Annotated in this window: 100 protein-coding genes and 1 pseudogene (1 of these 101 running past the window's edge); 42 read left to right on the top strand and 59 right to left on the bottom strand. The window is 39.3% G+C overall.

Translation table 11 applies throughout. From position 1 onward, the window contains the following. Both FHX64_RS00495 and ffh read right to left on the bottom strand, forming a co-directional pair. Window positions 1–173 carry the 5' portion of a PEP/pyruvate-binding domain-containing protein gene (locus tag FHX64_RS00495; RefSeq protein ID WP_183411884.1) on the bottom strand. The gene continues 2806 nt to the left of window position 1, outside the view, so the window shows 173 of its 2979 coding nt (coding positions 1–173); it begins with the start codon at window positions 171–173; its stop codon lies beyond the left edge, outside the window. Between the two features lie 156 nt (window positions 174–329). Beyond that, a complete protein-coding gene (gene ffh / locus FHX64_RS00490) occupies window positions 330–1640 on the bottom strand; it encodes a signal recognition particle protein (RefSeq protein ID WP_183411883.1) in 1311 nt (436 codons plus the stop codon). 265 nt (window positions 1641–1905) lie between these two features. On the opposite strand from ffh, the gene FHX64_RS00485 reads away from it, so the two are divergent. The 4 genes from FHX64_RS00485 (at window position 1906) to FHX64_RS00470 (ending at window position 6327) form a co-directional block, all read left to right on the top strand. Then, window positions 1906–3582 carry an ArnT family glycosyltransferase gene (locus FHX64_RS00485; protein ID WP_183411882.1) on the top strand — a complete coding sequence of 559 codons (1677 nt, stop codon included), beginning with the start codon at window positions 1906–1908 and terminating at the stop codon, window positions 3580–3582. Window positions 3583–3721: 139 nt separating this feature from the next. Further along, the gene (locus tag FHX64_RS00480; RefSeq protein WP_183411881.1) at window positions 3722–4930 is read left to right on the top strand and encodes an MFS transporter; all 1209 of its coding nucleotides are present in this window, start codon (window positions 3722–3724) and stop codon (window positions 4928–4930) included. Window positions 4931–4957: 27 nt separating this feature from the next. After that, a complete protein-coding gene (locus FHX64_RS00475) occupies window positions 4958–5347 on the top strand; it encodes a 2-amino-4-hydroxy-6-hydroxymethyldihydropteridine diphosphokinase (protein ID WP_183411880.1) in 390 nt (129 codons plus the stop codon). A gap of 110 nt (window positions 5348–5457) precedes the next feature. After that, entirely contained in the window at window positions 5458–6327 is an 870-nt protein-coding gene (locus FHX64_RS00470) for a nucleoside phosphorylase (RefSeq protein WP_183411879.1), read from the top strand. 32 nt (window positions 6328–6359) lie between these two features. Here FHX64_RS00470 and FHX64_RS00465 read toward each other — a convergent pair whose 3' ends face one another. From FHX64_RS00465 to FHX64_RS00425, 9 genes are all read right to left on the bottom strand, one after another. Next, window positions 6360–6689 (bottom strand): carboxymuconolactone decarboxylase family protein, encoded by a 330-nt coding sequence (locus FHX64_RS00465; protein ID WP_183411878.1) that lies wholly within the window; start codon window positions 6687–6689, stop codon window positions 6360–6362. A 319-nt stretch (window positions 6690–7008) separates the two neighbouring features. Beyond that, window positions 7009–7692: a DUF5605 domain-containing protein gene (locus FHX64_RS00460; RefSeq protein WP_183411877.1), complete on the bottom strand. Its 684-nt coding sequence runs from the start codon at window positions 7690–7692 to the stop codon at window positions 7009–7011. A 48-nt stretch (window positions 7693–7740) separates the two neighbouring features. Then, window positions 7741–8688, bottom strand: a complete 948-nt coding sequence (locus FHX64_RS00455) for an ISAon1 family transposase (RefSeq protein WP_425487950.1) — start codon at window positions 8686–8688, stop codon at window positions 7741–7743. 10 nt (window positions 8689–8698) lie between these two features. Further along, window positions 8699–9088 (bottom strand): ISAon1 family transposase N-terminal region protein, encoded by a 390-nt coding sequence (locus FHX64_RS00450; RefSeq protein WP_183411864.1) that lies wholly within the window; start codon window positions 9086–9088, stop codon window positions 8699–8701. Window positions 9089–9100: 12 nt separating this feature from the next. Continuing rightward, a complete protein-coding gene (locus tag FHX64_RS00445; RefSeq protein ID WP_183411876.1) occupies window positions 9101–10024 on the bottom strand; it encodes a DUF5060 domain-containing protein in 924 nt (307 codons plus the stop codon). 88 nt (window positions 10025–10112) lie between these two features. Next, the gene (locus FHX64_RS00440) at window positions 10113–10259 is read right to left on the bottom strand and encodes a hypothetical protein (RefSeq protein WP_183411875.1); all 147 of its coding nucleotides are present in this window, start codon (window positions 10257–10259) and stop codon (window positions 10113–10115) included. 201 nt (window positions 10260–10460) lie between these two features. Then, window positions 10461–10976, bottom strand: coding sequence for a GNAT family N-acetyltransferase (locus FHX64_RS00435; protein ID WP_183411874.1), 516 nt, complete (start codon window positions 10974–10976; stop codon window positions 10461–10463). 15 nt (window positions 10977–10991) lie between these two features. After that, the gene (locus tag FHX64_RS00430; RefSeq protein WP_183411873.1) at window positions 10992–11513 is read right to left on the bottom strand and encodes an O-acetyl-ADP-ribose deacetylase; all 522 of its coding nucleotides are present in this window, start codon (window positions 11511–11513) and stop codon (window positions 10992–10994) included. Continuing rightward, window positions 11510–11749 carry a phage holin family protein gene (locus FHX64_RS00425; RefSeq protein WP_183411872.1) on the bottom strand — a complete coding sequence of 80 codons (240 nt, stop codon included), beginning with the start codon at window positions 11747–11749 and terminating at the stop codon, window positions 11510–11512. The genes FHX64_RS00430 and FHX64_RS00425 overlap by 4 nt, the downstream gene beginning before the upstream one ends. Before the next feature lie 155 nt (window positions 11750–11904). Between FHX64_RS00425 and FHX64_RS00420 the strand changes: the two genes are divergently transcribed. Then, window positions 11905–12858, top strand: a complete 954-nt coding sequence (locus FHX64_RS00420) for an IS1595 family transposase (RefSeq protein WP_183411871.1) — start codon at window positions 11905–11907, stop codon at window positions 12856–12858. Here the strand turns inward: FHX64_RS00420 and FHX64_RS14370 are convergent, their stop codons facing one another. The 5 genes from FHX64_RS14370 to FHX64_RS00400 all read right to left on the bottom strand — a co-directional run bounded on the left by FHX64_RS14370 (window position 12859) and on the right by FHX64_RS00400 (window position 17069). Beyond that, window positions 12859–12981, bottom strand: coding sequence for a hypothetical protein (locus FHX64_RS14370; RefSeq protein WP_281370782.1), 123 nt, complete (start codon window positions 12979–12981; stop codon window positions 12859–12861). It abuts the gene before it with no gap. Window positions 12982–13201: 220 nt separating this feature from the next. Next, complete coding sequence (gene trpS, locus FHX64_RS00415) at window positions 13202–14284, bottom strand: tryptophan--tRNA ligase (RefSeq protein ID WP_183411870.1); 1083 nt, start codon at window positions 14282–14284, stop codon at window positions 13202–13204. Between the two features lie 284 nt (window positions 14285–14568). After that, window positions 14569–15021, bottom strand: a complete 453-nt coding sequence (locus FHX64_RS00410) for an HRDC domain-containing protein (RefSeq protein ID WP_183411869.1) — start codon at window positions 15019–15021, stop codon at window positions 14569–14571. Between the two features lie 823 nt (window positions 15022–15844). Beyond that, window positions 15845–15985, bottom strand: coding sequence for a hypothetical protein (locus tag FHX64_RS00405; protein WP_183411868.1), 141 nt, complete (start codon window positions 15983–15985; stop codon window positions 15845–15847). A 382-nt stretch (window positions 15986–16367) separates the two neighbouring features. Further along, the gene (locus FHX64_RS00400; RefSeq protein WP_183411867.1) at window positions 16368–17069 is read right to left on the bottom strand and encodes a hypothetical protein; all 702 of its coding nucleotides are present in this window, start codon (window positions 17067–17069) and stop codon (window positions 16368–16370) included. 928 nt (window positions 17070–17997) lie between these two features. Between FHX64_RS00400 and FHX64_RS00395 the strand changes: the two genes are divergently transcribed. The 8 genes from FHX64_RS00395 (at window position 17998) to FHX64_RS00360 (ending at window position 26592) form a co-directional block, all read left to right on the top strand. Beyond that, a complete protein-coding gene (locus tag FHX64_RS00395; RefSeq protein WP_183411866.1) occupies window positions 17998–19134 on the top strand; it encodes an HNH endonuclease in 1137 nt (378 codons plus the stop codon). A gap of 162 nt (window positions 19135–19296) precedes the next feature. Beyond that, window positions 19297–20292, top strand: a complete 996-nt coding sequence (locus FHX64_RS00390; RefSeq protein WP_183411865.1) for a hypothetical protein — start codon at window positions 19297–19299, stop codon at window positions 20290–20292. A gap of 773 nt (window positions 20293–21065) precedes the next feature. Next, window positions 21066–21455, top strand: coding sequence for an ISAon1 family transposase N-terminal region protein (locus tag FHX64_RS00385; RefSeq protein WP_183411864.1), 390 nt, complete (start codon window positions 21066–21068; stop codon window positions 21453–21455). 10 nt (window positions 21456–21465) lie between these two features. Further along, window positions 21466–22413, top strand: a complete 948-nt coding sequence (locus FHX64_RS00380; RefSeq protein WP_425487950.1) for an ISAon1 family transposase — start codon at window positions 21466–21468, stop codon at window positions 22411–22413. 235 nt (window positions 22414–22648) lie between these two features. After that, window positions 22649–23848, top strand: a complete 1200-nt coding sequence (locus FHX64_RS00375; protein WP_183411863.1) for an IS4 family transposase — start codon at window positions 22649–22651, stop codon at window positions 23846–23848. A 583-nt stretch (window positions 23849–24431) separates the two neighbouring features. Continuing rightward, a complete protein-coding gene (locus FHX64_RS00370; protein ID WP_183411862.1) occupies window positions 24432–25262 on the top strand; it encodes an IS5 family transposase in 831 nt (276 codons plus the stop codon). A 25-nt stretch (window positions 25263–25287) separates the two neighbouring features. After that, window positions 25288–25503 carry a hypothetical protein gene (locus FHX64_RS00365; protein WP_183411861.1) on the top strand — a complete coding sequence of 72 codons (216 nt, stop codon included), beginning with the start codon at window positions 25288–25290 and terminating at the stop codon, window positions 25501–25503. A 618-nt stretch (window positions 25504–26121) separates the two neighbouring features. Next, the gene (locus FHX64_RS00360; RefSeq protein WP_183411860.1) at window positions 26122–26592 is read left to right on the top strand and encodes a DinB family protein; all 471 of its coding nucleotides are present in this window, start codon (window positions 26122–26124) and stop codon (window positions 26590–26592) included. 65 nt (window positions 26593–26657) lie between these two features. On the opposite strand, the gene FHX64_RS00355 is transcribed toward FHX64_RS00360, so the two are convergent. From FHX64_RS00355 to pdhA, 7 genes are all read right to left on the bottom strand, one after another. Continuing rightward, a complete protein-coding gene (locus FHX64_RS00355; protein ID WP_183411859.1) occupies window positions 26658–27977 on the bottom strand; it encodes an alpha/beta hydrolase family protein in 1320 nt (439 codons plus the stop codon). A gap of 344 nt (window positions 27978–28321) precedes the next feature. Further along, complete coding sequence (locus FHX64_RS00350) at window positions 28322–31060, bottom strand: UPF0182 family membrane protein (RefSeq protein ID WP_183411858.1); 2739 nt, start codon at window positions 31058–31060, stop codon at window positions 28322–28324. A gap of 432 nt (window positions 31061–31492) precedes the next feature. Continuing rightward, a complete protein-coding gene (locus FHX64_RS00345) occupies window positions 31493–32110 on the bottom strand; it encodes a lipoyl protein ligase domain-containing protein (RefSeq protein ID WP_183411857.1) in 618 nt (205 codons plus the stop codon). Window positions 32111–32140: 30 nt separating this feature from the next. Beyond that, the gene (gene lpdA, locus FHX64_RS00340; RefSeq protein ID WP_183411856.1) at window positions 32141–33487 is read right to left on the bottom strand and encodes a dihydrolipoyl dehydrogenase; all 1347 of its coding nucleotides are present in this window, start codon (window positions 33485–33487) and stop codon (window positions 32141–32143) included. Between the two features lie 42 nt (window positions 33488–33529). Further along, window positions 33530–34807 (bottom strand): dihydrolipoamide acetyltransferase family protein, encoded by a 1278-nt coding sequence (locus FHX64_RS00335; RefSeq protein ID WP_183411855.1) that lies wholly within the window; start codon window positions 34805–34807, stop codon window positions 33530–33532. An 11-nt stretch (window positions 34808–34818) separates the two neighbouring features. Next, entirely contained in the window at window positions 34819–35787 is a 969-nt protein-coding gene (locus FHX64_RS00330) for an alpha-ketoacid dehydrogenase subunit beta (RefSeq protein ID WP_281370781.1), read from the bottom strand. Between the two features lie 5 nt (window positions 35788–35792). Next, the gene (gene pdhA / locus FHX64_RS00325) at window positions 35793–36881 is read right to left on the bottom strand and encodes a pyruvate dehydrogenase (acetyl-transferring) E1 component subunit alpha (RefSeq protein ID WP_183411854.1); all 1089 of its coding nucleotides are present in this window, start codon (window positions 36879–36881) and stop codon (window positions 35793–35795) included. A gap of 372 nt (window positions 36882–37253) precedes the next feature. On the opposite strand from pdhA, the gene FHX64_RS00320 reads away from it, so the two are divergent. The 3 genes from FHX64_RS00320 (at window position 37254) to FHX64_RS00315 (ending at window position 38796) form a co-directional block, all read left to right on the top strand. Further along, window positions 37254–37433 carry a helix-turn-helix domain-containing protein gene (locus FHX64_RS00320; RefSeq protein WP_183411853.1) on the top strand — a complete coding sequence of 60 codons (180 nt, stop codon included), beginning with the start codon at window positions 37254–37256 and terminating at the stop codon, window positions 37431–37433. Between the two features lie 89 nt (window positions 37434–37522). Further along, on the top strand, window positions 37523–37927 hold the full coding sequence (locus FHX64_RS14270; protein WP_246392243.1) for a hypothetical protein: 405 nt from the start codon (window positions 37523–37525) through the stop codon (window positions 37925–37927). Then, window positions 37924–38796, top strand: coding sequence for an IS3 family transposase (locus FHX64_RS00315; protein WP_183413736.1), 873 nt, complete (start codon window positions 37924–37926; stop codon window positions 38794–38796). The genes FHX64_RS14270 and FHX64_RS00315 overlap by 4 nt, the downstream gene beginning before the upstream one ends. 137 nt (window positions 38797–38933) lie before the next feature. Here the strand turns inward: FHX64_RS00315 and ppdK are convergent, their stop codons facing one another. The 14 genes from ppdK to FHX64_RS00245 form a co-directional block, all read right to left on the bottom strand. Next, entirely contained in the window at window positions 38934–41654 is a 2721-nt protein-coding gene (gene ppdK, locus FHX64_RS00310) for a pyruvate, phosphate dikinase (RefSeq protein WP_183411852.1), read from the bottom strand. 265 nt (window positions 41655–41919) lie between these two features. Next, window positions 41920–42828: a S66 peptidase family protein gene (locus tag FHX64_RS00305; RefSeq protein WP_183411851.1), complete on the bottom strand. Its 909-nt coding sequence runs from the start codon at window positions 42826–42828 to the stop codon at window positions 41920–41922. Window positions 42829–42888: 60 nt separating this feature from the next. Further along, the gene (gene hflX / locus FHX64_RS00300; RefSeq protein WP_183411850.1) at window positions 42889–44091 is read right to left on the bottom strand and encodes a GTPase HflX; all 1203 of its coding nucleotides are present in this window, start codon (window positions 44089–44091) and stop codon (window positions 42889–42891) included. A gap of 65 nt (window positions 44092–44156) precedes the next feature. Next, a complete protein-coding gene (locus tag FHX64_RS00295) occupies window positions 44157–44915 on the bottom strand; it encodes an energy transducer TonB (protein WP_183411849.1) in 759 nt (252 codons plus the stop codon). 34 nt (window positions 44916–44949) lie between these two features. Beyond that, window positions 44950–45579, bottom strand: a complete 630-nt coding sequence (locus FHX64_RS00290) for an ExbD/TolR family protein (RefSeq protein ID WP_183411848.1) — start codon at window positions 45577–45579, stop codon at window positions 44950–44952. A 36-nt stretch (window positions 45580–45615) separates the two neighbouring features. Further along, window positions 45616–46251 carry a biopolymer transporter ExbD gene (locus tag FHX64_RS00285; RefSeq protein WP_183411847.1) on the bottom strand — a complete coding sequence of 212 codons (636 nt, stop codon included), beginning with the start codon at window positions 46249–46251 and terminating at the stop codon, window positions 45616–45618. A 61-nt stretch (window positions 46252–46312) separates the two neighbouring features. Continuing rightward, on the bottom strand, window positions 46313–47137 hold the full coding sequence (locus FHX64_RS00280) for a MotA/TolQ/ExbB proton channel family protein (RefSeq protein WP_183411846.1): 825 nt from the start codon (window positions 47135–47137) through the stop codon (window positions 46313–46315). A gap of 271 nt (window positions 47138–47408) precedes the next feature. After that, complete coding sequence (locus FHX64_RS00275; protein ID WP_183411845.1) at window positions 47409–49115, bottom strand: tetratricopeptide repeat protein; 1707 nt, start codon at window positions 49113–49115, stop codon at window positions 47409–47411. A 56-nt stretch (window positions 49116–49171) separates the two neighbouring features. Continuing rightward, window positions 49172–50128 (bottom strand): PstS family phosphate ABC transporter substrate-binding protein, encoded by a 957-nt coding sequence (locus tag FHX64_RS00270; protein WP_183411844.1) that lies wholly within the window; start codon window positions 50126–50128, stop codon window positions 49172–49174. A gap of 17 nt (window positions 50129–50145) precedes the next feature. After that, a complete protein-coding gene (locus tag FHX64_RS00265; RefSeq protein ID WP_183411843.1) occupies window positions 50146–50385 on the bottom strand; it encodes a hypothetical protein in 240 nt (79 codons plus the stop codon). A 220-nt stretch (window positions 50386–50605) separates the two neighbouring features. Beyond that, a complete protein-coding gene (locus FHX64_RS00260) occupies window positions 50606–51157 on the bottom strand; it encodes a 2-oxoacid:ferredoxin oxidoreductase subunit gamma family protein (RefSeq protein ID WP_183411842.1) in 552 nt (183 codons plus the stop codon). 174 nt (window positions 51158–51331) lie between these two features. Then, entirely contained in the window at window positions 51332–52093 is a 762-nt protein-coding gene (locus FHX64_RS00255) for a thiamine pyrophosphate-dependent enzyme (protein WP_183411841.1), read from the bottom strand. A 57-nt stretch (window positions 52094–52150) separates the two neighbouring features. Then, a complete protein-coding gene (locus FHX64_RS00250) occupies window positions 52151–53230 on the bottom strand; it encodes a 3-methyl-2-oxobutanoate dehydrogenase subunit VorB (RefSeq protein WP_183411840.1) in 1080 nt (359 codons plus the stop codon). Between the two features lie 5 nt (window positions 53231–53235). Further along, the gene (locus FHX64_RS00245) at window positions 53236–53460 is read right to left on the bottom strand and encodes a 4Fe-4S dicluster domain-containing protein (RefSeq protein WP_183411839.1); all 225 of its coding nucleotides are present in this window, start codon (window positions 53458–53460) and stop codon (window positions 53236–53238) included. A gap of 663 nt (window positions 53461–54123) precedes the next feature. Here FHX64_RS00245 and FHX64_RS00240 point away from each other — a divergent pair. Further along, on the top strand, window positions 54124–56790 hold the full coding sequence (locus FHX64_RS00240) for a T9SS type A sorting domain-containing protein (protein ID WP_183411838.1): 2667 nt from the start codon (window positions 54124–54126) through the stop codon (window positions 56788–56790). A gap of 72 nt (window positions 56791–56862) precedes the next feature. Here the strand turns inward: FHX64_RS00240 and FHX64_RS00235 are convergent, their stop codons facing one another. Further along, window positions 56863–57975, bottom strand: coding sequence for a PspC domain-containing protein (locus FHX64_RS00235; RefSeq protein ID WP_183411837.1), 1113 nt, complete (start codon window positions 57973–57975; stop codon window positions 56863–56865). A 71-nt stretch (window positions 57976–58046) separates the two neighbouring features. Continuing rightward, a complete protein-coding gene (locus tag FHX64_RS00230) occupies window positions 58047–58382 on the bottom strand; it encodes a PadR family transcriptional regulator (RefSeq protein WP_183413476.1) in 336 nt (111 codons plus the stop codon). Between the two features lie 369 nt (window positions 58383–58751). On the opposite strand from FHX64_RS00230, the gene FHX64_RS00225 reads away from it, so the two are divergent. From FHX64_RS00225 to FHX64_RS00210, 4 genes are all read left to right on the top strand, one after another. After that, entirely contained in the window at window positions 58752–59231 is a 480-nt protein-coding gene (locus tag FHX64_RS00225) for an arginine repressor (RefSeq protein ID WP_183411836.1), read from the top strand. 67 nt (window positions 59232–59298) lie between these two features. Then, window positions 59299–59970, top strand: a complete 672-nt coding sequence (locus tag FHX64_RS00220; RefSeq protein ID WP_246392242.1) for a GNAT family N-acetyltransferase — start codon at window positions 59299–59301, stop codon at window positions 59968–59970. 48 nt (window positions 59971–60018) lie between these two features. Next, complete coding sequence (locus tag FHX64_RS00215; RefSeq protein WP_183411835.1) at window positions 60019–61212, top strand: argininosuccinate synthase; 1194 nt, start codon at window positions 60019–60021, stop codon at window positions 61210–61212. Window positions 61213–61735: 523 nt separating this feature from the next. After that, window positions 61736–63928: a leucine-rich repeat domain-containing protein gene (locus tag FHX64_RS00210; protein ID WP_183411834.1), complete on the top strand. Its 2193-nt coding sequence runs from the start codon at window positions 61736–61738 to the stop codon at window positions 63926–63928. 57 nt (window positions 63929–63985) lie between these two features. Here FHX64_RS00210 and FHX64_RS00205 read toward each other — a convergent pair whose 3' ends face one another. After that, the gene (locus FHX64_RS00205) at window positions 63986–64735 is read right to left on the bottom strand and encodes a YaaA family protein (RefSeq protein WP_281370788.1); all 750 of its coding nucleotides are present in this window, start codon (window positions 64733–64735) and stop codon (window positions 63986–63988) included. Window positions 64736–65063: 328 nt separating this feature from the next. Between FHX64_RS00205 and thrA the strand changes: the two genes are divergently transcribed. After that, window positions 65064–67499, top strand: coding sequence for a bifunctional aspartate kinase/homoserine dehydrogenase I (thrA, locus tag FHX64_RS00200; protein ID WP_183411832.1), 2436 nt, complete (start codon window positions 65064–65066; stop codon window positions 67497–67499). A gap of 65 nt (window positions 67500–67564) precedes the next feature. Here the strand turns inward: thrA and rodA are convergent, their stop codons facing one another. From rodA to FHX64_RS00165, 7 genes are all read right to left on the bottom strand, one after another. Next, window positions 67565–69022, bottom strand: a complete 1458-nt coding sequence (gene rodA, locus FHX64_RS00195) for a rod shape-determining protein RodA (protein ID WP_425487955.1) — start codon at window positions 69020–69022, stop codon at window positions 67565–67567. Beyond that, window positions 68982–70859, bottom strand: a complete 1878-nt coding sequence (locus tag FHX64_RS00190) for a penicillin-binding transpeptidase domain-containing protein (RefSeq protein WP_183411830.1) — start codon at window positions 70857–70859, stop codon at window positions 68982–68984. The genes rodA and FHX64_RS00190 overlap by 41 nt, the downstream gene beginning before the upstream one ends. Beyond that, complete coding sequence (gene mreD, locus FHX64_RS00185) at window positions 70859–71344, bottom strand: rod shape-determining protein MreD (RefSeq protein WP_183411829.1); 486 nt, start codon at window positions 71342–71344, stop codon at window positions 70859–70861. The genes FHX64_RS00190 and mreD overlap by 1 nt, the downstream gene beginning before the upstream one ends. 14 nt (window positions 71345–71358) lie before the next feature. Next, window positions 71359–72195, bottom strand: coding sequence for a rod shape-determining protein MreC (mreC, locus tag FHX64_RS00180; protein ID WP_183411828.1), 837 nt, complete (start codon window positions 72193–72195; stop codon window positions 71359–71361). 19 nt (window positions 72196–72214) lie between these two features. After that, window positions 72215–73234 (bottom strand): rod shape-determining protein, encoded by a 1020-nt coding sequence (locus FHX64_RS00175; RefSeq protein WP_183411827.1) that lies wholly within the window; start codon window positions 73232–73234, stop codon window positions 72215–72217. 28 nt (window positions 73235–73262) lie between these two features. Further along, window positions 73263–74786 (bottom strand): bifunctional phosphoribosylaminoimidazolecarboxamide formyltransferase/IMP cyclohydrolase, encoded by a 1524-nt coding sequence (purH, locus tag FHX64_RS00170; RefSeq protein WP_183411826.1) that lies wholly within the window; start codon window positions 74784–74786, stop codon window positions 73263–73265. Window positions 74787–75543: 757 nt separating this feature from the next. Next, window positions 75544–75729: a hypothetical protein gene (locus FHX64_RS00165; RefSeq protein ID WP_183411825.1), complete on the bottom strand. Its 186-nt coding sequence runs from the start codon at window positions 75727–75729 to the stop codon at window positions 75544–75546. A gap of 40 nt (window positions 75730–75769) precedes the next feature. Between FHX64_RS00165 and pnuC the strand changes: the two genes are divergently transcribed. Continuing rightward, window positions 75770–76438 carry a nicotinamide riboside transporter PnuC gene (pnuC, locus tag FHX64_RS00160; RefSeq protein ID WP_183411824.1) on the top strand — a complete coding sequence of 223 codons (669 nt, stop codon included), beginning with the start codon at window positions 75770–75772 and terminating at the stop codon, window positions 76436–76438. An 88-nt stretch (window positions 76439–76526) separates the two neighbouring features. Continuing rightward, entirely contained in the window at window positions 76527–80213 is a 3687-nt protein-coding gene (metH, locus tag FHX64_RS00155) for a methionine synthase (protein ID WP_343053500.1), read from the top strand. A gap of 30 nt (window positions 80214–80243) precedes the next feature. Here metH and FHX64_RS00150 read toward each other — a convergent pair whose 3' ends face one another. The 8 genes and pseudogenes from FHX64_RS00150 to FHX64_RS00115 all read right to left on the bottom strand — a co-directional run bounded on the left by FHX64_RS00150 (window position 80244) and on the right by FHX64_RS00115 (window position 90693). Beyond that, the gene (locus tag FHX64_RS00150) at window positions 80244–82013 is read right to left on the bottom strand and encodes an ABC transporter ATP-binding protein (RefSeq protein WP_183411822.1); all 1770 of its coding nucleotides are present in this window, start codon (window positions 82011–82013) and stop codon (window positions 80244–80246) included. Window positions 82014–82336: 323 nt separating this feature from the next. Continuing rightward, window positions 82337–84112 (bottom strand): ABC transporter ATP-binding protein, encoded by a 1776-nt coding sequence (locus FHX64_RS00145; protein WP_246392240.1) that lies wholly within the window; start codon window positions 84110–84112, stop codon window positions 82337–82339. A gap of 139 nt (window positions 84113–84251) precedes the next feature. Further along, window positions 84252–85313 (bottom strand): ABC transporter permease, encoded by a 1062-nt coding sequence (locus tag FHX64_RS00140; RefSeq protein ID WP_183411820.1) that lies wholly within the window; start codon window positions 85311–85313, stop codon window positions 84252–84254. A 326-nt stretch (window positions 85314–85639) separates the two neighbouring features. Beyond that, window positions 85640–86287: pseudogene (locus FHX64_RS00135) on the bottom strand (ABC transporter ATP-binding protein); the annotation flags it as partial. A gap of 3 nt (window positions 86288–86290) precedes the next feature. Next, the gene (locus FHX64_RS00130; RefSeq protein ID WP_183411818.1) at window positions 86291–87442 is read right to left on the bottom strand and encodes a COG1470 family protein; all 1152 of its coding nucleotides are present in this window, start codon (window positions 87440–87442) and stop codon (window positions 86291–86293) included. 420 nt (window positions 87443–87862) lie between these two features. Next, window positions 87863–88441 carry a nicotinate (nicotinamide) nucleotide adenylyltransferase gene (nadD, locus tag FHX64_RS00125; RefSeq protein WP_183411817.1) on the bottom strand — a complete coding sequence of 193 codons (579 nt, stop codon included), beginning with the start codon at window positions 88439–88441 and terminating at the stop codon, window positions 87863–87865. Between the two features lie 15 nt (window positions 88442–88456). Beyond that, window positions 88457–89194, bottom strand: coding sequence for a nucleotidyltransferase family protein (locus FHX64_RS00120; RefSeq protein ID WP_183411816.1), 738 nt, complete (start codon window positions 89192–89194; stop codon window positions 88457–88459). Window positions 89195–89277: 83 nt separating this feature from the next. Continuing rightward, window positions 89278–90693, bottom strand: a complete 1416-nt coding sequence (locus FHX64_RS00115) for a RapZ C-terminal domain-containing protein (RefSeq protein ID WP_183411815.1) — start codon at window positions 90691–90693, stop codon at window positions 89278–89280. A gap of 261 nt (window positions 90694–90954) precedes the next feature. Here FHX64_RS00115 and FHX64_RS00110 point away from each other — a divergent pair, with 261 nt between their 5' ends. The 18 genes from FHX64_RS00110 (at window position 90955) to FHX64_RS00025 (ending at window position 112239) form a co-directional block, all read left to right on the top strand. Further along, window positions 90955–92340, top strand: coding sequence for a tetratricopeptide repeat protein (locus tag FHX64_RS00110; RefSeq protein WP_183411814.1), 1386 nt, complete (start codon window positions 90955–90957; stop codon window positions 92338–92340). A 64-nt stretch (window positions 92341–92404) separates the two neighbouring features. Further along, complete coding sequence (locus FHX64_RS00105) at window positions 92405–93016, top strand: DedA family protein (protein WP_183411813.1); 612 nt, start codon at window positions 92405–92407, stop codon at window positions 93014–93016. A 44-nt stretch (window positions 93017–93060) separates the two neighbouring features. Continuing rightward, window positions 93061–93477 (top strand): secondary thiamine-phosphate synthase enzyme YjbQ, encoded by a 417-nt coding sequence (locus tag FHX64_RS00100; protein WP_183411812.1) that lies wholly within the window; start codon window positions 93061–93063, stop codon window positions 93475–93477. A 9-nt stretch (window positions 93478–93486) separates the two neighbouring features. Then, window positions 93487–94056: an FKBP-type peptidyl-prolyl cis-trans isomerase gene (locus tag FHX64_RS00095; RefSeq protein WP_183411811.1), complete on the top strand. Its 570-nt coding sequence runs from the start codon at window positions 93487–93489 to the stop codon at window positions 94054–94056. A gap of 90 nt (window positions 94057–94146) precedes the next feature. Then, complete coding sequence (locus tag FHX64_RS00090; protein WP_183411810.1) at window positions 94147–94761, top strand: porin family protein; 615 nt, start codon at window positions 94147–94149, stop codon at window positions 94759–94761. A gap of 169 nt (window positions 94762–94930) precedes the next feature. Further along, window positions 94931–97726, top strand: a complete 2796-nt coding sequence (gene porW / locus FHX64_RS00085) for a type IX secretion system periplasmic lipoprotein PorW/SprE (protein WP_183411809.1) — start codon at window positions 94931–94933, stop codon at window positions 97724–97726. Next, window positions 97723–98358, top strand: a complete 636-nt coding sequence (locus FHX64_RS00080; RefSeq protein ID WP_183411808.1) for an MBL fold metallo-hydrolase — start codon at window positions 97723–97725, stop codon at window positions 98356–98358. Before porW ends, FHX64_RS00080 begins: the two co-directional genes overlap by 4 nt. Before the next feature lie 18 nt (window positions 98359–98376). Continuing rightward, window positions 98377–99306, top strand: a complete 930-nt coding sequence (miaA, locus tag FHX64_RS00075; RefSeq protein ID WP_183411807.1) for a tRNA (adenosine(37)-N6)-dimethylallyltransferase MiaA — start codon at window positions 98377–98379, stop codon at window positions 99304–99306. 323 nt (window positions 99307–99629) lie between these two features. Beyond that, complete coding sequence (gene pyrG / locus FHX64_RS00070; RefSeq protein ID WP_183411806.1) at window positions 99630–101234, top strand: CTP synthase; 1605 nt, start codon at window positions 99630–99632, stop codon at window positions 101232–101234. A 40-nt stretch (window positions 101235–101274) separates the two neighbouring features. Continuing rightward, window positions 101275–103188 carry a membrane protein insertase YidC gene (yidC, locus tag FHX64_RS00065; RefSeq protein WP_183411805.1) on the top strand — a complete coding sequence of 638 codons (1914 nt, stop codon included), beginning with the start codon at window positions 101275–101277 and terminating at the stop codon, window positions 103186–103188. A gap of 39 nt (window positions 103189–103227) precedes the next feature. After that, window positions 103228–104370 (top strand): lipid-A-disaccharide synthase, encoded by a 1143-nt coding sequence (gene lpxB, locus FHX64_RS00060; RefSeq protein WP_183411804.1) that lies wholly within the window; start codon window positions 103228–103230, stop codon window positions 104368–104370. 110 nt (window positions 104371–104480) lie between these two features. Next, entirely contained in the window at window positions 104481–105023 is a 543-nt protein-coding gene (locus tag FHX64_RS00055; RefSeq protein WP_183411803.1) for an RNA polymerase sigma factor, read from the top strand. Continuing rightward, the gene (locus tag FHX64_RS00050) at window positions 105016–106359 is read left to right on the top strand and encodes a porin family protein (protein WP_183411802.1); all 1344 of its coding nucleotides are present in this window, start codon (window positions 105016–105018) and stop codon (window positions 106357–106359) included. Before FHX64_RS00055 ends, FHX64_RS00050 begins: the two co-directional genes overlap by 8 nt. A 328-nt stretch (window positions 106360–106687) precedes the next feature. After that, the gene (locus FHX64_RS00045; protein WP_183411801.1) at window positions 106688–107521 is read left to right on the top strand and encodes a sulfide/dihydroorotate dehydrogenase-like FAD/NAD-binding protein; all 834 of its coding nucleotides are present in this window, start codon (window positions 106688–106690) and stop codon (window positions 107519–107521) included. A 37-nt stretch (window positions 107522–107558) separates the two neighbouring features. Next, window positions 107559–109022, top strand: coding sequence for an NADPH-dependent glutamate synthase (gltA, locus tag FHX64_RS00040; RefSeq protein WP_183411800.1), 1464 nt, complete (start codon window positions 107559–107561; stop codon window positions 109020–109022). Window positions 109023–109110: 88 nt separating this feature from the next. Next, entirely contained in the window at window positions 109111–109425 is a 315-nt protein-coding gene (trxA, locus tag FHX64_RS00035; protein ID WP_183411799.1) for a thioredoxin, read from the top strand. A 108-nt stretch (window positions 109426–109533) separates the two neighbouring features. Continuing rightward, complete coding sequence (locus FHX64_RS00030) at window positions 109534–111669, top strand: Tex family protein (protein WP_183411798.1); 2136 nt, start codon at window positions 109534–109536, stop codon at window positions 111667–111669. Between the two features lie 129 nt (window positions 111670–111798). Further along, window positions 111799–112239, top strand: a complete 441-nt coding sequence (locus tag FHX64_RS00025; protein ID WP_183411797.1) for a hypothetical protein — start codon at window positions 111799–111801, stop codon at window positions 112237–112239. 79 nt (window positions 112240–112318) lie between these two features. Here the strand turns inward: FHX64_RS00025 and trpA are convergent, their stop codons facing one another. From trpA to trpD, 4 genes are all read right to left on the bottom strand, one after another. Next, entirely contained in the window at window positions 112319–113098 is a 780-nt protein-coding gene (gene trpA / locus FHX64_RS00020) for a tryptophan synthase subunit alpha (protein WP_183411796.1), read from the bottom strand. A 13-nt stretch (window positions 113099–113111) separates the two neighbouring features. Further along, on the bottom strand, window positions 113112–113744 hold the full coding sequence (locus tag FHX64_RS00015; RefSeq protein ID WP_183411795.1) for a phosphoribosylanthranilate isomerase: 633 nt from the start codon (window positions 113742–113744) through the stop codon (window positions 113112–113114). 10 nt (window positions 113745–113754) lie between these two features. Further along, on the bottom strand, window positions 113755–114525 hold the full coding sequence (gene trpC, locus FHX64_RS00010; RefSeq protein ID WP_183411794.1) for an indole-3-glycerol phosphate synthase TrpC: 771 nt from the start codon (window positions 114523–114525) through the stop codon (window positions 113755–113757). Window positions 114526–114545: 20 nt separating this feature from the next. Then, window positions 114546–115343, bottom strand: a 798-nt coding sequence (trpD, locus tag FHX64_RS00005; RefSeq protein WP_183411793.1) for an anthranilate phosphoribosyltransferase, incomplete at its 5' end; no start/stop codon positions are given.

Below are 115343 nucleotides of genomic sequence, written 5' to 3'. Positions count from 1 at the left end.
AAATCAAGCGACACATACTCATTAAAAATCTGTTCATCAACCCGCCCATCTTCCTCCAGCATAAAAGAATCATATGCACTGGCAATAAGCAGAATATTATAAATCCGTTTGTTCATCAAATCGGCAAACGAAGTATCTTTAAAATAAAGCTTTTTGATGTTGACGTTTTTCATATGTTCAGATATTGTGTATCACAGCAACTCATCCCAATCAATCTTTTTCTATAAAAAATGCCAATATGCCGATAATCATCGCTGTGAAACAATTATTAATCCGCATATTGGCACAAAAAGCACTTGAAAAGATTTTCAAAAAAATCCGTGAGCAAGCTATTTTTTACGTCCCGGCATTTTATTTTGAGAAACCATTTTCATCATTTTCCTCATATCATCAAATTGTTTCAGCAATCGATTGACTTCCTGAATGGAAGTGCCGCTTCCCCTGGCAATGCGCTGACGCCGGCTACCGTTAAGACTATCCGGCCTTTCCCGCTCATAAGGCGTCATGGAATAAATGATAGATTCTGTGGATTTAAATACATTATCATCCAGTTCGACATCCTTCAGGGCCTTACCAACACCTGGAATCATGGATGCAATATCTTTGAGGTTTCCCATCTTCTTAATCTGTTGCAATTGCGAAAGGAAATCATTAAAATCAAATTGGTTTTTTGCCAGCTTCTTGCTCAAACGACGGCTCTCTTCCTCATCGTACATCTCCTGGGCGCGTTCTACAAACGAAACGATATCCCCCATTCCCAAAATACGATCGGCCATACGTTCAGGATAGAAGGTATCCAAAGCATCCATTTTTTCACCCGTTCCTACAAATTTAATAGGCTTTGTCACTACTGAGCGAATGGAAAGCGCTGCCCCGCCACGGGTATCACCATCCAGTTTGGTAAGAATAACGCCGTCGAAATTCAGACGTTCGTTAAACTCTTTAGCGGTGTTCACTGCATCCTGGCCCGTCATGGAATCAACGACGAACAATATTTCCTGAGGTTGAATGGCAGCTTTGATATTGGCAATCTCGTTCATCATCTGTTCGTCAATCGCCAAACGTCCCGCGGTATCGATGATCACCAGGTCATGATTATTTTGTTTTGCAAATTTGACGGCATGCTGGGCTATCTGAACCGCATTCATATTTCCTTCTTCCGCGTAAACAGGGACATTAATCTGTCCACCGATCACTTTCAACTGCTCAATAGCAGCCGGACGATAAATGTCGCAGGCAACCAGCAAAGGGTTCTTTCCACGTTTTGATTTCAATAAGTTTGCCAGTTTCCCGGAAAAAGTTGTCTTACCGGAGCCTTGTAATCCAGACATCAAAATAACAGCCGGTGAACCTTTCAGATTGATATCAACGCTTGAGCCTCCCATCAACTGGGCCAGTTCGTCATGTACAATCTTTACCATCAACTGTCCGGGCTGCAATGAAGTAAGCACATTCTGTCCCAACGCTTTCTTCTTAACGTCATCGGTAAATGTTTTTGCCACTTTGTAGTTAACGTCAGCTTCAATCAACGCCTTACGAATCTCCTTCAACGTTTCGGCCACGTTAATTTCGGTGATGGTACCCTGTCCTTTTAAGATTTTAAATGACCTTTCGAGTCTATCGCTGAGATTTTCAAACATACAGATAATGAGTTATGAATAATACAATTAAAATGAAACGTTCACACGATTCTTGAATGAAAGTGCAAAGTTACGATTTATCACGAACCTATGCAATAGAAAGAGTCACCCTCTTTTGCTCACCTGATAGTGAACATCGAAGGAAAAATGTAACTTTGTCAGCTCAATCACCATACGGGACAAATCGGAAGATAACGTTGCGAAAATAACGCTTTTTCGAATCTATACCTCTAGATCCCTTTTTCTGATAAAAAAAGATTGTTGGATGAAAACAAAGACATTTCTATTTTTTCTTTTTGTGTTGCTGGCTGTCAACATGACAGGGCTTTTCGACACCCTTTTCACAGGCGACTCTTCCCTCTACGCCCTGATTTCGAAAACAATGGTGACTTCACACAATTATTGGAATATGTATCTCAACGGGAGAGACTGGCTGGACAAACCCCACATGCCCTTCTGGATCTGTGCCGCTTCCATGCAACTGCTCGGGATTAGCGGATTTGCATACAAATTGCCCTCTGTATTGATTTTCTTTATTGCCCTGCTATACACATACCTGCTGGCAAAGCGGTTTTACAGTAAAGAAACGGCATTCCTCTCCGTATTGATACTCGCGTCTTCCGTTCACATCGTTGTTTCGAACAATGACACGCGGGCTGAAGCTATGTTGACCACATTCGTCATAGGGAGCGTTTACCACCTGTTTCGCCTAAGTGAAAAATTCAAACTCAAACACCTTCTGCTGGGCGCTGTGTTAAGCGCGGCAGCCATTATGACAAAAGGAATTTTTGTGTTGATTATTTTATATTCGGCTGTATTCGGACATCTGTTGTGGAAAAAGGAGTATCAACGGCTTTTTTCTTTTAAATGGCTTTTAGTGTTTGTACTGACGCTTCTCTTCATTACTCCCGAATTATATGCTTTATACACACAATTTGATATGCATCCCGAAAAAGTGGTTTTCGGGCGAACACATGTATCGGGTATTAAATTCTTCTTATGGGGAAGCCAGTTTGGGAGGTTCTTAGACACCGGCCCTATTAAAGGGCAAGGAGATATCTTCTTTTTCTTCCATACACTTTTGTGGGCTTTTGCCCCATGGGCATTATTGGCCTATGCAGGCGTAGGGAAAGGCATCGGGTATATCTTCAAAAAACGTCCATTGCTCGAGTATGTAACAATTTTCGGCTTCTTGGTTATGTTTGTGATATTTTCCATATCACGGTTTCAATTGCCATATTACACCAACATTTTAATGCCGTTTTTGGCCATTATCGTTGCCGATTTCATCCTGACAAACAAAAATAATCCTCGTTTTGTCTCCTTTTTCACCATTTCGCAAAGCATCTATATTGGCTTGTACGTCATTGTCATTACGCTGTTGCTGATCTATTTTCGTCCGGTATATTGGTGGATAACGGCTTTCATATTTATTGGGGTCGTCTTTTCGGTGCTTTATTTCTGGTTGGCAGAAAGCAAACGAACATACCAATTTATATATCAATCGCTGAATGCCACTATTTTTTTCATGTTGTTCATGAACCTCGTATTCTATCCCAGTTTGATGACCTATCAATCGGGAGCAAACGCTGCAACTTATATTAATCAAAACCTCAACGAATATCCGGTTTACACCAATCAGGAAGCCAATTTACTGGAATTCTACTGTCATGGCACTGTAACGTCACTGCATGATTCACTGCCTGATCTGAAAAAGCCACAGATTGCCATCCCGATGTTATGCTATGCTGACACAGCATTCATCATCAGGCTTGAGCACAAAGGCTATACCTGTACAGAACTGGATTCGTGGGATCACTTCCATATTACACGGCTAACCAAAACATTCCTGAATATTGCCACCCGCCCTAAAGCGATTGACAAACGCTATCTGATTTTCATCTCTGATGATTCAGATACGATTCCTTCTCATTATTACTAACAAGCTGACTGAAAATATTTTTCAGAATTTACGCAAATGACAATAAAAAAGTAAAACAGATTTACCGGAAATGCTACAATGGCAAACCAGATTGTACCTTTGCGGGCTTAAAAACAAAACGATATTTGGATAAAAACCCATGAAGAAAAAACTCGATTCTGTTGTCAGACCGACGTATAACATATTAATATCCACCAGTTTTTCCCATTTTCTGAATGACATGATGCAGTCATTGATTCTGGCTGTATATCCCATGTTGAAAAGTAATTTCGATCTCAACTTCGCACAGGTTGGTATGATTACTCTCGCCTATCAGCTCACGGCATCTATGTTACAACCGCTGGTAGGTATCTATACGGACAAACATCCAAAACCTTTTTCTTTGGTTTTTGGTATGACATGCACGCTCGCAGGAATCCTGCTGTTGGCATGGGCTCCAAGCTATCCGTTTCTCTTGCTGGCTGCAATGACAGTAGGCATGGGTTCATCTATTTTCCATCCCGAAGCAGCACGTGTTGCCCGTATCGCATCAGGGGGACGCTTCGGACTGGCGCAATCTATCTTTCAGGTCGGTGGTAACTCCGGTGCCGCCATTGGGCCTCTGCTTGCCGCATGGATCGTCATTCCCCATCATCTTAAAAGTGTAAGCTGGTTTTCTCCGATGGCGTTTCTTGCAATGATCGTGCTGTTACAAGTCAGCTTCTGGTATCGCGGACGGATATCTCATTTTCAGAAAAGCCAGCATGAAACACCAAAAGACGAACACTATTCACGCCGGAAAATCATTCTAACAGTTATCATTCTGTTAGTACTGGTTTTCTCTAAAAACTTCTATCTGAGCAGTCTGAATACTTTTTACATGTTCTATTTGATTCAGAAGTTTCATATCGACACACAACATGCCCAGTATATGCTTTTCCTCTTTTTGGCTTCATTCGCCCTCGGCACACTGATAGGTGGTCCGTTAGGTGATCGTATTGGCAGAAAACGTATCATCTGGTTTTCGATTGTAGGAGTAGCTCCGTTCACCTTAATACTTCCTCACATAAACAGTCTTTTTTGGACAGGCATCCTGACCATTCTGATCGGATTGATTCTGGCTTCGGCATTTCCGGCAATTCTGGTTTTTGCGCAGGAACTAATTCCCGGTAAATTTGGTATGATGTCAGGGCTTTTCTATGGATTCTCTTTTGGCATGGGTGGACTGGGAGCAGCTGTGTTGGGAAATGTCGCCGATGCATTCAGTATTAATACGGTGTACGAAATTTGTAGCTTCCTGCCTTTGCTGGGGATGTTTGCCGTCTTCCTACCCAACATTAAAACCAACATCAGGAAGGCACCAAAATAATCAAACGCCTGTAAAATACTTTGGATTATGGATGCCAATGAATATATCATTTCCATCAGTTCAAATCACGAACCGTTGCAGCATATTGAGACTGTAAAAGCACTCCTGATAAAAGCATTTAAGGAGGTCTGCTTTTCTGCCTTCGAGCAAACCGAAGCCATCGGAAGCCACTACCAAAGTCCTTTTTACAATGGAGCCGGACGCTTTACGTCTGATTTCCCACTTGCATCAGTCTCTGCTTTGCTCAAAAAATTAGAACTACAGACCGGGCGCCTGCCTGCCATGAAAGCAATGGGTATTGTACCTATTGATCTGGATATCATTATTTTTAATAACACTATCATTCATCGCGATTACGATCGTTTCCCATTTGTACGGAAAGCCATTGATCAGCTTCGGGAGAAAAAATGCCCTTGAATGCAGGCAATAGCGTTACAATGTTAGCAACATTATTGTACATTTGCAGCCCTGAACGTCCTGTCAGAGTCAACTCAGACAGAATGAATGTTCATTAATTATATACGCTTATGAAAACTTTTCCGCCTTCCGAACTTCTGATCAACAATGACGGTTCCATATTCCATCTGCATCTCAAGCCCGAATTTCTGGCCGACAAAGTCATTTTAGTGGGAGATCCTGACCGCGTGGAAATGATCGCTTCCTATTTCGATGAAATTGAATGCAAAGTCTCTAATCGTGAATTTCACACCGCAACCGGAAAATACAAAGGAAAGAGGCTAACCGTAGTAGGTACCGGAATTGGTACGGATAATATCGATATTGTTGTCAACGAACTGGATGCGCTGGCAAATATCGATTTGGAAACACGTACGGAAAAACCTGAATTTCGTCAGTTGACATTTGTCCGGATTGGAACATCAGGAGCTGTACAACCCGAGTTAAAACCCGGAACCTTTGTGATGTCGGAAAAATCAATTGGCTTTGATGGAGTGCTGAACTTCTATGCCAACCGGGATGCCGTGTGTGACCTGGCATTTGAAAAAGCCTTTACTGCCCAAGTCGAATGGAACCATCAATGGTGCGCTCCCTATGTCATCGATAATGACCCGGAACTGGTTGAACGTATCGGACAAGATGATATGGTAAAAGGTGTTACCATATCTGCCAACGGATTCTATGGTCCACAGGGGCGCGAATTGCGTCTGTCGCTGGCTCATCCTTCCCTCAATGATAAAGTGGAAGCTTTCCGTTACGACCGTTTCAAAATCACCAACTACGAGATGGAAGGGTCAGCTATTGCAGGACTCTCAAGATTAATGGGACACAAAGCATTAACCGTCTGTTGCATTATTGCCAACCGACGGGTACACGATGCTTTCGTCAACTATAAAGAAGCGATCCAAACATTAGTCGAAAAAGTATTGGAACGCATTTAATATCCATTCCCTACTCTTTCATCGAAGGGATGTCAAAAGAATATATTCTGCGAAGATGAGGTTGCTTTGTCATATGCCTCCATGGCAGTGGGAAGGCAAGTGGCAACTCCTTTGAGTCCGCAAACCGACAAGGTAATTAAAACCGTATCCCGGATTTCTTCCCTTGTAGCTCCCAGGTTCTTTGCCATTTGCACATGGAAATAGATAGCCGTCGTATCTCCTGCAGCAGCTTTGATGCCGATATAAATCAATTGCTTGGTTTTGGCATCCAATCCGGAAGTTTCTTTCAATGCTTCAATTAGCCCGTCAAATGCTTTTGCTACTTCAGGCGCTTCTTGCTGAAAAACGTCAAGTGGATTCATTTTGTTTGTTGTTAATAAGTTAGACAATCATTTTATCGATCATTGTTATAGCTCAAATTACAGCCATTTTGGCTCCCATTCAATTCGCGTCCCGTCATCGGGGATATACTCTTCCAACGAGTTGGCTAAGAACTGAAGGAGCGGGTAAAAGAACCAAGAGTCTAAAGTCTACAGAGAACTACGGTTAAAAGTTTAAGGTGTAAAGTTGAGAACCAAAATCAAGAGCCAAGAATCAAGAAGAAATCTGTTGGCAATGCTGCTGGTTCTTCCCGTATCTTCTTTAACTTCCTGTTGTTTTATCAGTTACTCAGTTATTCAGTTATTTGATTACCGCTGTAATCCGCATAGCCATATAGGGTTTACCCGGGAATGTCACTGATCGGTTTTCCTTATCAATGAAAGTGTAATGATTGAGCTTTTTAACCTCAAAAACTCTATTCACCGGTGTAATGGTCATGTTCCAGGTATCAATTAATTCCACTTTGAACTTCATTCCGTCTGTCAGATCCTTCGCCGGCAGTTCGAAATGCCACTCCTTGAGTTTCCTTTTCCCGAAATAATACAAATAATATTGCCCATATTGCCCTACCACATTTCTGGTATAATAGTGATCTATCGGTTCAAGGCCTTCCCTGGGGCCTGACTCGACGATTTTCCGCAAGAAACCAATCCGGGATGGACTTTCTCCACGCAATACTCCTCCGTCAGATGTCCAGCTGGTGCCGGTAGAATCCACAATTGTTTCTCCATGCGTAGCATATGTTCCTCCAATAATCGCCATCCAGAAGCGATAGGTCATTTCTTTGCCCGATAACTGTCCCCATCGTTTTGAGATATTGCCTTCATAGTTAATCTCGTCAAATATCACCGGCTTGCGATAAATATCCCGAAAGATGGCTGCGGCACCAAACGCACGCACTGCATTGTAATATTGCAGGCTGACATGTGTCACCCAAGGCTTGGAGTAGTCATAAAGGATATCGGCATTATGGATGGAAAGCATATGGTGGTAAGGATCTTGGATCAATCGGGAAAGTTGTGTTTTTGTTGATTAAGCATAAATTTTTGTTAGTCTGAAAAGGAAAAAATTCACATCTCTCACGCCTCTGAAAGATGCCCTAAAAGCTTTGATTTTGGCATTGAATGATTCTGCAGAAGCATTTGTACTTCTGTGATTAAAATAATTCAGGATCGTCAAATAATGTGATTGAATGGTTCTGGTGATGCTTCCAAATGACAAAATACCTGAGTTATCAACCCTATCATACCACTGTGCCAGTTTAGCAAAAGCTACTCCTTTGTCTTTTGTTTGATGGTAAATAGCCCCCAATTGCAAGGAAAAATGATATGCTTTCTTTAGGTCAGGATACAGTTCAAAAAGAATTTCAGCTCTTGTTTTCTGAGAATATGTCCATGCTGTGGGTTTCTTAAACAACAAATATCTGCTACGCGCCAGTAGTTGCTTGAGAGTGTCTCCGTTTGCCAGAACCGGTGGATTGTATTTCCTTCCGCAGGCTTTCGCTAATGCCATATCGATCGTTTCCCTGTCCAGTGCATTCCAACGATGTTTAATTCTGAGCTCCTGAACGGCATCATAAGCCAACTGTTGAACATGAAACCTGTCGGTCACTCTACTGGCTTGGGGAAAGCAAATTTTGATCACGTATTCCATATTGGCTGCCATATCCATGGTAACTTCCCGGACTTTCCACCTGACACGCTTTGGCAGCTTGTTGAGAACCGCGACAATATCCTCTGCCTTAGTTCCCCGAACCATAGCCACAATGGTTCCTTTACCTCCTTTTGCCGCTTTGTTGGTGACAATAGTATATAGTTCTCCGTTAGACAAGCTGGTTTCATCTATACTTAAGAAGCGGCCTACATTATCCGGATAAAGCAGCCATTGGTGAGCATGAGATTTTTGATCCCACTGATGATAATCACTCAGATAGTCCTTGTATTGCTCTTGCAACTGCTTGCCATCCAGATAATAATGCACTGCAAGGGATTTAGCACTTATGGGATGAGTATCCAGGTAATTCTTTTAAAAAAGCCGCGAATTCCTGTGTAAATCGCGTTCCTTTTGCCGTAAGTTCCCAATTTCGGCTAACCACTTGGTTTGTATTGGCATTCAACCACCTTCGACACTTAATCTTCAAATCAAATACCTTTCCTCGTATTGGAAAATCATGTATGGTTTGTTCCTGATGAAAGCCATGACAACGAAGAGGTTCTCCTGCATACTCTGAAGGAATATCAGGCTTTTCTTCAAGATAAACCGCATAACCTATCCCAATGTTCCTAACTGATTTTATTTCAAAATACTCCAGAATCCCTTCTGGCAATATTAACTCCAACAACTGATGTTCCGCTGACTTTAATTCTGTCTCTTTTTCCATGAAACAAAATTATCATTTTTTATCCTCTAACACAACTTTTCCGATTGATCCAGGATCTTCTTTGGCTACAATTTGAAACAGCCTGTCCCAATCGCTCTCGGTAATATGATGCATGAAACTGTTTTCATTTGCCATGCTCCACCACACGTTCCGGTAAGCTGCTAACCGGGCCACAACATAATGAACAAAACGGGCATTTGTTGCCATGCTCATTCTGTCAAAGCCCCACTTCGGTCCATCATAAGGGCGAAAAAGGATAACATCTGCTTGAATACCGAGATTCTCAAGCTGTTGCAGACATCTTTCAAAATGATGAAAATAAGCCACGTTAAAACGGGAGAAATCAAAATCTTCTATGGATGTTCCTTCAAAGGGAAAATTCTTTATTTTTAGAGGGCCGGATAAATATTTTTCGTTATACGGCGGAATCAGTAAAAAACGAACTTTGTTGAACGGGGATGATTTCAATGTTGCCAGTGTTTCTTCTCTCATTTCTTTAGACTGGAAAATCCATTCATAAATCGTAGTGCCAAATGGATAATAGGGAGTCCCATCGCGGTATTCAAACTGATATTGATCCCGCACCTGTACCGGTCCATGATCATCAGGTAATGCCGGTGTACAAACAAAGCTGCCTGTTTTGCCATTTAACTCTTCCCTGTTGCTGATGGTTTTGTATGTCCATACACCCACCTTATCCGGCATAAACCTGATTTTGAATATTCCGTTGCCATCATAAAATCCTTCAGGTTGGAAACTTTCTTTACCATTTGTAAAAACAGCACTTAGCTCTATGTTGACAAACGGGTTACCAGCACTGGGGCCTTTCAGTGTTACTTCATACATTCCCCATTTTTCAACACTGTTTGTTGGCGATTGTGCAAATGTCAAAACCGGAATCAACAAAAAAATAACACTTCCAAGGATATTTCTCATATGTTTATTTTTTATTTCCTTCCCGAAGCATGTATGTGACTGGCTAAAATAAGCATCTACGAAAGCAATAATAACGTTCTGGGTCGTTTTATACAGGAACGATTAATAATCTTCTTCTTATTCCGTTTGTAACCGGATATCCCGGCGATGTTGGGGCTTGCCAGTAACCATCGGTTGTAGCATAATAATAATGTATATCGTTCAGAAAAACAATGAGAGGAGTTTTTACCATCATAATGACAGTGAAATAAATTGGGTTCTGCCTATGAAAAGAAGCATGGGTAATGAATGTTCTGACCCTTTTGAAACTATACAAAGATAAATAAAATTTCCACTACCACAGGAGTTATTTACAAAAAAACGGATGAAACTTATCCTTATGTTTTGCCTTTTTTGTTGCCAAACGTTTCCTGTCTTGCAAAAATCAGGCAAGATATTATCGTATCATTTTCTCCATTAAATAAAACACACCTTTCCTCCATTTTGCCAGACCCACTTTCTTATAATCCAACGAATTGTAAAGGCGTAGTGCAAAAGGATTCTCCGAAAAAGCATCCAACCGGATGGAAGTAATCTCTTGCTTGTGTAATGTCTGTTCGATATATTCCATCGTCCTTCGCGCCAAACCCTGATGCTGATAAGCCGGATGAACACACAACCGGTGCACTATCCTAAAGCCGCCTCCTGTATCATTCCACTTTCCGTTATTGTATTCTTCGTCATATTCCTGGTTTACTACGAACACCACGGCAATAGCTCCTTCAATCTTCCCAACATAGAGTTCTCCGTTTTGTAAATCTGTTGTTAGGACATCCATCGCAGGGTAAATTTCATCCCATTGGTAGATTTTGCTAGAGAGCATCTCCCGGATTGCCTGCGTAAACAGATCGAATATGACCGGCAATTCTTCCAGCTTTCCCTTTTCATATCGAATTGCTTTGTTCTCAGTCATTCTATATTAATTGAATCATTGCCCCACTTCAGTTAGTAACCGCTTGTAAATCGAATAATTTTCATTGTCAAAGCAGACGAACCAGACATCAAGCGAGACGTTCTTTGCATTAAGGTAGTCAATCACCGTATGGATTGCAATATGTGCAGCCTCATCTTTTGGGAAATGGTAAACTCCTGTACTGATATTCGGGAAAGCAATGGAACGGACGCCTTTCTCCAGCGCAATATCCAGGCAACTGGTATAGGCATTCTTCAGGAGTTGAGCTTCGTCTTCCCATCCACCCCGCCATACAGGACCTACCGTATGAATAACATATCTGGCGGAAAGATTGCCTGCTGTTGTAACAACCGCATGGCCTGTCTCACACCCACCCTGCTTCTGACGAATCAGGATGCATTCATCTATAATAGCTTGACCTCCTGCGCGATGAATCGCCCCGTCAACACCGCCACCACCCAGCAAAGAGTTGTTTGCAGCATTCACAACAGCATCTACGGCAACTTTGGTGATGTCGCCATAAAGAACCTGTATCATTTTGATGAAGACTGTTTTTTCAATTGTTTATATCCTTTTCTGACAAGAAGAATGATCATCAATAGCCAACCTAACGGATAAGGAAGGATAAGGGTTCCCCACCACCAGGAAAGGGTTGACTTACCACCAAATCCACCCATCCATGATAAGACAAAGAGGAATACGACACCAAACACAATCATTAGAAAAGCGATCAGATAGCATCGCCATTGAGGTTCATGTTGCAGATAAAGCACAAGGGTTATAAATAAAAATGATTATCCGCAAAGCGACCTGTAGAAAAAGAGGCCAGAATTACGGTTGAGTTTGTAATAAAAAGTTCTCAATATATTTGTATAATTCATTGAAATACATTATATTTACAGCGTATTCAACAGTAAAAATACACGCTATGAATCTCTTGAATTTCATTCTAAATTTTCCCGATGAGGAATCCTGTATTGCGCATTTTAAGGCGCAACGGGATCAAATCGGTATTGTTTGTCCAAAATGCGGCAGCACAAAACATATTTGGCTTAAAAACAAGCTACGTTACGAGTGTACGCATTGTCATCATCGCCAGTCCATACGAAGGGGTACAGTATTAGAATTTTCTAAACTCCCTTTTCGTTACTGGTATGTTGCCATGCACCTTTTGACCAGTACCAAAAAATCTTTTTCGGCTTCCGAGTTGCAACGGCAACTGGGACATAAACGCTATCAACCCATTTGGGAAATGCACAAGAAATTGAGCGACATAATGGGTAAACGCGACAATGAATATCAGCTTTCGGGACAAATAGAACTTGACAATGCTTTTATTACCACTCTGATAAGTGATGACTGTAAGCAACAGAACTTAAAACGTGGTGCAGGCAGTCAGAATAAGTCTAAAGTCCTTGTAATGACAGAAAGCATTGTGGTTGAAAATCCAAAACCGGGTAAAAAGCCCAAAAAGATAAACCACATTAAAATGCAGGTAGTGCCTGATTTAAGAGCTGACACTGCCGTTGAAATTGTCAAAGAACAAATTGATTCAAAGGCGGAATTAACCACCGATGATTCAAAAACATTTTTTAAGCTACATCAAGCTGTGGAGTCTCAAAAGGCTCAGGTTATTGAACCAGAAGACCTTCAGAAGATACTTCCATGGGTTCATATCAGTATTGCAAACGTGAAACGTTTACTACTTGATATGCACCACCAGCTTAAAAAAGAGTATTTACAATATTATCTCAATGAGTTCTGCTATAAGTTCAACCGAAGATATTTCGGGGAAAAGATGTTCGATAGATTAGTGTTTGCCGCTGCAAATTACAATACCGATTTCAAATCCAGAATTTATAACAGGTCGCTTTGCGGATAATCATATAAATAAACTCCCTGCAACAATCACCACTGAACCTTCTAACGGATCAACAGCACCAAAAAACAACGCTATGATACCCACAACAAAGAGAATTCTTCTCCATTTCTCACTTGTTTTCATAGGCTTATTCCTATGGTTAATAGTGGTTTAACAACAGACATCACAAACAGTTATTCCTGTCTGCCTTTTTCTGTTTCCCTGCAAATGTATATATTTTTCCGGTGATTATCAGCAGGTAGATGGCAATGCAGGTAAAATAAAGATACGGCAGGATAATCAGGGAGTAACCGTCAATCTGCTACTCCCATCCCTTGATTGGGAGAGATGGGAGCGCAGTGTCTTATATCTTCATATTCATCGCAGCACGCACTTCTTCAAGCGTAGCGGCGCCTACTGCCCTTGCTTTTTGTGCACCATCGAGCAATACCTGGCGCACATAATCCATATTGGACTCCAGCTCGGTACGTTTCTGACGGAAGGGCCTCAGGTATTCATTAATCGACTCGGTCAGGAGTTTCTTCAGTTGACCGGCACCTCCATCACCGATATGTTCGGCAACGGCTTCGGGGGTGTTGCCCGTACACATGGAGATCAACAATAGCAGGTTGGCAATTTCGGGACGTCTTTCAGGTTCGTAGGTGATAAAACGTTCTGCATCGGTTTTGGCTTTTTTGATCAGGGCAGCCGTTTCGTCCTCGGTAGCACTTAGCATAATGGCATTGTTACGGCTTTTGCTCATTTTCTGCGAACCATCCAGACCAAGAATCATGGGCGACTTGCTCAGCAACGGTTGCGGTTCGGGGAACACGGGGTTCTCAGCAGCAAACTTCTCATTGAAACGGCGGGCGATCAGACGGGTCAGTTCGAGGTGAGGCAACTGGTCTTTGCCCACGGGAACCACATTCCCCTTGCAAAAAAGAATATCCGCAGCCTGGTGGACAGGGTAAGTGTACATCCCCGCGTTGATGCTCTTTAAACCAGATGCCTGAATCTCTTCTTTCACCGTAGGATTCCGGTTAAGTTCGGCATTCGACACCAGCGTAAGGAAAGGAAGTAACAGTTGATTCAGTTCGGGGACATAGCTGTGGGGGAAAATAAAAGTCTTTCCATCGGTGGGGTCGAGGCCGGCAGCCATGTAATCGAGGGTGAGCTGGCGCACGTTGTCCGATATCTTATCAAACGAATCCCTGTCGGTGAGTACCTGATAGTCGGCAATCACGATAAAAGTTTCCACTCCCAGATTGTGCAGCCTGACGCGGTTTTGCAATGACCCGAAGAGGTGCCCGATATGAAGACGTCCTGTTGGCCGGTCTCCTGTCAGTACGCGATAGTTTTCGGGATGAACGGTTAAGTCCTGTTCCAGTTTTTTACTTCTCTCAACGGTTGCCTCGTAGGTGCCTGATCCTGTTATTTCTGTATTCATTGGGGTTTGATTAATAATCTGTGTTATGATAGCGCGAATACCTTTCCCGGCATACAGAGGGGAAAAACGATTGCAAATTTACTTTCTTTTTAGAATTACGGCATAAATTCTGGCAATAAATTATCGCCTATTTACGCTGACCCCCTCCTACGACACCTGCAACTCACATATATTCTTTTATTTACCATTCAAAATAAATCATCTATCCATAAGCTAAAGCAGGAGGCAATGAGAACTGTTTTGCTTAACTTCTCATCTTCCTTATCTTCCTGCTATCCCACTTACTATGCATTATGGATCACATTAAGTAGTTCTTCTCCATATTGTTGTGTTTTATACTCTCCGAAGCCTTTGACGCCGGTTAGCTCTTCGATGGTTTTTGGCATGGCTTTTACCAGCATGAGCAGATCAAAATTAGTACAAATCATAAAACTCTTCAGCTTCATTTGGCTGGCCTTGTCCCACCGCCATTCCCTGAGGGCTTCGTATAGGCGGTTTTCTTCAGGTGTAAGGTTCCGGATCATTTCTTCGGTTATCTTCGGCAAACGTTGCTCTGTCTTTTCCTGTTTCACGGCAGGATCATAAAAAACCAACAGCGACCAGTAGTTAGGTGGGCCACTGATTAGCTCAACGTGTGTTTTGGTTACGGATACGCTTTCCAGAAAAGTATTGACAGCCTCCTGATCGCTATTCAGGTGTTCTTTTGTCAGACGGATATGAAAAATTTGTACTTGCATAATGTGTGATTTTTCTTCTGCTTGTTTTTATAGATTAAATAAAATCCTTTGGCGAAAGCCAGCAGGCAATGGAAGCTGCTTCGCTTAACTTCTGATCTTCCTGTATCTTCTTTAACTTCCGGCTTTCTTTTATTGTCAATTGTCATGTTTTAAGATGTCACCGCTACGCGGCTATTGTGATATAATGGATATCGTTTCCTACGAAGATGCCAGAGCTACGCTCCTCCCGCTACGTCAAATTTATACATCCGACGATCTAGGTCCCTCAATCCTTCAATCTATAGGGGCGTTAGCCCTGCGGTCTTCATAGAAAAATGGATCCCAAAAAAAGAAAGGGGCGTTAGCCCTGCGATCTGTTTTATTCATATGAGCCTGGATTGCCAAATTATCAGGAATTAAAGATGTCACCGCTACGCTCCTCCCGTATTATATTTCATTTCGTCATCAGGGAAAGTCCCTCTACTTTGGAGAGGGACTTAGGGAGAGGTCAGCATGTTCAGGATTACTAAAATATTATTCTTAAGTGTTATCCTGTCCCCTTTCACCAAAGGGGACAGCTCCTGAACATCATGTTTTGGTAACCATGGTAGCCTTTGCTTGCTCTGGCAGATTGTTCTGCCCTTCTGATGAAGGGAAGTACCCGAAGGGGGTAGGGTTAGATCTTCCTGTAACTTCCTTAACTTCCTGATTTTCATTATCAATTGTTCTTCATTTGGCTAAAGCCGGAATAGGAATTATTCCTGACATCGTAGAGACCTCAAAGGTTTTGAAAACCTTTAAGGTCTGTAACATAAACATCTCTACAAATGCACCGTCTCATATACTATTGATTTTTATCTCGGCATAAATGATACCGGCTTGCTGACCATTCCCCAGTCATGCTGATGGCTACTCTTTCACTCAATTCTGCTATTGCCATAGGTTTCTTGCTTGTAATGTGCAAAACGGCATTGTAGTTTTTCATACGATAACGTTTTTTTTTGTTTAACAATAGCGAAATCCATATAGCCGATGATTTTCCCGGACGGGACAATGGTACCGTGTTTTCATTCGCCTGAAAATTAATGAGTCGTAAAACTAAGGATTCAAAAGCCCTTGTGCAAATTTTTGAGGGCAAAGTTGGTAAAGGATTATAATCCTTTACCAAGTTGTTCAAAAAAACGACTTTTTGACCCGATTTTAACAATTTGACCCCGATATCTTTTTCCTTTACCCCGGTATCTTTTTCTTTTACCCCGGAGTTGTCTTCCTTTACCCCGGTATTATCTCCTTATTACCCGGGCCTGCTTAACAAACCGGGTCTATTCCGCAACGAAAAACAGGCAATCACGGAATTGAAAAGCGATTCAGGATGTGATGATGTGAAAAACCGGCGACGGGAAATGCCGAAAGAGTGTGGAGCCGGGAAAATACAGGGCATTGTGCAACCGAAGGAAATTGGAGTTTCCCATAAAACAGGAAGATATCTCTATCCCGGTGCTGTTATCTACCGGATGGGGGCTTCTGTGCTTCTGCCCATCCTTTTCTCCTGTTTCAGTTCGTCCTGGTAATCGGAAGGGCTTTTGCCATAGGCCAGCGCAGGCAGAGCCGGGAGGGCATGCCTGGCAAACTGCCGGGCCGTGATGCGGCGTGAAGGATCGAACAACAGCAACACATAAAAATAGAGCAACGGCCCGATGAACATCACCAGCACCTGGTCGAGGGGAAGATAGCACGGGAGCAGGAAGTCCATCTTCCGGCCGTATATATAATAAAGGAGTAGCATCCACAGGCTGAGTGCCGCCAACAGCAGGAAGATCCCTGACAGCATCCGGTTTGCCCTCCGGATAGATGATGGCCTCGCCCACAGCAGCAGGGCAAAGAGAACCAGCAGGAATCCGGACAAAAGGGAAAAGGCGGTGAACATGAATAAATGAGTAATGGACAATGAAAATTTGAAGAAAACCCAGGTAGTTTCGTAGCTGGCAGACAGAAATCAAATAACAGAACGACGGAATAGCAGATTGACATTCGACCTGTTGCTGCTTCTTTCCTTCAATCCTTTTCATGCCTAACCCTACCACCCAGGGGTACTTCCCTTCATCAGAAGGGCAAAACAACCTGACGAACAGGAAAAAGCTGCCATAGTTGCCAAAACATCATGCTCACGTGTTGTCCCTTTTGGTGAAAGGGGACGAGCGAAGCGGGCGGGGTTGGGAATGCAAATTCTTCATCATAAATTAAGCCTGTTAAATATTTCGACACAAAACTAAGTAAAGAAATTGGTGTTGCCAACATTTTGTATCAAATATTTCACAGAATAATCATTTAGTGTAAAGATTGACGAAGATTATATATGCAAATAAGAACAATATGAAGCTATTTTGTATTTTACTTTTTGTTGCCTGCGTGCAGGCAGCGGACACCTGCACAGGGAAAACATCCCTCTTTTCATGCTCTTTACAGCACAACACCCCGGCTCCTCTTATTGTACACCCTTATACCCATCCGCTCCCATTATATCAAATGTTGATAACTGATTGATATTTTTTGCTGTTAGATTAAAAATAATTGTTTACATTTGAAGCGGACATTGGAGAAAGAGGAAAATAAGTTATCATTACGATTTATATGCCTAATGTTGGGCTAACGGAAAGGGAAAAGAAAGCGTAATTTGAAAGCTATTCCTGTTCAGCACCGGATGAAACGGTTTATATTATAATGGAGGAGTGCTTTTTGATTGCAAATCGGATAGGATGAAAAAGATCTTCATTGCGTAGAAAGTTTACCTGGACATTCGGGTAGCAGACGACTGAGATATATTGCACATATTGCAACAAAAGGATATACGCCATAAACAGAAACACCCAGATAGATGTAATGAGCTTAATTACAGCGAATGTAGCAAACTTATAAGACGAATATGTGCTATGCTATGGCTTATATACAATTGAGGGGCGTATACACAGATGTTAGGGGCAACCTAAAAACAACGTCATGGCAAAATGTTACAAATGCGAAGTTGAATTGACTTCTGATAATGAATCAGAAGAACATATTATATTAAATGCTTGTGGAGGTCGATTAAAACCAAAAAACTTATTATGCAAAACATGCAATTCGGGATTTGGTGATTCTTGTGATAAAATCTTAGCTGATAGTACAAATGATTTGTCAAATCTTTTATTAATTAAGAGACATAGAGGCGAACCACAGTCAATTAAAGGTAAACTGACTTCTACAGGTGAAGATTATTACATTCAATATGGTGGAGACCCAATGATGTCGAAGCCGATTATTTCTGAAGTAGTTGATGGAGAAAAAGTCGAACTTTCTATTACGGCAAGAAATGAAAAAGAATACAAGCAAATACTAAAGGGATTAAAACGAAAATATCCTCAACTGAATATTGAAGAAGCAATAAAGACTGCTGAATATAAAAAAGAATATTTAGATGATACCATTCATTTTCAGTCAACAATTGGAGGGAAAGAAGTTTTTAGATCTATAACAAAAAGCGCAATCAATTACTTTATTTATAAAGGAGGTGATCGAAAATATATAGTGCACTTATTTGATTATCTTGATGAAAAAGAGGATTTAGACATTGTATGGATGCATTATCCTGAGAATACTATTTATGCACCTGTGGAATCAGAAGTAAGTCATGTAATACGTGTTATTGGAAATCCAAACGAAAAAATACTTTTTGCTTACATTGAATTATTTAATGTTCATAATTTCATTATCAAACTAAATGAAAACTATGATGGAGTCCCAATGGATGAAACTTATACTTTCGATTTAATTGAAATTAAAGAGATAATAAGGGTCATCCCTTTAAACTATACAAGGGGACAACTACTAGATTTGTTTGAGAATAAAGACGACAAGCCTTTTTTAAAAGTCCAAAAACGTTTTGAACGAGTTGTCGGCTTAGCAATGAAAAGACAATCATCAAACCATAATCAAGAATTAATAAGTAGAGCAATAAATAATTCATTAGGAAAATATCCAGAAGGAACGATTATTACAAAAGAAATGATTGATGAATTGGTAAAAGACACAATGAAAGAAATAACTCCAATGATACTACATCAATTAAAAAGGAAAAATAGAGATGATGATGTATAGGCAGTTGCTAACAGCCAATATAAGTAAGCTGGGGGTCAGTGGTTTGCGAAAATTTAGTACATTTAATCAAAATTGTAACGGGCTGATTGGTAGTGGCACGGAAATCCCAGCCTCCTCATATTGGCAAACCGTTACCGCTAATATTAATAAAAACCTAACTACATGGGACATCAATTAAAACTAGACATCTACTGCTTTTCAATTAAAGTAAGAGGGGAAAGAGACGCTGAACATAAAATATTCGGTGATTTTTTCCGGGAAAACTATTCACGAGAAGATGAAGATCCACTGCAAATCGACAAAAAAAAATTGATTAAACGATTTATTGGAGGATTTATTGATTCATTTCATGAACAATTCGTACTAAACAGAGAAGAAACAAAAGGTATTGCTACCGACTTCTTAAAACCTTATCCTTCAAAAAACATCATTGATGGACTTATTAATGGTGGCACGACCGGAATAGACCAAGACGTTTACGACAGAACAAATCCAAATCAAATAGAAGATACAATTGAAAGAGATAAAATCACTGCTCTTCCCTATTATTTTAAAATTTGGACACCATTCGATGGAACTGTCGGTGTTTTAATGATACAAAGTTATACAGACATGGGGGTTAATACATTAATATTCGAGCAGCTTGCAAGATACTTTGCTGATAAAAACCATACCATTGAAAAGTATAAACACGTCCCAGAGGACTATAAAGAAAGGTTCAAAAAGAAAAGTGTAATATATAAAGTTTCACTTATCAAGCAAGGATTAAGCAACAAAGCGAGAGAAAGTTTAAACCCCGTCTTCACTGAAAAAGAACATCTAAAAGTCAAAATTGAGATAACTGGATTTGAAGAAAATCCTGAAACATTCTGGAAGCTATTCAGAAAGAAAAAAATAATCAATTCAGATTTGACCGCACTTGAAATGGATGATGATGATGATTTTGAAACAATTGCAACATATAAAGATGAATTTGGACATCAGTCAAGTGCAAAAGTATCTAAAGAAAAAGATATTTTACCAACCTACTTTTTGAACGACTCATTGAAAAAAAAAGGAGTTGAGTATCCGGACTATGATTTAATTCGGAAACATACCAACTCTATTTTAGAAAAAGTAAAAAAAGAAATCGGTTATACTCCAGAAGATGTGGACTAAAATAAAAATATGGGAAATTAGGAAAGATGCACTGGAATCGCTTCGCAAGGATTATAATGGAAGCATCGTAAAAGACAAACGAATTGTTTTTTCATACTATTACGCTTTTCCTTTTGTTGTGTCAATAACTTTTCTGGCTGTTGGTGTATCAATAGACACAGATATTGCAAATTATTTTATTACAGGTATAAGCATTTTTTCAGGTCTGTTTTTTAATTTACTATTAGTTGTGGCTGACAAACTCAATATTCGGAAAAGGCTTTTAGACACTGATTCAAATGAGGAAACAAGAAACTATGTGATACGATATCGACATTTTTCGGAGCAATTGATTTCACAAATATCGTACGGAATTGTGATTTCAATTGGATTGATAATTCTAATGTTTCTCACTCATTTTAAATCATGGTTACCACATACAGACATTTGTTACATCAAAATCTTTTATAAAATTCTAAAGTACATTTTGAACGGTTTGATTTTTTATAACGGGACACAATTTATAATAATGCTTTTTGTGATACTTAGCAGCATGTATGTAATGCTTTTAGATGACTTGAAAATAAAAAAGAAATAAAATACTAGCGGTAACAAAGTGCAAATTTCATAGCGGGGTTCGTGCGTGTTTCAACCGCGGATTCTCGCGTGAACGTCACGTCCTACCGGACGCTGACGCTCTCCTGCTGCCGCAGATTTATAATTACGAGTGTTCGGAAGATTATGGATCAATCGGAAAAGTTGTGTTAGAGGATAAAAAATGATAATTTTGTTTCATGGAAAAAGAGACAGAATTAAAGTCAGCGGAACATCAGTTGTTGGAGTTAATATTGCCAGAAGGGATTCTGGAGTATTTTGAAATAAAATCAGTTAGGAACATTGGGATAGGTTATGCGGTTTATCTTGAAGAAAAGCCTGATATTCCTTCAGAGTATGCAGGAGAACCTCTTCGTTGTCATGGCTTTCATCAGGAACAAACCATACATGATTTTCCAATACGAGGAAAGGTATTTGATTTGAAGATTAAGTGTCGAAGGTGGTTGAATGCCAATACAAACCAAGTGGTTAGCCGAAATTGGGAACTTACGGCAAAAGGAACGCGATTTACACAGGAATTCGCGGCTTTTTTAAAAGAATTACCTGGATACTCATCCCATAAGTGCTAAATCCCTTGCAGTGCATTATTATCTGGATGGCAAGCAGTTGCAAGAGCAATACAAGGACTATCTGAGTGATTATCATCAGTGGGATCAAAAATCTCATGCTCACCAATGGCTGCTTTATCCGGATAATGTAGGCCGCTTCTTAAGTATAGATGAAACCAGCTTGTCTAACGGAGAACTATATACTATTGTCACCAACAAAGCGGCAAAAGGAGGTAAAGGAACCATTGTGGCTATGGTTCGGGGAACTAAGGCAGAGGATATTGTCGCGGTTCTCAACAAGCTGCCAAAGCGTGTCAGGTGGAAAGTCCGGGAAGTTACCATGGATATGGCAGCCAATATGGAATACGTGATCAAAATTTGCTTTCCCCAAGCCAGTAGAGTGACCGACAGGTTTCATGTTCAACAGTTGGCTTATGATGCCGTTCAGGAGCTCAGAATTAAACATCGTTGGAATGCACTGGACAGGGAAACGATCGATATGGCATTAGCGAAAGCCTGCGGAAGGAAATACAATCCACCGGTTCTGGCAAACGGAGACACTCTCAAGCAACTACTGGCGCGTAGCAGATATTTGTTGTTTAAGAAACCCACAGCATGGACATATTCTCAGAAAACAAGAGCTGAAATTCTTTTTGAACTGTATCCTGACCTAAAGAAAGCATATCATTTTTCCTTGCAATTGGGGGCTATTTACCATCAAACAAAAGACAAAGGAGTAGCTTTTGCTAAACTGGCACAGTGGTATGATAGGGTTGATAACTCAGGTATTTTGTCATTTGGAAGCATCACCAGAACCATTCAATCACATTATTTGACGATCCTGAATTATTTTAATCACAGAAGTACAAATGCTTCTGCAGAATCATTCAATGCCAAAATCAAAGCTTTTAGGGCATCTTTCAGAGGCGTGAGAGATGTGAATTTTTTCCTTTTCAGACTAACAAAAATTTATGCTTAATCAACAAAAACACAACTTTCCCGATTGATCCAAGATTATTAAGTATTCAAAATTAGTAATTTCAGTTGCAATAAAGGGGGAAAAACAGACTGTTTTATCTCTGGAATTTCAAAAACGGAAAATAACCCTGATTTATCAACATAATTCACTGTAAGTTGTTGATAAATAATATGTATAACATCGTTTTTGACATATAATTATTTGGTATTTTTGCATCGAAATTAAACGAGTTTAGATGCACCCAAATAAGTCAATTAAAAACATAACAGTAAAAGAACTGTTGAGTGTTATCCCTGATGAGAAAATAAGTACGTTGGCCGCCAATACCCACGTGGATTATTGCACAAAGGTTTTGTATGGACGTTCCATGTTTTACATGATCCTCTATTCCTTATTAGAGTCTGATCGTACCAGTTTGCGTACAATGGAGGATATCTTTAATAGCGTAAAATTTAAATTTTTATTCAATCTGGATCAAAGCAAAACCGTCCGTTATAGTTCTATCTCGGAGCGATTATCAATAATGGACGTTAGCTTCTTTGAAAAACTGTTCGAGCATTTTTATAATCAGCTTAGTCAATTATATTCTCAGCAAGAACTTGATAAATATAATCTTGTCCGGGTTGATTCAACAATGGTTGCTGAAACTTCATCCCGTCTGTCACAAGGAATGAGAGTTGGTAAAATCGGGAACAAGAAAGTTACAAAAAAACAAGCCAAGTTTACAGTTGCATTTGAGGGCATACTTCCCTGTAATGTGGAACTGTTTTTAGATCAAAGTCAACTCAATGAATGCCTTACTATTCCACAGGTTATAAAAGATCATGCACACAAATACAAGCAACAGGTTTATGTATTTGACCGTGGAGTCAATAAACGAAGTGTTTTCGATGAACTCCAAAGTGATACTATTGATTTTGTTACCCGTTTGAATCCAGGTGCTTCGTATCAAAGTGTAGAAGTTCTTGAACAAGGCGACAGATTAATCGGAGATTTGAAATTACTTAAAGATGAAATCGTTTATCTGTATACTCGGGTCAATAATAGAAAAACCAGAGAATTGACCAGGGAAACCTTCAGACTGATAACTACCGAAAACAAGGATGGAGAAACCCTCTTGTTTCTGACCAATCTGAAAGGGGAAACAGCTGAGAATATAACTGCTTTATACCGCAAACGCTGGGATATTGAAGTATTCTTCCGTTTTATAAAACAAGAATTGAACTTCAGCCACTTTATGTCAACCAATGAAAACGGAATAAAGATTATTCTCTATATGACTTTAATTCTATCCATGTTGTTGTTGATTTACAAGCGATTGAATAATGTCGGTTATAAAACAGCCAAAAGACGATTTGGCATTGAACTGGATGAATTGATTATAGCCTTGATTGTCCGTTTTTGTGGCGGTGATCCATCGCTGGTATTCCGTTAAAAAAAGACTGCAATCAGTATCAATCAAAAAAATATATATCAAAGAACGCTTATCACAGCAATATATCAATCTTCCGAACACTCGTAATTTATAATCTGTGGCTTGGTCTGCAAGAGCAATAGAAACGTATAGAATATGGGGAGAAATTATAAGTTCCACAATCCTGAAGGAGTATATTTTGTAAGTTTTGCCGTGCAAGGCTGGGTAGATGCAATTAAAGGCACGGGTCAGGAGACCTGCGCCAGCAGAGGGTAATCTGAAGGATAATTTTTTAATCAATAATATATGTTAGCTGGAATATTTATGAATAGTACAGTTAGAGAATATGATTCTCTGACTAATGCATTTAATGCAGGAGCTCATTATGTAATTGACATTTCACGTGAGATAGTAAATGGGCAATACTATGATTATAAGTATATCTTCAAAATATATAACTCAGATCGAAAAACTTCCCAGCTAATGATAGGAAACTGGAGAACACTTGATAGTGAATTCGTCTTGACTTTTACAAGCTTTAAATACTAAAAAAAGGGAAGAGCCGTTTTATGAAAAGCAAAACTATAAAACACCACTCTTCCCCATGTACTTAGTACTCGACAAAGATACAATAAATAAAGAAATAGTGCCATTCATCCCTGTACCCAAGAGAGGGTTCAGGACAAAGTGTGATATCGCCGAGATTGTTAACTGCATATTGTACAAATTAAAAACAGGTTGTCAATGGCATATGTTGCCCGTTAAAAGTTTATTTTCTAATGTCGTATTGCATTATAAGACTGTTTTCGGTTATTTTCGTACATGGTGTAAATCAGGAGTGTTACAACAAATCTGGTTTGGTTTATTGAATAAATACAGAGCCTCATTGGACATGTCCAGTGTTGATTTGGATGGCAGCCATACCCCCGCATTACGTGGAGGAGAACAGGTTGCTTATCAGGGTCGGAAGAAAAGGAAGACTACCAATGCTCTTTATCTTACAGACAGACAAGGTATCCCATTGGCCATATCAGACCCGATAGAAGGGAATCACAATGATTTACATCAAATTAAAGAACGTTTTACCGACATTATTGATTCGCTGAATAACTCCGATATAAGAGTTGATGGTCTTTTTCTTAATGCCGATGCAGGTTTTGACTCTGCGGAGTTCAGAGAATTCTGTTCTTCCCATGAAATAATACCCAACATCGCTATTAACTGGCGTAACGCAGCACATACGGATGATATATTCTTCGATGAATTGCTCTATCAGCAACGCTATTGCATAGAAAGAACCAATGCATGGATGGATAGTTTCAGATCTCTATTGAACAGATTTGATGTTACTTGCTCCAGTTGGCAAAGCTTTAACCTTATCGCTTTTATCGTGATACTACTTAAGAAAATTACTAAACAGAAAAAGTCAAGATGACTTCAGTATAATCAATTATAAAACAATGAACTATTCTCTTAAAAGTGATATTAAAATTGTTGATTCAACTGGAGAGATTGGTAAAATAACTCTTATAGGTTCAAATGTATTGGAAGTAATACAAAACATGTATAGTCAACTTACAGCACTATCTGAATTTAATACATGGAAAGAATTTCAATTAAGTAAAGAAATAGATGAACTTAAAAATGAATTGGCACAACTAAAACTGAGGTTATAAATTCTCTTATATAGCTCCCGCTTCCGCAAGTTTGCAACTTGTGTGTTGCTTTGGAAAAGCAAGCATTTTTTTGTTCTGACGAACAACACACCGATTACAAATTGGCGCGAGCGGAGAAATAATGTCTGAATCAGAATTTACGGAATTATAGAATTACAGAATTATAGAAAAAGGTTTATTGATAAATTTCGGAGCAACAAGCTTACAGTACAAACTTATATTTCATCCAACAACTCCTTCGCATTGAACAGGGAATTACCGGCTGTTGATTCTGTGAATTATTGAATTCTGAGAATTCTGATTCTGACAATGATATTTATCTTACTCGCGCAAGTTTGCAACTTGTGTGTTGCTTTGGAGAAGCAAGCATTTTCTTGTTCTGACGAACAACACACCGATTACAAATCGGCGCGAGCGGAGGAAATAATGTCTGAATCAGAATTTACGGAATTATAGAATTACAGAATTATAGAAAAAGGTTTATTGATAAATTTCGGAGCAACAAGCTTACAGTACAAACTCATATTCCATCCAACAACTCCTTCGCATTGAACAATTTCGTGATCCACAGACATGCAACAAGAGACTACCAACAATTAAAATAAAAAAGGAGGAAAAATGGATTTTTCAAATGTTACAAACGGTATTCTCAGGTACATTGATACCTGGGAAAACAAACTGCTGAACTTGCCGGTTGAGACAATTACAAACAGGCGCAACAAACAAAACAGGACGATAAAACAAATTCTTGGACATTTGATTGATTCTGCTGCAAACAATCATCAACGTATGATTCGGTTACAGTACAATAAGCAACTGGATTTCCCTGATTATCAACAGGATAATGATTTATGGATAGCGTTGCAGGATTATCAGCACGCGGATTGGAATGTGATTGTTCAGCTTTGGAAGTTCTACAACCTGCACATGATTCAGGTGATCAAATCAGTAGACCAAACGAAACTTGAGAATACGTGGCAAACCTTTGAGCATACCACCGTAACGCTTCAGGAAATGATCGAAGGCTATTTGGGACACATCGATTTGCATTTGAACGAGATTCAGGAACTAATCGACAAACAGGTGTAAGGCAACGGGGTTCCTTAATGCCGGATATGCTCATCTGCTCCCATGCTTGCGGATAAGTTGACCGTTTATTTTTCAGCACATTCGCTGGCCAGGGAAGGAAAGTCTTCCCTGAGCTGGTTCATATCGGAATAACCTGCCTGTAATGCTTTCTTCAACATACGAACCGTTGCGGCATTGTCGCCCTTCCAGTAAGGGATGAAAGCGGTGTAGTAAAACATGTCCGGATTCTCCGGTTCCAGCATGCGGTAAACGGTGAGAATGCGGGCCAACGCCACTGCATCATGCTGCACAATGGCCTGTTTCCCGAGCGAGTAACAGGCAATCCCCAAGAAAGCTTTTATCCTCAGGTACATATCTCTGGTGTAAGCATCCCGTTCTGTCTTTATCTGTTGATTGAGGGTACTGATCTGTGTCTGCCACCACGGCTTGTCCTTTGTTATGAACGCATCAATGTAGGGTTGACGCAGGTTCATCTCATTCGCAAGGCACTGCCTCAACCTTCCCAACTGGCTCTTGTACCCCACATTGGAGATCAAACGGTTATAGGCAGCATCGAAAGAAATAACATCATCAAACACCTTGGTCGAAGCCATGTTATGGGCAATAAGCGCTGCCCTGAGGAAATCATCCTGCCCGGCCAACGTATCCATGCGTGCCTGCTGCTTTTGGCAGTAGGCCTCCAACTGCACTCTGTCCGGAGCAGGAAGGTCAGCCGCCTGGCAGGAGAGGCGAAGAAAACCCACTTCATTGGCCAACAGCAGGCTATCGGGCCAGTCGTGGGAAGCATGTGTCAGTTCGATCTTCAGGTTGGCCGGCATGTTCTGCGCCTGAAACAGGTACTGCGCCGTCTCCACAAAATTAAAATCGTCCATCCCCGAGATGGAGATAACCGGACAGCGAAGCGCACTGATCTGATCGGGACTGGCCAACGCACCGCACAGGATCAGCCCATTCACGGGATGAGCCAAAGCATATCCCAACGCCATCCGCGCCCCGCCTGAAAAACCGGAAAGAAAGATCTCCTTCCCTGCCGGATACTTTTGCCTTACATCATCGACCATTGTCTGAATAGCTTCGTCGTAACCTGCAAGATCGTTTTTAACCCTGTCGGAAGCAACCAGGATGAGATGATATTCATTGGCTGCCGGTATGAATTTGTTCAATGCAAACCGGCCTTCGCCATGAGCATCGAGAATAACCAGCAACGGCAACTTTTCCCCAGCACTATTTCTTTGCGGGATATACACTTCGTATTTGTTTTTGGCATCCGCGCGGCAGGAGTCGGTTTTATCAACAACCGTAGCCGCTTTGGCAGACTTCCCTGCCCCATTGCAGGAAGAAAGCATCCCGCACAACATGATACCAAGAAATAACAATCTATTCATTGTAATGATTTTGAGAAAAAGTTGGGAAGGTATGGAATTCAGTAAATAGGAGTCGAAGGGCGAACAGCGGTCTAAAGTCAATCTGTTATTCCGTCATTCAGTTATTTGATTTTCCAACCCCTCCGCTCCGCTCGTCCCCTTTAACCAAAAGGGGACAACACGTGAGCATCATTTTCCGGCAACCATAGCAGCCTTAGCTTGCTTGACAGATGGCAGATTGAAGGGTTGAGATTATAACTTTCTTAATTTCAGATTCTCAGACTCCTGCTATCTACTGTCTACTATACTACCCTGGAGGTTTTCATCTTCACATCTTCCTGCTGTTTCATTATTCAGCCATTCTGTTATTTTTTCCCCGGGCTATAGTTACTCATTTCAGACAAAATCTCTTTCATCTGTTGCAACTCCCTGCCATAGTCGGCCCAATCCTGCTGTTGCAGATATTCCACCGCTTTATTGTAATGAGCAAGCGCCTCTTTGGCCTGATCCGACAGGAATGGATTTGCCATGTTACTTATGCTGGTTGTTGGTTGCACGATGGTAGTATCTTGCAATCCGGAAGGATTGAAGATAGCCTGCAATGCCTCATCCAGTGTCGGGCGCATCTCGATCTGGTCTTTATAAATAACAATCACACGTTTCAGTTCGGGAATCTGTCCTTCCTGTGATTGAAGGTAGACCGGTTCTACATAAATAAATGAATTGTCGATAGGAATGACAAGCTGGTTGCCCCTGAACACACGCGAGCCATGCTGTCCCCACAAGGTAAGTTCTGCAGAGATATCGGGCTTCTGGTTAATCCGTCCCTCGATCTGCATCGGGCCATACACCAGTTTATCCTTGGGAAGCGTGTAAACAATAAGTTGTCCGTAATTGGGAACATCACACCGGGCACACATCCATGCAATCATATTATCTTTTTTGGAAGGAGTAAGCGGCAACATGAGAATATATTCCTCGCTTGTCGATCCCGGCAAACGCATGATGATATAATAAGGAATCATCTTGGCCTGCGAACTGTCGCCACTGGCATTCGGCACTTCCCAATAATCTTCCTGATTGTAAAACACCTTCGGATCAGTCATATGATAGACATTATACATCTGCGTCTGGATGTTAAACAAGTCGGTAGGATAACGGATGTGCGCTTTCAGGAAATCAGGCATCTCACTGAAAGGTTTGAAAAGGCCGGGATAAATCTTTTGCAATGTCTCAACAATCGGATCGTCAGGATTGATGACATAATAGGAAACATCCCCGTTGTAGGCATTGATAACGACTTTCACGGAATTACGGATGTAATTGAAAACGCTCCCGTCCTGTGCCTGATAAGGTTCGGAATAAGGGAACATGTTGCTAACGGTGTAGGCATCATGTATCCAATAAAGTTGCCCGTCGGTTCCAACCACCAAATAAGGCTGGCCATCATACCGGAGGAAAGGCGCAATGGTCTGATCGCGTTTCATAATATTGCGATAGAACATGATACGGCTTCGCGGCGTAAGGTAACCGGTAAGCAGAATCTTCAGATCGGAAAATTTCCACGCATAAACAAGACGCCGGAACCAACCGGAGATGCGAACTCCCCCGTCACCGGTATAATCAGTATAAACATTATCTGCTCCTTTAGGATAGTCAAACTCTTTGGCATTCGTGTTGACCAAAACATATTGGTTGGTTTCTTCCCCGTAATAGATTGCCATCTGCTTCATGGAAAGCGGAGTTGTGGTGGTTGGCGGAATATCGTTCATAATGAGTTGCGGCATTCCGTCCGGCGTGATCTTATTGACGGGAGACATCACCACGCCATAGCCGTGCGTATATATCAAATGCTCATTCACCCAGGTCTGGGCGCGGGCAGGTATCTGCGAAACCGGCAATTCCCGTGCGGCAAGCGCTACTTCCGTATATTTATCGAAATGGTAACGATCAACCTGTACGCTGTTAAAATCATAATACAAACGAATCTCCTGCAGTTGCTTGTAGGTTTGTATCAACGGCCTGCGATCCCATAAACGAATATTCTCAATGGTACTATGATTAGCCTGGACATCCTGGTAAGTCAGCGACTGATCAACCGGGAAGGGTTCGACTTTGACTTTGTTGAGCCCGTATGCTTCTCTCGTAAATTGAATGTTGTTCAGGATGTAAGGCGTTTCTTTGGTCAACTCAGTAGGTTTCACATCATACTGTTCGATAATGTTGGGATAAATCCAGACAAATCCCACCAAGATAATTCCCCAAAGACCGACGGCATACAGCAGGACTTTGTATCTCTTGATCAGCGGCATTAAAAACAAAAGGATGGCGATCACCGCGCTCATCACAAAAATGGCCCAGTCTGCCGGTATCTGCGCATGCACTGTCATATAAGAAGGCCCAAAGGCAGGCCCTTGCGAAGAATAGAGGTTTTGGTAAAGATTCAGGTAGCAGGATGCAGCAATACCCAATACGATAAAGCCGACCAGCCGGATCAGATGATTCTTCACCTGTTGGGAAGTATGTAATTTGTGGCCGATCACCTGAATAGCATTGTCGAGATAATAGGACACCAAAACGCCAATGGCGGTTATGATAACCATAAAGTAATAAAGCCCGACTACAAACTGGTAAACCGGAAGGTTAAACACATAGAAACCGGCATCTTTGCCAAAAACAGGATCTTTGATGCCAAACGGAGTGGAGTGGATAAACTGCAGAAAGTCATTCCAGTGGTTCACTGCCGAAGAACCCATGATGATGCCAAAGAATAATGCAATGATGCTCCATATCCAGAAGACAGTCTTTCCATGATAAATAGTCAGGATAACTCCCCGTGGATCACCCTCCCGAAAGTAACGGCTGTTGCGGCTGGCACTTCCGTTTTTATAGGCTCCCCGAAGGTTGAATCCAAAAAACAGAAGAAAAACAAGGAGAAAGGTGACAAAAGAGACTGCCTGTGCCGAAAGCATGGTTTCAAATACGGAACCATAATGCAGGTTGTTGAACCATAACCAGTCACCATAGTAATTTAAGAACTGGCTTACTAAGAAAAGCGCCACTACAATGGTAACAATAATGATGATAGGCTTGTTTTTTTTCATGAGTTTCCTGTTTATGTAAAAATGAAAGAATTAGTTTGCAGTTAAAAATTTAAACATAATGATCATGGAGATCATTATGTAGAGGGAGATGCGCTAAGGCTCGAATCACAGAATGAAGTACAATGGCATTGACCTGCACGCTTAAAACAGATAAACTTCTCTTGAAACAGGCTTTATTCCAGGCAGATCCAAATGCCTTATCTTGTCAATGCTATACTGAAGGAACACCTCTCTTTTTGAAAAATGTATTCCTCTTCAAATATCCGTATAATATTTTAGACCTACAAATGGATAACGCTTATATTTTGTTGAGCTCCTCCATCAGGGCTTTTCGTTTGGCATCTTAAGCAAAATGATACAGAGGGATTTGCTTTCATTTATAATACCCATCGGGGTACAATGATGCGCTCAATGCAGGGACAAGTTTCGTTGTTACTCTTCTGTTAGTTCCCGTTCAAAAGAATCATTGATAGCGGATTGCAAATGCAGGACATCGTAGGGATAGCCAATCTCCCGGAGCGAGGTGACAAACTCGGAGTGACTTCGGCCCAGCCGGTAATCGGGCTCTTTGGAAGGGTGCTTCAGGTATTTTTCGAACGTGGAGGCAGACTCGCTTACATTGATTACAGCGTGATAGAGCAACGTGTTCCGGCTCCGATAGATGGACGATCCGGATATTTTCCGATTGCCATACGAAATATCGGAAATACCTCTGGTAGCCAGACCATAAATACCCGAGCCGGCAATAGCGGCAATAATCAAATCATTGACATAATGGAAAATCACTTTTGGCTGCAACGATGTCTGCTCAGCAAACACCACTGCAACCAAAAGATTTCCGGGAGTGAGCATCACGGTTTGGCCTCCGGATGGACGTTTCAGCACAGGAATAGCGTCCTGTTCCACCCGCTCAGCATATAACGCTTCCTCTGCCCTGTTGGATGCTCCCAGCACAATACAGTTTTGGCGCGGAATCCACGTCATAAAACGATGCGAAGGATGGTTCAGCAACTCCACATCAGGCAGATTATATTCCGTCACCTTCAACATGCATGCACCGGATAACAGATGAACGGAAAATCACTTATGAATAGCCTTATCGACAGCGTCGAAACCGGCTTCCATAAAGATCTCCGAAACGGTAGGATGAGCATGAATGGTCATGGCTACATCATACACCGTCCCTTCAATGGACATAAACGCAGCAGCCTCGGCAATCATATCGGTAGCATTGGCAGCTACGATCTGGACACCCAGTACCTGACCGTATTTCTTGTCAGATAGCATCCTGACAAAACCGTCGGTATTTCCTTCAATCATCGCCTTTCCGTTGATCGACAAAGGAAATTCGCTGATCTTATATTCCGTCCCCTCCGCCTTGATCTCCTGTTCGGTCATCCCAATCTGTGCAATCTCAGGTTGAGTGTACATGTTGATCGGGTACATGGCTCCATTGAAACCTGAAAGAATACCCTTAATCGTGTTGATCACATGAATGCCCTGAGCCGAAGCGACATGCGCCACAAAGCTTTTTCCGCACACATCACCAATGGCATACACCCCTTTGATGTTTGTCCCGAAATGATCGTCCGTCTTGATAAAGCCCCGTTCGGTAAGTTGAAACGGCGTTTCACTTTCAGGAATAATTGCCTTCCGCGAATTACAATTCACGAGCAAGTCACACCTGACCTTGTCATTGCCGACAAACAGAGCTCCGTCTTCAAACTTCACAGGATATGTATCCTGTAAAATATCAATCTTTTCACTCTTCAGCTTTTTGTTGATATAGGCGATCAGAAACTCATCCAATCCATCCAGATAGTACGAGCTGTTAGCGATCAACGTCACCTTTCTGTCGATCATGTTAAAAAACTGGGCGATTTCAACGGCAGAGACATGATTGCCGGTTACCACCACATTTTCGGGAATCGCATCCAGCGTAAACAAATGTTCCATCTCCACCACGGGGGCATTGGACAAGGTATCGTCCAACTTCTTTGGCTTCGATCCGGTCGCCACAATAATATGCGATGCGGTCAATTTCTTATCCTCCACATACACGGTATGGTCGGCTCCCAGTCGGGCGCTTCCCGTAATCAACTCCACCCCGTTCTTTTTCAGCAGAAAATTGACGCCTGCGCTCAGCTTTTTCGTAATCCGCGTTGAACGGGCTTTAGCTTTGTTCCAGTTGAAGGATAATTTCGCCGCATCGATGCCGTCAACGCCAAATTCATCCACATGTTTGGTTTTCACGAACACCTTGGCGCTTTCGAGCAATGCTTTGGTCGGGATACATCCCCAGTTGAGGCACATGCCACCCATATATTTTTGTTCGACAATGGCTGTTTTCAGGCCAACTTGTCCGGCACGGATCGCAGCGACATAACCCGCCGGCCCTGCTCCAATAATCAATACATCATAATCCATAAAGAATCTCCTTAAAATTAGGCAAATTGATAGTTAGTCAACTTATTCCAATAACATTAAAACAGGGTCTGATAAATATTCCAGGATAAGGTTGATGAAGCGCGAAGCCTCTCCCCCATCCACAATGCGGTGATCAACCGAAAGCGACAATGGCAACACGTTGCCGGCCACAACCTGATCATTCTTCACAATTGGCTTTTTGTAGATCCGACCGACTCCCAGTATACCAACCTGCGGATAATTGATCACCGGAGTGGCAAATAGCCCGCCGATGGAACCATAATTCGTAATCGTAAAGGTACCGTCTTTCATATCCTCCAATGTCAATTGACGGGACTTTGCCTTTTCAGACAATTCGGTTATCTTCTGTGCAATCTGGATGATATTCAGCTTATCGGCATCTCTGATTACCGGAACCACTAATCCTTCGGGTGTATCCACGGCAATAGCCATGTTGTAATAATTTTTATAGATCATCCGGTCATTCTCCATATCCATTTGCCCGTTGATCTGCCGATGCTGTTTCAACGCATTTATGGTAGCTTTTACAATGAACGGCAGATAGGTAAGTTTTATATCGCGACTCTTCTTCAGCCGTTCGCGAAGCGCCATCAACTCAGAAATTTCCACTTCTTCAAAAATAGACATATGCGCCGCATTCAACTTCGAATTGAGCATATTTTTGGCGATAGCCTTGCGTATTTGTGTCAACGGTTCGTAAGTAACCCTGTCTGCCGGAAGTTGTTGGACAGTTGCCACAGCTTCTGCAACCACAGGCGATTTCTTCGTAGCATGGTAATTCTGAATATCGGTCTTTGTCACCCTTCCGCCGGGACCTGTTCCTGAAACCCGGTTAATATCAATATTCAAATCCCTTGCCATAGCACGGGCAACCGGCGTGGCAAGCACTTTCCCGGCAGGTTTTTCTACCTGCTTTTGTTCCGAATCCCCTTCTTCACTGGCTGCCAGCACAGCGCTGTTCCCTGCCAGTTCCATCGTTCCGACAACCGCAGCGCCTTCTTCTTCAATAGGCACATTCACGGGAGCTTTTGCTTCAGCCACTGCTGCTGCGGCAAGAACGCCCTCCATTTCAATCTCCACCAATGGACTACCTACATGAATAATCTCTCCCACGCCTCCAAACGTAGCGACAATAACCCCATTCTTAGGAGAGGGGATATCCGTCACCACCTTGTCGGTTTCCATACGTACCAATGGCTGTCCGGCTTTAATCTCTTGCCCTTTTTCGACATACCATTCAAGTATTGTTCCTTCATCAAGACCTTCGCCAATATCAGGAAAATTAAATATATATCTCATCGATTTACACGTTAGAAGTTTACAGTTCGTTCAATTTCATAAAAGATTCGCTCCGGCGAGATAATGTAGAATGATTCGCCTTTAGCCAATGGGACAATGGTATCGAAGCCCATTACACGTTTCGGAGGCGCTTCCAGATGCAGAAAAGCTTCTTCGTTCACAATAGCCACCAGTTCAGAACCCACGCTGAACGAGATAGGTGCTTCGGCTACGATCACAATCTTTCCCGTCTTTTTGACTGAATTTATTATCGTCTCTTTATCAATTGGATATATAGTTCGAAGATCGATTAATTCCATTGAGATGCCGGCCTCTTTGGTCATTACCATGGCTTTTTGGCATTCACGAATCATGGCGCCAAAAGCCACCACCGTAACATCAGTGCCTTCGTTCAGCACTTTGGCTTTGCCTATCGGAATCGTAAATTTACCTTCAGCAACTTCCTGCTTAATGGCGCGGTAGATTCGCTTCGGCTCCATAAAAATAACAGGATCGTCACTTTCTATAGCAGAGATCATCAATCCCTTGGCATCATGAGGTGTAGAAGGAATGACAACCTTCAATCCGGGAATATGCGCATACAAAGCCTCGGGACTCTCCGAGTGATGTTCCAATGCATTGATGCCGCCACCATAAGGGAACCGAATGACCATCGGAGCTTTAAACAGCCCGCGTGACCGATTATGAATACGTGCCACATGCGACACGATCTGATTAAAGGCGGGATAGGTGAATCCGTCAAACTGAAGCTCGACAATCGGCCTCAATCCAGAGACAGCCATGCCTAAGGCCGCACCTACAATAGCTGATTCGGCTAGGGGAGAATCGAAAACCCGCTCGACGCCATGCTTTTTTTGCAACCCTTCAGTCACCCTGAACACGCCGCCTTCAACACCAACATCTTCTCCATATACCACTACTGATTCATCCTCTGCCAATTTAATATCCAATGCATTATTTATTGCTTGCACTAACGTCATTACACTCATTTTCTGTTCTCCTTCCAAGTTAGAAACTGTTCATATTCCAATTTTTGTCGTCTCAAATCATCCGGCATGTCCACGTAAGTATGCTGGAAAACATCCTCCAGCTGATAAGGTGTGAAATGTTCCGCTTCCTCAAACTGCTTGTCAACTTCCGTCCGATATTGTTCAATCAATGCGGTTTCGTCTTCTTTCCAGATCCCTTTGTGATCCATGTATTTTTTTAATCGGATGATCGGATCAGCTTTGGCCCATTCGGTTTCCTCTCCTTTATCCCTGTATTTTGTCGGGTCATCCGAGGTAGTATGGGAACCCTTTCTATAAGTCAACGCCTCAATAAGTACGGAACCGTTACCGGCTCTTGCATATTCAAGCGCCTCCTTATAAGCCAAAAACATGGCAAAAAAATCATTCCCATCCACTTTTATGCCCGGAATACCAAAAGCATATGATTTGATAGCCAGGTTGATCGATTTGGTTTGACTGCGCACAGGCACGGAAATAGCATACTGGTTATTTTGGATGGTAAACACTACCGGCACCTGCCATACACCGGCAAAATTAAGCGCTTCGCTAAAGTCCCCCTCGGAAGTTCCTCCGTCCCCCACAAAGGTGAAAGCAACTTCATCTATTTTCTTCAATTTTATGGAATAACCGATGCCCACAGCATGCTGCACCTGGGAAGCAATGGGAATAGAAAACGGCAATACATGATGTGCATTCTTGAAATTACTCCCAGCTTCATTCCCCATGTAATATAAAAAAATCTCTTTTAAGCTTACTCCCTTAGCCAGCCAAGTGCCCAATTCACGAAAAACAGGTACAAGCCAATCTTCATGTCGTATTACCAAACCTGCAGCAACAGCAATGGCTTCCTGTCCCATATTGGGAGGATAAGTGTACATACGTCCCTGCCGCTGGTAGGAGACCGCCATTTCATCAGCTACTCTGGCAAAAAGCATTTCTTTATATGCCTTGACAATGATTTCATCATCTAAATCAGGCATCAAAGACGCATTAAGCACCTGGCCTTCGTTATCAATAAGTCTAAAGATTTTATCTTCTTTCGGATCGAATTCATCAAAAATCATACTGAATATAGTTTAAAATACATTGAATTAATAATGACTATTAAATCAAAGATACTATTTTGAAGGAGGAAAAGCAATAACAGACAGGGAGATTTAACTACATTTAGGGTGAGGCAATGTATTGAAATGCAAGAGATACAAATCAATCTACATAGTAAATATGCATTTTTCTTATATTCGATATACTACAAAAACAGTATTGAAAGTGTGTAAAAATCGATGATTGAGGCGTTTTTACCAGAATGTTATTTTTGAACTATTCTATGAGATATAAATTTAGCAAATAACGATGTCTTTTTCTTCCGTATGATCTTATCTTTGCAAATGGATAACATCATTCATTGAAAAACAACCAAGACTTAAACTATTTTTATGGAAGCTAAAGATCAAATTTTAGATGCTATGAAGCAGGCAGGCGAACCGGTAAATGCAGGAAAAATTGTAGAACTGACTGGCATGGACCGTAAAGTGGTCGATAAAGTAATGAATCAACTCAAAACTGAAGGTCTTATCGAATCACCTAAACGTTGTTATTGGTCACCGAAAAAGTAAAAAATCAAGGGTGTTGCGCACGTGGCACCCTTTTTCTTTTCATTGGAATGTCTCGTCCTGAAATAGCGTTACACAAAAAGCGTAAAATAATGGGAGGAATTAAGAATCAGTATGTAAAGCGCACTCAAAAGGATTATAGCATGTCCTTAAAATTATCGATTATTTCAGAGATAGAACGAGGAGACATCTCAGTCACATCAGCTACGAAGAAATATGGTATACAGGGAAGATCCACAGTAGTTGGTTGGCTCAGAAAATATGGTACCTTTGATTGGGAAAATCAAACGCCGGGTAATATGCCAAAAAGTAAAGATCAAAAGATCAATGTTTTAGAAAAGCAAAAAGCATTTTTAGAAAAACAGGCAGAGCAATCTGATATGAAAGCAGCTTTCTTTGACATGATGGTTGATATGGCAGAAAAAGAGTACAATATCTCTATCCGAAAAAACTCTTTACCCGAACAGTCGACCGATTCAGCCAAGAAAACAAAGTGAGCAAAACCTCCACCTGTGGATTGCTCGGGGTAAGTAGACAGGTTTATTATCGTTATTGTAGGTCAAAACAGAAGAAACAGGACAAGGCAGAGCAAGTATTAACAATGGTTCGTCCCATACGGAAAAATATGCCCCGAATAGGATTCAGGAAGTTATATTATCTTCTTTATGAACCATTAATAGAATTACATGTTGGCCGTGACAAGTTTCTATCTATACTAAAGGCTAATCAGATGTTGATTAAACCAAAGAGAAATTATCGTATAACCACAGACTCCCACCATCGTTTTAGAAAGCACAAGAATTTGGTGGCAGATATAGAACTGACCCATCCCGAACAGGTTTGGGTATCGGATATAACTTATATCGGGGGCAGGGACAGGAACTGTTATCTGGCATTAGTTACAGATGCATATTCCAAAAAGATCATGGGTTATGATGTTTCTAATAGTTTGTCCACTGAAGGTTCTTTGAGAGCATTAAACATGGCCATTAAACAAAAAAAATATAAAAACAAACTGATCCATCATTCGGATAGAGGATTACAGTATTGCAGTAACGATTATCAAAATGTATTGAAAAAGAAAAAGATTATACCAAGTATGACTGAGCATTATGACCCTTATGCCAATGCGATAGCTGAGAGGGTAAATGGGATATTAAAACAGGAGTTTTTTCTGGAGGATTATCTGGTAGATATCAAAACAATGAAATTATTGGTAGAAGATGCTGTTCATATTTACAATACACAAAGGCCACACTGGTCGTGTTACATGAAAACACCTGAACAGATGCACTGCCAAAAAGAAATAAAAATTAGAAATTATAAAAAGCAAAACCTTATCAAGGCTAGCCTTGATAAGGTTTGATAAAAAGAGTATTTTTGTTCAATAAACCTGTAACGGTTTTTTAGGACTAGTCAGAATTTTCCAATAATTTGTTTTAGTACATAAAAGAAAAACCGTCTCACGAATGCAAGACGGTTTTCTAAAAAATTGTTAGTTCATTATTTCACTGCCGCCTGAGCTGCTGCTATACGGGCAATAGGCACACGATAAGGGGAACAGCTTACATAATTCATACCTAACGTATGGCAGAATTCAACAGATGAAGGTTCCCCACCATGCTCACCGCAAATCCCCACTTTTAATTCCGGTTTCGTCTGACGACCAGCTGTAACAGCTTGTTTCATCAAGCCTCCAACACCTTCCTGATCCAATACTTCAAAAGGATCGTTTTTCAGGATACCAAGATCCTGATAAATCTTCAGGAATTTACCAGCATCATCACGCGAATAACCGTATGTCATTTGAGTTAAATCATTGGTACCAAATGAGAAAAATTCTGCTATTTCAGCAATGCGCCCTGCTGTAACAGCAGCTCGGGGTACTTCAATCATTGTCCCAATCTTATAGGCAATACGTTTGCCACGTTCTTTGAACACGGCTTCTGCCGTTTCATTAATAATCTTGGCTTGCAGCTTCAATTCTTCTACAACCCCAACAAGAGGCACCATGATTTCAGGATGTACTTCTATTCCTTTATCTTGCATGTTGATAGCAGCTTCTATAATAGCACGAGCCTGCATTTCTGTAATTTCAGGATATGTGTTTCCCAAACGACAACCGCGGTGACCCAACATTGGGTTGAATTCTTCAAGCGAATGACATGCTGCAACTACCTCGTCCAAAGTCAGCCCCATATCATCAGCCAACTCTTTTTGTGTAGCTAATTGATGAGGAACAAATTCATGAAGAGGTGGATCAAGTAACCGAATCGTCACACCATATCCATCCATGGCTTCAAAGATTCCTTCGAAATCGGAACGTTGCATAGGAAGTAATTTCTGTAAAGCTACCCGACGTCCTTTTTCTGTTTTGGAAAGAATCATCTCACGCATAGCTTTAATACGATCGCCTTCGAAGAACATATGTTCAGTACGGCAAAGACCAATTCCCTTTGCTCCAAAACCACGAGCTACTCTGGCATCATTAGGAGTATCCGCGTTAGTACGGACATCCATTTTTGTATATTTATCGGCTAGTACCATGACATCAGCAAAGTCACCACTGACCAAAGCATCTACCGTATTCACTTTACCCTCGTAAACTTCACCTGTAGAACCGTTTAATGAAATCCAATCTCCTTCCTTATAGGTTTTACCTCGCATTTCAATTGTACGGGCTTTGTAATCAATATTAATTTCACCTGCACCGGAAACACAACATTTACCCATCCCACGAGCGACAACAGCAGCGTGAGAGGTCATCCCGCCGCGAGCGGTAAGAATTCCTTGGGCAACGTGCATTCCGCGTAAATCTTCAGGAGATGTTTCAATACGAACTAAAATCACATGATGTCTTTTTTCTGCCCACTCCTCAGCCTCATCAGCAAAGAATACAATCTGTCCACTGGCAGCACCAGGTGATGCAGGTAGCCCCTTAGCGACCACTTTCGCAGCTTTAATCGCTTTCGGATCAAAAACAGGATGAAGCAGTTCATCCAGCTTTTGCGGTTCTATGCGTAACAACGCTGTCTTTTCGTCAATCATGCCTTGCTTTAACATTTCGTTAGCAATACGAACCATTGCAGCACCAGTACGTTTTCCGTTACGCGTTTGCAATAACCAAACCTTACCTTCCTGAATAGTAAATTCAATATCTTGCATATCATGATTATGGTTCTCCAGCAACTCCTGAATGTTATTCAATTCAGCAAAAGCTTCAGGCATCGTTTCTTCCAGAGAAGGATATTTTGCCTTACGGTCATCTTCACTGATATTTTGCATAGCAGCCCATCGACGTGAGCCTTCAAGCGTAATCTGTTGCGGAGTACGGATACCCGCAACAACATCTTCACCTTGGGCATTAATTAAATATTCACCGTTGAAGATATCTTCGCCGGTCGCTGCATCGCGAGTAAAGGCAACGCCTGTAGCAGATGTATTGCTCATGTTACCAAATACCATTGCCTGTACATTAACCGCAGTTCCCCAATCGGCAGGAATTTTATTAAGTTTGCGGTATAAAATTGCGCGGTCATTCATCCAGCTATCAAATACAGCCATTATAGCACCCCAAAGTTGCTCCCATGCAGTAATTGGAAAATCTTTGCCTGTATTTTGTTTTACGGCAGCTTTAAACTGAACTACTAGCTCTTTTAAATCACTGGCCTCCAATTCTGTATCACTAACAACACCTTTATTTTTTTTAACTTGATGAATGATTACTTCAAAAGGATCTTCAGATTCTTTATTCTCAGGCTTCATACCCAACACGACGTCTCCATACATTTGAATAAAACGACGATAAGAATCCCATGCAAAACGAGGATTTCCGCTTTTAGCAGCCAATGTTTCAACAGCGTCATCATTTAATCCAAGATTTAAAATCGTATCCATCATTCCCGGCATTGAAGCTCGAGCTCCGGAACGAACAGAAACTAACAACGGATTCTTATTATCACCAAATTTTGGACCGTTCACAGCGTCCTCAACGCGTTTCATAGCCGATTCCACTTCATTGCGGATCATATCAACTACTTTATCCTTACCCACTTGAAAATAAGCATTACAAATTTCTGTTGTAATTGTAAATCCGGGAGGCACAGGAATTCCAATAAGATTCATTTCAGCCAGATTAGCACCTTTACCACCTAAAAGATCTCGCATTTTTCCGTTCCCTTCGGCAGCTTTATTGCCAAAGAAGTAAACATTTTTAGTACTCATAATTATTTGAATATGTGTTTATTGAAATTAGAATATATTGATTTGCGCGTTTTCAATTTATATGTTATGAATATAGTAAAAAGCCGATGGTTTGTTCTCGTGCAAACTCTTATTAAAAGGTTATTTTATTTCATTGAAAGTCAAAAATCTACTCCTACGAAAATATGCATGCATACTGCAATTTTTTCCCAAAGATAACCAATGATTGAGAATGGAACGACATAATTTGTTGTTTATTTACTTAAAAAAACAAAGAATATTTGATTTAATCCAGAGATTTTTTTCGAGAAATAAATTCAAGCGTAACTTCTTCATCTTTAACATGAAGTGTAGCTGGAATACCAAAAAATAAAGGATAGTGTAATGGATTATGCCCCGCTGGAAAATTAAAGCAAACGGGGAAATTGTACTCACTTACAATACTATAAATCAATTCAGGTAGCGTTGCCTTCATCTGTGGATCTTCTTCGTATTCAGTAAAATATCCCACTATCAATCCAGATATTTCTTCAAAAATACCGCCTAATTTTAAATTATGCAACATTCGATCAATGTTGTAAGGTTCTTCCCCAATATCCTCGATAAACAAAATTTTACCAGCACAATCGGGCTCAAAATGAGTACCTCTCAACCCACTTAAGACAGAAAGATTTCCGCCTATAATGTTGCCTGTAGCCATTCCGTTTCTGTTCAAAGCATTAGAAGGAATTGTATAATCAGGAATTTCTCCAAATAAAAATTTCCGCAATAATTCAGCTGACTCACTATTTTCACATAAATATTTGGACATACTTCCATGTATCGATGCAATATCATAAGCTGCCACAGCTGAATGCAAAATTGTAATATCGCTAAACCCAATCATCCACTTTGGATAGAGTTCAAAATGTGCAAAATCAACATCATCAATGATTTGAATCAAACCGTATCCGCCCCTACTGCACAAAATAGCTTTGATATCTTTTGAATTAAGAGCCCACTGAAGATCAGAAATCCGTTCTTCTTTTGTACCGGCAAATCGGCCATAAATATTCAGGGCATTTTCACCCACAATGGGTTCAAGTCCCCATTCTTGCAAAATACTGATTGTATGGTCAATCAATTGAGGATCAATAGGACTGGAAGGAGATATAATAGCAATTTTATCTCCATACTGTAAGAAACGTGGCTGCATATGTCAATAAATTATTATAAAAGGACTATCAAATGTATCTCACTAAATGTCTTTATCTTGCTAAAAATCATTTTGATATAAAAAGTCATTATAAGGGAATCGGGTCACATGAATTTCTTTTACCTTTTTGTAAAGAACTTCTTTGAGATGCTCTATATTTAATTTGTCTTTAGCTGATATAAATAGGCAATCGTGATGAATTTTAGACATCCACGTTTGCTGTAAATCCTCTAAACTAAAGTTCTCCAGTGTAAGAGGAGATAAATCATCGGATGCCTTAGGTGAATAAGAAAAAGAATCTATCTTGTTGAAAATAACAATCGTCGGTTTTTCTATATGATTTATCTCTAATAAAGTTTTGGTGACTATGTCATATTGTTCTTCAAAATTAGGATGAGAAATATCAACAATATGCACCAATAAATCGGCCTCCCTCACCTCATCCAAGGTCGATTTAAATGATTCAACCAAATGATGCGGAAGTTTCCGGATAAAACCAACCGTATCAGTAAGAAGGAAGGGAAGATTTTCTATAATGACTTTTCTTACTGTAGTATCTAACGTCGCAAAAAGCTTATCTTCAGCAAATACACTTGATTTACTCAAAAGGTTCATTAATGTGGATTTTCCCACATTAGTATAGCCTACCAAAGCCACACGTACCAACTTACCACGATTCTTTCTTTGCGTAGCTTTTTGTTTATCAATATGTTTTAACTCCTCTTTCAACAAAGCAATCTTTGAAAGGATAATACGACGGTCAGTTTCAATTTGAGTTTCACCAGGACCCCTCATTCCAATTCCGCCCCGTTGCCTTTCCAAATGAGTCCAAAGACGCGTCAGACGTGGTAAAAGATATTGGTATTGAGCCAACTCTACCTGAGTTCTAGCATGTGCAGTTTGTGCTCTTTTTGCAAAAATATCCAGAATTAAATTTGTACGATCAAGAACCTTTATTTCTAGCTGATTTTCTATATTACGTAATTGAATTGACGATAATTCATCATCAAAAATAATCATAGAAATCATTTCATTTTCGACAATATACTCTTTTATCTCGTTTAACTTCCCTTGTCCAACAAATGTTTTTGCATTAGGGAAATCAAGTCGTTGAAAGAATTTCTTGACAGGATAAGCTCCTGCCGTTTCAGCTAAAAACGATAATTCGGCAAGATACTCCTTCGCCTTTGTTTCATTTTGTTCTGGCGTAATTAAACCAACTAAAATAACTTGTTCTTGGCTTGCGGAAATTGTTTCATCCATATGTTTAAGTAAAAAAACCGTTTGACATATACGCCAAACGGTTTTAATTCTATTGAGCTAAAAAACTATTGTAGTTTAAAGTTTACAGGAAGTGTAAATTTAACACGTACAGGCTTGCCACCTTGTTTCCCTGGAATCCATTTAGGCATTCCTTCAATAACGCGAACCGCTTCCTTATCAAGACTCGGGTCAACTCCACGAACAACGGTTACATCTACAATTGAACCATCTTGGTTAACAACAAATTGTACAATAACTCGTCCTTGAATCCCATTCTCTTGGGCAACAACCGGATATTTAATGTGAGAACTTAAATAAGCATTAATATCTCCATTAGGGAATTGAGGCATTTGCTCAACAATCATAAATATCTGATTGTCTTGCTTAGGTGTTTCAATTACCTCTTGCTTTTTTACTACAGGAGGAGGAGGTAATTGGTTAACAGTTTCATTTAATTTAGACTGTTTTCCAAAATCCTTTGATACCTGTGTCGTATCAGTTGTCACTTTAGGAGCCACAAATTTCACCTTCTCTATTAACTTTTTAGGAGGAGGAGGTGGTGGTGGTGGTGGTGGTGTGTTGTTTGGGTTTATCAACTCAACAGTTGTCTCCGTTTGTGTTTGTCTACCTGCGTTCCCTTGTTCCAAAATACTTTTAATCAAGGGATAAGCAATAATAACCGCAAAGAGGAATAGTGCAGAGGCCAATGCAATAAGAATATATTTTTTATATTTTTTACGCAATTGATAAGAACCATAAGCTTTATTACGATTCTTAAACACCATTTCCTCTAGTGATTCTATATACTGTTTTTCATTAGTCATAACCATTCAAATTTCAGTATTAATAATCATATAACTATCGAGGTGCCGATTTAAGCATATCCTTTTCAGTTGGGCTCAAATCAACAATTGCATAACTTGCAATATTGCATATGGACATTTCATCTATAGTAGCCACTACATCTTTATATTTTGCTTTTACATCAGGCTTTATCAAAACAATTGGGCCAACATTATCATCAATCTTCAATTGTTTAATATAGTTCTCAGCAGTTGTATCAGCTACAACAATTCTTCCCTTTGCTCTAGCGCTTTTATAATCAACGATTTTAGTAAAAAGAGCCCTGTTCTTTTCTAAAAGCAATCTGCGAAGGCCGTCTTTGCTGAAATTCGTTTTGATTAATGTAGGCAGTGGCTTATTTGGATCCGCAATACCCATATAATAATATACACGATCACTATCACCCAAAAGAATATTAAGGGTCCTCTTAGCATCAATCTTTGGCTGATCATGAGGCTTATTATCTTTTTCAGGCATGGTAATCACCATTATTTTGGGTTTGTTGAATGCTGTCGTAAGCATAAAAAAGGTAAGCAAAAGAGCCATCAAGTCAACCATCGGAGTCATGTCAACACGTGCCACGCCTCTTCTGGGTCTTTTCTTTCCTCCTTTTTGCCTTTTTTCTTCTTGAATTATCTCAGCCATATTATTTTATTTATTTGATCTTTCGTGTTAAAAGTATTACTTTGGTAAATCTTTTAATCCAACTTCTTCCTTATCATAAGTTGTAATGAAGTCGAATCTATTTACTCCGTTACTTTGAACCAGATCAAGTACCTTTTTAATAACTGGGAATTCAACATTTCCGTCAGCTTTAATTGCAACCTCAGCATATGGGTTAACAGTTCTACCCAATCTGACCCACCAAGCTAGCTGGTTATCTAAAGAATCCATAGGTATACCTGTCTGTAACTGTTCGGCATCCTTTGCATTTTTAGTATCGAGCCATGCTTTTATGTCTTTCATAGGCAAACCAAAAGTACCTGCATTTGAGAAATGCTTCAATTCAGCAGGTGTAAAATTAATGTGATACCGCCCTCCCATCTCTTCTAATAATTGAATGCGATAGTGAAAAGAAGTATCCTGCCCATTGTCGTAATTAAAAAAGATTCTTTTGTCAGGCGCAATATAAAGCGTCATGATATTATGATCTGGAACAGCCTTTGCCGATACAGAAACGGGGATTGTAATCTGAGCCGGTTCCATCGGGATAAAGACAGCCGTTAATAGGAAAAAAGTAAGGAGCAGCGTAAATAAGTCCACCATCGGAGTCATATCGACGTGTGGAGATCTTGCGACCGATTTTATTTTTGGCATGGAATTATTATTTTATCAATATTTATGTCATTGTGTAATAAATCCGCCTGCTGATTCCTCTTTATTTCGTGGAAGCTGCAAACGACTGAACTAATGTGAAGCCTGCTTCATCAATCTTATAGGTGAAGTTGTCAATACGCGTTGTAAAATAGTTAAAGAATACAATCGCTAATAATGACCCACCGATACCAAATGCAGTATTGACAAGAGCTTCAGAAATACCTGTTGACAAACCGATAGCATCAGGAGCACCAGAACTTGCTAAAGCAGCAAATGCACGAATCATCCCTAATACTGTGCCAAGAAGACCAGTTAACACTGAAATTGAAGCGATAGTTGAAATAATAACAAGATTTCTGGATAACATTGGTAATTCCAAAGCTGTAGCTTCTTCAAATTCTTTCTGAAGAGCAACAATTTTTTGGTCTTTGTCCATTCCTTCAACATGTTGCAACTCCCGATAACGCATCAAGCCAGCTTTTAACACATTTGCCAATGAACCTCTTTGTTTATCACAGCGAGCAATTGCATCTTCAATTTTGTCATTGTCCAAATCTACTTGAATATTTTTCACAAAAACATTCAAACGACCTTTTCCTTTGGCAATTGTTAAAGAAATTGCTCTTTCAATAACAAAAATAATCATAACCAAGTTGATAGTCATCAACAATGGCACAATCATTCCCCCTTTGTAAATAATGCCCAAGTAATTCCCAGTGAGTGGGCGTCCAGCTGGATTACCTCCTTCAAAGTTGATAGGATTTCCCATCACATACAAGAAAACTAAAATAGATACTGTCAATGCTACAAGCATAACTACAATAGTTAGCGTAGATCTTAAAGCATCTCCTAATGTCTGTTGCTTTTTTTGATTTGTCTTGCTCATTGTAAAAAAATTTAATGGTTTGAATTGATAATGGTTTTTCTTACGGTGCAAAGATAAAAAATATTCGTTATTCTCTGACCGTGCACGAACGTTTTGTTTTTTTTTTCGCTTAATTCATTTTTATCTTATTTCTTTTAGGTTCAAGTGTCACAAAAAAACTGACTTTCGATTTTGACAAAACCAAAAACACTTATATTAATCAAATGATTACTATATGTATAGAACTTGATTCAATCAAAATCGAAAAGCAGTTTTCAAAATTATCAAGCAATCATTTTGCCTGTTTAGCTGGTCTACTTAAATTCTTTTTAATATTATCAATTATTTCCTTTGCCTTTTCGTCATTGGGATTAATCGCCAATACTTTTTCCCCATAATTTAGTGCTTGTTGTGCATCTTCTCGTGACTTAGATTGCGAGAATTTCACAAAATAATAGAATGTTATATAGGAATATGCCTCCTCTCGTTCTGAAGAATATTTGGCCGCATCGCTATCTGTTTTAGCAAGAAAGGTCTGATAAGCAGGTAAAGCCGCACCATTTTTTGTATCGGGATCTGTCATAGATAAAGCCCTAGCTTTCCATATATATGCAGGAATATACGTAGGTACTTTTTGAATTAAAACAGAAAAAGCTGAATCTGATTTATGAAAGTTATTGTCAGCATAATAATCATACCCTAAATAAAAATAATCAGCCAAGGTTTGTACTCCCAATTGAATTTTCATTTGGTATACTTTTGCTGCTTGCTTATAGCATTTAGCTTCATTAAAAATATTTGCTGCTTCTGTTAAATAACTATTTTGTGATGTATCTGCTTGGTAAGCTTTCAAAAAATACACACCTGCGAGGGAATCCTGTTTCAATTTTGCTAGAGTTCTGGCATAATATGCATAATCTGAAGTACGGATGTTGTCTGGATTGGTCTTCTTGAAAAAATCATCCAATTCTTTTTTAGCTTGATCTATTTTCCCCGTTTCGAAATCAGAATAAGCTAACGCTCTATACACATCTACATTACTACTATCAGTCTTTAAAACTTTTGCAGCCTGAATTCCCGCTTCCGTAAAATCCTTCAAGCTAAATAAAGTATTGATATACTGTAATTGAGCTTCAACATTTCCAGAGGATAACTGCAAGAATTTTTGAAAATTAATTTTTGCATTCTCATTATCTCCCTTGTGTGCATATAAAAATCCTAATTCTTTGTATGCAGGAGCAAATGTTGGATCCATCTTAATTACTTGCAGATAAGTAGTCAAAGCATCATCATAATTTCTTGAACGTACCCAAAGTTGGCCAATACGCAACTGAGCAGATGCAGATGTAGGATTATACTTAGAAGCAAGGTTATAATTCAGAATCGCATTAGATCCATCGTTTAAGATATAAAAGTATGCATCACCTTTTACAAGATAGATTTCATAATTTTTGGAATCCAACTTTTCAGCGATTCTTAAATAATTAAAAATAGAGGCTGTATCTTTTGTACTACTCAACACATAAGCATCAGCCATCTTCGTATATACATCAGCCTGAACATCTTTAGGCATCTTAATTTTTTTATGCTTACCAGGTAACAATGCTTCAGCTTGAGCCAAATAATCATTAGCTTTTGTCATATCTTTCTGAAACATTGACATTTCAGCCAACCCTACAAAATTCAAAGGATTGGTAGCATCAGCCTTGACACCTTCGTTGAAAACATTGGTTGCTGAAATTATGGATTTTTTTAGTGATACAGCTGCTGTATCTGCCAAATAACGTTGAATATAAAATTGTCCATAATAAAAATAAACAGCACCATTTTGGGGTTGTTGAGTAACCAACGCATCATAAGCTTTATTGGCTGCCATAAATTGCTCACTATGAGTCAGCCGAATGGCATCATCCAGAGTTTGAGCTTTTATCTCACTCGCCCATCCTGATGTAACAAGCAGCAAAGTGACAAATACAATTGTTTTTAGTTTACTTACCATAAGAACGATTCCTCCATGCTTTTTTGTAATTGATAATCTGATTAATTATTGATTTTTTAATGGTTAATTTGCACAATGGTTACCGGAGCAGCTGCCGGCACTAAACCTGAACGTAAAATAATGCGTTGCCCTTTTTCCCCAGCCAAAAACGCATCAAGGCCACTAGCTAATCCATCATAAGTCTGTCTATTAATAAAATAGATGTTACGAATGAAAGGATAGTATTTATACACGATATATGCCTGATAAGGTTGATAATAAGTATTAGCACTTGTAGATCCAGGATAGGATGTAATACCCGCTACCTGAATACGTTTCAAAAAATTGTGAGAAACTGAATCTTGAGGGTCACTTATCCAGTTTACACTCAAAATTCCTATTGCGTTCTTATGAGTTTCAACATAATGAATAATTTCATGGTTTGATCTTGTAGCCCCAAAATATGACGGATATTTCGTGATTTTAAATTTATGCATAAAATACCGAATATTCGAGGAGCCTGGTTTATCAAATACAACGCTTAACTTTCCTAAGTGATTAGTGGGATCAATCTGACTCCATTTAGATATTTTTCCTGTAAAAATATCCTGTACCTGATCATATAAAAAATTGTTTGTTTTGTTATCCTTGTTCAAGATCAATGCGATAGCATCTTGTCCAATAATCGTTGAACGTGCTACATATCGTTGACTTAACAGGGCGTCCGTTTCTTCTTTGGTCAACGGACTACTAACAATCATAGCAGGAATAGAATCTTTCAAAAACAAATTCTTAATATCTATTTCGTCGCTATAAATAGTATCAAAAGAAGCGTCACGATAGATGCTGGTAAAAACGTCCAATTGTGCTTCCATCATCAAACGGTATGAATCATCAATTCCAATCTTAATACGACCGGACGTGAAGGTGTCTGTTTGTTTGACAGGCTTAGAATTGCAACTTACAAGAAGAAAAACAGCTAAAGCAATAATTACTCCAGCCGCAGTTTTTGATTGAAAAACCCAATATTTCATAGTGTCATATTTAAAAATCATTCTCTGTCATCGTCATCATAATATTCCTCGTCGTCTTCATCACTCTTTTTTATCAACAAGAGCCTCGCCAGACGATAACCACCATACAAAATCAAGACTATAGCTAAAATGACCCGAAATTCTCTGTGCATCATGGCTATACAACGATGGCAAAACAACAAGTAACCACCTGCAACAAAATAAAGAGTCACAACAGCTAATGCGATATATTTCTCTATCTTGTCAAGATTTTTCATAGTGTAGAAACATTAATTTTCAAACAATTAAACGAGTTATATATCAGCTATTTTCTATTTCGGGCAATCAAAAACTTATTTTATATCTTGGATAACAAAATAGCCATTTTGCTAAGCAAATATACACTTTTTTCTCTAGTTGTATATATTCTCCTTTATTTTTTATCAGCTTTCTGCATTATATCATTTTGTGATATACAAATAACATCGCAGTGCTTTTTTATATGACATGTGCAGGAATTACAATTTCCATCCCCTTACGCAATGCCTTTTCATTTTGTCCCAATAAATGATGATGTCGCTCCGGCAATGATTTTTTAAGTCCCAATAATACATTCTCAATATCAACAATCGGTCGTATTTTCAACAAACCACCAAGAATAAACATATTGAATGCCTTAGACATGTTAAGTGAAATAGACGTTTCCAAAGCATCAATGCGATAAATATTTATGTCTGTTCGCTGTGGCTCTCTGATAAAACCATGGCCATCATACAACAATGTTCCACCTTTCTTAATACGAGGTTCAAACTTATCTAACGAAGGTTGGTTCAAAACAATTGCAGTATCATAAGCCTGCAATATGGGAGAGCTGATCTTTTCGTCACTCAAGATAACAGTAACGTTAGCTGTACCACCACGTTGTTCAGGACCATAAGATGGCATCCACGAAACTTCTTTTCCTTGCATCAAACCAGAATATGCCAGTATTTTCCCCATAGATAGGACTCCTTGTCCGCCAAAACCTGCTATAATTATTTCTTCTTTCATACAAAAACTTGTTTTTAGTTTAAGACCGGATGGAACTCGCATGATAATTAATATTTCTATTTGCCCATCGGATTGCGTGTTTCATCTTTAGTAGGTTATGAACAAAAGTTTGTTGTTCATTAATTGCCTTTTTCTGTATTGTCTAAAATTCCGTATTTGATTAACAGTTATCTATTATCTATCCTTCAGATCACCCAACGGGTATTCACGAAACATGTTATCTGACATCCATTTATTTGCTTGGTGAGGGCTCATTTTCCATCCTGAATTACAGGTAGAAACAAATTCAACAAGCGAAGTCCCTTTTTTTGCCAATGTATTTTCAAATGCTTTCCGAATAGCTTTTTTTGCCCGAACGACAGATGCCGGAGTATGCACAGCTTGACGAGTTACATAACACGTTCCATCAAGCATTGCTACCATATTTGATATTTTCAATGGAAACCCAGCCATATGGACATCCCTTCCAGATGGAGAAGTAGAGGTCACCATTCCTTCAATAGTGGTAGGAGCCATCTGCCCACCAGTCATGCCGTAAATTCCATTATTAACAAAGAAAATAGTCATATTTTCACCACGATTACATGCGTGAATTGTTTCTGCGGTTCCAATGGCAGCCAAATCCCCATCTCCTTGATACGTAAATACACAACGATCAGGTAATAAGCGATTCACAGCAGTTGCAAGTGCTGGAGCACGACCGTGAGCTGCTTCCTGCCAATCAATATCTATATAATTATAGGCAAACACAGCGCATCCTACCGGAGCTATTCCTATTGTGATATCTTGAATGCCAAGCTCTTCGATAACTTCGGCAATTAATTTATGTATAACACCATGACTACATCCCGGGCAGTAATGCATAGGAGTATCAGTCAACAAAGATGTTTTTCCGTACACCTTATTTTCTGGTTTTATAATCTCTTCTAATGTCATAATTGTACCATTTTGAAATTACAGTTATTCCGACGACTATAGCTGGACATAACTGTGTTATGCCATTAATTTTTCTTTTAATGCTGTGACAATTTCTTCCGGCGTAGGAATCATACCTCCGTAACGACCATAAAACTCAACAGGGACAAGGCCATTAACAGCCAATCTTACATCCTCAACCATTTGACCAGCACTCATTTCAACAGAAAGCATCCCTTTTACGTGTTTGGCGTATTCATGAAGCTGCTTAAACGGATATGGATAAAGTGTAATAGGACGGAAAAGACCAACTTTTACGCCTTCGGTACGCAATATTTCTACCGATTTTTGGCAAATGCGTGCAGAAGATCCAAATGCCACCAATATATAATCAGCGTCATCACATAAAAACGTTTCAAAACGGACTTCATTGGCTTCTACTTCCCTGTATTTTTTTTGCAAACGATCATTGACCTTTTCCATCTCTTCAGAAACCAAAGCTAATGACGTGATAATGTTTCGGTGAGTCCTCCCTTGTTTCCCAAGAGTAGCCCATGGATATTTTTCCCGAATTTCGGCATCAGTCAGCCGTGGTTTATAATCAGGAAGCTGAACTTTTTCCATCATCTGGCCAATCAATCCATCCGATAACACCATCACCGGGTTACGATATTTAAATGCTAAGTCAAATGCTAAGCATGTGTAGTCTGCCATTTCCTGAACAGATGCAGGAGCAAGAGTGATCAACTTATAATCACCATGCCCACCTCCCTTGACAGTCTGAAAATAATCGGATTGACTAGGTTGAATAGTTCCTAAACCTGGTCCACCGCGGGTAACATTAACAACCACGCAAGGCAGTTCTGCTCCAGCTATATAAGAAAGTCCTTCCTGCATCAAACTTATGCCAGGGCTTGATGATGACGTCATAGCACGTTTACCGCATGCAGCTCCACCATAAACCATATTAATGGAAGCTGTTTCACTTTCTGCTTGTAAAACCACCATCCCCGTCTTTTTCCAAGGTTCAAGTGCCATTAATGTTTCCAATACTTCAGATTGAGGCGTAATGGGATATCCGAAATATCCATCACACCCACAACGAATAGCGGCTTCTGCAATGGCTTCGTTTCCCTTCATCAGTTTTATTTCTTCCATGACGTTTAACTTTTAACTCGATAAACTGTTATACATGCATCAGGACAAACATATGCACATGATGCACAACCTGTACACATTTCGGCATTTGCCATATAGGCATAATGATAGCCCATCGCGTTGGTTTGTTGATTCATTTCCAAAACATCGGATGGGCATGCTTCTTCGCACAAATGGCAGCCCTTACATCGTTCAATGTTGACTACCACCGCTCCTTTATTTTTCGCCATAATGAACTATTTTTCAAAGATTTATTTTTCCTTTGTTGTTAGGTACAAAACACTCATATAACAGCTGAACTTCAAAAGGCTTGACAATAAAGAATGCAACAAGATCAACTTTTTAAGTTCACTCAAAATGCCAAGCTAAGATAAACTCGCCAGATTTTACCTTTCTAACATACTAAGAAGGCTTATGATCAAAAAAGTACGCTCAATCCCAATAATTTTCATAGCGAGGATAGAATCTCTCTGCGTTTTTTACTTTCGAATATGAGCGGACAAATGTACCAATAGTTTTGAAGCAATACGTTTTTTCGATGTTAAAAAGGATAAAACGACGTATTAACATTCATAGAATTCCCTTACGTCCTAGCATTTGGACACCATTTGTTTTTGATTAATTCCAAATACGCAAAATAACATAATCCTTTATAAAATCGCATATTAATCTATCTATCAACACAATAAAATCAGCAGCATAAATATTTCAGAATTAATACAAGCGGTTTACGGATTTATGTCTTTTTACAAAAAGGTTATTTTATCTGAATTAAGAAGAATCAGTCAAAATGCAATTAACTTTGAACGTTCTTAATCATTTGGATTGAACTTCTTTCAAAAAAAGTTTTAACCGGATGACATCTAACTAAAACCACAAAAATTAGCCTATAAATGAATGCTTTTACGCGTATAAAACTGATATTGCCAAAACGCAAAAACATTTTATTACCCAAAGGTCGTGTTCTGTTCTTGTGTTTTTTATTGCTATGTCCTCTATGGGCATCAGCAAAACACATTACCCAACAAGAAGCAGTTACGATTGCACAAAAATTTTATCAGGCACGCATAGCAAGACTTCAACCGGTAGCTGCTGCACGGCTAAAAGCTTCAAGCATCTCAAATGCTGATTTTAAATTAGGATATGTGGCTGCTAAATCAGGGTATGTTTCTGCAAATCAAACAAAAGCCATCGCAGTAGCAGATAGTACTGCTTATTTTTACATTTATAATGTAGGAGGTAATCAAGGATTTGTAATAGTTGCAGGAGATAATGTTGCTAAACCAGTTTTAGGATATTCTCTTCAAGGTTCATTTGCTACCGATCACATCCCATCCAACGTACAAAACTGGCTGAATATATACAAAACAGAAATAAAAGCTGCCCAACAAAAGGAACTCAACCCATCCCTGCTTGGCTCGGTATCCACAGCTCAATCTTCTTATTCTTCAACGCAACAATTAAATGATTCTGTAGCTCCATTGTTAGGTAACATTATGTGGGATCAGGACACTCCATACAACTTACTCTGTCCTTACAACACAACATACAAAGAACGAACAGAAACTGGATGTGTTGCAACAGCAATGGCTCAAATTATGAAATATTACCAATGGCCCGTCACAGGTACCGGATCATACAGTTACTCTGACAGTCCATACGGCACTCTTTCGGCAAATTTTGGAACTACAACATACAATTGGAGTAAAATGCTTGACAGCTATGGAGCCACCACAACAGGGGCACAAGACACTGCGGTAGCAACATTAATGTATGATTGCGGCGTTGCAGTAAAAATGCAATACGACATAGCCAGTAATGGTGGTAGCGCCGCCAGCACTTCTGACGCAGGTATAGCATTAGTCAAATATTTTGGATATGATTCTGGAATTCAATCCTATGATAGATCCCTATATACAGAAAATCAATGGGAAACATTATTACGCAACGAATTAAAAGCATCCAGACCTGTTTTATATGCCGGGACAACAGATAGTGTGGGCCATGCCTTCGTGATTGATGGCTTTGACAGTAGCGATTTATATCATATTAATTGGGGATGGAGTGGACTCTTCGATGGATATTTCCAATTAACAGCATTAAATCCGGACTGGCCCGGCAGCAATATCGTCACAGGTGGCTTTAGCGAAAATCAACAAATGATTGCAGGAATACAAAAACCTACAGGCACCTCTCACGTTAATTATGTAGTTGGAATATACAGTAAGGGATTAACTTCATCCGTATCTTCATTGTCGTCGATTGCAACCCAAACCTTTAGCCTAAGTTATGGTTTTATGAATTTTGGCATAAATTCTTTCTCGGGAACTATAGGCATCGGATTATATCAAAATGGAACATTACAAAAAACATTAGGAACCACATCGGTTCAGGGGCTTAATTCGTATTATTATTATCCGAACATATCTTTTAGTAATGTTTCGCTTTCTGGATTATCTTCAGGAACTTATCAGATTTACTGCATTTATCAACCAACAGATTCAACTTCATGGTCCAAAGTCAAACAAAGTGGCACCTACAACAATTATTTAAATGTAACCATTGCAGGGTCATCAGCAAGCATTACCAAACCCGTAATAGCACCTGTGTTGGCTCTTACTCAACCCATTCAGGTAACACAGAATGCTTATTATAACAAGACTGGAGTTTTCAATGTAAGTATCCATAATAGTGGAACAGAATTTTATTCCGATCTCGCACTTTATATTTATTCTAAAACGGACAGTACTGCTAATCACCAATATGTAGATTATGGAGTTGTATGCATTCCCTCTGATAGCACAATCAATGTTACATTCTCAGGGACAATCTCGTGTCCTGTTGGGACATACTATGCCGTTGCCTTAAATGATAGTACAAATTCATATTCCATAAAAAGCTATAAACAGTTGACCCCGTCTTCTGATAACTTCATTTCATTCAACGTACTAAATACCCCCACTTCACCAAACCTCATATTAAACAGTCCGATAGTATTTACAAATGGATCATCAACGATATACAACAACCAAACAATTTCATTAACAGCCAACATAACCAATCAAGGCGGATACTTTGACTCGACGCTTGTTGCGTTTGTTTTTCCGACAAAAGGAGGCTATTCCTTAACAACATTAAATCCCAAAACCATTTATCTTGATACAAATGGAACGCAAACTGTAACAATCACAGGTTCAATTGATTTAGATCCTGGACAATATTCCTTGGGGCTCTATTACTACGCTGGAGGATGGGTAGAATGTTCTCCAGCAGCTTCTGCTCAGTTAATTTTCACATTGAACAATTTGAACACAGCCGTTACTAATGTACAGCAATCATCATTCAGTATTTATCCGAATCCGGCATCAAATATGTTATATATTAATGGATTAGAAGACGACAATGTCTTTGTAACAATTTGCGACGTAAGTGGTAAAATTGTTTTAAGTAAAAATATTTCTGGAAATTCACTTGATATCAGTGCATTAGCTAATGGGCTTTATATAATGAAGATCAGTACAACAAATAGGGTAGAAACCACTAAGTTTATAAAACAATAGAAGTCCTTATAATCAAAAACTCCCTATGTGAATCTCATACCACACAGGGAGTTTTATTTTTTGTTCGCTCAGCTACATCCAGCACCATCCATGTACCAAAAATATTTTAGTACCAATACTAATTAATAAGAAAAAACCAGCAAGCCATATCAAAAAAGTGACCCATTTTGCAGTTGTAGAAAGATGATTTTCACCGGATATCACTTTTATGGCAGTATAGAACAGCATGTAAACCGGGATCCCTATAAACAATAACAGTGCAAATAAAAGCAAGCTCAAATTCCCTGTTGACGACCACACTATAATATTGTGTAATTGATCAGGGACATTGACCACTAACCATGAAGGAGCAGCAAGAGCAACAATAAGAATGATTAACAAGGCAATCACTATCACAGCACCTGCAAAACCAACCACTCCAGCAATAATAGCAAAAATTGCTTTCAATATTGCCTGAAAAACATGACCTATGCGATTCGCTGCATCATGAACCTCATTTGAACGAGCAAAATTGCCTACATTTTCTTTTACGCGCTGTGCTTCAGATTTAATTTGTTCTTTTTTTTTATCAATAGATTCAGAACTAACATAGCTTTCAAAACGCTCTTTAATCTTGTTGGCCTCAGCTTTCAAATTTTCAACCGTTACATCAATACCGTGCATTTCAAGGCGCTGGGCTGTCGTTTCTGCCTTGGGAATCACCAGCCACAACACTAAATATATAGGAATAATAGTTCCAACGCCAAGTAAGACCAGAATAACAAAAATAATACGAAGCCACACAACATCTATGTTGAGATAAATGGCAAATCCACTCAGGATACCTGCCAAAAAGGCTTTCTCTGGATCCCGATACAAACGTCGAGAAGTTTTATGGGTTTGTTGATATTCAAATGTTGATGATTCAGGCTTCTCTTCAGATTCTTCTCCATAATCAGATGGACGACCCATAATCTGAATGATCTCATCCACCATCTCAATAGTCACTACCTGCCCTACCCGATGAATTCGTTCAGTGAACAATTCAGCAATACGTGCCTCTATATCACTCATAATTTCCTTTTGCTCCGATTCACCGCTTAAATGGGCTAAAACAGCGTTCAGATAATCACGAAGCTCTATATAAGCATCTTCATCTATTTGAAAAACACTGCCGTTTAAGTTAATTGAAACTGTTTTTTTCATTGGTGCATATTTTATTTGTACATGGTTTAAGGAATCCCTTACATTAAAGTGTTCTCGTTTATTTATATAAACTACTCATTATCTTGTATTTTCAAAGTATTTATAGTATTGCTTAATTCATTCCATGAATTTTCCAACTCAGATAAAAAAGTTTTCCCTGCTTCTGTTAACGAATAATATTTTCTTGGAGGACCTTGTGTCGATTCTTCCCATTGATATGAAAGTAACTCACTGTTTTTCAGACGTGTCAATAGTGGATAAAGCGTCCCCTCAACCACAATGATATGCGCTTGTTTTAAGGTCGATATAATATCGGGGGCATAAGCTGGTTTTTTGTTTAAGATCAGCAAAATGCAATACTCTAAAATACCTTTACGCATTTGCGACTTAACATTATCGACTTGCATATCTTTCAAATTGATTTTAGACTGTATCATAATCATCTTGATTTCAATTCTCTGTTATTTGATGATGCAAATATACATTCAAACAAAATACTATGTTATACATACTACTTTTATTTAACTTTATTTATACCTTAAATCAATTGACTATAGAGGACAAAAAGCCTCCAATAGAACATTTTAACTAATTAATTTTCTGATAGAAAAGACAACCTATTGTACATCAGAAAACACAATCCTTCTATAGCAAAAAGTATAAAATCAATTTATGTACATTGAAACTACATTAAAAACAAAAAAATCATTCAATCAGATATTGCATTATCGCACTTTTGTGAATAAATTTGCAGTCTAAATGAATAAAAATTCATCATGGCAAAAAAAGAACGTCTTGATAAAATCAAGGAAATTATCGTATCATTTACCATCGGCAGCCAGGAAGAACTACTAAACGTACTTCAATCAAGTGGTTTCGATGTGACTCAAGCTACCTTATCACGTGACTTAAAACAGCTTAAGGTATCAAAAGTGCCGACAGCCAATGGGTATCGCTACTCGCTGTCAAGTAAAGTAATAGACTACGGTCGCTCCAAAGCAATGCCAAGTAAAACATCAGTTTCGCAAGGAGGAATACTCTCTGTTGCATTTTCAGGAACATTGGCTATCATCAAAACCCATCCCGGATATGCGAGCGCTTTGGCGTGGAGCATTGACAATTATGCGGATGAACGCATTTTGGGCACCATCGCAGGTGATGACACTATTTTTCTGGCTATCAATGAGAAAAATTCCCGCAAAGAAATTATGGGACTATTAATAGAGATCTTCCCCGAACTTCAAACTGATATTTGATATTGAAAATTTCATTATTAATAAGCAATCTATTGTTTAACACTCATATTATTTCAAATTATCAATCATGTCAGAAGTTTCAAATATTGAAATAGAAGTTGCGAATGAAACACATCTGAAATATGTCGACACTATTTTGGATACTATTAGCGAAGCTGCTGCTAAACGCGGCACAGGAATTGCTAAACGTTCGCCTGAATACATAAAAACAAAAATCATGGAAGGCAAAGCCATCATTGCTCTGAATGGGGAAGAATTTGCCGGGTTTTGTTATATTGAAAGCTGGAGCGACAAACAATTTGTAGCAAACTCCGGTTTAATTGTTGTCGAAAAATTCAGAGGACATGGCTTGGCCAAAGCTATCAAAAAAAAATCGTTTGAGCTTTCACGCCAACTCTTCCCAAATGCCAAGTTATTTGGGTTAACCACAGGATTGGCTGTTATGAAAATAAATTCTGAACTAGGCTATCGACCTGTGACATTTTCTGAGCTGACGCAGGATACTGATTTTTGGAAAGGCTGCGAAGCTTGCGTCAATTTTGATATTTTGAAACGAAACAACAACAGGATGTGCCTTTGCACAGGAATGCTTTATGATCCGGTAGAACACGTATCGGCAACAAAAAAGCAGGCTGCCTGGAAAAAAGTATTTACACAACTACTACCAAATCCGGTAAAAAATCACGTCAAAAAAATTGTCACAAACAAAGAAAAGTCGACAACTCAAAAGTCTCATTGACATTAAACAAAGCGACATTTAACCACTTACAAACCATACACAAAGAGCATGAAGAAAAAAGTAGTTTTAGCATTTAGTGGAGGATTAGACACCTCGTTTTGTGCCACTTATCTGGCAAATGAAAAAGGATATGAAGTTTATACCGCCATTGCTAATACAGGAGGCTTCAGTGAAAAAGAATTAATTGAAGTAGAAAAAAGAGCATACCAATTGGGTGCTACACATCATGTAACGCTGGACGTTACGAAAGATTATTATGAAAAAAGCATCAAATACATGGTGTTTGGAAATGTGTTACGTAACGGAACCTACCCTATTTCCGTAAGTTCTGAGCGTATTTTTCAGGCTATAGCCATTATTGAATATGCGAAAAAAGTGGGAGCCCATTATGTAGCTCATGGAAGTACCGGAGCTGGCAATGACCAGGTAAGATTTGATTTGACTTTTCAGGTTCTAGCTCCTAATATCGAAATTTTGACTCCGACCCGTGATATGTGTCTGACACGGGAACAAGAAATCAATTATTTACGTGAGCATGGCATTACAGATATGGATTTTACAAAAATGGAATATTCTATCAATAAAGGACTTTGGGGAACAAGCATTGGCGGAAAAGAAACTCTAAAGTCGAATAAAACCTTGCCGGAAGATGCCTATCCAAGCCAAGTGAACAAACATAATAAAGAAACGCTGACCATTGACTTTGAAGAAGGTGAAATTGCTGGAGTCAACGGACAAACATTTGAAAATAAAATTGCTGCAATCCGTGAAGTTGAAAAAATCGGTTCGGCATTCGGTATAGGTCGTGACATGCACATTGGAGATACCATTATTGGCATAAAGGGGCGGGTTGGATTTGAGGCAGCTGGTGCATTACTAATCATTAATGCTCACAAGATGTTGGAAAAACATACCCTCACAAAATGGCAACAATATTGGAAAGATCAAATTGGAACCTGGTATGGAATGTTTTTGCATGAAGCACAATACCTTGAACCTGTCATGCGTGACATGGAAGCCTTTTTATCCAGCACCCAGCTGCATGTTACCGGCAAAGTTATTCTTGAATTAAAACCATACAGTTATACCTTGGTTGGCGTTGAGAGTGTATATGATTTAATGAACAGTAGCTTTGGCGAATATGGCGAGATGAATCGCGCCTGGTCAGCTGACGATGTTAAAGGCTTTACAACGATATTATCCAACCCAATGAAAATTTACTATAGTCTGACGAAAAAATAATAGATTAAGCCGATACAGCATGGTAACACATAAGATCGCCATTACATACTTGATGTAACGGCGATTTTTATTTCCCTCAACACTTTTTGAAGCAAAAATAGGAATAGCCAACGGATTAACCGACAAAGACACAAAACCAATGTTCTTTGAATATAATTAACCCCACAGAACCATCGGGAGTTTGGAAAAATTCCCGTATATTTGTCCAACTATCAAACCATTATCAAAGCTATAAAATCTATGATGACTGATTGGCAAAAATACAACATTCATTACCTTAAATACCATCAAATAAAAATCTTAGATTTCATCCTCAGAAATGTGATATGCATGAATATAAAGGCACTACAGGTAACAAACCCAAATACATCACACATATACGCATACACTTAGAGATAAATTTTAACATTTTAAATAAAAAGAATATTAGAAATTCACAGCAAACCATTGAATATATTGAAGAGTAGATTATCTACCGTTTCCCATTAATCTCATTTGTCATTCTATATAAAAACATACCCAGATGAAAGTTTTCTATTTTTTGGCCACATTGATAATTGTTGTTTTGCTGGCATCATGTACCAACTCAACAGTTAGTTCAACCAGTACCACCACTAGATATAGTAAAAAAATCAACCTACTAACTCCAGGCACTATTCAATCTCAATTTACAAATGAGCAGGATTCTGTTACCAACTTGACCATTACCGGGAATATAGATGCCCGTGATATTCAGTATATACGTGACAGCCTTCCAAACCTGATAGTTCTTGATCTTTCCGGAGCTTCAATTCAATCTTACACAGGTAGCCACGGGACATTACCTGGAATTACAGTCAATTATTCCGCAAATGAAATGCCTATCTGTGCATTATACAATGCTTCCTCAAGACTAGGCAAAACCACATTAGATACGCTTTCCTTACCTACTAATCTGACCGCAATCGGAGATTCTGCACTTGATGGATGTAAAGCAATAACGGGGACATTTACCATCCCTTCAAAAGTTACCACCATTGGTAATGGAGCTTTCAAAAACTGCCTCGCTTTAACCAGCTCATTGTCCATTCCATCTGGTGTAACATCAATTGGAGATCAGGCTTTTCAGAATTCAGGATTTACAGGAAATCTGGACATTCCGAGTAGTGTTACTCACATAGGAAACTCTGCTTTTCAAAATTGTTCCAACTTGCATGGGACACTCACCATTCCAACTTCTATTACTTCAATTGGAGATAATACTTTTTTCGGATGCACAAGCTTGACAGGAGCTTTAACTATACCAAATTCAGTAACCATGATTGGTGCTAATGCATTTGGTAATGATATGAGTCTAAAAGGAGCACTTACTTTAAGCAATACCCTCGTTTCCATAGGCGAAGCTGCGTTTATTAATTGTAGTCAACTTAACGGAAATCTGAATATTCCCAACACGGTGACGTCTATTGGTGCTGCTGCATTTCAAGGGTGCATTGGATTTAGAGGAACATTAACCATACCAAATAGCTTGACCTCTATTAGCAATCAGGTATTTTCAGGAGACACTTATTTATCAGGCAGTTTGACAATTCCTTCTACAATAAAAACCATTGGACAAGCTGCATTTTTCAAGTGCAAAGGATTAAAAGGAGCCTTAACTATTCCAAGTTCTGTTACTTCCATTGATGATCACGCTTTTGAAGGATGTACCGGCTTCATTAGCTTATCGTTGCCTACAAGTTTAAAGACAATTGGGAACTATGTCTTCAATGGGTGCACTGGTTTTACTGGCAATTTGACTATTCCCAATTCAGTTACGACAATCGGAAATTATGCGTTCAATTATTGTACTGGATTCAACGGTATGCTAACTATTGCAAACTCAGTTACGACAATCGGAAATTATGCGTTCAATGGATGCACAGATTTAATAGGTAGCTTAGTCATTCCTAATTCAGTGACATCTATTGGGACCAATGCCTTTGCAAGCTGTACAGGATTTAAAGGGACTTTGACCTTAGGAAATAATCTGAACTCCATTAACCAATCAGCATTTTATAATTGTACTGGATTGACTGGCAATTTAATAATTCCAAATTCTGTTACTATATTAGGGCCTGAATCATTTAGCTCTTGTACTGGATTTAATGGATTTTTAGTTATCAGTAATGCTATCAAGCGATTAGGCAATTCTGCGTTTTATGGATGTACTGGATTAACAGGTAACATATCAATTCCAAATTCAGTAATTTATGTTGGGAATTATGCTTTCCAAGGATGTACAGGATTTAAAGGAAGAGTTACACTAGGCAGTGCTGTCGATACCCTTGGAATAGATGCCTTTGGAGGGTGTACTGGTTTAACGGGCACTTTAACTATCCCCAGCTCAGTCACCCTTATTGAAGATTATGCTTTTAATGGCTGTTCTCAATTAACTGGAGATTTGACTATTCCCAATGCAGTAAAATCTGTAGGTGATTATGCATTCCAAAATTGCACAGGCTTAAACGGTAATTTAACTATTGGCAGCTCAGTTGTTGCTATAGGAAGTTATGCATTTGCGGGATGTAGTAAAATTAAAGCATTATATTCTTTACCAACGAAACCGCCCTATCTAACAGGAAGTGATGTCTTTACAAATATTCCAACCAGTGATAAGCTATATGTACCAATCGGTTCTGGAAATGTTTACAAAGGAACTTCTCAATGGGGCAGTTTTGTAATAGTAGAACAATAAACGAAGTTGATTTTTGATTTTGAAAAAACTCTCTGACAATTATTTCAGAGAGTTTTTTTATCGAATAAAGATCCATTCATCATTAGCAGACAAGTCTTGTGAGAATGCATATCCCTGTTCCATAAATCCTTTAAGATACTCCGGATCAGATATTTGATTCTCAATTATAAATCTGGTCATCAATCCTCTTGCCTCCTTGGACTTAAAGCTATTAACCAATAATTTTCCCCTTTTTTCTTGTTTGAAAATAGGAGTTAAAATCTGGCAGTTCTGTGAAAAATAAGAGGTAGTAAGCATTTCAAAATATTCTGCTGAAGCAAGATTAATCAAAATACAATCATCATCCATCAAAGCCTCCATGGCAGATGTAGTGACTTTATCTGACCAAAATGAGTAAAGATCATCTATTAAGCCATTATGCATGTCAAGTCGATATGGATGAATAAGATCAAAAGGTCTTAACAACCCATACAAAGCAGAAAAAATACGCAAATGTTTCTCCACAAAAAGCAACTGGGCTGTAGTAAATAAATACGGATTCAATTTATCAAACACGGTACCGCTATAGGTAAATATAGCAGGCTTAACTATTTGATTTGCATTAAAAAATTGTTGATTAAATTCAAAGGCGGCATATGCCAACTTAAAGCTAAGATGCTCCAATTTGGATATATCGGAAGCAGAAAAAGAGATTAATTGCTGCATAATCGAATACGCTTCGTTAGAAAATTGAGGTTGAGTCACCCTTACGATTGTATCGATTGGCTTAAAATTCATTGATTTTGAAGGAGAAAGAAAAATAACCATCAGATTTATAGGAATAATGTAATACAGAAATTTATAATTGGAATATACTTCGTAATTGCATATGCAAACATCGGTAAAAATGTTGAATATTATGTCCAACAACATAACAATCAAAGTTGGAAGTTTATTCTTGAAAACTAAGATATACAAGTAAAGAAATACCGAAACAGAAAGATTTCTGATTGAAAATTGTCGTTTAAATAGCCTTAATTGCTTCTTTTTGTTTTGTTTAAACGCTATTTTGTCACATTCTTCTAAAAATGTATCTTTGTGAGATAAAGCAACGCGATGGGCGTTTTCACATATATCCATTTTAAAACATTAAAGTATGAAGGTCTTAAAGTTTGGTGGGACATCCGTAGGTTCCATCGAAAGTATTTTGGAGGTCAAAAAGATTGTTGAATCGCAACAAGAATCTGTTATAGTGGTCGTTTCTGCCTTTAAACAAGTCACCGATCAACTCTACCATCTGGCGCAATTAGCATCTCAGGGAGATGCCACTTATCAACATGAATTTCAGGAGTTATCACAACGACACATTTCTATTATCGAGCATGTAGTTGAGCCAGAAAAGCGAACTTCCCAAACTACCAAAATAACCCAAATGATGGAGGAATTATCCAATATTTTACGTGGAATTTTTCTCATTCACGACCTGACACCGAAAATTACAGATACTATCACAAGCTATGGAGAACGCGCCTCTGCTTCTATTATTGGAGCCGTTATAGATGAGGCTATAACCTTTGATTCACGCCAATTTATCAAAACAGTACCTCAGTTTACCAAACATATTGTTGACTTTGAGACAACCAATGCGTTGATACGTGAACATTTTAGACATGAATTGCCCATTGTTGTTTGCGGTGGCTTCATTTCTACAGATAAAAAGACAGGAAATGTAACCAATTTGGGTCGCGGTGGTTCGGATTATACAGCAGCTATTTTAGCCGCTGCTCTAAATGCTTCCAGTCTGGAAATATGGACTGACGTTGATGGCTTCATGACAGCTGACCCACGCATCATCGACAACACTTATGTTATTGAAAAACTGACTTTTACAGAAGCAATGGAGCTCTGTAATTTCGGAGCAAAAGTGATTTATCCGCCAACTATTTATCCGGCTTATCACAAAAATATACCCATTCGTATTAAGAATACTTTTAATCCTACCGCCCCCGGCACTTATATTTCATGTGAAAAATCAAATGATGTCGGAAAATCTATTAAAGGAATTTCATCCATAAATGATACCTGTCTGATTACTGTACAAGGGCTTGGAATGGTTGGGGTGATCGGAGTGAATTATAGGATATTCAAGGCATTGGCAAAAGCAGGCATTAGTGTATTTTTGGTTTCTCAAGCTTCTTCTGAAAACAACACATCTTTTGCCGTAAAAAACAGTGACGCAGAACTAGCTGTAAAAGTACTCGACATAGAATTTGAGAAAGAAATTGAACAGGGTGAAATGAATCATGCTTTGGCTGAAAAGGATTTAGCCACTGTGGCTATTGTTGGGGAAAACATGAAACGTACTCCCGGCATCGCAGGAAAACTATTTGGCACCTTAGGAAGAAACGGCATCAATGTTATTGCCTGTGCTCAGGGTGCATCAGAAACCAACATTTCCTTTGTCACTGATCATAAATCGCTCCGCAAAGCACTAAACGTTATTCATGATTCATTTTTCTTGTCGGATTATCAGGTGCTGAATGTTTTTCTTGTCGGGACAGGAACCGTCGGTGGCAGCCTGCTGGAGCAAATTAGACAACAACAGCCAAACCTCATGGTTCAAAAAGGACTTAAACTCAATGTTGTAGGTATTGCTAATGCTGAATATGCCCTTTTTGACAGGGAAGGAATCCAGTTGGATAAGTATCAGGAGTTACTTTTGACTAATGGGAAACCAACATCACCCCAATTATTGTGTGATGAGATTCTTGGAATGAATATATTTAATTCTGTTTTTGTTGATTGCACCGCAAGCCCAGAGGTAGCCACCATTTATAAAGAATTGCTCTCGAATAACGTATCTGTCGTTGCTGCTAATAAAATTGCTGCTTCATCAGAGTATGCTACGTATGCAGAACTAAAATCCATTGCTGGGAAAAGAGGCATTAAGTTCCTGTTCGAAACTAACGTAGGAGCCGGACTTCCTATTATGAATACCATTAATAACCTGATTAATTCTGGCGATCGCATTTTAAAAATGGAAGCTGTACTTTCCGGCACATTAAATTTCATTTTCAATACATTAAGCGCTGAAAATACATTAAGCAAAACGATTCGCCTAGCAAAAGAAGCCGGTTATTCAGAACCTGATCCACGCATCGATCTGAGTGGAAAAGATGTGATTCGAAAATTACTCATTCTAACACGAGAAGCAGGATATAAAATTGAACAAGAAGATGTTGCCTGTAACTTGTTTATTCCAGATCGATTTTTTGAAGGGACATTGAACGATTTTTGGAATACAATTGGTGAATTGGATGGTGAATTTGAACATCGACGCCAACGATTGGAGACAGAACATAAGCGGTTGCGTTTTGTAGCCAAAATGGAAGAAGGTCAATGTAGTGTCGGGCTTCAGGAAGTGGACATGCATCATCCGCTTTATGATCTGGAAGGCAGCAACAATATTCTAATGTTAACAACAGAACGATATAATGATTACCCCATGATAATCAAAGGATATGGAGCCGGAGCTAATGTGACTGCAGCGGGAGTTTTCGCTGATATTATCAGCATTGCCAACATTCGATAAGAATAATAGATAACTATAAATAATGCGGATAGGTTAAACAAAAGTCTATCCGCATTTTTATTGTATCATCGGAATCGTAACTTCTGGCTTACATCCAATCGAAGAATAATAAATAACATCACCGTAAAAGACCAAAGCGAGGACCCTCCATAGCTAAAAAATGGCAGAGGAATGCCGATGACAGGAGTCAGTCCAAGTACCATCCCGACATTAATGACCACATGAAAAAACATGATACTCACAATGCTATAAGTATAAACCCTCGTAAAGGTATCGCGATAACTCTCCGCTATCTTAATTAATCGGAAAAGCAACAAAACATACAGGACTAAAACAACAGCAGAACCCACAAATCCATATTCTTCGCCTACAGTACAAAAAATAAAATCGGTATCTTGTTCCGGCACATACTTTAACTTAGTCTGGGTTCCCTGCAAAAAGCCTTTCCCCCAAAAACCTCCCGAGCCAATAGCAATTTTCGACTGATTAACGTTGTAGCCAACTCCGCGTGGATCGTTTTCCATGCCTAACACCACAGCTATACGTGTTCGTTGATGTTGTTCCAACACATGGTCAAAGAAATAATCTCCTGAAAAACTGACAATTGTAGCTCCAATAGCAAATAAGCCAATCCAAAGATATGATCGCTTTCGTTTGAACAAAAACAAAAACAACAAATAAAGTGAAGATGCTATGACCAATACAAGCGATATTTTATCAAACACAATATTATACCAATTCTGTAGCAATAAACCAATCCCGAATAACACCAAACTGGCAAGAGCAAAATAACGCACTAATTTCCAATCACGCTCGTAGGCAATAATAGCACCTATTTCAATCACATAAATAATTGATAAAGCCAATAAAAAACCAAGAGAACCCACATTACTGTAAATAGGTACTTCGCTTAAGGGCAAAACAATAAGAAACAATAGGATTAAGCATGCTACAATTAATAAAAATATGCCAGGCAATCCTTCCCTGTAAAGCATCAGAAAAAATGCAAGAAAAACCAAAGCAGAGCCTGTTTCAGACTGTAAGACAATTAAAATGAATGGAACAAGAATAATGCTAAAGACCCACATTGCATCTTCCCTTTTTGAAAGAGAAAAGCCAGGATGGCTAATATATTTTGCCAAAGCCAAAGCGGTAGCTAATTTTGCCAATTCTGCAGGTTGAAAACTGACAGGCCCAAATACTAACCAGGAATGAGAACCTTTTATATTTGGAGCTACAAATATGGTAATAGCAAGCAAAAACAACACAGCAACATAAAAAATATAGGCCAGCTGCTCATAATACTTACTATCGAGAAGCAATATTATGCCTCCAATAACAAATGCACAGGCGATCCATATCAACTGCTTCCCGGAACGGTATTCAAATCCCCAAAAGTTAGTCTGGTGAAAACCATAACTTGCTCCATACACATTAAACCATCCGAAGATGATCATTATCAGGAAAATGAGAATAACCCACTTATCGAGTAGGCGGGACAATTGAATTTTTCTTGCCATAATTAGGAATCAATACTGTATTTTCCATTTGTGTTTCAAGTGCTTGCCGCGCAGGAGAAATTTGTCGTGTCAAATAATATTCTATCATTAGACTAGCAATGGGAGCGGCGTATGTAGCTCCGAATCCACTATTTTCAACAATACACATAATTGCAATTTCAGGATGATTCATAGGAGCAAATCCCATAAAAATGGAATGATCTTTATGAGGAGGATTTTGTGATGTACCTGTTTTGCCACAAACCAAGATTGAATCGCTAAAATTTGCAATTTTTGAAGTACCGTAAATCGCTGATTGTCTCATTCCTGCTACTACAACATCATAATAACGCTCATCAATAGGTGGAACATGCTTAACTAAATAACGGGGATCAATATTCTCACCTTCTATAGAACGAACGACATGAGGAGTAATCCAATATCCACGATTTGCAACACAAGCAGCCAAGTTTGCTATTTGCAACGGAGTAGCGATTATTTCTCCCTGTCCAATTGCATCAGAAACAATGTTTAACGAAGTCCACCGTCTCCTGCCATGTTCACGATCATATGTTTTAGTTGTAGGAATAAAACCACTGTTTTCATTAGGTAAATCAATGCCCAATTTGTGTCCAAATCCAAAAGTTAAAATATCATTTCTCCACGTATTGAATGATTGCTCAATATTTTTATACTTCTTGCTGTCAAGCATGGCTCGAAATTCAGTACAAAAATAAGTATTACAGGAATAAGCAAGTGCTCCTTCCAAATCAAGCGGCGAAGGATGAATGTGACATCCCACTTTAAAATGGCCCACAAAATATCCACCATGACATGCTACACGCGTATCTTTTGTTGTAATACCTTCTTGTTGAAAAATAAGAGCATTAGCTGCTTTGAAGGTTGATCCAGGAGGATAACGGGCCATAATAGATCTATCCAACAAAGGCTTTTCCGGATCGTTTAGCATTTCCTGAAAAAGAGCAGAACGCTGCCGTCCAACCATTAACTTAGGATCGTAACTCGGAGAAGATACCAACGCCAAAATTTGACCAGTAGAAGGTTCAATTGCAACGATACTTCCACGTTTCCCCTGCATTAGCTTCTCGCCCAAAGCTTGCAATTCGATATCTATCCCTAATGTAATATCTCTACCGGTGACAGGTTGCTTATCATATTTCCCATTATCATAACTACCTTTAATCCGCCCCCTTGAATCTCTTAACAAAATCTGAACACCTTTCTCTCCTCTCAGAACAGATTCATAGCTTTTTTCAATGCCAGTAATTCCCACATAATCTCCCGGTTTATAATATGGATCATTTTCAATAGTTTCACGAGATACCTCACCAATAGCACCTAATGTATGTGCCCCTGCATCATAAGCATAATCGCGTACCGAACGTTTCTGAACCGAAAACCCCGAGAAATGAAATAACTTTTCCATCAAACGGGCATAATCGTCAGGTAATACCTGTGTAATAAATATCTGGGGAATATAAGGAGAATACCCACGATTTATTGATCGATCCTTGATTTCGCTCATTCGTTGATCAAACCATTCTTTAGTAATCCCAACGGTATTGCAAAAGTCAGTCGTATCCAGATCCGAAATTTCATTCATGGTAACCATGATGTCATATGCTGGTCGGTTATAGACCAATAATTTACCAAAACGATCATAAATCAAACCACGGGATGGATACAATATGCGCTTATAAAATGCATTATCATCTGCCATGATTTTATAAGCAGAGGTAAAAACCTGCAGACTTAGCAGCCGGACAGTATAAATCAACACCACTAAAACGATCAAACCACCGAGAACATACTTTCGGTTTTGCAGTTTGTCATTGATCATTATATCTTTGATTTTTGGACACTTAAAACAAAAAGGAGCGTCAGTGAAGCATTAATAACAGTTTTGATCAAAACCATTTCATAATGTACAAAGGTAAACGCTTCAAGTGAAAAAAGCAATAAATGCAGAAGAACGATTAAAAAAGCGGCATATTTCACATAAACCGGCAATCCTAAAATTTTCACAGATGGCTCATAAAAAGCTAATGTATTATCACGAGGAACCACAACTTTCAGCACCGGAGCTCTCATATAAGCTACAAAAACAGTCGCAAACGCATACATACCGGGCGTATTAGAAAATATATCCAGAATAGACCCCGTTAGAAAAGCTATAATAAGTAATGCCGACCTATTTATATTCGAAGGTAATCCTAAAATGAACCAGATATAAAACAAAGGATTCACATAACCCAAGAATCGAATATTGTCGAAGATTAGCACCTGCAACAACATCAAAATCACGAAACGTATCAGATGTTTCAAAATTAAGCTGCTGTTCATTGTTGCCCCTCCTCTTGAACCGTTTGTAGTTCTTCCATATTTTGGTACTGAAGCACGTTGACATACGTAAGCGTACCAAAATCCGTAAACAATTTAGCCGTTATATCGTAATACGAAGACGTAACCGGCTTTTGTGCTTTAGTGACTATTCCTACAGGTATTCCTTCTGGGAAGATAGCTGAAAACCCACTGGTAATCAATGTATCGCCAACCCTTACATCGGCATGTCGGGGCACTTCAAGCAACTGTACATACTGGCTGTTTGTTCCATCCCATATTAAACGGCCAAAATCATTGGTACGTTTAACCTTACAACTTAATTGCATTCTCGAATTAAGCACTGACATGACTGAAGCGTAATGATCGCTCACAGCGGTTACGATACCAACTACTCCCTGGCTATTGATCACTCCCATTTCGGGATGAATGCCGTCTAAGCGTCCCTTGTTAAGCGTAATGTAATTGCGGAGTCGGTTAATACTGTTACCAATTACTTTAGCAGAAACATAATGATATGATTGATCCGGCGCAATTTGCAATAGGCCGTGTGCAGAATCTTTCAACGCTTCCTGTCTACCTTGTAAGAGAGCAACACGATTAAGAAGTAGGGTATTTTCAGTAGCCAACTGGCGGTTAGTTTTTTCTAAACCGAAATAGGAAGTTACTCCACTCTCGGCATTCAGAAGTGATGCCGCCACTTGGTTACTGGAAGACAAAAATGAAGCATGTTGAAAACTGTTTTGGTTGACAACGATAACGAGTGAAAAAACTTCTAAGATAACAAATACAAAAGTTCCTCCATAACGTAACAAAAACCGGAGCAGTTGTTCCATGCTGATCTACAGTACGAGATTATCTCAACAAGAATGAGAATCGATTTACATTCTTCAATGCAACACCGGTACCACGGGCTACGGCATGCAATGGATCCTCTGCAATATGGAAAGGAATATTCATCTTACTTTCCAGACGTTTATCCAAACCTTTCAGCAAAGCACCACCACCAGCCAAATAAATGCCGTTATGCACGATATCAGCATATAATTCGGGAGGCGTCTGCTCCAGTGCGCTCAACACAGCCGTTTCAATCTTTGAAATAGTTTTGTCCAATGCATGAGCAATTTCCTGATACGAAACAGGGACTTCCATTGGTAATGCAGTCATCCGGTTCGGACCACGTACCACATAATCTTCAGGAGGATTTTCCAATGAAGTTAGTGCTGCTCCCACGTTTATTTTAATCAATTCTGCCGTACGTTCCCCAACCTTCATGTTATGCTGGCGTCCCATATATTCCATGATGTCATCAGTCAAATCATCACCGGCAATACGAATCGATTTATTGGTAACAATACCGCCAAGGGAAATAACAGCAATTTCTGTTGTTCCTCCACCGATATCAACCACCATGTTTCCTTCCGGAGCTTCTACATCAAGGCCAATTCCAATAGCCGCAGCCATTGGTTCATAAATCATATAAACCTCGCGGCCTCCGGCATGTTCGGATGAGTCACGAACAGCACGAATTTCAACTTCAGTGCTACCGGATGGAATGCAAACTACCATTTTCAATGACGGAGTAAACAGCGTCTTTTGTGTCTGCATCATTTTTATCATGCCACGAATCATCAACTCAGCAGCAAAGAAGTCGGCAATCACACCATCACGCAATGGACGGACAGTACGAATGTCTTCGTGTACCTTACCTTGCATCTGGCGAGCTCGTTCCCCAACAGCAATTAGCTTGTCGCTACGACGATCCAATGCCACAACAGAAGGTTGATCGACTACAATCTTGTCATTATGAATGATGATAGTGTTCGCTGTACCTAAGTCGATCGCAATTTCCTGGGTTAAAGAAAATAATCCCATATTCGGTTTGATTAAATGTTTAGGCGTTTTAATGTTTAAAGTGTCTGATGCCCGTAGTTACCATCGATTGCCCGTGCGCATTACAAGCGTCTATTGAATCTTGATCGCGAATTGATCCACCCGGTTGAATAACTGCAGTAATACCTGCTTCATGGGCTATTTGTACACTGTCTGCAAACGGGAAATAAGCATCTGAAGCCATCACGGCACCTTGTAATGAAAGATTAAACGAATGTGCTTTTTCTATTGCATGGCGTAATGCATCAACACGTGATGTCTGTCCGACACCACTCCCGCACAATTGTTTGTTCTTTGCCAATACGATAGCATTGGACTTACTATGTTTTACAATTTTGTTAGCAAAAAGCATGTCTTCAACCTCCCTGTCAGTAGGCACTTTTTGTGTCACCACTTTCAGATCGGAGGCATTTTCGACTTGCGTATCCTGATCTTGTACCAAGATTCCATTGAGGGTTGAGCGGAATTGTCTTGCCGGCAATTTGCCACCTTGCAAAACAAGAATAATACGATTTTTCTTTTGTGTCAATATTTCGAGCGCTTCGACATCATAGTCGGGAGCCAAAATAACTTCAAAGAAAATCTTGTTGATTTCTTCTGCAGTAGCTTTATCGACAATTGCATTCGTAATCAATACACCTCCAAATGCAGAAACCGGATCTCCTTCAAGGGCAACTTTCCATGCTTCCAAGACGGTATCCCTTGAAGCAAGTCCACAAGCATTATTATGCTTCAGAATCGCAAAAGTCACCTCATCAAAATCATTGATCAGGCGAATAGCAGCATCAATATCGAGTAGGTTGTTATATGAGATTTCCTTTCCTTGGAGTTGTTGGAACATGTCTTGCAATTCTCCATAAAAAACTCCCTGCTGGTGTGGATTTTCTCCATAGCGCAATACTTTGGCACTATCAACAGCTACTCTGAATTTACTCCCTTCATTGCCATCAAAATAGTTGAAAATAGCTGTATCATATGCTGACGAAACTGCAAAAGCTTCTTTGGCGAAAAATGTCCTTTCTTCCAGCGTGGTGACAGCTCCATTCTCATGGATAATATCAAGAAATGGCTGATACTGCTCCTGAGAAGCCACAATCACGACATCGCGAAAATTTTTAGCTGCTGCACGTATTAATGAAATTCCTCCGATATCAATTTTTTCCACGATTGCTTCTTCAGAAGCTCCGGAAGCCACCGTTTCGGCAAATGGGTATAAATCTACAATAACTAAATCAACGGTCGGAATTTCATACTGGGCCACCTGAGCAAGATCTCCTTCAACGTCTCTCCGGTAAAGAATACCGCCAAAAACTTTAGGATGTAATGTCTTTACACGACCTCCAAATATTGACGGATAACCGGTTAAATTTTCAACAGCCTGGCAAGGTACACCTAACGATTCAATAAATGTTTGGGTGCCTCCGGTTGATATAAAAGAAACACCTTGTGCATGTAATGTTAGAATTATATCGTCCAGGTTTTCTTTGTGAAAAACTGAAACAAAGGCTGTTGTAATCTGTTTTTTGTCACTCATATGGTTGTCGTTTAATGAATGCAAAGGTATAGAAAATGTTTGGATAATCCACGTAAGCAAACGATTCGTTTTAACAATTATTACTCTCATTTTTTGACATCAAAGCCCGGAAAAAATCATTTATTCATCCATTTCATATCGAACTCATTTTGACTTTTTAGTTTTCGCTTCCCACCCCCAAGATGGGGGCTTAAATGTTATAGGAAGAGTCGTTGTCAAAAGAATTTTTAGTCTGGATCTTCTATCCGGTCGTGACATTCCACAAACGATGAAATCAAACCTTCCCAAAACAGGAATTACCCTTAGCAAAAAATGCAGATTCTGTTTTGTTGATCAAATTGCCTCCTTCATGACTGACTTGGTCAAAGAACGTCAATGATATTTCTTCCTCATTCCTGAGTGGCCAAATAACATGAACGTTTTTGGCGGCCTCACTGCTGATTCATCAAATACCACCAATGTTTTTGCTCCCTCATTCCTGAGTGGTTAAAGAACATCAACATTATTGCCTGCCTCACTGCCGATTCATTAAATAACACTAACATTTTTGCTCCCTCATTCTTGAGTGGTTAAATAACATCAACATTTTTGCTTCCTCATTTCTGAACAGTTAAAGAACGTAAACATTATTGCTTCCTCATTTCTGAGCGGGCCTGGAATGTTAAAAAAATAGCTTGCCGCAGCGTTGCAGTTGACGAGATAAGCCTTATTCTTTATCCAAACAGGATTGTTTTTCTATAATTCTTACTGCATATTGCTATCTGTTCATGTAGCTCTTGCCGTATAATGGCATCTCCATCATCCAGACAACAGTGACAAAACAATTGCGGGTCATGCCACAATTCAGGAGTGAGTCTCCGCCAAAATCCTGATAAAGCCATACCGTAAACCTTTCCATAAATTGCATTTGCGGGAGCAGTCGCTGTTTTGTATTTTTGTACATATAATTCAAATGCAATTTAGCATTATTTGATTCACGAAAAATGGCTGACTTTTTTAGCATTCACAACATACTTATCGAAATCTGGGGATACAAAATGAGCATGGTCGAGTTCTTGGGAACCATCACAGGACTGCTCGCCGTCTTGTTGGCAACCCAGTCAAACATATGGTCATGGCCGATAGGCATTGTCAATTTCATCCTTTCCTTTTTGTTATTTTACCAGGTAAGTTTATACAGTGACATGTTCCTGCAAATCTATTATTTTATTACAGGCATTTACGGATGGATATACTGGTATGGCAAAAAAGAAGGAGAACAAACGCCCATTACCTATCTGACCAAGAGGGGAAGGCTCGTCCACACATCTTTAACTATTGTAGGAACGTTAGGAGTGGGATATTTCATGAGTCACATCCACCAGCTTTTCCCGACAGCTTTTCCCAAACCGGCAGCATATCCCTACCCTGACTCCTTTGTAGCTGTATTAAGTATTCTGGCAAACTGGATGCTGGCTCAACGAAGAATTGAGAACTGGGTTTTATGGATCATCATCGATGCCATCTGTACAGTGATGTATTGGATCAAAGGCATTCAATTTTTCTCTCTCGAATATTTTATCTTTCTTATCATGGCCATTTATGGGCTAACCAACTGGATTAATATTTATAACAAAACAAACATGTCGCTCCAGTCAGAAGAAGCATTGTAATCATTAGTTATTCATTCCCTGGTCAAATTGTTTCAAATCAATAACTATAAGGGATATCTGTTTTTAGTACACTAAACAAAATCATACAATCATGAGTTTACAAGAAGAATTAACCCGGCGTATCCTGATCCTTGACGGTGCAATGGGCACCATGATTCAGAAACATAAGCTAACTGAAACCGACTTTCGAGGCCATCTTTTTCAAGATGCGATCAAACCACAGCGAGGCAATAATGATTTGCTTTGCCTTACACAGCCCGATATCATTCATCAAATTCACTACGGATATCTCGAAGCCGGAGCCGATATTATCGAAACCAACACCTTCAATGCACAACGCATTTCACAAAGCGACTATGGCATGGAATCGCAAGTACACGCCATTAACTTTGCCGCCGCCCAATTAGCGCGCAAAGCAGCCAATGAGTTTACAACACCGGACAAGCCTCGCTTTGTAGCCGGATCTGTTGGTCCGACAAACAAAACAGCGTCTCTTTCACCCGATGTAAACAATCCTGCCATGCGGGCGGTCACATTCGACCAACTGGCAGAGGCATACCACGAGCAAATGATAGCGCTGATCGAAGGAGGAGTGGACGCTTTGTTCGTTGAAACCATTTTTGACACGCTAAACGCCAAAGCAGCTATCGTTGCAGCACAACAGGCTATGCAAACAACCGGGAAAACAGTTGCTTTGATGCTTTCGGCAACGGTGGCCGACAAAAGTGGCAGAACGCTGTCCGGGCAAACCATCCGGGCATTTCTGGCCTCCATCGAGCATGCTCCGTTGCTTTCGGTAGGATTGAATTGTTCATTTGGAGCCAAAGATTTAAAACCATATTTGGAAGAACTCTCTTCCATAGCTCCCTGGTATGTCAGCTCCCACCCCAATGCCGGACTACCGAATCAATTGGGGGAATATGATGAAACTGCCGAACGGATGTCTGTTCAAATCAAGGAATATATAGATGAAAAGCTGATCAACATTATCGGAGGATGCTGTGGAACAACACCGGCTCACATCGCCGCTTATAATAAACTTCTTGAAGGAGCTGCCATCCGCACCGTACCTCCGGTTTCAACGCATACTCACCTATCGGGACTTGATTTTTTTGAAATTACACCTGAAAATAATTTTGTCAATATCGGAGAACGATGCAACGTTGCCGGATCACGAAACTTCTTAAAACTGATTCAGGCAAAACAATATGATGATGCCGTTTCCATTGCCCGTAAACAAGTGGAAGAAGGAGCGCAAATACTGGATATCAACATGGACGATGCCATGCTGGATGCAAAAACAGAAATGGTCACGTTTTTAAATAGCCTGATGTCCGATCCTGACGCAGCACGTGTCCCTGTCATGATTGATTCATCAAAATGGGAAGTTATTGAGGCAGGATTGAAATGTGTACAAGGAAAATCCATCGTCAATTCGATTAGTTTAAAAGAAGGCGAAGAACTCTTCCTGCAACACGCCCGCCTGATACGTCAATATGGAGCAGCCACCGTAGTAATGGCTTTTGACGAAAAAGGTCAAGCGGATACGTATGAACGTCGTATCGCTATTTGTAACCGGGCATACCATTTATTAACCGAAAAAGCAGGATTCCCTCCCCAGGATATCATTTTCGATCCCAACATCCTGGCTATAGCCACCGGCATTGAGGAACATAACCGTTATGCCATTGATTTTATCCGGACAACCGAATGGATTAAACAAAATCTGCCCGGAGCCAAAGTAAGTGGTGGCGTCAGCAATCTATCATTCTCTTTTCGTGGCAATAACAAAGTTCGGGAAGCTATGCATTCTGCGTTTCTCTATCATGCCATTAAAGCCGGCATGGACATGGGAATTGTGAATGCAGGCATGTTACAAGTGTATGAATCCATTGATAAAGAATTACTGGAATGCACTGAAGATGTCATCTTCGACCGGCGTCCTGATGCTACGGAACGTTTGATTGAACTGGCTGGAAAGCTCAAAAGCACAGCCGACAACACGCAAACCACTGCAAAAGAAGAAGCCTGGCGTTCGCTTCCGCTCAATGAACGGCTGGCTACCTGTCTGGTTAAAGGAGTCAACACCTACCTTGAAGAAGATTTAGAGGAAGCCTTAAAAGCTTATGAAAATCCGCTCTCCATCATTGAACAACCTTTGATGGAAGGAATGGGCATTGTCGGGCAGTTATTCGGGGAAGGTAAAATGTTTTTACCCCAGGTGGTCAAGACTGCCCGCGTCATGAAACAAGCCGTCGCCATTCTCCAACCCCATATTGAAGCCTATCAGAAAGGTGCCGAAACAAAAAAGGCCGGAAAAATTGTATTGGCAACCGTCAAAGGAGATGTTCACGACATTGGGAAAAATATTGTCGGGGTCATCCTCGGATGCAACAATTACGAAGTGATTGACTTGGGCGTTATGGTGCCTTCGGAGAAAATCCTTCAGGCAGCTATAGATCATCAGGCAGATGCAATCGGATTAAGCGGCCTCATCACACCATCACTTGAAGAAATGTCGCATGTAGCGGAAGCCATGCAAAAATCGGGATTCACCATTCCCCTTCTGATCGGTGGAGCCACTACGTCAAAGATCCATACTGCACTAAAAATTGCACCCCATTATACGGCGAATGTTGTGAGCCATTCACGGGATGCTTCGCAAGCAGTCATTGCTCTGGGACGTTTACTCAATCCCAATTCTTATACAGCATTTGCAGAAGAAATCCGTTCTGAGCAGGCTGTCATTGCCAATAAAGAACAACAAACTGCTCCCCTGTTATCGTATGAGGAAGCAGTAAAAAATGCCCTGACTATTCATTGGTCTGATTACACCCCTTTCAAACCAAAACAATTCGAGAAACATCATATGGAGATCTCCATTGAGACGTTGATTCCTTACATCGACTGGCGATTCTTCTTCAAGGCATGGCGAATCACCGGAAATTACCCTGATATTGCTGCTATTCATCGGTGCGTTGCATGCGAAACGGGATGGATTAATAACTATCCTCCTGAAGAGCAGGAAAAAGCAAAAGAGGCTTTGAAACTTTTCCGTGATGCACAGGATATATTGGCGCTGTTACAAGAAAACGGCGTCACGGCGAAAGCCGCCTTTGATTTCTTTGAAGCGACAACGATGCCGGAAAAGGATGTAATGATTATACACACTAAAGAAGGGAAACTTACTATCCCAATGTTAAGACAGCAAACATTAAAGCCGGATGGTCAACCTAATTTATCTTTGATTGACTTCATCATGCCTGAAACATTTGGGAAACCTGATTATATAGGAACCTTTGCCACCTCTATTGCCGGAGGTGAAACGCTATCCAAAACATTTTCCGAAAAGGGAGACGACTATACAGCCCTGTTGATCCAGTCACTCACAGACAGGCTTGCTGAAGCAGCGGCGGAATATGTTCATCAGCATATCCGAAAAACAGCATGGGGGTATGCTCCCGATGAAGTTTTATCGGAAACCGAATTATTGAAAGAACACTATCAGGGCATACGTCCGGCCGTTGGATATCCTTCCCTACCCGACCTTTCCGTCATTTTCGACCTTGAACCTGTTTTGCATCTTTCTGAAATAGGCATTCGATTGACTGAGAATGGAGCAATGATGCCCAACGCCTCTGTCGCCGGCCTGGTATTTGCCAATCCACAAGCACGCTATTTCATGGTTGGAAAAATCACAGCAGACCAACGCGAAAAATATGCGGCACAACGAGGCATAACGGTAGCCGAATTACGTAAATGGGTACCAGCATAAATAACGAAGAGGGGTCAGTGAAACATAAAATCAACTGACCCTTTTTTTATGCAAAAGTAAATCGACAGCATCTTGTAAAGAACCCGCTTTTGTGACATTTCCTGCATTAACAAAAAAGATTTCATCCGCATTCTCAATCGTGTTCAAACGATGTGCAATGATAATACGAGTGGTAGAAGATGGCAATTTCTGTAAAACATCTTCCAGCAATTGTTCAGTGACAGTATCGATATTTGCCGTTGCTTCATCAAGTATCAACACATCCGGTTTACGCAAGACCGCCCGGATAAAAGCGATCAATTGTTTTTGCCCCAAACTGATACCATCTCCGGAACTATCTATTCGGGCATTCAGGCCTCCCTCAAAACGGTCAAGCAAACCATGAAGGCCGGCTTCCGATAATAATTGTAGCAGTTCGTCATCAGACAAGTGGGCGTTTTGCACATTGCCATATAAAATATTGTCATGTAAAGATCCGGTAAACAAGAAAGGTTCCTGAAGAATAAACCCGATTTTCGCAGTACGGGTCTCGATATCCATTGACCGGATATCTACACCATCCAGTAAGACTTTCCCCGAAGTTGGATCATACAAACGAGCCATCAGCGACGCAGTTGTCGTTTTCCCACCTCCTGTCGGGCCGACAAATGCATACGTCTTGCCACGTTCTAAATCAAAACTGACATGCCGCAAAATTTCTTTTTCGGAAGAAGGATAAGCAAACGAAACATGGCGAAATGAAAGCATACCGGACTGCTTCTCTTTTTTAGCATCAGGCACTAAAGGCAGATTATTTTCCAGTACAAGAATTTGTGAAATGCGATCCCATCCTGCCAGAGCAACCTGAAAGTTTGCCCACAAAGCCGCCAACTGCCTGAGAGGATTATAGAACTGTGTAATATAGGCTAAGAAACTAATGAGTAATCCTATCGAAAACTGACCCGCCATAATCAGATAGATACCGAAAGCCAGCACAATTAACTGCCCGATATTTGACAAAAAACCATATACGGGAGTAAACACTGTATTAGCAATGCCGGCTTTGACAGCATTCCGGTAGTTGTCAGTGTTTACCTCATCAAAACGTTTGCGAAAATAGTCACGGCGATTAAATGCCACAATGACCTTAAAGTTTTGCAGGCTTTCCTGAACCTCGGCGCTTAAAATGCCCGTGCTTCTCATACTGGCTGTGTTGCGACGTTTCACCCATGGCGAAAAACTACGCGTAAAAATCCACAATATCACCGCCGGTGACAAAGCGGCCAGTCCTAACCTGAAGTCAATCGATATAAGAAAGATAGCAGCTCCTATCATGGTAAAAATACTGCTCATAAACTGCACAAACGATTGGGAGAAAAACTGGTTAATTTTATCCGTATCGTTATTCACGCGAGAAATCAAGTCTCCCGCTTTGTTTTGATTGAAAAAATCAATCGGGAGCTCTTGTAACTTATTAAAAAGGCGGTTACGTAGATTAAACAACATCCGTTGGCCGACTTTGCCCATCAGTTGTGCCTGCGTATAGCCACTAAACATCGCCATGACAAAGATGACAAGTAATATAACTGCATAGCGGATAACTCCTGCGTAATGTTTGGTGACGATAAATTTATCCACAGCATGCCCAATCAGATAAGGACTGATCAGATTTAGTCCTGCATTGATGAAAATAAAAATCAAAGCTATAAAGAGATTCTTTCGCTCCGAATCCATTAAAGCCAGCAAACGTTTCAACGTAGTAATCGTTCCGGCTTTTTCGTTCGACGAAGTCTCTTTATTCAAATTGAGGTTATAATTCATGTAGTTATAATTTATCTTCTCAACTTCAGATTTCCATTGTCAATTGTTTATTGAATCACTTATTCTGTTATTTGAGTGTCATCTGCTAAAACATCAGTCACTCAATCTGTCCGCTTCGCATTACCTTCGATCGGGTGAACGCGTCACCATAGATAACGTTGTAGCATCACCCTCTATCGTGTTGTAGCGCCACTTACTATCGTATTATAGCGCCACCCACTACAACGTTATAGCGTCACTCGCTACAATACGAAGAAATCTCCATAGGTACATTTCATGTCCTTAATAATATGATATTATCAATAAACATAGAACCTTCTAAGCTATTTTGCCAATGCCTCATACCGATTCGTACTGCGTTGTGAGTTATAGATCTGGACATATTCTGGGCTATCCTGCATCAACGATTTGTGCGTTCCTTCAGCAAGAATTTCTCCTTCCTCCATCAAAATAATATTCTCGTAATGTATTACAGAAGCAATCTTTTGCGTGACTGAAAGCAAAGTCATATCAGGATAATTCCGGCTAATATTCTTCAAAATCTTTTGTTCTGTTTGCGTATCTACACGTGCTGTAAAGTCATCCAAAAGTAAAATTTTAGGACATATTGCCAATGCCCGAGCCAACATGATACGCTGTTTTTGCCCTCCGGACAAACTATTACCCCGTTCGCTCACCACAGTATCCAATCCCTCAGGTAAATTTCTTATAAAATCTGTCAGTTCTGCTGTTTCAATGGCTTTCTGCAGTGCTTCATCCGTAATTGACCCATTAAAAGCAATATTATCGCGCAGGCTCATATTAAACATCACACTATCCTGAAACACGATTCCAATCTGATGCTGCAAGCTCTCTTTGTCATATTCCTTAAAATCAATACCATCAAATAACACAACGCCGCTTCGGGGTTCGATCAATCCGGTCAACAAATAAAGTAACTGGGATTTTCCGGCAGCCGTTGGCCCGATGACAGCGCTTCTTGATCCCTCTTTTACAGAAAAAGAAATATGTTTCAGTACAGGATTATCGCCATAACATACATAAGCTTCTTTGAGTTCAATATTTCCTACCAAAACACGTTTTAATGTTCCGGTGTCTTTTGTATCAACAGCATGTAAAACGCTGTGAATTCGTCCATATGAAACTGAAGCACGCACAATAAAGTTGCTGATAAATCCGATTACCATGATCGGGAAAATAAGCAAAGAAAGGTATGAACTGAATGCTGCAAAGTTTCCTAAAGACATACTGCCAATAATCACAAAATGTCCGCCTAAGGTCAGGATTGTAAGCGAAGCCAGATTGCTCACGAACACAACTATGGGGATCAACGTGGCAAACAGGCGAAGAATTGAGATTCCCAACGTCTTGGCTTGCGCATTCGCTTCCAAAAATTTATTGTATTCCAGCATTTGCGCATTCACAACACGAATCAAAGCCGCTCCCATAATACTCTCATTGATAATCCGGTTCAACCAGTCAATCACTTCACGGCTTTTCTTAAATAAAACCCGCACTTTACGGAATACAAAAAAGAAAGCTCCGCTAATCACCGGAATGATTGCCAACACGGATAAAGCCAGCTTCAGATTGATGGAAATAAGCAGAATAGAGGCCCCGACAATGATAAAAACAGACGACATAAGCGATACCACTGCCATTGACACAAACATCTTTACGGCATCAATATCAGAAGTAAAATTGGTCAATAATTTCGCAGGATTAGCCTGTTGAATAAAGGCATAGCTTTGCCGCGAAATTTTTTCGGCAAGTTGCGTTCGTAAATCCTTAGCTACCCGTTCGGAGACATACGTTTGTAACACTCCCTGTAAAAAGGTGAATACAAGAATCACCAGGGCAGCCACCAGAAATTCAACAATAACGGTTTGATAGGAGAAATGACCTTTGGAGAAATCGTCAATGGCCCGTGAAATCAGCTTTGGAATAACAAGGTTTACACCGTTGCTTAGCAAGGCAAAAACAATCAGCAAAGCAACCAACAAACGATAAGGCTGCAAAACAACCCATATGTTGGGGCTATCTTTTTTTCCAGCCGCTTTAGAGATATGCTCCTGTCTTGTCATTCGATGCACTTTCATTTGAAATACGTAATGACAAAAGTAAGCATAAAAGATAATTATAGAAAGAATAAAATACGGAAATGATTTTAGTGTCGTGTCATGGGAAAAGGTAAGAACACTCACCCGATGCCATTTTTCATCGGGTGAGTAACACAGATTATCTTGACCGGATTTCTCTTCTCATAAAAGAAATATAGGACAAAACGAAGCAGACGATCGTTGCGGCAACAAGGCCGGTTACCTGTGGCCATACCAGCAAAACGCTTTGTCCTAAGGGCAAAGCGCCAGGAATAGTGCCATAAACCTGTTCCATCGTCAATGGGCCCAGGCTCCGCACCGATGGCATCAGTAATGTGGTAGTAGCATCGCTGAATAATTGATTAGGCAAAATCCTCATTAAAGTAAGGCGTAGTTCTTCCAGGCCCATTAACTGATGAGGCGAAGCCATCGCAACCTGCGAAGGTGTAAGCCCTTTCATAACCAGATTAACAATAAGCGGATAAAACACCGTCAGGAACAACCATACAGCAATTCCGGCCAAAGCCGCTGTAGCTGGTTGCCGAAATCGGACTGAAAACAAAATCGAAAGATTCAGCCAGAATGCAACATAAAATATGCTCAAAATCAGAAAAAAGACAATGCGCCAAAACTCTTCAGCAGTCGGCGGAATGCCAATAGTGATCAATCCCAAGCCAATGACCAGAAAACCAAGAGCGAAAAACAGGACACTGATCACAATCAATGCTCCCATAAATTTGGCATTAATCAAATAATCACGATGAATAGGTTGCGCCAAGATACGGCTTAACGTACCCCGGTTATGCTCCGAGTTAACGGCGTCAAAACCAAGGCTGATACCTAGCAAAGGACCTAAAAAACTAATAAACACAAAAAAGGATGGCATTGTACCATCTGACACCGTAAACAATTTCAAAAAGAAAAAAGTGTTCTGTGCATCACTGGCCTTCATGGCATGACCAATGTTAGTCAGAGCGGTATACATCGATCCAATACATGTTAAAGCAATAATGGCAATCAAAATAATAAATCGCCAGCTCCGTAAATGATCGGACATTTCTTTGTAAACAATTACCCAAAATGGATGATTTACCCCACCATTGTTGCCAAACCATCCTGATCTGACATGAGAATCATATTGTTCCGCTTGTTCTTTGTCCAGTCCTGAAACAGACAAAGATTGAGATGTCAAATTATTCATGGCTTTTCTCCTCCTTCAAAATATTGATAATAAATCTCATCGAGACCATATTCTTTTTTATTCAGTGAATTGAGTGTGACACCTGATTGAATAATGGCTTTTGCTATTTCAGATGCTGCATCACGTATGGATTCGATCTGAAATATCTTCTCGTCTTTCAAAGTTATAGATTGTATTCCGTCAATCGGGTTCAATACTCCTCTTAGCCAATCGACAGTCAATTTTTCCACTTTCCCGTCAGCTTCTCTTTTTTCCAGGCCAGCTTGGATGATAGTAGGGCGACCTTTAAATAATCGTTGTGCTAATGCATGAATATTTCCTTCGCCCAAGAGTCGTCCATTGACAAAAATGCCAACCCGGTCACAAACCTCCTGCACCTGATGCAAATTATGCGAAGCAAACAATACGGTAATACCTTTGTCATGACTCAGTTCCACAATCAAATCCAGAAACTCGCGTACCCCTTTAGGATCAATTCCCGAAGTCGGCTCATCCAGAATAATAACTTCAGGATTTTTTATCAGTACATCGGCTAGCCCTAGCCGCTGTCGCATCCCACGTGAATATTTCCCGGTTTTCTTTTCCAAGGCATCTTTCAAGCCCACCTGCTCTAACAATTGCTTTGCTTTTGCGATGGCCATTTGATCAGGAATGCCATTAAGACGTGCAGTATATAACAAATTTTCCAATCCGGTGCGATTGTCATAAAATCCGACATCTTCAGGCAAATAACCGACTCGCTTCTTTACTTCAATCGGATTGCTCGTAGAATCCATCCCACAAACGTGCACAGATCCGAATGTAGGGTCAGTCAAACCAAGCATCATCAGAATCGTGGTTGATTTTCCCGCGCCGTTAGGTCCAAGCAGTCCGAAGATTTCTCCTTTATGAATCGTCAAATTAAGATTATCGACAGCTGTAAACGATCCATATCTTTTGGTTAAATGAACCAACTCGATAATTTTTTCGTTCACGGCTTACCTCCTTCCATATTTACGGAATAGAAAATAGACGCTTCCTAATGCAATGATAATGATAAGCACGCCGATCCATCCCCATAACATGGAAGTTTCAGCGGTAACCCTCATCGTTAATGAAGAAGAAGTCTGGGATGTTGTAGCTGTCATATCGACCTGATAATCGCCGGGGATTGCTTTTTTATCTGCTTTAATGGTAGCATAAACTATTGCAGAACCATTAGGCAATATTTGGTCTATTTGTTTAGGGTCAAATGTCACATCCCATTTTGAAGGAGATGCTGCACTTAACTTCACATTTTGCAGTTGAGAAGATCCTGTATTTTGAACCACTAACTGAACCCGCCTGGCTCCACCTGCAGTGATATTGGTACTTAATAAACCGGTTGGTGTAGTAAGTGCCATTTTATACGAACCGGTAATAACAACATAAAGATTGATGGAAGCTGATGTGGTACTAGTCTGGGCAGTAACAGGAATGGTATATGTTCCGGCAGCCACATCTTCAGGCGGATTGACATCAATTAAAACTGTCTGGCTTTGATTCGGATCCACACTGACAGAAGATACCTGTTTATAATTCACTTTAAAATCGACTGTCCACCCTGGATCAACCTGAGCTTGCAAAGCATAAAGCTCTGTATCGGCAGTCATGTTTTGTAAAGTGGCAGAATATGTAAAGGTAGTTTTGGAAGTGCCTTCCATATTAGGCTGAGTAGTTGAAAATTCAGTTTTGTAAGTACCTTGTTTCGAAACAGTCACGACCAACGGTAATGTATACTGCCCGTTAGCGACAACGCGAAAATGGTATTTCCCCTTATTAATTTTCAAAGGGACACCAATCGATAGTGCAAGTTCTTCTTTTTGTCCCGGAAGAATAGATAGTTGGGAAATATCCCATCCCCCAGATTTAAGATCAGAAGTCCAACTTCTGGATAATCCTTCTACAGCAATATTCAAATGTTGAATTCTTTTGCTGTTGTTAATCGCATCAATGCTGTAATTGATGGCTTGCCCCGGTGGAACAGAAATGTTCGTATAGGGGGTGTACAAAGTAACACTATCGGCCGGCAAAGCCGAAACACTTCCCAGGGGCAATAGCCCCAATACTACAATTAAGAGTAGATTTACACAATTCTTACGATTTGTCATAAAAAATCCTCCATGTTTTTTGATGGTTATAAGATATTTGTAAGTAAGTATGGCGGGCAAATTTATAGGAAGCTTTGAAATTAACAATAGTCTCTTGACAGACAAGAAACAGCTCCTTCTTTTTAACAAAATAGACATCGCTAATTTTCAACCACTTACAGGAAGTGCAAAAAAATAGAACAGCATTTAAAGATTTATATCATCGGCAGAAAAGACGAAATCACAAGATCAAATCGACAAGTTTGCATACATAACACAAGAATCTTTGATTGTTATTTCATCCAGATACTTTAATCCCAAGATAGACATAAAACACTCACAATAAAATCATTGAGTCATTATCAGATTTATATACTTTAAATGGCAATATGTTAAAAAGCCCAAACCAAAATGGAGCAATGAATAAAACCGACGAAGAGATTAACCTTTATATAATCCTTGATGTTGGATTTCTTTCCAGACTTGTGCAGGTAAAAAGAAACGTACATCTTTTCCTTCAGCAATGGATTGACGAATCATTGAGGAAGAAACTTCAATAATGGGAGCAGAAATGATGTTTACAGAGTTAGGCAACTTTGATTGATTAATTTCTGCATACAAGCGAGGATAAATGAAAATAGAAAATTGATTGATCAGCTGTTGATAATCTTTCCATTGATCAAAAACAAGCCAGTTGTCTGCACCGATTAATAACGAAAAGTGATCGGCAGGATATGCCTTTTGCAAGGCAACAAGAGTTGCAAATGTATAAGAAGGTTGTGGCATAGAAAGTTCAAAACCAGAGGCTTTAATCTTCAAATTATTTTTCAGAACTTCTTCCACCCAGTGATATCTAAGTAAGGCATCTGGGAGTGAAACCTTATCTTTTAAAGGATTATGCGGACTGACCATAAGCCATACTTCGTCACAGTCGACAAATTCAGCCACATAATTAGCAAGCATAAGATGTCCAACATGAATAGGGTTGAAAGAACCTGAAAAAATAATGATATGTTTCATTGTACTTCCTGTTTTCTACAAATGAGCTGACAACCATGACTCAACCTTTTGTAAACTCTCAATTTTACCGACATCAAACCAAGAAATTCCCATTGGTTGATATGATATAATAGAATGATATTGAGCGGCTGATAAGTAAAAATCTATCACAGAAAAGCGATCCGGCCATGATGCCATTAATTTCAATAAATTGGGAGAAATAATTTGAATGCCACCAAAAGCCAGTCTGGATAGCGCCGATATATCAATTTGGTCAAAAGAAGATTTAACCTCCTGGGTATGAATGTTAGTCCATCCTTTCAGCTGCATAGCTCGATCAAATAACAAATAGCGGTTGGTAGGGCGATCACTTGTCAATAATGTAGCATCCGCATGCCGCGTCTGATGATACTGATACATCTCATTGAGATTAACAGTTGAAATTATATCAACATTATGTACCAAGAATGGCTGATTATCATCAAAAAACCATGTCGCTTTTTTTATTGCTCCGCCAGTATCAAGCAGCTGATCACGTTCATCAGATATTTCGATATGAATACCGAACTGTTTTTTTGTTTGAACAAATTCAATAATCTGATCTGCAAAATGATGTACGTTGATTATGATTTCATCAAATCCAGCCGAAATCAGTTTATTACAAACATGCTCAAGCAAAGGCACTCCATTAATTGGAACCAATGCTTTAGGTATTGAATCCGTTAATGGGCGTAAACGGGTTCCTAAGCCTGCTGCAACAACCAATGCTTTCATTTTCTTATTTTTAGGCTAAAGAGATATGAAACCAAAAACAATCTACTACATGAAAAGGAGCTATTTAAAAACTCGCATTTCTATCAAAAAGTTTTTTCAATATTAAGCTCACGATGTAAAAGCGTCACCCGTACATCAAATTTTTTCGCAATATGTTCTGCCAAATGTTGTGCAGAATAAACCGAACGATGCTGTCCTCCTGTACACCCAAACGCAAACATCAGGTGAGAGAATTTTCGTTCAATATATCGTTGTACATGCACATCAGCCAAAGCATAAACATGATCCAGAAACTTTTCAATTCCGCCATCATCTTCCAAAAAATCAATCACTTCCTTGTCTAAACCCGTAAAATGCCTGAAATGTTCATATTTCCCGGGATTATTTATTCCTCTACAATCAAAAACATAACCTCCTCCATTACCCGAAGCATCATCCGGAATCCCTTTTTTATACGCAAAACTATAAATACGCACTTCCAATTTCTGTGTCCAATTGACATCAGCATATTGTTTCATTTGAGTCAATTGACTCAAAACATTGCATAAATATGGATATTCACAAGATTCTTCGGGTAAAACACGACGAAGATTATCAATTGCATAAGGAACACTTTGAAGAAAATGAGGTTTTTTCTCAAAATACCCACGAAAACCATATGCTCCCAACACCTGGAGGGTTCTAAAGATTACAAAATGCTGAAGCTGGTGCCGGAAATTTTCTTCGTTGACCGGCATATATTTTTTCAAAGCGTCAAGATATGTTTGCAGCAACTCCTCTCTCAATTCATCAGAATATTGTGCCCGTGCCTGCCATAAAAACGAAGCTACGTCATAATAAATTGGACCTTTACGTCCTCCCTGAAAATCAATAAAATAAGGTTCTCCTTTAACTATCATCACATTACGTGATTGAAAATCACGGTAAAGAAAAGTAATAGATTCATCCGCTAATAATATCTGAGAAAATCGTTCAAAATCATCTTCCAACGCACTTTCATGAAATTCCAAACCAGTTGCTTTTAAAAAACAATATTTGAAATAGTTCAAATCCCATAAAATCATCCTTTTATCAAATTCAGATTCAGGATAACATACTGAGAAATCAAATCCGGCATTTCCTGCCATTTGAAATGCCGGCAACATTCGAATTGTCTTTTTCAACAATAATTTTTCTTCATCGTTAAATTGTCCGCAATTCCGTCCGGCTTCGATAGCTTTAAAAAGTAAAGTATCACCTAAGTCTTCCTGCAAGTAGTACTGAAAATCGTCAGAATGAATCAGTACTTTTGGAACAGGAAGTCCCTTTTGTACAAAATACAAATCAATAGACCAAAATGCTCTGTTTTCTTCAGCTGAAGCTCCATGCACACCTATTAAATGTACATTTTCATTCGATAAGCGAAAATAACGACGATTACTTCCTGAAGAAGGCAATTCGGTCATTTCAAGTGCATTTTTACCTGTAACTTGCTCAAAAAGGTACTTTAATGTGTCCATAAAAAAAATCAAAAAACAATATACCTGTCACAAAGCTATTGTGTTTAAATTCAAAATCAAATTTTCAATGAACCTATAATGATTCAGTATATTTAATCATACAAAAGTAAACAAAAAGCAGCAGTTACGCCTTATGCTCCAGTCCTATTTTTGCGAGATCCTGTTTGTCAGGTTTACATAAAAGGATGTTAATAACTTTTAGCAGGGAATTTGCTGTATTCCTGTGTAATTAGCGTAACTTTGCAAGAAAATTTGGCTATTATGAACGCAATGGATAATGATTTTTTATTTGATGAAGAATCTGAAGACGCAGTTCGCCGGTATGAACAATCGGTGAACGATCGTCGCATGCCATATTTTGATGTCGAAGAACTAGAGGCAATAGCCGATTATTACTTAAGTTATGGGCAGACCAAGGAATCGTCTAAAGTCATCGAACTGGGATTAAAATTACATCCAAATAATACAGCCCTTCAGAGAAAAAGAGCAAAAGTTTATCTGCTATCCGGCGAAGCCCAGAAAGCCTATCAGATTGTGGAACGAAACTTTCCTCTTGACGATGCAGAATCTCTTATGCTTAAGGGTGAGGCTTTAATGCAATTACATCGAACAAAGGAAGCAAGTCTGATTTTTCAACATCTTATCAGATTACCTGATATTGACATAGAATCGACTTATCTTGATATAGCATACATATATATTGCAAGCGGCGACTATTCTAGCGCTTTATCATATCTTGAACAAGGAGTTGCAATTGACAACAAAAGCTTGGACCTTTTACAAGAAACTGCTATTTGCTGCGAACAACTTCAAAAAATCGAAAAAGCAATTGATTACTATCAACGTATGATTTCGATTGATCCATATTTCACAGAAGCTTGGTATAATCTTGGGTTGGTTTATTTTGGGCAAGCAGCTTATGAAAAAGCCTTGGATGCATTTGATTTTGTCACAATTATCGACGATAAAGATGCCGGAGGATGGTTACAAAAAGGGAATACTTTTTTTCACTTAAATCAATATAACGAAGCATTAACCTGTTATAGTCAATGTGAAAAATTAACAGTCTACGAAGGTATTCTCTATGTTTTTATGGGGGAATGTCTTGAAAAAATGGAGAAATACGATGAAGCAAAGATATATTACAATAAATCATTGGAAATCAACAATCAAGATGTTGAAGGTTGGATTGGATTAGGTATTTGCGCTTTGGAAACAGAAGATTATGAAACTGCCGCCACCCATTTTCAAAAAGCCTTAGATATCGAACCTAACAATTCTGAAGCATTGGTTTATTTAGCTGAAACACAAATCAACACGAATAAATCCGAAGAAGCACTGATGTCTTACAGAAAATCACTAGTATTAGAGCCAAATCAACCTGAGACATGGCTTTCAATGGGAAATGTGTACGTTGATTTAGGATTATATGAACAAGCCGTAGTGACATATCAAAGAGCACTTTCTCAAGATGATTCATTAGAAAATATTTATCTTTTTCTGGCTATAGCTGAATATAAATCAGGACATATCAGTTCAGCAATGGAGTTCTTAGACAAAGCCAGAGAAAGTAATCCTGAAGCTAATATGCTTTTTCTTGAATTATGTCCTGAAGCAACATCTCTTTTAGAAGACCATCAAAAGTAAACGTTGTACTTCACTCATACCCAAAATATTTTAACAATCACAGCATAAAAGATTTACAATCGACATGGGAATTACAGAATGGATTGCCACAACGGCAGTATCAATGATCAGCATCAGTGCATATCCGGGTATTTTTTTTCTAATGATGCTGGAAAGTTTGTTTTTCCCAGTGCCAAGTGAAGCTGTAATGCCTTTTGCAGGTTTTTTGGTTGAAACACATCAATTATCATGGGTTGGTATTATAAGCGTGGCTACATTAGGCAGTTTAACAGGGTCATTATTATCTTACATTGTGGGATTTTATGGTGGCGAACCCTTTGTCAAAAAATTTGGAAGATTTTTTCTACTCAAAGAAAGCCACCTGCAAATGTCCCACAGGTTCTTCAATACCCGTGGTCAGTCTACTATTTTTATTGCTCGTTTCATCCCTGTAGTACGCCATTTTATCAGCATTCCAGCCGGTGCTGCAAAAATGAATATATTTAAGTTTGCTCTCTATACTGTTTTGGGTGCTGGCATGTGGAATTCTTTTCTTACCTTTCTCGGATACAAATTAAGGCAAAACTGGAATACAGTAATGGCATATAGCCATTATATTGATACTGCGATGGTAATAGTGATTGTGATCGCTGTGGGATATTATGTATATAAAATCGTTGCAAGTTTCAGCAAGTAAATACAGATAAAATATTGATTCTCATATTATAGCTCTACTAAATCATGAAAAGTTTTCGTAAAGAGCTTTGGTTTAGAACTCCACAACGCAGAACATTTATCAATATCACCCGAGAGATGCAGAATTGTGTCAATGAAAGTGGCATTCAGGAAGGCATGCTCTTGTGTAATGCCATGCATATCACTGCAAGCATCTTTATCAACGATGACGAAAGTGGCCTTCATTATGATTTTGAAACCTGGCTTGAAAAGTTAGCGCCAGAAAAACCACATGATCAGTATCGACATAATGTAGCGGAAGATAATGCTGATGCGCATTTAAAACGCACTATCATGGGTCGTGAGGTAGTAGTTGCCATCACATGTGGGAAACTAGATTTGGGACCGTGGGAACAAATATTCTACGGAGAATTTGATGGCAAACGTGATAAAAGAGTGTTAGTAAAAATTATTGGAGAATAACGCACACAAATGCATGCAACGATTGTAAAAGAAGGCTGGATTATCTTACTCCTTTTATTGCTGTTTGGATGCAAACAAGCACCACAACTGCCGGCAAATCAATTACCTCCGGATGAGGAAAATGAAAATCTCATCATCCTCAACAAAGCCATAGTAACAACAGAAGCAAATCAAATAGTGAAATACCTCCATCAGCACCATTTAAATATGCAAAAAGATTCTTTGGGCTTTTGGTATGCAATCAGCAAAAACGGGAAAGGAGCCTTACCTGTTAATGGCGATCTTGTTACATATCAATATACTATTTCTTTATTGAATGACCAACTGTGTTATTCCAACTATAATACAACCTCAAAATCTATCATTTTAATCGGACATTCACAATCCATTCGAGGTATTGAAATGGGATTGATGAAACTCCGCAAAGGCGGAGAAGCTCAAATTATTATTCCTTCCATTTTAGGCTATAGTGTGATTGGCGATCGACACTTAATTCCACCTTATGCGCCATTAGTGATTCATTTGAAGCTAATTAGTCTAAAACACGAACTTCAAAACAAAATTATTCACAATGAATAATTTAGAAATCTTGAATGTATCTTTGTAACAAAGAAATGTATTTTACGATCTATTCACATAGTATTTTATGCCATCTAAACATTTTCTCAAATGCAACACACACAACATTTGTTCCCAAAACGTCTTTTTATTGCTATTTCAGTAATAATCATTACGCCTTCATTAGTCGCTCAATCACACTATTCTTTTGGAGCTCTTGTCGGCGTTAATTCAGCAACTCTAACCAATACCATTAATGCAACTCCCCGCAACGGTATGGTTGTTGGTATATTTTCAGACTATCGATTCACTAAATATTTTGGATTTGAACCTGAGCTTGATTATTCAATGGAGGGAGCTTATCAAGGGCAAGAGTTTATACGGACAAATTATTTAAATGTGCCATTAATGGTCAAAGTATTTTTAACTGATAATTTCAATATCCAAATGGGGCCACAATTTGGATTTTGTCTGAACACTACAGGCAAAGCTACAGATATAGATGGAAATCCATATAATATTCAAAGTATTTCGGATATCAATCCATTTGATTTCGATCTAACGTTGGGTGTAGGCTATGAATTACCTAAAGGCCTTATGATACAGACACGCTATTTTATAGGAGCATTAGGTGTAGATAAAAGAGGAACACTTTTGAACGATAAAACAACCAATCAACATAATCTCAACAGCGTTTTTCAAATAATGCTTGGCTGGAAATTTTAGAAAATATTTTTTGCTAAACAACTTATTATGACCTTCTAATACAGGAGGTCTTTTTTATATCATTAAAGTCCCGCAACTCCGAAAAACCAACATCCTTGTTTTTACTTTCAAATTCGAAATTCATGTATAAAAATGATTTTTCGTACATTTGTAGCAGAAGAATCAAACTATGAAGCTGCATTTTTATTTCTATATGCTGTTGGGCATACTCATTTTGCTGTTAACAGACTGCACAACGTCCAAAAATACATGGTTGACACGTGATACAAATGCCTTTGCAACACGTTACAATATATATTTCAATGCATACCAAAGTTTTCTAGAGGGTATAGATAAAATCGACAATGCACAAAAAGACACTTATACGCATCTGATTCCGATGTTTCCTATCAGTATTCACGAAAATGCAAAAGCTGCCACGTCTGATATGGATTATACAATTGAGAAATGCCGGAAAGCTATTAAACTACATAGCATTAGGATAAAACCTGAACGGAATTATGAAAAAGCGAAAGATCCTGCCTACATTGCTTTCATGAATAAAGAGGAATATAATCCAATGGTCATTAAATCATGGCTATTGCTGGCAAAAGCTGAGTTCTACAAAACAGATTTTGCAGGAGCCATAGGAACATACACATACATTATCGATCATTACGGTACCGATAAGGAGGTAAAAAATGAATCAGAAATTGGCATTGCGCGTTGTTATACAGAAATAAACTCATTCTATGAGGCCGAAAACGCCCTTAATAATGTAAAAACAGAGAACCCCAATAGCAAAAGCAATGGCATGTATGCGGCAGCCATGGCAGATCTGATGATCAGAGAAAAGAAATATCCAAATGCTATCCCATTCTTATCTATAGCCATTGATCATGCAGATAACAAATTTTTAAAACAACGGTTTTTGTTTTTATCTGGTGAATTAGCACTGAAGAATCACAACTATCAATCAGCATATACTGCATTCACCAACGTCATTCATTCGAATCCTCCTTATGAAATGCAGTTTGCGGCACAACTTCTTCGAGCTCAGTCGGCAGACCAAAGTCAGCAAAAAAAAGAAATTGATGAATTGACTGCTTTGTTGCGGTCACCTAAAAATGCAGCTTATTTAGATCAAATCTACGTTGCTCTGGGAAACATTTATCTATCTGATGCCAAAAATGATCAAGCCATAAAATGTTACAGGAAAGCAATCGATAACATTCAACAAAACACACCGGATCAAACAACGCCTTACATTAAGCTGGCTAATCTCTATTTTAATCAAAAAGAATATCTCAGGGCGCAGCCTTACTATGCTGCTGCAGCAAAGCTTATTAAACAAAATGATGCCAATTTCGATCAGGTGCGCAGTCGGTCAACAATCCTCAACACGCTCGCATCCTACCATGAAAATATTCTTCTTCAGGACAGTCTGCTACATCTGGCTCAGCTTCCTGAAAAAGAACGTCTCATCGCCATTGAAAAACTGATTGCAGAAAAGAAGCAAGCCAATATAAAAGCAGCCAAAAAAGCAGCGGAAACCAAACGCCAAGCCGCTATTGCTGCTGCTCAAAATGGATTCTTACCAGACAGAGGCACTCCGAATTTTTCCATACCGTCTAATAACAATGCTTGGTATTTTTATAATCCTGTGGCTGTTGCCTCCGGGAAAGAGCAATTTCAGGAAAAATGGGGAACCCGTACCTTAAGCGATAATTGGAGACTCAATAGTCAGGCTGCTGTTGCTGTCAATCCAAACGCCACATCATCCTCCCAGACAGATACAGTTCAACATAACATGAGCCAAAACAGTCCTGAATTTTATCTTGCACAACTGCCACTCACAAAAGCTGCCATGGCAACCTCAAATCATTTGATAGGGAACGACCTGCTACAAATGGGATTTTTATACGAAACCCAATTAAACGACCTTTCAATGGCTATTAAAACATATGAAGAATTGATCAATCGGTTTCCTCCGGACAGTGCCTGGCTTGATGGATATTATTCACTTTACCTGTTATACAAACAGCAGGGAGAAACAGCAAAAGCTGCTCATTATAAAACACTTATTATCACCAATTTTAAAGACACAAGATATGCCCAGCAACTAATGCATCCCGAATATCAACATCAACAAGCTGAAATCAACGCTCAGGAAAATATGCTTTACGAAGCAACCTTTAAAGCCTTTATGAATGGAGATTTTTCAAAAGCAATTGCGAATATTGGGTTGGCAGAAAAGCAGTACCCTTATTCAAATTTGATGCCAAAATTTGAATTGATTAATGCAATTTGTTTAGGAAAAACTGGCGATAAAGAAAGGATGAAAACGACACTGCACAAATTGATTCAACAATATCCAGAAAGTGATGTAACAGTAACAGCCAGAAATCTTATTGCTCTACTAGACCAAGGGAAACAAGTACCAGCAGGTGGCTCTATACGTACTAGTTTCCCAGAATATTCAAGCTCATCTCTAAAAGCAACAATTGACACACTTTCAACAGAATATACTCTCGCTGATAATGGTCATGATTTAATATTAATCACTATTCCATCTGATTCCGTCAATATCAATGAGTTGCTTTATAAAGTTGCTTCATTCAATTTCAGTCACTTCATGCTGCAAGATTTTGATTTGCAAATCCTACGTTTGGGTGTCAATATGCGGTTTATCATTGTTTCAGATTTCAATAATTACAACAATGCAATCTACTATGAACAATTGCTGAATACTGATATGCAATTAAGAAATACTTTTAGTCAAGCCCATGTAAATGTTGAAATAATATCCAATGACAATTTGACAAAGTTATTGGCCAATGGAAACCTAAATAATTATATCCGATTTTATAATACCAAACTTTTGCCCAAGTTCGCTAAAACCAACGACAACAATAACTCCGAATCACAGACAAGTGTTCAACCAAATAATATATTAAAATCCAACACATTAAAACAAACAAAATGAACATCGTCTCTTTTGCATTCAATCCATTTATGGAAAACACCTATATTCTTTATGACGACACTTCAGAATGCGTCATTATCGATGCCGGATGTTTAACCATAAGTGAACGGCAAAAACTGCAACAACTGATAGAAAAGAAAAGCTTAACTCTCAAGCGCGTCATAAACACACATCTACATTTAGATCATGTATTTGGCAACGGATTTCTTTTCCGCACATATGGTATCGCTCCCGAAGCCCATATGGCAGATGAGTTTCTTTTAGCGCAACTGGCAGCTCAATCTGCAATTTTTGGTGTACCCTTTCACGAGGATCCACAACCTATAGGCAAGCGTATATCTGAAAACGAAACAATTTCATTCGGGCATACACAGCTAAGAGCTATTCATGTCCCTGGTCATTCTCCTGGAAGTTTATGCTTTTATAATAAAAAAGATAGTGTACTATTTGTTGGAGACGTATTATTTCGTGGAAGTATCGGAAGAACTGATTTACCAAAAGGAAATTACGAAGAATTGATTACAGGAATTCAAAAAAAATTACTCATTCTCCCTGACGAAACCGTTGTATATCCGGGACATGGCGATCCAACCACAATAGGACGCGAGAAAACAGAGAATCCTTATTTGTAACATCATTTTTAAACGTTCATGCCTGCATATAATTTACTTACCATCTTAGGCCCGACGGCCTGTGGAAAAACTGCTTTGGCAGTCCATGCAGCATTAGATCTCAATGGAGAAATTATCAGTGCCGATTCACGCCAGGTGTATCGTAACATGGATATTGGTACGGGAAAAGATCTGCAGGAATATTCTTTACAGGGGAAAATAATTCCAATGCATTTAATTGATATTGCGGATGCTGGATACCATTACAACGTATACGAATTTCAACGCGACTTTGTAACCGCTTTTTCAGGCATTACAGAAAGAGGCGCGTTTCCGGTTTTGTGCGGTGGAACAGGGCTATACCTCGAGGCAGCATTAAAAGGATATCGCATGGAAGAGGTACCGGAAAATCCTATTTTGCGCAAACAATTATCAAATAAAACATTAAGTGAGTTAACCGAGATTCTCCAACAATATAAATCATTGCATAATCACACGGATACAGACACAGCAAAACGAGCTATTCGAGCCATAGAAATCGCTGAATATTATCAGCATCATCCCACAAAAGAAAAAACAGGTTATCTGGAAATACGACCATTAATTATAGGCCTTCTCATCGATCGGGAAGAACGTCGTCATCGAATTTCTCTTCGTCTCAAACAACGCCTTAAGGAAGGATTGGTAGAAGAAGTACAATCATTATTAAACCGGGGCTTATCTGCTGATTCACTTATTTATTACGGGTTAGAGTATAAATATGTTACTCTTTTTTTGACAGGTAAGTTAACTTATCAACAAATGGAAACACAGCTTGAAATCGCGATTCATCAGTTTGCAAAAAGACAAATGACCTGGTTCAGAGGGATGGAACGACGAGGCATCCCTATTCAGTGGATCGATGCTCTCCTTCCTCTTGAAAAAAAACGTTCCCTGCTGGTTAAACTAATTACGGACAGCATGAAATGATTGAATGCTAGAATACTATCATTGAAACAAGACATTTCTTTGCTGGTTAGTCGGTTTATTGGCAAAAAGTTGCTAATTTTGTGGAGTCGGAAAAAGAAGCATATTTTAATGCTCATCTACCATTAACCATTCATTATTTTTGCACTGAAACAGCCTACCTTCATCACTGTTTCATGGTAAAATGTTGGGAAATGAGTGCCATCCGACATTGAAACGGACACATTATTTTCGGATGAAATTAGCATAATTGACCAATCTAAACTCCTAATCATGTTAGAGATGCAAGTTTCATCTGATATTTTAGATAAAAAATTCATCTACAGATGAGAGAAACAAAGTATATTTTCGTTACAGGAGGTGTTGTATCTTCATTAGGCAAAGGAATTATTTCTGCTTCATTAGGTAAATTGCTTAAAGCAAGAGGATTTCGTGTAACTAACCAAAAACTGGATCCCTATTTAAATGTTGATCCGGGAACACTGAATCCTTATGAACATGGAGAATGTTATGTTACAGTTGATGGTCATGAAGCTGATCTTGATTTAGGTCATTATGAACGTTTTCTTGATGAGCCCATGCATAGGGAAAACAACATAACTACCGGATTTATCTATCAAAATGTCATTAACAAAGAACGTCATGGCGATTTTTTAGGAAAAACGGTGCAAGTAATTCCGCACATTACTGATGAAATAAAAGAAAACATTCAAAAGCTTGGACAAACTGGTGAATATGATTTTGTTATTACGGAGATTGGGGGAACTGTAGGTGACATCGAATCTTTACCATATATTGAAAGTGTCCGGCAAATGAAATGGGAAATGGGCAGAAACTGTATTTCTATTCATTTAACTTATGTACCATTCATCGCTGCTGCAAAAGAATTAAAGACAAAGCCAACACAACACTCCGTAAAAGAACTACAGCAAGCTGGTGTTCAACCAGATATTTTGGTTCTAAGGACTGAACGGGAATTGAGTAAGGAACTACGTCACAAAGTAGCTTTATTCTGCAATGTCGAGCCGGATGCTGTCATACAATCCATTGATGTGCCTGTGATTTATGAAGTCCCATTAAGGATGGAGCTTGAAGGGCTCGATACCATTGTATTACGAAAGTTGGGCTATCCAAACGATACCACTGCTGATCTAACTCGATGGAAAGGATTTGTCAACAAGATGAAGAATGCCAAGCAAATTGTAAAAATCGGTTTGGTTGGTAAATATGTTGAGCTTCCAGATGCATATAAATCGATTACAGAATCATTATTGCATGCATCAGCATACAACGACAGGAAACTTAAGTTGGAAATGATTCATTCCGAAAAATTAAGCAGCGAAAATCTGGTAGAACAATTAGGCGATCTTGACGGTATTTTAATTGCTCCTGGTTTTGGCAATCGTGGCATTGAAGGTAAAATTGAAGCCATTCGATATGCACGCGAAAACAACGTCCCTTGTCTAGGAATTTGCTTAGGAATGCAATGTATGGTCATCGAATTTGGGCGTAATGTATTAGGATTTAAAGATGCAAACTCTACAGAATTTGATCTGAATACACGGCATAATGTAATTGACATGATGGAAGAGCAAAAAAATATTTTCGACATGGGAGGAACCATGCGACTAGGCGCTTACGCATGTCAGTTAAAAAAAGACTCATTAGCATATAAAATTTACAATAAGGAACGGATTGAGGAACGGCATCGGCATCGGTATGAATTTAATAATGATTATCGTCAACGCTATGAAAATGCTGGCATATCTTGCAGTGGGATTAATCCCGATTCAGGACTGGTGGAAATCATTGAACTCAAATCACATAAATGGTTTATTGGCACACAATTCCATCCTGAATATAGTAGTACGGTATTACATCCACATCCTCTATTTTATCATTTCATCAAAGCAGCTATTCAACCCAAATAATATTGCAGTAATTGCATAACTTAAAGCAACCTACACATATATGGATAGAAATACGATTTTAGGATTTGTCTTCATAGTGCTGATTTTAATCGGTTTTTCTTGGTTTAATCGTCCTTCGGAAAGTGAAATCGCCAGAGAGAAACACATCAATGACTCTATTGCTGCTTTGCAGGCAACCAACAAACAATTGACGGTAAGCGACAGTTTAAAGGCATCGCAACCAGATTCACTTCAACTTAGTGTAACAGACACAGCCCAAATCAATTCAAAATATGGGCCATTTGCTCCTTCTGCAATTGGGAAAGAACATCTTGATACTATTGAAAATAAAGTCATCAAATTAATAGTAAGTAATAAAGGTGGACGAATTGTGTCAGTTATTTTGAGAAATTACCATTCATATGACTCTCTTCCGGTACAACTTTTTTCTGAAAAGGATAACGTTTTAGGATTCACTTTTGCCACTAATAACAACCGTGTACTGAATACAAAAAATATGTATTTTGAACCTATAGGCATTGACACGGCACACGCAACAGTTGTAACTAAGCCATTTTCATTCATCATGCGACTGCATGCTGCAAATGGAGCTTACTTGGATTATGTTTACACCATAAATCCGAATGATTATATGGTGCATTGGGATCTAAAAAACCATAACATGGCTTCAGTAGTTGCGTCCAATACAGATCGACTAGAACTTACATGGGATTCAAAGATTAAGCAACAAGAGCTGGGGCGTAAATTCGAGTCACGATATGCAGGGCTTTATTATAAATATGTAGCTGCCGATGTCAACAATTTAAGTCCAGCAGGAGACCAAACAAAAACGCCACCAAATCTTATTCAATGGGTTGCATTTAAAGATCAATTCTTCAGTTCTGTATTGATTGCTAATCAATCATTCTTCTCTACAACATTGGAAAGCAAAGCTCAGGAAAACTTGGAATCCCCGTACCTGATGAGTTGTAAAACCGACATGTTTGTCAATTACAATCCTAAAATTTCTTCAGGGCCTGGATTTCGTTTCTTTTTTGGACCAAATAAATATTCTTTATTATCGTCGTATGACAAACATATTCCAAGCGACCAAAAGCTGAGACTGACTAAACTAATCCCGCTTGGTTGGGGCATTTTTGGATGGGTCAATAAATACGCCATCATCCCAATGTTTAACTTCTTTGGTGATTTTATCTCCAGTTATGGGATAATCATTTTACTGATGACCATTGTAATCAAACTAATATTGTTTCCATTGACTTACAAATCCTACATATCTTCAGCCAAAATGCGGGTTCTCAAACCGCAAATAGATGCAATCAACGCTAAGATTCCGTCAGACAAAGCTTTGGAACGCCAAAAAGCAACAATGGATTTGTATAAAAAAGTGGGGGTCAGTCCGATGAGTGGATGTTTACCGATGTTATTGCAGTTGCCTATTTTAATTGCAATGTTTGACTTTTTCCCATCATCCATCGAACTGAGGCATCAAAGCTTTTTATGGGCTAAAGACTTATCTTCTTACGATGCAATTATCAGTTGGCAAACCCATATTCCATTCATTACACAATATTTCGGAAATCACATCAGCCTTTTCTGTTTGTTGATGACTATTGTCAGCTTTGTCTACACAAAGCTCAATATGGCCAATCAAATGCAATCCAGTCAACAGATTCCAGGTATGAACATGTTGATGTATTTCACTCCTTTGCTGATGTGGTTCTGGTTCAATGACTATGCTTCCGGATTGAGCTATTATTATTTCTTGTCAACATTAATCACGATTATTCAAACCTATGCAATCCGTGGTTTTGTCGATGAAGATAAGCTCTTATCACAACTCGAAGCAAACAAAAAAAGACCAACAAAAAAGAAAAGCAGCTTCATGGAAAGACTGGAAAAAATGCAACGCGAACAAATGCAGCAAAACGCAAAAATGAAGAAAAAAAGATAGTCGGAGTCGTCACCTCTTTACTGTAAAATTGGAGGGAAGATGAAATATTTTATTATTGCAGGCGAAGCATCAGGAGATCTGCACGGATCGAACCTGATGCGTGCCTTAAAAAACAAAGATTCTAATGCCAAGTTCCGTTTCTTAGGCGGAGATTTAATGAAGACGGAAGGGGGTGAGCCGCTTATTCATTTGAAGAAGATGGCTTTTATGGGGTTCATTCCCATCTTGCTCCATCTTAGGACTATCCTAAAAAATATTTCTATCACAAAAAATGCTATTTGGGATTTTGCTCCCGACGTGCTTATTTTAATTGACTATCCAAGTTTTAATCTAAGAATTGCACGTTTCGCGAAAAAACAATTGGGATTATCCATCTATTATTACATTTCTCCCAAACTTTGGGCATGGAAAGAATATCGCATTAAAGAAATCAAACAATACATTGATGCCATATTATGCATTTTCCCGTTTGAGGTTGACTTCTATCATAACCATCAGTATCAAAATGTTTTCTACGTTGGGAATCCTTTGATCGATGCAATGCCAGATCCATCGTCAGAACATCCTTCATTCGATGTATTCTGCCAATGCAATCACTTGTCAAATAAACCTATTATAGCTCTATTAGCTGGTAGCCGTGAAAAAGAGATTCAAGACAATTTACCATTAATGCTTTCTGTAATCAGTCAATTTATTGATTATCAATTTGTAATTGCAGGAGCACCTGGAATAGACCCATTATTTTACCAGCAATTTTTCAATGATCAGACACCCGTTAAGCTCGTTTTTAATCAGACGTATAGTTTGCTTCAACAGTCACAAGCCGCTATTGTAACTTCCGGAACTGCGACCTTAGAGACTGCGTTATTAAAGGTTCCGCAAGCAGTCGTTTATCATTTAACACCTGCACGATTAACACCCATTCTAAAAAAATGGATTATTCGGACACCCTACATCTCCTTGGTGAATATTATTGCACAAAAACAGGTTGTCATTGAATTGATAGGAGCTGAGGTAACCACCCAACGCCTTACCAAAGAATTGACTCAAATGCTTTATAACAATCAATATCGTACAGCCATATTGAATGAATACAAAGAAATTCAAGCAAAACTTGGACAAAGAGGAGCATCGCAAATTGCAGCTGACAAAATCATCCAGCTTCTGACAAACAAGGGCTAAACGTACTAAATTTACATAGCTGAAATAAGACTTAAAGGTCTTCTTTAGAGAAAAATAACCGTTGTCAATGCAACGTTTAAGAATAAGAAAACATCTATACCAAACAATGCATGTACAGTGCGCATGATGAAACACAACTCATTCAAGATTGCCAAAAGCATTTAGCTGCTGCACAGCAACAACTATATGAATGCTATGCTCGCAAAATGATGGGAGTATGCATGCGGTATGTCAATGATTATGAAACAGCACGTGACCTGATGCATGACGGCTTTATTAAAGTGTTTAAGCATATTGAATCATTTCAGGGAGAAGGATCATTCGAAGGATGGATGCGACGTGTATTTATCACAACAGCGCTTGAATATTTAAGAAAAAACGATGTATTACGTGAAAGTTACGACATTTCCACAAGTTATAACCTTCAAACAGAAGATGAAACGATCATTGAACGCATATCAGCCGATGAATTGCGTACAATTATAGGGACACTACCAACCGGATTTCGTACAGTATTTAATCTTTACGTGATCGAAGGTTATAGTCACAAAGAAATTGGAAAATTATTAGGAATTACAGAAAGCACATCACGGTCACAATTTGCAAGGGCAAAAATGATACTTAAGCAAAAAATCACATTACTTTATGGCTAATCTCAACGACAAGGAATTACGTGAGTTGTTCAGTCAAAAATTTGACAACTACAACGTAACGCTTCCCGAAAATGATTGGGAAACGCTACAAATGAAATGGAATGCCAACAAAGTAAATCGTCGTCGATTTATCGGATATTGGATTGCCGCAGCATCAATGGTTGGTATTTTATTATGTGGATTTGGCATTTGGCTATTTCAGTCTGGAAATCAGCAACAACTTTCGCCTTTGGCTCAATCGACAGGGGTGTCTTCTGTCTCTTCAACCAAAATCGTAACAAATAAAAGTATATCTATAAATAACAAATCCCATACAAATGCGGTGACAATTTCAAAACAAGCTTTGAAAAAAAGCATTGATTCTAATAAAGCACAATCACTACAGGCAACACAGCGTACAACATGCAACTCTTCACTACTGACAGCTTTTAATAAAATTAATCCGCCGACATCAGAAGTCAGAGATGATGCTTATGAGCTCAATGTAGCAACAATATCTTCAGTAAATAATCAGGTTCAATCAACAATGAATAATGACAGTGTTACAAAATATGCTTCTTTGGAAGTTTTGCCAACACCAAATGCTATTCCTAAGAATTCTAAAGATCAGACACAAGGGCAATCTAAGCATCAAACGATTGGATGGCTTGCTGTACATGTTCAAGGGAATAATGGAATTCCCAACAACTTTAGTAACAATAACGCATGGATGCAACCAGCAACATTAGACTATCGTTTATTTACGCAGGTAAACAAAAATACAACTCCATCTGCAAATTCGTCAACACAAATGATTACATTCATCGATAAAAAAACTTATGCATTTCCTATCTCCTGGGGATTATCCTTCAGCATTCCGTTAGCTCAGGGTTGGGAATTACAAACAGGAGGCTTATTTACACAATTAGTCACTACCGGTGAAGTCACTTCGACCACCAGTACCAGTGCCACTGGTCGTATTGAACAAAACTACATCGGAATTCCGGTCAATATTGCCTATCTTTTCCTCAATCGACCATCCTTCTCCGTTTATGGAACAGCTGGTGGAACTATCGAAAAAGGAGTTTCTTTGATAGAAAAGATTTATAGTTATAACGTACAAAATATTGCTCAAGAACAAGATCATTATTCTACAACAATCAATGGACTCCAATACTCAGTGGATGGAAACATCGGTGCAAGCTACCGCATATACAAATTCATTTTCGGATATATGGAAACAGGAGTAGCATATTATATACCGAGCAACCAACCGGAAAGCTATCGTACTGCTCATCCCGTAACTATCACCCTCAAATTTGGCATACGCTTTACGCTTGGAAAAGCGTCAAAATAGCATAAATAAAAAAGCAGGACTTTTCGCAAAGACCTGCTTTTTTGTTGCTAATAGGTATTAGTTTTTTAAGGCAAAAAAGATTGTGTAGTTTTAACAGTTGCAAATTTCGCCCTTTTTATGGAGGATACAAAACTTTTTCGTATGCTTTACAACATGTATTCATACAAAATCGCAACATTTTTGCCCCTATTTTTAACATTTCACTATTTTGAATCCATCTATCCAGTTTGCCAACCCCATCAAAAAGAAGTAAATTTGCAAGCAAATAAAGGGTTTTAGCATTAAAAATCATACTCACATCATAAAACCACAACATTTCTATCAAATCATGAACAAAATCTTGAAGAAAGCGTTTTTTTCTTCCAATGTCGTCTATTTTGAAGTAGAAGCGCCACTTATTGCTCAAGCCCGTAAAGCCGGGCATTTTGTATTAGTCAAAGTTGGTACTAACGGCGAACGCATTCCTTTGACTATTGCAGCGTCTGATACCACAAAAGGATCAATTTCATTAGTCGTACAGCGCGTTGGAGTATCTTCTGCAAAATTATGCGCGCTTAACGAAGGTGATTATATAACTGATTTAGTTGGCCCTTTAGGAAAAGCGACGCACATTGAGAAATATGGGACAGTACTTTGTGCAGGTGGTGGCGTTGGCGTTGCTCCTTTGTTACCTATAGTAGAAGCTATGAAAAAAGCTGGGAATAAAGTAATAACAATCTTGGCAGCACGCTCAAAAGAGTTAGTAATTCTCGAAGAACAAATGGAAGCCAACTCCGATGAAGTGATTATTATGACTGATGATGGCACGTATGGTAAGAAAGGTATTATAACAGCCGGAATCGAAGAAGTTTTACTAAGAGAAAGGGTTGATATGTGCGTAACAGTAGGACCAGCAGTGATGATGAAATATGTAGCATTACTGACTAAGCAATACAACGTTCCTACTATGGCATCACTCAACACTATCATGGTAGATGGTACAGGTATGTGCGGAGCATGTCGTGTTACCGTAGGCGGAAAAACCAAGTTCGTTTGTGTCGACGGACCTGAATTCGATGCTCACCAGGTCGATTTTGACGAAATGCAAATGCGCCTCGGCTCCTACAAAGAAATTGAACAAAAAGCGATGAACCAGTATCTGACATCAACGACTTCCAACTAACTATTAATTAATAAAATTCTGATATTTACAACTCAATATGACTGACAATAAAGCCACATCGCGTAATACACCATGGCGCGAACAATTACGAAAAACCATTTCAAACAAAGAAAGAACAGTAATAACCCGGGTGCATATGCATGAACTTGCCCCGGATATTCGCAACAAAAATAACGAAGAAGTTAATATGGGACTCACACTGGATGAAGCCCTCCTCGAAGCCAAACGATGCCTGGATTGTCCTAATCCCACCTGCACTTCTGGATGTCCGGTGAACATTGATATTCCATCATTTATTAAAAACATTGAGCGAAATGCGATTCTGGAAGCTGCTGCTGTTTTAAAGCAAACTAGTGCTCTGCCTGCTGTATGCGGACGAGTTTGTCCACAAGAGAAACAATGCGAGGCTTCATGTATTTACACTCAAAAGCTGGGCAAAGCGGCAGTAGCTATCGGATATCTGGAACGTTTTGCCGCCGATTACGAGCGTAAAAGTGGGAAAGCATCTATTCCTGAATGCGCACCTTTAAATGGAATAAAAATCGCGGTTGTCGGATCTGGACCTGCAGGTTTATCTTTTGCAGGTGATATGGCTAAACGTGGATACAAAGTCACTGTTTTTGAGGCTTTACATGAAATCGGTGGAGTATTAAAATATGGGATCCCGGAATTTCGCTTGCCTAATGACATCATTGATGCCGAAATTGAGAATATTAAGCAAATGGGAGTTGAAATCATCACCAATTGCATTGTAGGCAAAACAATTACCTATGACGAGCTGAAAAAACAAGGTTATAAAGGTCTTTTTGTCGGAAGTGGAGCTGGATTACCTCGTTTTATGAACATTCCAGGAGAAAATCTAATTGGCGTTATGTCCTCCAACGAATATCTGACACGTATTAATTTGATGGGCGCCTCACGGAACGGCGATACCCCGGTGCTCTCAGGCGAAAATGTAGCTATCATTGGCGGAGGAAATACAGCAATGGATGCTGTACGCACCGCAAAGCGCCTTGGAGCAAAACATGCTATGATAGTCTACAGAAGATCAGAACAAGAAATGCCCGCCCGCATTGAAGAAATCAAGCACGCCAAAGAAGAAGGTGTTGAATTCTTAACTTTACACAACCCTATTGAATATATGGGCGATGAACAAGGCCGCGTAAAAACCATGAGATTACAAAAAATGGCATTAGGAGAACCGGATGCATCGGGACGTCGAAGTCCAGTAGAAATTCCAGGGGCTATTGAAACCATTACAGTCGATACTGTCATTGTCAGTATCGGTGTTTCCCCAAATCCTTTAGTTCCATCATCCATTCCCGGGTTAACCGTTTCAAAATGGGGGACATTGGTAGTAAGTGATGATCTGCAAACATCCATACCTGCTATTTATGCCGGTGGAGATATTGTGCGCGGTGGTGCAACGGTCATTCTAGCCATGGGAGATGGAAGAAAAGCAGCGGCTGCTATGGATCAATATTTAATGAGCAATTGTTGAAAACTAATTAAAAGTGTGTGTCCTAAAAAACGTTTTTTGATATATCTTTGCATCAGAAAATGTAGAACTCAATTAAATATTACAGATTATGGCACACGAAATTACAGACGAAACTTTAGATGAGATATTGGCAAATAACAGCGTAGTAATCATTGATTTCTGGGCAGAATGGTGTGGACCTTGCCGTATGGTAGCTCCAGTAATAGCGGAACTGGCAGAAACTTATAAAGGTAAAGCATTCATCGGTTCGATCAATGTAGATGAAAATCCTGACAGCCCAAGTAAATTTATGATTCGTAATATCCCTACAATCTTGTACTTTAAAGATGGTAAACTGGTCGACAAAGTTGTAGGAGCAATGCCTAAAGCCACCTTCCAAACTAAATTAGACGCTTTATTATAAATTTTCTGTAATCAAATCACCTCCAATTGGTTGAACCAAAAACAGCGGACGTTATTGAGTTAACGCTCGCTGTTTCTGCATAAAATCCATCATTTTATCTCATGTTTAATGGATTCAATTACAAGCTACATAGCAAAAGAGCTTCAGCTTCAAGAAAGACAGGTAAAAAACACGCTTGCGTTGTTGGATGAAGGAGCAACAATTCCGTTCATCAGCCGTTACCGTAAAGAACGCACAGGATCGTTAAATGAAGTTCAAATCATTGATATTCAAAATTTAAACAATAAGCTCATTGAATTGAATAAAAGAAAAGTAACTATCCTTGCTTCTATTGAAGAACAAGGGAAACTAACAAATTCGTTACGCAAGCAAATAGAAGAAACGCTATCTTTGAATACATTGGAGGATATTTATCTTCCATACAAACCCAAGCGTCGTACTCGGGCAACCATAGCACGAGATAAAGGACTAGAACCTCTGGCCACAATCCTTTGGCAACAAAGTAATAACAATCCGGAACAAGTGGCCGCGCAATTTATCACGAAAGAGGTTCCAACAACTGATGATGCCCTGCAGGGGGCACGTGACATCATAGCCGAATGGATAAACGAAAATGAACGAGCAAGGACAAATATACGCAATATCTTTAGCCGGACAGCGACAATCACAGCACATGTGATTAAAGGAAAAGAAGACGAAGGAAGCAATTACAGCCACTATTTTCAGGTAGACGAGCCTTTAAAACGTTGTTATTCACATCGTTTACTGGCAATCAGACGTGCCGAAAAAGAAGGTATCCTGAAAGTTGCATTACAGCCTGATGAAAATTTATGTAAAGAGCAACTTTCCCGACTTTTTATCAAGAATAATAATGCCGCCTCACAGCAAATCGAACAAGCAACCGACGATGCTTTCAAACGGCTTCTAAAACCAAGTCTTGAAAATGAACTAGCAGCTGAAAATAAAAAAATAGCCGATCGGGAAGCAATTCAGGTTTTTGTCGAAAATGTTCGGCAATTACTTTTAGCTCCTCCTTTAGGCCATAAAAAAATATTATCCATTGATCCGGGATTCAGAACGGGATGTAAAATCGTTTGCCTCAACGAACAAGGCGATTTGCTATATCATACAACCATCTTTCCACATCCTCCTCAAAATGACACGACCAAGGCTGCTGAAACGCTCACCCAACTTATTACGCATTATCATATTGAAGCCATAGCTATTGGAAACGGTACAGCCGGACGTGAAACTGCGCTTTTTGTGCAAAAGCAAGTAAATCAATATATTCCAACAATGATGGTCAGTGAAAACGGAGCCTCAGTATATTCTGCGTCAACTATCGCCCGGGAAGAGTTTCCACAATATGATGTCACTGTCCGTGGAGCGGTGTCCATAGGGCGCAGGTTACTTGATCCACTTTCAGAATTAGTAAAAATTGATCCGAAATCAATTGGAGTTGGACAATACCAGCATGACGTAGATCAGGTAGAGCTAAAGAAAGCATTAGACCAGACAGTCATCAGTTGTGTTAATACAGTAGGAGTAGAACTCAATCTGGCAAGTCGATATTTGCTTACGTATATCTCGGGATTGGGGCCGCAATTGGCACAAAATATAATAGATTTTCGAACTCAAAATGGACCTTTTAGTTCTCGCAAAGATCTGTTGAAAGTTCCAAAAATGGGAGTAAAGACATTTGAACAAGCCGCCGGGTTTCTTCGGATTGTCAATGCTGAAAATCCATTAGATAATACTGCTGTACATCCCGAAAACTATCATGTAGTTTTGAAAATGGCAAAAGATTTGAATTGTACTGTTAAAGAGTTAATTAAAAACAAATCGATACAACAAAAAATTGATATTACACGTTATATAACCGATGAAATAGGATTACCCACCTTAAATGATATCATGGCTGAACTTGCACAACCGGGTCGCGATCCGCGTCAGGGGCTTAATATCGTACAGTTTGATAACACAATTCAATCAATCAACGACTTAAAAATCGGTATGATACTCAATGGGGTTGTTACAAACATTACAAATTTTGGGGCTTTTGTCGATATAGGGATTCATGAAAACGGATTAATTCATCTTTCCAATCTGGCGAATCATTTTGTGCATACACCATCCGAAATCGTCTCAATTCATCAACAAGTGATTGTCAAGGTAATTGATATTGATGTGAATCGAAAACGTATTCAACTTTCAATGAAGGATGTTCCCCAAGATACAAAATAAAATAACCATGGAATTTTCGTAGTCAAAAGCGTCCCAAAAGCCATAGTTTAGCGTATCTTTGCAGAAGATAACAGCTTATACTTAAACTTGAAAATATTTGATCTTACCAAACCCATTAACGTTGACAATATGAAGAAAATGATAATGATAGCTGCTATGACTTTTTGTGTAGCAGGTTTGTCCTTTGGTCAAAAAAATACATTAGGACTTCGTTTTACAGGTGGAACGGAAGTTTCATACCAACATGAATTAACCGATTTCAATCGTTTAGAATTTGATTTAGGATGGACATGGAATACCTCCGCTTTGTCAGGCTTTTACCAGTGGGACTACCATTTGACAAATGGGTTAAAATGGTACATCGGACCTGGCGCGAGCCTCGGCCTTTACAGTAAGGATAATCACAGCGGAACCGACTTAGGAGTTGGGGGCATCGTTGGATTAGAATATAATTTCGACATTCCAATTCAAGTGTCATTAGACTGGAGACCTATCATTAACTTCGGAACATATGATAGTCAGTTTGGTTCTACTAATGTGGGAATAAGCATTCGCTATCGCTTCCGTTAAACACAACTTCTATATCGATTTAAGCCTTTCATGACGAATACAATAGAACATGAAAGGCTTAAATTAATTTATACAAACACTATTGCGGGCTCAATCGCTTAATGAGTTGCTCTACTGCTAAAGCAATATTGTGTGGTGACAGTTGTAATTCCTTGATAAACTGGCTTCCAACAATAGCTCCCCTTGCATTTTCAAAAGCAACATGTAATGTTTCGGCATTCGAAATACCAAATCCGATAAGCTGAGGATTTTTTAATTGCATTGCTTTGATACGACGAAAATAGGCTTGTTTCTCTTCATTAAAACTCTTCTGTGCTCCTGTAGTCGCTGCAGAAGAAACCATATAAATAAAGCTATCTGTTTGACTATCAATCAACCGAATTCTTTCTTCATCAGTTTGAGGCGTAATAAGCATGATAATGGAAAGATTGTAAGTATCGGCAACAAGCTTATAATCCCGAAGATATTCGTTAAAAGGCAAATCTGGAATGATAACACCATCAATACCAACAGCATGGCATTTATGACAAAATGACTCAAACCCGAATTGCATGATGGGATTCAGATATCCCATCATGATCAACGGCATATCAATCTCCAACCGAACACCCTCCAGTTGTTCGAATAACTTCTTTAACGACATCCCTTGTTGTAGCGCGGCATGACTGCTTTCCTGAATCACTACACCATCAGCCATAGGATCAGAAAAGGGGATTCCTATTTCAACCATATCTACATGATGAGCCTGAAGCTGCCGTAAAATTTCGCGAGTGTCATTTAACTGAGGAAACCCTGCTGTAAAATACACAGAAAGAATCCTTGCATTTTTTTGCTGAAAAAGATTGTGAAGGCGATTCATATTATTCTCATTTTCAAAAGTTAAGTTCATTCATAAAAACAGTTAATGCATCTATATTTTTCAAACCAGGAAATATTTCAAACCGGCTATTAACATCAATGCCATATAATTCCGGATGTCTAAAAGACTGTATGCGAAGTATATCATCCAGGCCTATACCACCACTTAAAAAGAAAGGCGTTGCCCCATCATATTCATGCAGAATATGCCAATCATATTGAAGTCCCGATCCACCATAAAGAGGTGTCTTTGAATCGAAAAGCAGATAATTGCAATGAGTATCATAAGCCTTAGCCGTTTGTATATCATTCTTTTTAGCAATGCTTAATGCCTTTATAACTTGCAGTCCTTTATCCTGCAAAAAATGACACATTACCGGCGACTCATTACCATGTAATTGTACCGCCTTTAGATGATATTTTAATGCCATTGTAAGTACAGTTTCCTGATCTTCATCGACAAAGACACCTACAGGACAAACAGACGCCGGAAGATTTGCAATATATTCCGGATCAAGTTTTCCTATAAAACGAGAGGATTTTGAATAAAATATAAAACCCATAAAGTCAGGCTTTAAGGCAGCAACAGAAAAAATATTTTCAGGGTGCTTCATCCCACAAATTTTTATTTTTAAAGTACTCTTCATCTTATCCGATTTATTTTAAAGAATGAATGAAGCGGGCCAAAGCCAGATCAGGATTAACCTCTTTCATAAACGTTTCTCCCATCAAAAAGCCCCGAAATCCAGCCTGGCGAAGCTCCTTAACCGTATGTGGATCGCTAATGCCGCTTTCGGAAATTTTGATATACTCTTCAGGTATAGCAGCGCCTAAGCGAAAAGAAGTTTCTACATCCGTCACAAAAGTTTTCAGATTCCGGTTATTAACACCCACAATATCAACATTGGAATGAATATAGTCGAATTCAGATTTTTCGTGAATTTCGAGCAACACTTCCAGTCCTAATGCATGAGCTTCGCTGGCTAACATCTTACATTCACTGATAGACAAAGCCGCTGCAATCAACAAAACAACATCAGCTCCAGCAGCTTTTGCTATTTGAATTTGATACGGATCGATTATAAAATCCTTACGTAACACAGGGAGTTTAACTAAAGCTCTTGCCTGCTGCAAATCATTGAGGGAACCTCCAAAAAAATATTCGTCCGTCAAAATAGAAAGTCCAGTCGCACCTTCGCTTGCATATCCTGCGGGAATTGTTGACACATCAGCATCAGGGAAAATCCACCCCTTTGAAGGCGATTTACGTTTAAACTCTGCAATAATTCCCGTAGACGAGGAACGCAAAGCATCTTTCAAAGAGTATAACGGATGAGTTTGTTGTTGGATGGCAGATAATAATCCTGCGTTTTTCTGTTCCGCTACTTCAATTTTCTTTCGTGCAATAATGGTATCAAGAATATTCATAAAAATATAAATTGAGAAGGTTAACTATTCAACGCTATAAATTTTTTCAACGTGTTTAATGCGGCACCACTTTCTATAGAGTTTTTTGCCTGATCAATGCATTCTTCCAAAGACAACTCAGGATTAATTGTCCGAATGGCAAAAGCAGCATTAATGACAACCACATTTTTTTGTGCAAGAGTTGCCTTGTTCTGCAACACATTATCGAATATCCTGGCTGCATCTTCAGGAGTTTTCCCTCCGTCCAAAGCAGCTTGAGAAACACGTTCAAAATGTAATAATTCAGGAGTATACATCTTCTCTCCATTTTTATCAATTACCTTAAAATCACTCGTAAGTGAAATCTCATCATAACCATCCAGGCTATGCACGATGGAAAAATCAACATTTTCCTGCTGATACATATAGTAGTACAAACGAGCCATTTTCAGATTAAAAACCCCCAGCATATTACGCTTTGGTTGGATAGGATTCACCAAAGGGCCCAAGACATTGAAGAAGCTACGTACCTGCAACGCTTTTCGCACAGGAGCAACAGTTTTAAGCGCCAGATTAAAGAATGGTGCATGCAAATATGCCATATTCGTCTCTTCAATGGAACGGCGTAAAAGATCGTTGTCGCGGGTAAACTTCACTCCATGCTGCTCCATCACATTTGAAGCACCACTCACGGAGGTTGCTCCATAATTGCCATGCTTGGCTACCTTGTATCCCGCTCCGGCAACCACAAAACAACTTAGTGTTGAAATATTAAATGTGTTGTGGTTGTCACCGCCAGTGCCAACGATATCTATAGGATTATATTCACTTAACGACAC

This window comes from Microbacter margulisiae (genome assembly GCF_014192515.1).
Lineage (GTDB): Bacteria > Bacteroidota > Bacteroidia > Bacteroidales > Paludibacteraceae > Microbacter > Microbacter margulisiae.
This window is presented reverse-complemented; position numbering and strand designations above follow the sequence as displayed.

Bases quoted from the DNA above. Each gene is read 5' to 3' on its own strand.
- FHX64_RS00450 (WP_183411864.1), bottom strand. From the start codon at position 9,088: ATGGAAAAAGAGACAGAATTAAAGTCAGCGGAACATCAGTTGTTGGAG.
- FHX64_RS00390 (WP_183411865.1), top strand. From the start codon at position 19,297: ATGGGACATCAATTAAAACTAGACATCTACTGCTTTTCAATTAAAGTA.
- FHX64_RS00225 (WP_183411836.1), top strand. From the start codon at position 58,752: ATGGCAAAAAAAGAACGTCTTGATAAAATCAAGGAAATTATCGTATCA.
- FHX64_RS00445 (WP_183411876.1), bottom strand. From the start codon at position 10,024: ATGAGAAATATCCTTGGAAGTGTTATTTTTTTGTTGATTCCGGTTTTG.
- purH (WP_183411826.1), bottom strand. From the start codon at position 74,786: ATGAGTGACAAAAAACAGATTACAACAGCCTTTGTTTCAGTTTTTCAC.
- FHX64_RS00280 (WP_183411846.1), bottom strand. From the start codon at position 47,137: ATGAGCAAGACAAATCAAAAAAAGCAACAGACATTAGGAGATGCTTTA.
- FHX64_RS00470 (WP_183411879.1), top strand. From the start codon at position 5,458: ATGAAAACTTTTCCGCCTTCCGAACTTCTGATCAACAATGACGGTTCC.
- FHX64_RS00215 (WP_183411835.1), top strand. From the start codon at position 60,019: ATGAAGAAAAAAGTAGTTTTAGCATTTAGTGGAGGATTAGACACCTCG.
- FHX64_RS00235 (WP_183411837.1), bottom strand. From the start codon at position 57,975: ATGAAAAAAACAGTTTCAATTAACTTAAACGGCAGTGTTTTTCAAATA.
- FHX64_RS00140 (WP_183411820.1), bottom strand. From the start codon at position 85,313: ATGAATAATTTGACATCTCAATCTTTGTCTGTTTCAGGACTGGACAAA.
- FHX64_RS00295 (WP_183411849.1), bottom strand. From the start codon at position 44,915: ATGACTAATGAAAAACAGTATATAGAATCACTAGAGGAAATGGTGTTT.
- ppdK (WP_183411852.1), bottom strand. From the start codon at position 41,654: ATGAGTACTAAAAATGTTTACTTCTTTGGCAATAAAGCTGCCGAAGGG.
- FHX64_RS00145 (WP_246392240.1), bottom strand. From the start codon at position 84,112: ATGAAAGTGCATCGAATGACAAGACAGGAGCATATCTCTAAAGCGGCT.
- FHX64_RS00090 (WP_183411810.1), top strand. From the start codon at position 94,147: ATGCAACACACACAACATTTGTTCCCAAAACGTCTTTTTATTGCTATT.
- FHX64_RS00420 (WP_183411871.1), top strand. From the start codon at position 11,905: ATGAATCTCTTGAATTTCATTCTAAATTTTCCCGATGAGGAATCCTGT.
- FHX64_RS00395 (WP_183411866.1), top strand. From the start codon at position 17,998: ATGGCAAAATGTTACAAATGCGAAGTTGAATTGACTTCTGATAATGAA.
- FHX64_RS14370 (WP_281370782.1), bottom strand. From the start codon at position 12,981: ATGAAAACAAGTGAGAAATGGAGAAGAATTCTCTTTGTTGTGGGTATC.
- hflX (WP_183411850.1), bottom strand. From the start codon at position 44,091: ATGGATGAAACAATTTCCGCAAGCCAAGAACAAGTTATTTTAGTTGGT.
- pnuC (WP_183411824.1), top strand. From the start codon at position 75,770: ATGGCTGACTTTTTTAGCATTCACAACATACTTATCGAAATCTGGGGA.
- lpdA (WP_183411856.1), bottom strand. From the start codon at position 33,487: ATGGATTATGATGTATTGATTATTGGAGCAGGGCCGGCGGGTTATGTC.
- FHX64_RS00190 (WP_183411830.1), bottom strand. From the start codon at position 70,859: ATGATCAATGACAAACTGCAAAACCGAAAGTATGTTCTCGGTGGTTTG.
- pyrG (WP_183411806.1), top strand. From the start codon at position 99,630: ATGAGAGAAACAAAGTATATTTTCGTTACAGGAGGTGTTGTATCTTCA.
- FHX64_RS00475 (WP_183411880.1), top strand. From the start codon at position 4,958: ATGGATGCCAATGAATATATCATTTCCATCAGTTCAAATCACGAACCG.
- trxA (WP_183411799.1), top strand. From the start codon at position 109,111: ATGGCACACGAAATTACAGACGAAACTTTAGATGAGATATTGGCAAAT.
- FHX64_RS00370 (WP_183411862.1), top strand. From the start codon at position 24,432: ATGTACTTAGTACTCGACAAAGATACAATAAATAAAGAAATAGTGCCA.
- FHX64_RS00265 (WP_183411843.1), bottom strand. From the start codon at position 50,385: ATGAAAAATCTTGACAAGATAGAGAAATATATCGCATTAGCTGTTGTG.
- FHX64_RS00460 (WP_183411877.1), bottom strand. From the start codon at position 7,692: ATGCTTTCCATCCATAATGCCGATATCCTTTATGACTACTCCAAGCCT.
- FHX64_RS00430 (WP_183411873.1), bottom strand. From the start codon at position 11,513: ATGATACAGGTTCTTTATGGCGACATCACCAAAGTTGCCGTAGATGCT.
- FHX64_RS00150 (WP_183411822.1), bottom strand. From the start codon at position 82,013: ATGAATTATAACCTCAATTTGAATAAAGAGACTTCGTCGAACGAAAAA.
- FHX64_RS00355 (WP_183411859.1), bottom strand. From the start codon at position 27,977: ATGAATAGATTGTTATTTCTTGGTATCATGTTGTGCGGGATGCTTTCT.
- FHX64_RS14270 (WP_246392243.1), top strand. From the start codon at position 37,523: ATGGGAGGAATTAAGAATCAGTATGTAAAGCGCACTCAAAAGGATTAT.
- FHX64_RS00205 (WP_281370788.1), bottom strand. From the start codon at position 64,735: ATGGTTATTTTTCTTTCTCCTTCAAAATCAATGAATTTTAAGCCAATC.
- FHX64_RS00275 (WP_183411845.1), bottom strand. From the start codon at position 49,115: ATGGTAAGTAAACTAAAAACAATTGTATTTGTCACTTTGCTGCTTGTT.
- FHX64_RS00250 (WP_183411840.1), bottom strand. From the start codon at position 53,230: ATGGAAGAAATAAAACTGATGAAGGGAAACGAAGCCATTGCAGAAGCC.
- FHX64_RS00320 (WP_183411853.1), top strand. From the start codon at position 37,254: ATGGAAGCTAAAGATCAAATTTTAGATGCTATGAAGCAGGCAGGCGAA.
- mreC (WP_183411828.1), bottom strand. From the start codon at position 72,195: ATGGAACAACTGCTCCGGTTTTTGTTACGTTATGGAGGAACTTTTGTA.
- FHX64_RS00270 (WP_183411844.1), bottom strand. From the start codon at position 50,128: ATGAAATATTGGGTTTTTCAATCAAAAACTGCGGCTGGAGTAATTATT.
- trpA (WP_183411796.1), bottom strand. From the start codon at position 113,098: ATGAATCGCCTTCACAATCTTTTTCAGCAAAAAAATGCAAGGATTCTT.
- FHX64_RS00030 (WP_183411798.1), top strand. From the start codon at position 109,534: ATGGATTCAATTACAAGCTACATAGCAAAAGAGCTTCAGCTTCAAGAA.
- FHX64_RS00105 (WP_183411813.1), top strand. From the start codon at position 92,405: ATGGGAATTACAGAATGGATTGCCACAACGGCAGTATCAATGATCAGC.
- FHX64_RS00100 (WP_183411812.1), top strand. From the start codon at position 93,061: ATGAAAAGTTTTCGTAAAGAGCTTTGGTTTAGAACTCCACAACGCAGA.
- FHX64_RS00375 (WP_183411863.1), top strand. From the start codon at position 22,649: ATGCACCCAAATAAGTCAATTAAAAACATAACAGTAAAAGAACTGTTG.
- trpC (WP_183411794.1), bottom strand. From the start codon at position 114,525: ATGAATATTCTTGATACCATTATTGCACGAAAGAAAATTGAAGTAGCG.
- FHX64_RS00305 (WP_183411851.1), bottom strand. From the start codon at position 42,828: ATGCAGCCACGTTTCTTACAGTATGGAGATAAAATTGCTATTATATCT.
- FHX64_RS00055 (WP_183411803.1), top strand. From the start codon at position 104,481: ATGTACAGTGCGCATGATGAAACACAACTCATTCAAGATTGCCAAAAG.
- FHX64_RS00110 (WP_183411814.1), top strand. From the start codon at position 90,955: ATGAACGCAATGGATAATGATTTTTTATTTGATGAAGAATCTGAAGAC.
- FHX64_RS00025 (WP_183411797.1), top strand. From the start codon at position 111,799: ATGAAGAAAATGATAATGATAGCTGCTATGACTTTTTGTGTAGCAGGT.
- FHX64_RS00120 (WP_183411816.1), bottom strand. From the start codon at position 89,194: ATGAAAGCATTGGTTGTTGCAGCAGGCTTAGGAACCCGTTTACGCCCA.
- FHX64_RS00360 (WP_183411860.1), top strand. From the start codon at position 26,122: ATGGATTTTTCAAATGTTACAAACGGTATTCTCAGGTACATTGATACC.
- FHX64_RS00335 (WP_183411855.1), bottom strand. From the start codon at position 34,807: ATGAGATATATATTTAATTTTCCTGATATTGGCGAAGGTCTTGATGAA.
- FHX64_RS00175 (WP_183411827.1), bottom strand. From the start codon at position 73,234: ATGGGATTATTTTCTTTAACCCAGGAAATTGCGATCGACTTAGGTACA.
- lpxB (WP_183411804.1), top strand. From the start codon at position 103,228: ATGAAATATTTTATTATTGCAGGCGAAGCATCAGGAGATCTGCACGGA.
- FHX64_RS00400 (WP_183411867.1), bottom strand. From the start codon at position 17,069: ATGAAAAGGATTGAAGGAAAGAAGCAGCAACAGGTCGAATGTCAATCT.
- FHX64_RS00440 (WP_183411875.1), bottom strand. From the start codon at position 10,259: ATGATGGTAAAAACTCCTCTCATTGTTTTTCTGAACGATATACATTAT.
- FHX64_RS00345 (WP_183411857.1), bottom strand. From the start codon at position 32,110: ATGTTGAAGGTGACGGAATATAATCTGCCTGATGTGGAGTTGCTGAAC.
- nadD (WP_183411817.1), bottom strand. From the start codon at position 88,441: ATGAAACATATCATTATTTTTTCAGGTTCTTTCAACCCTATTCATGTT.
- FHX64_RS00480 (WP_183411881.1), top strand. From the start codon at position 3,722: ATGAAGAAAAAACTCGATTCTGTTGTCAGACCGACGTATAACATATTA.
- FHX64_RS00405 (WP_183411868.1), bottom strand. From the start codon at position 15,985: ATGAAAAACTACAATGCCGTTTTGCACATTACAAGCAAGAAACCTATG.
- FHX64_RS00050 (WP_183411802.1), top strand. From the start codon at position 105,016: ATGGCTAATCTCAACGACAAGGAATTACGTGAGTTGTTCAGTCAAAAA.
- FHX64_RS00080 (WP_183411808.1), top strand. From the start codon at position 97,723: ATGAACATCGTCTCTTTTGCATTCAATCCATTTATGGAAAACACCTAT.
- FHX64_RS00230 (WP_183413476.1), bottom strand. From the start codon at position 58,382: ATGCAAGTCGATAATGTTAAGTCGCAAATGCGTAAAGGTATTTTAGAG.
- FHX64_RS00240 (WP_183411838.1), top strand. From the start codon at position 54,124: ATGAATGCTTTTACGCGTATAAAACTGATATTGCCAAAACGCAAAAAC.
- FHX64_RS00365 (WP_183411861.1), top strand. From the start codon at position 25,288: ATGAACTATTCTCTTAAAAGTGATATTAAAATTGTTGATTCAACTGGA.
- FHX64_RS00385 (WP_183411864.1), top strand. From the start codon at position 21,066: ATGGAAAAAGAGACAGAATTAAAGTCAGCGGAACATCAGTTGTTGGAG.
- FHX64_RS00290 (WP_183411848.1), bottom strand. From the start codon at position 45,579: ATGGCTGAGATAATTCAAGAAGAAAAAAGGCAAAAAGGAGGAAAGAAA.
- FHX64_RS00350 (WP_183411858.1), bottom strand. From the start codon at position 31,060: ATGAAAAAAAACAAGCCTATCATCATTATTGTTACCATTGTAGTGGCG.
- FHX64_RS00435 (WP_183411874.1), bottom strand. From the start codon at position 10,976: ATGACTGAGAACAAAGCAATTCGATATGAAAAGGGAAAGCTGGAAGAA.
- miaA (WP_183411807.1), top strand. From the start codon at position 98,377: ATGCCTGCATATAATTTACTTACCATCTTAGGCCCGACGGCCTGTGGA.
- trpS (WP_183411870.1), bottom strand. From the start codon at position 14,284: ATGAATACAGAAATAACAGGATCAGGCACCTACGAGGCAACCGTTGAG.
- FHX64_RS00260 (WP_183411842.1), bottom strand. From the start codon at position 51,157: ATGAAAGAAGAAATAATTATAGCAGGTTTTGGCGGACAAGGAGTCCTA.
- FHX64_RS00210 (WP_183411834.1), top strand. From the start codon at position 61,736: ATGAAAGTTTTCTATTTTTTGGCCACATTGATAATTGTTGTTTTGCTG.
- FHX64_RS00015 (WP_183411795.1), bottom strand. From the start codon at position 113,744: ATGAAGAGTACTTTAAAAATAAAAATTTGTGGGATGAAGCACCCTGAA.
- FHX64_RS00255 (WP_183411841.1), bottom strand. From the start codon at position 52,093: ATGACATTAGAAGAGATTATAAAACCAGAAAATAAGGTGTACGGAAAA.
- FHX64_RS00165 (WP_183411825.1), bottom strand. From the start codon at position 75,729: ATGTACAAAAATACAAAACAGCGACTGCTCCCGCAAATGCAATTTATG.
- FHX64_RS00245 (WP_183411839.1), bottom strand. From the start codon at position 53,460: ATGGCGAAAAATAAAGGAGCGGTGGTAGTCAACATTGAACGATGTAAG.
- FHX64_RS00095 (WP_183411811.1), top strand. From the start codon at position 93,487: ATGCATGCAACGATTGTAAAAGAAGGCTGGATTATCTTACTCCTTTTA.
- pdhA (WP_183411854.1), bottom strand. From the start codon at position 36,881: ATGATTTTTGATGAATTCGATCCGAAAGAAGATAAAATCTTTAGACTT.
- FHX64_RS00130 (WP_183411818.1), bottom strand. From the start codon at position 87,442: ATGACAAATCGTAAGAATTGTGTAAATCTACTCTTAATTGTAGTATTG.
- FHX64_RS00465 (WP_183411878.1), bottom strand. From the start codon at position 6,689: ATGAATCCACTTGACGTTTTTCAGCAAGAAGCGCCTGAAGTAGCAAAA.
- FHX64_RS00330 (WP_281370781.1), bottom strand. From the start codon at position 35,787: ATGACGTTAGTGCAAGCAATAAATAATGCATTGGATATTAAATTGGCA.
- FHX64_RS00410 (WP_183411869.1), bottom strand. From the start codon at position 15,021: ATGCAAGTACAAATTTTTCATATCCGTCTGACAAAAGAACACCTGAAT.
- thrA (WP_183411832.1), top strand. From the start codon at position 65,064: ATGAAGGTCTTAAAGTTTGGTGGGACATCCGTAGGTTCCATCGAAAGT.
- FHX64_RS00045 (WP_183411801.1), top strand. From the start codon at position 106,688: ATGAACAAAATCTTGAAGAAAGCGTTTTTTTCTTCCAATGTCGTCTAT.
- FHX64_RS00285 (WP_183411847.1), bottom strand. From the start codon at position 46,251: ATGCCAAAAATAAAATCGGTCGCAAGATCTCCACACGTCGATATGACT.
- porW (WP_183411809.1), top strand. From the start codon at position 94,931: ATGAAGCTGCATTTTTATTTCTATATGCTGTTGGGCATACTCATTTTG.
- gltA (WP_183411800.1), top strand. From the start codon at position 107,559: ATGACTGACAATAAAGCCACATCGCGTAATACACCATGGCGCGAACAA.
- FHX64_RS00115 (WP_183411815.1), bottom strand. From the start codon at position 90,693: ATGGACACATTAAAGTACCTTTTTGAGCAAGTTACAGGTAAAAATGCA.
- ffh (WP_183411883.1), bottom strand. From the start codon at position 1,640: ATGTTTGAAAATCTCAGCGATAGACTCGAAAGGTCATTTAAAATCTTA.
- FHX64_RS00485 (WP_183411882.1), top strand. From the start codon at position 1,906: ATGAAAACAAAGACATTTCTATTTTTTCTTTTTGTGTTGCTGGCTGTC.
- yidC (WP_183411805.1), top strand. From the start codon at position 101,275: ATGGATAGAAATACGATTTTAGGATTTGTCTTCATAGTGCTGATTTTA.
- FHX64_RS00220 (WP_246392242.1), top strand. From the start codon at position 59,299: ATGTCAGAAGTTTCAAATATTGAAATAGAAGTTGCGAATGAAACACAT.